The sequence below is a fragment of the Solidesulfovibrio magneticus RS-1 genome (genome assembly GCF_000010665.1).
Lineage (GTDB): Bacteria > Desulfobacterota > Desulfovibrionia > Desulfovibrionales > Desulfovibrionaceae > Solidesulfovibrio > Solidesulfovibrio magneticus.
This window is the reverse complement of the sequence record NC_012796.1, coordinates 1259302-1366695: the sequence shown is the minus strand read 5'-3', so window position 1 is coordinate 1366695 and position 107394 is coordinate 1259302. Positions and strand designations below refer to the sequence as shown.

Annotated in this window: 125 protein-coding genes (2 of these 125 cut by a window edge); 50 read left to right on the top strand and 75 right to left on the bottom strand. The window is 64.3% G+C overall.

Annotated elements, in window-relative coordinates:
• The 3 genes from DMR_RS05770 to DMR_RS05760 form a co-directional block, all read right to left on the bottom strand.
• Positions 1–267 carry the start of a methyl-accepting chemotaxis protein gene (locus DMR_RS05770; RefSeq protein ID WP_015859963.1) on the bottom strand. It extends 1563 nt beyond the left edge of the window, so 267 of the gene's 1830 nt are visible here — the first part of the coding sequence; its start codon is at positions 265–267; the stop codon falls past the left edge of the window.
• A 390-nt stretch (positions 268–657) separates the two neighbouring features.
• A complete protein-coding gene (locus tag DMR_RS05765) occupies positions 658–1206 on the bottom strand; it encodes a GNAT family N-acetyltransferase (protein WP_052278955.1) in 549 nt (182 codons plus the stop codon).
• Positions 1206–2012: a TrmB family transcriptional regulator gene (locus DMR_RS05760; protein ID WP_015859961.1), complete on the bottom strand. Its 807-nt coding sequence runs from the start codon at positions 2010–2012 to the stop codon at positions 1206–1208. Before DMR_RS05760 ends, DMR_RS05765 begins: the two co-directional genes overlap by 1 nt.
• A gap of 308 nt (positions 2013–2320) precedes the next feature.
• On the opposite strand from DMR_RS05760, the gene DMR_RS05755 reads away from it, so the two are divergent.
• Entirely contained in the window at positions 2321–2836 is a 516-nt protein-coding gene (locus DMR_RS05755; protein ID WP_015859960.1) for a YgjV family protein, read from the top strand.
• Between the two features lie 224 nt (positions 2837–3060).
• On the opposite strand, the gene DMR_RS05750 is transcribed toward DMR_RS05755, so the two are convergent.
• The 5 genes from DMR_RS05750 to DMR_RS05730 all read right to left on the bottom strand — a co-directional run bounded on the left by DMR_RS05750 (position 3061) and on the right by DMR_RS05730 (position 7854).
• The gene (locus DMR_RS05750) at positions 3061–4518 is read right to left on the bottom strand and encodes a sensor histidine kinase (RefSeq protein ID WP_015859959.1); all 1458 of its coding nucleotides are present in this window, start codon (positions 4516–4518) and stop codon (positions 3061–3063) included.
• Positions 4519–4765: 247 nt separating this feature from the next.
• Positions 4766–5515 carry a molybdopterin-guanine dinucleotide biosynthesis protein MobB gene (locus DMR_RS05745; RefSeq protein WP_268741121.1) on the bottom strand — a complete coding sequence of 250 codons (750 nt, stop codon included), beginning with the start codon at positions 5513–5515 and terminating at the stop codon, positions 4766–4768.
• A gap of 51 nt (positions 5516–5566) precedes the next feature.
• The gene (locus DMR_RS05740) at positions 5567–6259 is read right to left on the bottom strand and encodes an ATP-binding cassette domain-containing protein (protein ID WP_015859957.1); all 693 of its coding nucleotides are present in this window, start codon (positions 6257–6259) and stop codon (positions 5567–5569) included.
• Entirely contained in the window at positions 6256–6951 is a 696-nt protein-coding gene (locus tag DMR_RS05735; protein ID WP_015859956.1) for an ABC transporter permease, read from the bottom strand. The genes DMR_RS05740 and DMR_RS05735 overlap by 4 nt, the downstream gene beginning before the upstream one ends.
• A gap of 69 nt (positions 6952–7020) precedes the next feature.
• Positions 7021–7854: a substrate-binding domain-containing protein gene (locus DMR_RS05730; protein WP_015859955.1), complete on the bottom strand. Its 834-nt coding sequence runs from the start codon at positions 7852–7854 to the stop codon at positions 7021–7023.
• Positions 7855–8536: 682 nt separating this feature from the next.
• Between DMR_RS05730 and DMR_RS05725 the strand changes: the two genes are divergently transcribed.
• A complete protein-coding gene (locus DMR_RS05725) occupies positions 8537–9436 on the top strand; it encodes a flagellin (RefSeq protein ID WP_015859954.1) in 900 nt (299 codons plus the stop codon).
• 345 nt (positions 9437–9781) lie between these two features.
• Here DMR_RS05725 and DMR_RS05720 read toward each other — a convergent pair whose 3' ends face one another.
• The 36 genes from DMR_RS05720 to DMR_RS05555 all read right to left on the bottom strand — a co-directional run bounded on the left by DMR_RS05720 (position 9782) and on the right by DMR_RS05555 (position 31234).
• Positions 9782–10642, bottom strand: a complete 861-nt coding sequence (locus DMR_RS05720; protein WP_015859953.1) for a sulfotransferase family 2 domain-containing protein — start codon at positions 10640–10642, stop codon at positions 9782–9784.
• Between the two features lie 290 nt (positions 10643–10932).
• Positions 10933–11832, bottom strand: a complete 900-nt coding sequence (locus DMR_RS05715; RefSeq protein WP_015859952.1) for a selenium metabolism-associated LysR family transcriptional regulator — start codon at positions 11830–11832, stop codon at positions 10933–10935.
• Positions 11833–11909: 77 nt separating this feature from the next.
• The gene (rplQ, locus tag DMR_RS05710) at positions 11910–12326 is read right to left on the bottom strand and encodes a 50S ribosomal protein L17 (protein WP_015859951.1); all 417 of its coding nucleotides are present in this window, start codon (positions 12324–12326) and stop codon (positions 11910–11912) included.
• Positions 12316–13359, bottom strand: coding sequence for a DNA-directed RNA polymerase subunit alpha (locus DMR_RS05705; protein WP_015859950.1), 1044 nt, complete (start codon positions 13357–13359; stop codon positions 12316–12318). Before DMR_RS05705 ends, rplQ begins: the two co-directional genes overlap by 11 nt.
• Before the next feature lie 31 nt (positions 13360–13390).
• A complete protein-coding gene (gene rpsD, locus DMR_RS05700; RefSeq protein WP_006920491.1) occupies positions 13391–14017 on the bottom strand; it encodes a 30S ribosomal protein S4 in 627 nt (208 codons plus the stop codon).
• 184 nt (positions 14018–14201) lie between these two features.
• Entirely contained in the window at positions 14202–14588 is a 387-nt protein-coding gene (gene rpsK / locus DMR_RS05695; protein ID WP_006920490.1) for a 30S ribosomal protein S11, read from the bottom strand.
• A gap of 76 nt (positions 14589–14664) precedes the next feature.
• Entirely contained in the window at positions 14665–15036 is a 372-nt protein-coding gene (rpsM, locus tag DMR_RS05690) for a 30S ribosomal protein S13 (RefSeq protein ID WP_015859949.1), read from the bottom strand.
• A 12-nt stretch (positions 15037–15048) separates the two neighbouring features.
• Positions 15049–15162, bottom strand: a complete 114-nt coding sequence (rpmJ, locus tag DMR_RS23185) for a 50S ribosomal protein L36 (protein WP_015859948.1) — start codon at positions 15160–15162, stop codon at positions 15049–15051.
• Positions 15163–15220: 58 nt separating this feature from the next.
• Positions 15221–15988, bottom strand: coding sequence for a type I methionyl aminopeptidase (gene map, locus DMR_RS05685; protein WP_015859947.1), 768 nt, complete (start codon positions 15986–15988; stop codon positions 15221–15223).
• A 2-nt stretch (positions 15989–15990) separates the two neighbouring features.
• Positions 15991–17304, bottom strand: coding sequence for a preprotein translocase subunit SecY (gene secY, locus DMR_RS05680; protein WP_015859946.1), 1314 nt, complete (start codon positions 17302–17304; stop codon positions 15991–15993).
• 12 nt (positions 17305–17316) lie between these two features.
• Entirely contained in the window at positions 17317–17796 is a 480-nt protein-coding gene (gene rplO / locus DMR_RS05675) for a 50S ribosomal protein L15 (RefSeq protein ID WP_015859945.1), read from the bottom strand.
• On the bottom strand, positions 17793–17972 hold the full coding sequence (gene rpmD, locus DMR_RS05670) for a 50S ribosomal protein L30 (protein WP_015859944.1): 180 nt from the start codon (positions 17970–17972) through the stop codon (positions 17793–17795). Before rpmD ends, rplO begins: the two co-directional genes overlap by 4 nt.
• Before the next feature lie 12 nt (positions 17973–17984).
• On the bottom strand, positions 17985–18479 hold the full coding sequence (gene rpsE / locus DMR_RS05665) for a 30S ribosomal protein S5 (RefSeq protein ID WP_043600155.1): 495 nt from the start codon (positions 18477–18479) through the stop codon (positions 17985–17987).
• Between the two features lie 19 nt (positions 18480–18498).
• Positions 18499–18858, bottom strand: a complete 360-nt coding sequence (rplR, locus tag DMR_RS05660) for a 50S ribosomal protein L18 (protein WP_015859942.1) — start codon at positions 18856–18858, stop codon at positions 18499–18501.
• Positions 18859–18869: 11 nt separating this feature from the next.
• Positions 18870–19409, bottom strand: a complete 540-nt coding sequence (rplF, locus tag DMR_RS05655) for a 50S ribosomal protein L6 (RefSeq protein ID WP_015859941.1) — start codon at positions 19407–19409, stop codon at positions 18870–18872.
• A 25-nt stretch (positions 19410–19434) separates the two neighbouring features.
• Positions 19435–19818, bottom strand: a complete 384-nt coding sequence (gene rpsH / locus DMR_RS05650; RefSeq protein ID WP_015859940.1) for a 30S ribosomal protein S8 — start codon at positions 19816–19818, stop codon at positions 19435–19437.
• Positions 19819–19831: 13 nt separating this feature from the next.
• Positions 19832–20017: a type Z 30S ribosomal protein S14 gene (locus DMR_RS23180; RefSeq protein WP_015859939.1), complete on the bottom strand. Its 186-nt coding sequence runs from the start codon at positions 20015–20017 to the stop codon at positions 19832–19834.
• A gap of 11 nt (positions 20018–20028) precedes the next feature.
• Positions 20029–20568: a 50S ribosomal protein L5 gene (gene rplE / locus DMR_RS05645; RefSeq protein ID WP_006920479.1), complete on the bottom strand. Its 540-nt coding sequence runs from the start codon at positions 20566–20568 to the stop codon at positions 20029–20031.
• Between the two features lie 17 nt (positions 20569–20585).
• Positions 20586–20909, bottom strand: a complete 324-nt coding sequence (gene rplX, locus DMR_RS05640; RefSeq protein WP_006920478.1) for a 50S ribosomal protein L24 — start codon at positions 20907–20909, stop codon at positions 20586–20588.
• Between the two features lie 26 nt (positions 20910–20935).
• Positions 20936–21304 (bottom strand): 50S ribosomal protein L14, encoded by a 369-nt coding sequence (rplN, locus tag DMR_RS05635; protein WP_015859938.1) that lies wholly within the window; start codon positions 21302–21304, stop codon positions 20936–20938.
• A 9-nt stretch (positions 21305–21313) separates the two neighbouring features.
• Entirely contained in the window at positions 21314–21574 is a 261-nt protein-coding gene (gene rpsQ / locus DMR_RS05630) for a 30S ribosomal protein S17 (protein ID WP_015859937.1), read from the bottom strand.
• Positions 21575–21586: 12 nt separating this feature from the next.
• The gene (gene rpmC / locus DMR_RS05625; protein WP_015859936.1) at positions 21587–21781 is read right to left on the bottom strand and encodes a 50S ribosomal protein L29; all 195 of its coding nucleotides are present in this window, start codon (positions 21779–21781) and stop codon (positions 21587–21589) included.
• Positions 21782–21783: 2 nt separating this feature from the next.
• Positions 21784–22197 (bottom strand): 50S ribosomal protein L16, encoded by a 414-nt coding sequence (rplP, locus tag DMR_RS05620; RefSeq protein ID WP_015859935.1) that lies wholly within the window; start codon positions 22195–22197, stop codon positions 21784–21786.
• Positions 22197–22838: a 30S ribosomal protein S3 gene (gene rpsC / locus DMR_RS05615; RefSeq protein ID WP_015859934.1), complete on the bottom strand. Its 642-nt coding sequence runs from the start codon at positions 22836–22838 to the stop codon at positions 22197–22199. Before rpsC ends, rplP begins: the two co-directional genes overlap by 1 nt.
• Positions 22839–22847: 9 nt before the next feature.
• Positions 22848–23180 carry a 50S ribosomal protein L22 gene (gene rplV, locus DMR_RS05610; protein WP_006920472.1) on the bottom strand — a complete coding sequence of 111 codons (333 nt, stop codon included), beginning with the start codon at positions 23178–23180 and terminating at the stop codon, positions 22848–22850.
• A 30-nt stretch (positions 23181–23210) separates the two neighbouring features.
• Positions 23211–23492 carry a 30S ribosomal protein S19 gene (gene rpsS, locus DMR_RS05605; protein WP_006920471.1) on the bottom strand — a complete coding sequence of 94 codons (282 nt, stop codon included), beginning with the start codon at positions 23490–23492 and terminating at the stop codon, positions 23211–23213.
• Positions 23493–23504: 12 nt separating this feature from the next.
• Positions 23505–24335 (bottom strand): 50S ribosomal protein L2, encoded by an 831-nt coding sequence (rplB, locus tag DMR_RS05600; RefSeq protein ID WP_015859933.1) that lies wholly within the window; start codon positions 24333–24335, stop codon positions 23505–23507.
• A gap of 2 nt (positions 24336–24337) precedes the next feature.
• Entirely contained in the window at positions 24338–24628 is a 291-nt protein-coding gene (gene rplW, locus DMR_RS05595) for a 50S ribosomal protein L23 (protein WP_006920469.1), read from the bottom strand.
• A complete protein-coding gene (gene rplD, locus DMR_RS05590) occupies positions 24615–25247 on the bottom strand; it encodes a 50S ribosomal protein L4 (RefSeq protein WP_015859932.1) in 633 nt (210 codons plus the stop codon). Before rplD ends, rplW begins: the two co-directional genes overlap by 14 nt.
• Before the next feature lie 12 nt (positions 25248–25259).
• A complete protein-coding gene (gene rplC / locus DMR_RS05585) occupies positions 25260–25892 on the bottom strand; it encodes a 50S ribosomal protein L3 (RefSeq protein ID WP_006920467.1) in 633 nt (210 codons plus the stop codon).
• Between the two features lie 12 nt (positions 25893–25904).
• On the bottom strand, positions 25905–26222 hold the full coding sequence (gene rpsJ, locus DMR_RS05580; protein WP_006920465.1) for a 30S ribosomal protein S10: 318 nt from the start codon (positions 26220–26222) through the stop codon (positions 25905–25907).
• A 4-nt stretch (positions 26223–26226) separates the two neighbouring features.
• Positions 26227–27420 carry an elongation factor Tu gene (gene tuf / locus DMR_RS05575; protein WP_015859931.1) on the bottom strand — a complete coding sequence of 398 codons (1194 nt, stop codon included), beginning with the start codon at positions 27418–27420 and terminating at the stop codon, positions 26227–26229.
• Positions 27421–27491: 71 nt separating this feature from the next.
• Positions 27492–29564, bottom strand: a complete 2073-nt coding sequence (gene fusA / locus DMR_RS05570; protein ID WP_015859930.1) for an elongation factor G — start codon at positions 29562–29564, stop codon at positions 27492–27494.
• Between the two features lie 18 nt (positions 29565–29582).
• Positions 29583–30053: a 30S ribosomal protein S7 gene (gene rpsG / locus DMR_RS05565; protein ID WP_015859929.1), complete on the bottom strand. Its 471-nt coding sequence runs from the start codon at positions 30051–30053 to the stop codon at positions 29583–29585.
• 21 nt (positions 30054–30074) lie between these two features.
• Complete coding sequence (gene rpsL, locus DMR_RS05560; RefSeq protein WP_006918780.1) at positions 30075–30446, bottom strand: 30S ribosomal protein S12; 372 nt, start codon at positions 30444–30446, stop codon at positions 30075–30077.
• A 170-nt stretch (positions 30447–30616) separates the two neighbouring features.
• Positions 30617–31234: a hypothetical protein gene (locus DMR_RS05555; RefSeq protein ID WP_015859928.1), complete on the bottom strand. Its 618-nt coding sequence runs from the start codon at positions 31232–31234 to the stop codon at positions 30617–30619.
• A 306-nt stretch (positions 31235–31540) separates the two neighbouring features.
• On the opposite strand from DMR_RS05555, the gene DMR_RS05550 reads away from it, so the two are divergent.
• Positions 31541–31855 (top strand): hypothetical protein, encoded by a 315-nt coding sequence (locus tag DMR_RS05550; protein ID WP_015859927.1) that lies wholly within the window; start codon positions 31541–31543, stop codon positions 31853–31855.
• 162 nt (positions 31856–32017) lie between these two features.
• Here DMR_RS05550 and DMR_RS05545 read toward each other — a convergent pair whose 3' ends face one another.
• The 7 genes from DMR_RS05545 to DMR_RS05515 form a co-directional block, all read right to left on the bottom strand.
• Positions 32018–32410 carry a diacylglycerol kinase gene (locus DMR_RS05545; RefSeq protein WP_043600154.1) on the bottom strand — a complete coding sequence of 131 codons (393 nt, stop codon included), beginning with the start codon at positions 32408–32410 and terminating at the stop codon, positions 32018–32020.
• Between the two features lie 329 nt (positions 32411–32739).
• Entirely contained in the window at positions 32740–33984 is a 1245-nt protein-coding gene (locus DMR_RS05540; protein WP_043600152.1) for a hypothetical protein, read from the bottom strand.
• Positions 33985–34342: 358 nt separating this feature from the next.
• Positions 34343–35071, bottom strand: a complete 729-nt coding sequence (locus tag DMR_RS05535) for an ABC transporter ATP-binding protein (RefSeq protein WP_015859924.1) — start codon at positions 35069–35071, stop codon at positions 34343–34345.
• Positions 35071–35838 (bottom strand): ABC transporter ATP-binding protein, encoded by a 768-nt coding sequence (locus DMR_RS05530; protein WP_015859923.1) that lies wholly within the window; start codon positions 35836–35838, stop codon positions 35071–35073. The genes DMR_RS05535 and DMR_RS05530 overlap by 1 nt, the downstream gene beginning before the upstream one ends.
• Before the next feature lie 3 nt (positions 35839–35841).
• Positions 35842–36921, bottom strand: coding sequence for a branched-chain amino acid ABC transporter permease (locus DMR_RS05525; protein WP_043600149.1), 1080 nt, complete (start codon positions 36919–36921; stop codon positions 35842–35844).
• A gap of 21 nt (positions 36922–36942) precedes the next feature.
• A complete protein-coding gene (locus DMR_RS05520; protein WP_015859921.1) occupies positions 36943–37866 on the bottom strand; it encodes a branched-chain amino acid ABC transporter permease in 924 nt (307 codons plus the stop codon).
• A gap of 81 nt (positions 37867–37947) precedes the next feature.
• Positions 37948–39114, bottom strand: coding sequence for an ABC transporter substrate-binding protein (locus tag DMR_RS05515; protein ID WP_015859920.1), 1167 nt, complete (start codon positions 39112–39114; stop codon positions 37948–37950).
• A 447-nt stretch (positions 39115–39561) separates the two neighbouring features.
• On the opposite strand from DMR_RS05515, the gene purU reads away from it, so the two are divergent.
• The 6 genes from purU to DMR_RS05485 all read left to right on the top strand — a co-directional run bounded on the left by purU (position 39562) and on the right by DMR_RS05485 (position 45850).
• The gene (purU, locus tag DMR_RS05510) at positions 39562–40419 is read left to right on the top strand and encodes a formyltetrahydrofolate deformylase (protein WP_015859919.1); all 858 of its coding nucleotides are present in this window, start codon (positions 39562–39564) and stop codon (positions 40417–40419) included.
• 280 nt (positions 40420–40699) lie between these two features.
• A complete protein-coding gene (gene nikA / locus DMR_RS05505; RefSeq protein ID WP_015859918.1) occupies positions 40700–42283 on the top strand; it encodes a nickel ABC transporter substrate-binding protein in 1584 nt (527 codons plus the stop codon).
• A 154-nt stretch (positions 42284–42437) separates the two neighbouring features.
• On the top strand, positions 42438–43385 hold the full coding sequence (nikB, locus tag DMR_RS05500; RefSeq protein ID WP_015859917.1) for a nickel ABC transporter permease subunit NikB: 948 nt from the start codon (positions 42438–42440) through the stop codon (positions 43383–43385).
• The gene (gene nikC, locus DMR_RS05495) at positions 43382–44221 is read left to right on the top strand and encodes a nickel ABC transporter permease subunit NikC (RefSeq protein ID WP_015859916.1); all 840 of its coding nucleotides are present in this window, start codon (positions 43382–43384) and stop codon (positions 44219–44221) included. The genes nikB and nikC overlap by 4 nt, the downstream gene beginning before the upstream one ends.
• Positions 44211–45026: an ATP-binding cassette domain-containing protein gene (locus DMR_RS05490; RefSeq protein ID WP_015859915.1), complete on the top strand. Its 816-nt coding sequence runs from the start codon at positions 44211–44213 to the stop codon at positions 45024–45026. The genes nikC and DMR_RS05490 overlap by 11 nt, the downstream gene beginning before the upstream one ends.
• Positions 45023–45850, top strand: a complete 828-nt coding sequence (locus DMR_RS05485; protein ID WP_015859914.1) for an ABC transporter ATP-binding protein — start codon at positions 45023–45025, stop codon at positions 45848–45850. The genes DMR_RS05490 and DMR_RS05485 overlap by 4 nt, the downstream gene beginning before the upstream one ends.
• A 126-nt stretch (positions 45851–45976) precedes the next feature.
• Here the strand turns inward: DMR_RS05485 and feoB are convergent, their stop codons facing one another.
• From feoB to DMR_RS05465, 4 genes are all read right to left on the bottom strand, one after another.
• Complete coding sequence (gene feoB, locus DMR_RS05480) at positions 45977–48163, bottom strand: ferrous iron transport protein B (protein WP_015859913.1); 2187 nt, start codon at positions 48161–48163, stop codon at positions 45977–45979.
• Between the two features lie 3 nt (positions 48164–48166).
• Positions 48167–48397, bottom strand: coding sequence for a FeoA family protein (locus DMR_RS05475; protein WP_015859912.1), 231 nt, complete (start codon positions 48395–48397; stop codon positions 48167–48169).
• 419 nt (positions 48398–48816) lie between these two features.
• On the bottom strand, positions 48817–49086 hold the full coding sequence (locus tag DMR_RS05470) for a hypothetical protein (protein WP_043600146.1): 270 nt from the start codon (positions 49084–49086) through the stop codon (positions 48817–48819).
• Between the two features lie 100 nt (positions 49087–49186).
• On the bottom strand, positions 49187–49630 hold the full coding sequence (locus DMR_RS05465; RefSeq protein ID WP_015859910.1) for a nucleoside 2-deoxyribosyltransferase: 444 nt from the start codon (positions 49628–49630) through the stop codon (positions 49187–49189).
• A 226-nt stretch (positions 49631–49856) separates the two neighbouring features.
• Between DMR_RS05465 and greA the strand changes: the two genes are divergently transcribed.
• The gene (gene greA, locus DMR_RS05460) at positions 49857–50351 is read left to right on the top strand and encodes a transcription elongation factor GreA (protein WP_015859909.1); all 495 of its coding nucleotides are present in this window, start codon (positions 49857–49859) and stop codon (positions 50349–50351) included.
• Between the two features lie 137 nt (positions 50352–50488).
• Here the strand turns inward: greA and DMR_RS05455 are convergent, their stop codons facing one another.
• A complete protein-coding gene (locus DMR_RS05455) occupies positions 50489–51511 on the bottom strand; it encodes an NADH:flavin oxidoreductase (RefSeq protein WP_015859908.1) in 1023 nt (340 codons plus the stop codon).
• A 165-nt stretch (positions 51512–51676) separates the two neighbouring features.
• Positions 51677–52174: a DUF1269 domain-containing protein gene (locus DMR_RS05450; protein WP_015859907.1), complete on the bottom strand. Its 498-nt coding sequence runs from the start codon at positions 52172–52174 to the stop codon at positions 51677–51679.
• A gap of 245 nt (positions 52175–52419) precedes the next feature.
• Between DMR_RS05450 and DMR_RS05445 the strand changes: the two genes are divergently transcribed.
• The 3 genes from DMR_RS05445 to DMR_RS23175 all read left to right on the top strand — a co-directional run bounded on the left by DMR_RS05445 (position 52420) and on the right by DMR_RS23175 (position 55392).
• Positions 52420–52698, top strand: coding sequence for a phasin family protein (locus DMR_RS05445; RefSeq protein ID WP_043600144.1), 279 nt, complete (start codon positions 52420–52422; stop codon positions 52696–52698).
• Positions 52698–54248, top strand: a complete 1551-nt coding sequence (locus tag DMR_RS05440) for an ABC1 kinase family protein (RefSeq protein ID WP_043600141.1) — start codon at positions 52698–52700, stop codon at positions 54246–54248. Before DMR_RS05445 ends, DMR_RS05440 begins: the two co-directional genes overlap by 1 nt.
• Positions 54249–54447: 199 nt before the next feature.
• Positions 54448–55392, top strand: coding sequence for an IS110 family transposase (locus tag DMR_RS23175; RefSeq protein ID WP_148208341.1), 945 nt, complete (start codon positions 54448–54450; stop codon positions 55390–55392).
• Positions 55393–55508: 116 nt separating this feature from the next.
• Here DMR_RS23175 and DMR_RS05430 read toward each other — a convergent pair whose 3' ends face one another.
• Positions 55509–56189, bottom strand: coding sequence for a hypothetical protein (locus DMR_RS05430; protein ID WP_015859904.1), 681 nt, complete (start codon positions 56187–56189; stop codon positions 55509–55511).
• A 101-nt stretch (positions 56190–56290) separates the two neighbouring features.
• Between DMR_RS05430 and DMR_RS05425 the strand changes: the two genes are divergently transcribed.
• The 5 genes from DMR_RS05425 (at position 56291) to DMR_RS05405 (ending at position 61422) form a co-directional block, all read left to right on the top strand.
• Positions 56291–57529: a bifunctional cobalt-precorrin-7 (C(5))-methyltransferase/cobalt-precorrin-6B (C(15))-methyltransferase gene (locus DMR_RS05425; RefSeq protein ID WP_043600138.1), complete on the top strand. Its 1239-nt coding sequence runs from the start codon at positions 56291–56293 to the stop codon at positions 57527–57529.
• A complete protein-coding gene (gene cobM, locus DMR_RS05420; RefSeq protein ID WP_015859902.1) occupies positions 57522–58304 on the top strand; it encodes a precorrin-4 C(11)-methyltransferase in 783 nt (260 codons plus the stop codon). Before DMR_RS05425 ends, cobM begins: the two co-directional genes overlap by 8 nt.
• Before the next feature lie 115 nt (positions 58305–58419).
• Complete coding sequence (locus DMR_RS05415; RefSeq protein ID WP_015859901.1) at positions 58420–58815, top strand: secondary thiamine-phosphate synthase enzyme YjbQ; 396 nt, start codon at positions 58420–58422, stop codon at positions 58813–58815.
• A 58-nt stretch (positions 58816–58873) separates the two neighbouring features.
• Positions 58874–60307 (top strand): cobyrinate a,c-diamide synthase, encoded by a 1434-nt coding sequence (locus tag DMR_RS05410; RefSeq protein WP_043600137.1) that lies wholly within the window; start codon positions 58874–58876, stop codon positions 60305–60307.
• Positions 60304–61422, top strand: coding sequence for a cobalt-precorrin-5B (C(1))-methyltransferase (locus tag DMR_RS05405; RefSeq protein ID WP_015859899.1), 1119 nt, complete (start codon positions 60304–60306; stop codon positions 61420–61422). The genes DMR_RS05410 and DMR_RS05405 overlap by 4 nt, the downstream gene beginning before the upstream one ends.
• Before the next feature lie 56 nt (positions 61423–61478).
• Here DMR_RS05405 and DMR_RS05400 read toward each other — a convergent pair whose 3' ends face one another.
• Entirely contained in the window at positions 61479–62471 is a 993-nt protein-coding gene (locus DMR_RS05400; RefSeq protein ID WP_015859898.1) for an NAD(P)H-dependent glycerol-3-phosphate dehydrogenase, read from the bottom strand.
• A gap of 146 nt (positions 62472–62617) precedes the next feature.
• On the opposite strand from DMR_RS05400, the gene DMR_RS05395 reads away from it, so the two are divergent.
• The 3 genes from DMR_RS05395 (at position 62618) to DMR_RS22325 (ending at position 65533) form a co-directional block, all read left to right on the top strand.
• Positions 62618–63106, top strand: a complete 489-nt coding sequence (locus tag DMR_RS05395) for a siroheme decarboxylase subunit beta (protein WP_015859897.1) — start codon at positions 62618–62620, stop codon at positions 63104–63106.
• Positions 63107–63214: 108 nt separating this feature from the next.
• Positions 63215–64330, top strand: coding sequence for a 7TM diverse intracellular signaling domain-containing protein (locus DMR_RS05390; protein ID WP_148208368.1), 1116 nt, complete (start codon positions 63215–63217; stop codon positions 64328–64330).
• 6 nt (positions 64331–64336) lie between these two features.
• The gene (locus DMR_RS22325) at positions 64337–65533 is read left to right on the top strand and encodes a PAS domain-containing sensor histidine kinase (protein ID WP_052278953.1); all 1197 of its coding nucleotides are present in this window, start codon (positions 64337–64339) and stop codon (positions 65531–65533) included.
• Between the two features lie 318 nt (positions 65534–65851).
• Here DMR_RS22325 and DMR_RS05380 read toward each other — a convergent pair whose 3' ends face one another.
• Positions 65852–66649, bottom strand: a complete 798-nt coding sequence (locus DMR_RS05380; protein ID WP_015859894.1) for an enoyl-CoA hydratase/isomerase family protein — start codon at positions 66647–66649, stop codon at positions 65852–65854.
• Positions 66650–66828: 179 nt separating this feature from the next.
• Here DMR_RS05380 and DMR_RS05375 point away from each other — a divergent pair, with 179 nt between their 5' ends.
• The 7 genes from DMR_RS05375 (at position 66829) to DMR_RS24310 (ending at position 73608) form a co-directional block, all read left to right on the top strand.
• Positions 66829–69528: a bifunctional acetate--CoA ligase family protein/GNAT family N-acetyltransferase gene (locus DMR_RS05375; RefSeq protein ID WP_015859893.1), complete on the top strand. Its 2700-nt coding sequence runs from the start codon at positions 66829–66831 to the stop codon at positions 69526–69528.
• Positions 69525–70610 (top strand): HD-GYP domain-containing protein, encoded by a 1086-nt coding sequence (locus DMR_RS05370; protein WP_015859892.1) that lies wholly within the window; start codon positions 69525–69527, stop codon positions 70608–70610. The genes DMR_RS05375 and DMR_RS05370 overlap by 4 nt, the downstream gene beginning before the upstream one ends.
• Before the next feature lie 382 nt (positions 70611–70992).
• Positions 70993–71649 (top strand): SagB/ThcOx family dehydrogenase, encoded by a 657-nt coding sequence (locus DMR_RS05365; RefSeq protein ID WP_043600131.1) that lies wholly within the window; start codon positions 70993–70995, stop codon positions 71647–71649.
• A gap of 201 nt (positions 71650–71850) precedes the next feature.
• Positions 71851–72096, top strand: coding sequence for an AbrB/MazE/SpoVT family DNA-binding domain-containing protein (locus tag DMR_RS05360; RefSeq protein ID WP_015859890.1), 246 nt, complete (start codon positions 71851–71853; stop codon positions 72094–72096).
• On the top strand, positions 72093–72425 hold the full coding sequence (locus tag DMR_RS05355; RefSeq protein WP_015859889.1) for a type II toxin-antitoxin system PemK/MazF family toxin: 333 nt from the start codon (positions 72093–72095) through the stop codon (positions 72423–72425). Before DMR_RS05360 ends, DMR_RS05355 begins: the two co-directional genes overlap by 4 nt.
• An 88-nt stretch (positions 72426–72513) precedes the next feature.
• Positions 72514–72654, top strand: a complete 141-nt coding sequence (locus DMR_RS24315) for a nitroreductase family protein (protein ID WP_015859888.1) — start codon at positions 72514–72516, stop codon at positions 72652–72654.
• Positions 72655–72834: 180 nt separating this feature from the next.
• Complete coding sequence (locus DMR_RS24310; RefSeq protein WP_148208367.1) at positions 72835–73608, top strand: hypothetical protein; 774 nt, start codon at positions 72835–72837, stop codon at positions 73606–73608.
• 108 nt (positions 73609–73716) lie between these two features.
• Here the strand turns inward: DMR_RS24310 and rnhA are convergent, their stop codons facing one another.
• From rnhA to DMR_RS05340, 3 genes are read right to left on the bottom strand one after another with little or no spacing between them, the layout of a single operon-like run.
• Positions 73717–74205: a ribonuclease HI gene (rnhA, locus tag DMR_RS05350; protein ID WP_015859887.1), complete on the bottom strand. Its 489-nt coding sequence runs from the start codon at positions 74203–74205 to the stop codon at positions 73717–73719.
• The gene (locus DMR_RS05345; RefSeq protein ID WP_015859886.1) at positions 74202–74723 is read right to left on the bottom strand and encodes a hypothetical protein; all 522 of its coding nucleotides are present in this window, start codon (positions 74721–74723) and stop codon (positions 74202–74204) included. Before DMR_RS05345 ends, rnhA begins: the two co-directional genes overlap by 4 nt.
• Positions 74720–75391 carry an ABC transporter ATP-binding protein gene (locus tag DMR_RS05340; protein WP_148208366.1) on the bottom strand — a complete coding sequence of 224 codons (672 nt, stop codon included), beginning with the start codon at positions 75389–75391 and terminating at the stop codon, positions 74720–74722. Before DMR_RS05340 ends, DMR_RS05345 begins: the two co-directional genes overlap by 4 nt.
• On the opposite strand from DMR_RS05340, the gene DMR_RS05335 reads away from it, so the two are divergent.
• The 7 genes from DMR_RS05335 (at position 75390) to DMR_RS05305 (ending at position 83287) form a co-directional block, all read left to right on the top strand.
• Positions 75390–76127 (top strand): arylesterase, encoded by a 738-nt coding sequence (locus DMR_RS05335; RefSeq protein WP_232502882.1) that lies wholly within the window; start codon positions 75390–75392, stop codon positions 76125–76127. The genes DMR_RS05340 and DMR_RS05335 overlap by 2 nt on opposite strands.
• A gap of 5 nt (positions 76128–76132) precedes the next feature.
• Complete coding sequence (locus DMR_RS05330; protein WP_015859883.1) at positions 76133–76924, top strand: type III pantothenate kinase; 792 nt, start codon at positions 76133–76135, stop codon at positions 76922–76924.
• Positions 76921–77652, top strand: coding sequence for a tetratricopeptide repeat protein (locus DMR_RS05325; protein WP_015859882.1), 732 nt, complete (start codon positions 76921–76923; stop codon positions 77650–77652). The genes DMR_RS05330 and DMR_RS05325 overlap by 4 nt, the downstream gene beginning before the upstream one ends.
• Positions 77653–77815: 163 nt before the next feature.
• Entirely contained in the window at positions 77816–79126 is a 1311-nt protein-coding gene (gene eno / locus DMR_RS05320; RefSeq protein WP_015859881.1) for a phosphopyruvate hydratase, read from the top strand.
• 393 nt (positions 79127–79519) lie between these two features.
• The gene (gene folD, locus DMR_RS05315; RefSeq protein WP_015859880.1) at positions 79520–80398 is read left to right on the top strand and encodes a bifunctional methylenetetrahydrofolate dehydrogenase/methenyltetrahydrofolate cyclohydrolase FolD; all 879 of its coding nucleotides are present in this window, start codon (positions 79520–79522) and stop codon (positions 80396–80398) included.
• A 217-nt stretch (positions 80399–80615) separates the two neighbouring features.
• On the top strand, positions 80616–82289 hold the full coding sequence (locus tag DMR_RS05310) for an ABC1 kinase family protein (protein WP_015859879.1): 1674 nt from the start codon (positions 80616–80618) through the stop codon (positions 82287–82289).
• A 26-nt stretch (positions 82290–82315) separates the two neighbouring features.
• Complete coding sequence (locus DMR_RS05305; protein WP_015859878.1) at positions 82316–83287, top strand: lipoate--protein ligase; 972 nt, start codon at positions 82316–82318, stop codon at positions 83285–83287.
• 98 nt (positions 83288–83385) lie between these two features.
• On the opposite strand, the gene DMR_RS05300 is transcribed toward DMR_RS05305, so the two are convergent.
• Positions 83386–84183 (bottom strand): tetratricopeptide repeat protein, encoded by a 798-nt coding sequence (locus DMR_RS05300; protein ID WP_043600128.1) that lies wholly within the window; start codon positions 84181–84183, stop codon positions 83386–83388.
• 493 nt (positions 84184–84676) lie between these two features.
• Here DMR_RS05300 and DMR_RS05295 point away from each other — a divergent pair, with 493 nt between their 5' ends.
• The 5 genes from DMR_RS05295 (at position 84677) to DMR_RS05275 (ending at position 88899) form a co-directional block, all read left to right on the top strand.
• The gene (locus DMR_RS05295; protein WP_006922107.1) at positions 84677–84955 is read left to right on the top strand and encodes an RNA recognition motif domain-containing protein; all 279 of its coding nucleotides are present in this window, start codon (positions 84677–84679) and stop codon (positions 84953–84955) included.
• A 117-nt stretch (positions 84956–85072) separates the two neighbouring features.
• Complete coding sequence (locus tag DMR_RS05290; protein WP_015859876.1) at positions 85073–86452, top strand: protoporphyrinogen/coproporphyrinogen oxidase; 1380 nt, start codon at positions 85073–85075, stop codon at positions 86450–86452.
• 278 nt (positions 86453–86730) lie between these two features.
• Positions 86731–87819, top strand: coding sequence for a M24 family metallopeptidase (locus DMR_RS05285; protein ID WP_015859875.1), 1089 nt, complete (start codon positions 86731–86733; stop codon positions 87817–87819).
• Positions 87820–87857: 38 nt separating this feature from the next.
• A complete protein-coding gene (locus DMR_RS05280; RefSeq protein WP_232502881.1) occupies positions 87858–88085 on the top strand; it encodes a DUF4911 domain-containing protein in 228 nt (75 codons plus the stop codon).
• A gap of 88 nt (positions 88086–88173) precedes the next feature.
• Positions 88174–88899, top strand: a complete 726-nt coding sequence (locus DMR_RS05275) for a response regulator (protein WP_015859873.1) — start codon at positions 88174–88176, stop codon at positions 88897–88899.
• Between the two features lie 188 nt (positions 88900–89087).
• Here DMR_RS05275 and DMR_RS05270 read toward each other — a convergent pair whose 3' ends face one another.
• From DMR_RS05270 to DMR_RS05260, 3 genes are all read right to left on the bottom strand, one after another.
• Positions 89088–89465 (bottom strand): response regulator transcription factor, encoded by a 378-nt coding sequence (locus DMR_RS05270; RefSeq protein ID WP_015859872.1) that lies wholly within the window; start codon positions 89463–89465, stop codon positions 89088–89090.
• Positions 89466–89631: 166 nt separating this feature from the next.
• A complete protein-coding gene (locus DMR_RS05265; protein ID WP_015859871.1) occupies positions 89632–90270 on the bottom strand; it encodes a hypothetical protein in 639 nt (212 codons plus the stop codon).
• A 181-nt stretch (positions 90271–90451) separates the two neighbouring features.
• Positions 90452–91291 (bottom strand): TatD family hydrolase, encoded by an 840-nt coding sequence (locus DMR_RS05260; RefSeq protein WP_015859870.1) that lies wholly within the window; start codon positions 91289–91291, stop codon positions 90452–90454.
• Between the two features lie 103 nt (positions 91292–91394).
• On the opposite strand from DMR_RS05260, the gene DMR_RS05255 reads away from it, so the two are divergent.
• The gene (locus tag DMR_RS05255; protein WP_015859869.1) at positions 91395–92891 is read left to right on the top strand and encodes a cyclic nucleotide-binding domain-containing protein; all 1497 of its coding nucleotides are present in this window, start codon (positions 91395–91397) and stop codon (positions 92889–92891) included.
• Positions 92888–93598, top strand: a complete 711-nt coding sequence (locus tag DMR_RS05250) for a hypothetical protein (protein ID WP_015859868.1) — start codon at positions 92888–92890, stop codon at positions 93596–93598. Before DMR_RS05255 ends, DMR_RS05250 begins: the two co-directional genes overlap by 4 nt.
• Positions 93599–93668: 70 nt before the next feature.
• Here DMR_RS05250 and DMR_RS05245 read toward each other — a convergent pair whose 3' ends face one another.
• Positions 93669–94514, bottom strand: coding sequence for a helix-turn-helix transcriptional regulator (locus DMR_RS05245; protein WP_015859867.1), 846 nt, complete (start codon positions 94512–94514; stop codon positions 93669–93671).
• A 23-nt stretch (positions 94515–94537) separates the two neighbouring features.
• Positions 94538–94930, bottom strand: coding sequence for a cupin domain-containing protein (locus tag DMR_RS05240; protein WP_015859866.1), 393 nt, complete (start codon positions 94928–94930; stop codon positions 94538–94540).
• A gap of 151 nt (positions 94931–95081) precedes the next feature.
• On the opposite strand from DMR_RS05240, the gene DMR_RS05235 reads away from it, so the two are divergent.
• Positions 95082–95543: a CBS domain-containing protein gene (locus DMR_RS05235; protein ID WP_015859865.1), complete on the top strand. Its 462-nt coding sequence runs from the start codon at positions 95082–95084 to the stop codon at positions 95541–95543.
• Positions 95544–95776: 233 nt separating this feature from the next.
• Here DMR_RS05235 and DMR_RS05230 read toward each other — a convergent pair whose 3' ends face one another.
• The 4 genes from DMR_RS05230 to DMR_RS05215 form a co-directional block, all read right to left on the bottom strand.
• Positions 95777–96052 (bottom strand): HU family DNA-binding protein, encoded by a 276-nt coding sequence (locus tag DMR_RS05230; protein ID WP_006920806.1) that lies wholly within the window; start codon positions 96050–96052, stop codon positions 95777–95779.
• A gap of 119 nt (positions 96053–96171) precedes the next feature.
• Complete coding sequence (locus DMR_RS05225) at positions 96172–96570, bottom strand: MucR family transcriptional regulator (protein ID WP_043600124.1); 399 nt, start codon at positions 96568–96570, stop codon at positions 96172–96174.
• A 332-nt stretch (positions 96571–96902) separates the two neighbouring features.
• The gene (locus DMR_RS05220) at positions 96903–97271 is read right to left on the bottom strand and encodes an Hsp20/alpha crystallin family protein (RefSeq protein WP_015859863.1); all 369 of its coding nucleotides are present in this window, start codon (positions 97269–97271) and stop codon (positions 96903–96905) included.
• Positions 97272–97304: 33 nt separating this feature from the next.
• On the bottom strand, positions 97305–97718 hold the full coding sequence (locus DMR_RS05215; protein ID WP_015859862.1) for an Hsp20/alpha crystallin family protein: 414 nt from the start codon (positions 97716–97718) through the stop codon (positions 97305–97307).
• Positions 97719–97944: 226 nt separating this feature from the next.
• Between DMR_RS05215 and htpG the strand changes: the two genes are divergently transcribed.
• Positions 97945–99864, top strand: a complete 1920-nt coding sequence (htpG, locus tag DMR_RS05210) for a molecular chaperone HtpG (RefSeq protein ID WP_015859861.1) — start codon at positions 97945–97947, stop codon at positions 99862–99864.
• A 334-nt stretch (positions 99865–100198) separates the two neighbouring features.
• A complete protein-coding gene (locus tag DMR_RS05205; protein WP_015859860.1) occupies positions 100199–100903 on the top strand; it encodes a DedA family protein in 705 nt (234 codons plus the stop codon).
• A 109-nt stretch (positions 100904–101012) separates the two neighbouring features.
• Here DMR_RS05205 and zupT read toward each other — a convergent pair whose 3' ends face one another.
• A complete protein-coding gene (zupT, locus tag DMR_RS05200) occupies positions 101013–101849 on the bottom strand; it encodes a zinc transporter ZupT (protein ID WP_015859859.1) in 837 nt (278 codons plus the stop codon).
• Positions 101850–101873: 24 nt separating this feature from the next.
• Positions 101874–102410 (bottom strand): hypothetical protein, encoded by a 537-nt coding sequence (locus DMR_RS05195; protein ID WP_015859858.1) that lies wholly within the window; start codon positions 102408–102410, stop codon positions 101874–101876.
• 371 nt (positions 102411–102781) lie between these two features.
• Between DMR_RS05195 and DMR_RS05190 the strand changes: the two genes are divergently transcribed.
• The 5 genes from DMR_RS05190 to DMR_RS05170 all read left to right on the top strand — a co-directional run.
• Positions 102782–103924 carry an ABC transporter substrate-binding protein gene (locus DMR_RS05190; protein ID WP_015859857.1) on the top strand — a complete coding sequence of 381 codons (1143 nt, stop codon included), beginning with the start codon at positions 102782–102784 and terminating at the stop codon, positions 103922–103924.
• 138 nt (positions 103925–104062) lie between these two features.
• Complete coding sequence (locus tag DMR_RS05185; protein ID WP_015859856.1) at positions 104063–105202, top strand: ABC transporter substrate-binding protein; 1140 nt, start codon at positions 104063–104065, stop codon at positions 105200–105202.
• A gap of 2 nt (positions 105203–105204) precedes the next feature.
• Complete coding sequence (locus DMR_RS05180; protein WP_015859855.1) at positions 105205–106080, top strand: branched-chain amino acid ABC transporter permease; 876 nt, start codon at positions 105205–105207, stop codon at positions 106078–106080.
• A complete protein-coding gene (locus tag DMR_RS05175) occupies positions 106077–107042 on the top strand; it encodes a branched-chain amino acid ABC transporter permease (RefSeq protein WP_015859854.1) in 966 nt (321 codons plus the stop codon). Before DMR_RS05180 ends, DMR_RS05175 begins: the two co-directional genes overlap by 4 nt.
• On the top strand, positions 107039–107394 hold the start of the coding sequence (locus DMR_RS05170) for an ABC transporter ATP-binding protein (protein WP_015859853.1). The gene runs 415 nt beyond the window's last position; the window shows 356 of its 771 coding nt (coding positions 1–356); the start codon lies at positions 107039–107041; its stop codon lies beyond the right edge, outside the window. Before DMR_RS05175 ends, DMR_RS05170 begins: the two co-directional genes overlap by 4 nt.

Genomic DNA, 107394 nt, shown 5'->3' with positions numbered 1-107394 from the left:
ATACTTCTGCCGGTCTTCCAACGTCGACGACAGCAGCATATTTTTAGTCGCCCGATCAAGATAGACAAGACTGACATTTGCCTCCTTGATCGCGGAAAGTCCAAGCAGCTCATTTCCATACATGGACTCGGCAAAATCGTTTATTTTGTCCATACTGCGCACACCGAGCAAACCAACGATCGCCGTCAATGCCGCCATGATGAGAAAAGAAACAATCAATTTCTTGCCGACGTTAACGTCCTTAAGCAAATTCATACTCCCCTCCATAAAGGATCGTGCGCATATTCCCTATCATTCTTGAAATGGTGCTCTATTCCGAATCTATCACAGCATGGCACACACGACAAGCCATATAACGTATTTGCTGAAAACACGACGTCACTCGCATAAAATACCGTTGCCATGCCAACAGTCTGCCCTTGTGGCATTTCACATTACAACGATACAACAAGTACGACAATCCCAGTCAAATCGCGCACAAGAAGAGTTTCCATCGGACAAACCAATGTCTAGCAATCGCCCTTTCGGGTGATTCCGCAATACTGCGAGACCGCGTTGTCACAACGCGACCAGCGCCCTTGACGGGAGGACGAGTGAGAGAGGGCTTGCGGCGGAACGGCCCGGGCCTGATGCCCGGAGCCGCCCGCCAAGAAAAGACTAGATGGTCGAAAGATCGAGTTCGAAGCGCAGGTTGTCTCGAAGGACGGTGTAGCGGTCGTCGGGCACCCGGTCCGTGACCCGGAAGCCGGCCTTCTCGTACAGCCGGCGCGAGGCAGGCAGGCCGTCGACGGTCCACAGGAAGACCTTGGAAAAGCCCCGCTCCCGGCACCAGGACAAGGCTTCGGCCAACAGCGCCTTGCCGGCCCCGCAGCCGTGGCAGGCCGGGTCCACGATGAAAAACCGCAGCTGCGCCCCCTCGGGCAGACGCCGGCGGCCGTAAATGGCGATCATGCCGACAACCCGCCCGGCCTTGTGGGCCGAGAGCAACAGATCGTCGCCCGCGTCGTAGCCCTCGACGAACTCCCCGAACTCCCGGGCAATGAGCGACTCAAAGGGCGCGCCCGAACCCCAGGCCTCGGCGTAATAGCGGCCATGCAGTTCGGCCGCCCGGCCGATAAGCCCCGGCTCATAGCCCCGACGGATTTCGATCCCCCCCGCCGGCGGTCTGCTTCCAGGCGTCCCGGCGCTGACGGCTGCGCAAGGCATCACGCTCCCCCCGCGTAAGGTTTGGCCTCGGCCCACAGATGTTCGAAGGCCAGGCGCAGCATGGCGGCCACGCCCTGGTTGTGGATGACCACTGCCGTGAAGCTCGGCTGGCCCCCGGCCGGGTCCTGCATGGATAAAAGCGTGGTCTCGTCGTCGAAACACTGCATCTTCAGCGGCAACGCCGGGACCACCCGCAGCTCCAGCCCCTTGGCGCAGAGCCCGGGCCACAGCCCGGACAACCCCGGCTCGTCGGCCACGCTCGCGTCACACAGCGCCCGGTAGGCCAGCCCGCGCCCCAGCGGCGCTTCCATAAACGCCTGGTTCTGGTCGTTTGAAAGAATCATCGGCCGGGTGATGGAGGACAGCACTTGCTTTTTGGCCGCCCGGGCCAGGGCCAGGGCGCGCTGGGCGATGCGGGTGGGGCCGCTTAAGACCTCGGCATAGGCCAGAGGGTCGCTGCGGCCGCGCCCGCCGGCAAAAAGCGGCGTCAGGGCCTCGGTCAGGCGCGCCGCCGCCGCCTCGGCCTCCTGCTTCTGGCGGGCCAGCGCCGCCGCCCGCTCCCCGGCCAAGAGCTCCATGGCCAGGGCCGGAGCCACGGCGGCATAGGTACGCGGCGAGCCTTCCCGGCTCTGGCACAGCCCCTTGGCCGCCAGCCCGGCCAGCACGTCATAAACCCGCTGGCGCGGTATCGTCCCTCGCGCCGCTACCTCGGCCGGCGTCAACTCGGCCTGGCCGATAAGCGCCAGATAGGCCGCCGCCTCGTAGCTGGTCAGCCCCAGGGCGGCAAGTTCCTGCGCTTCGATCATACGTCACCACCTCCTAGTGGTGACAAAGCAATTAGCACCACCAGGAAGTGGTGTCAACAGCCCGCGACTTGCCAGACCGGCCGGCCGGGCGTAGAGCGGCCAAGGCCCGGTACGCCAAGAGACCTGTCTCGACGTCCGGGCCTATCGTGTCGGCCGCCTCGCCCTGTCCGTCCCTTGCGCTTCCCGCGCCCGGCCGGACCGGACCTCCGGCCCTTGTCCGGGTTTGATGCGCCTTGCGCGCGCCTCCCCGCCGCCCGTGTGTTTCAACGCTGTCGCCTGTCACGTCGCGCCAGCCGCAAGGACGCCTCATGGATTTCACCTCGCCGGCCCAGCTCGTGGGCTACCTCGCCTTCGTGCTTGGCGTCATCGCCTTCATTCAGCGCATCGACTGGAAGCTTAAAACGCTCATCGCCGTGGAATGCCTGGCCTACACCGTGCACTTCGCCTGGCTCGGCAACAACGCCGCCTCGTTTTCCGCCGCCCTGTCCGCCGTGCGCATGTTCGTTTCGCTCAAAACCCGCTCGCCCTGGCTGGCCGGCTTCTTCCTGGCCGCCAACCTCATCGTCGGCGTTTACCTGGCCCACGGCTGGACAGCCGTCTTCGCCATCGCCGCCGGCTGCTCCGGCACCTGGGCCGCGTTTTTCCTCTCTGGCCTGAAACTGCGCGGACTGCTCTTCTTCGCCACCCTGTGCTGGCTGTCCAACAACATTGCCACCGGCTCCATCGGCGGCACGCTGCTCGAAACCATCATCGCCCTGGTCAACGGCAACACCATGTGGCGACTGTGGCGGGCGCAGAAGGTGAAAGTGAGAGAGAAAGAATAAGAGGAGGAAGAGAAAGAGTGCCTCCGGCGGCCGGGGGCCTGAGGCCCCCGGACCCCCCAAATGGGTGAAGGAGGGAGCGGCGGAAACGCGGCAAGGAGCGGGGAGACGGAGAGAAAAAAGAGTGCCTCCGGCGGCCGGGGCCTGAGGCCCCGGACCCCCCAAATGGGTAAAGAGGGGGGCGGCGGAAACGCTGCGAGGGAGGGGGAAGGCGGCCGAAGGGCCGATCAGACCAGCGGGTCCATGGGCAGGACGAAAAAGAAATTATTGCCCAGGGCCGTGGCCTCATAGCCCTCCACGCCGCCATGCAGCCGCACCACCTCGCGGATGAAATACAGGCCATGTCCGGTGCCGTACTCGCCCGAGGCGTTCTCGCCCCGCACGCCCTCCTCGAACAGATGGGCGGCGGTCTCGGGCGGAATGGCCGGACCGGAAGTAAAGACGTTGAGCTTGATGCCGTCCTTGCCCGGACCGAAGAAATTCTCCTTGCGTTCCCAGCCAAAAGAAATGAAACGCCGCCGCTGGCCCGAAGCCGGGTCCGTCACCTCGCGGGTGTACTTGACCGCGTTGGAGAAAAGGTTGGCGTAGACCTGGCTGACCAGTCCGATGTCCACCACCACCTCGACTTCCTGATCCGGCACGCCGCCAAGGGACGTGTCGATCTCGATGCCGCGCTCCTCGAAACGCGGCCGGTAACGCTCCAGCTGCAAGTCGATGACCTGTTTTTTGAAGTTGCAGGCCCGCTTCTCCAGCACGTAGCGGCCTTCCTCGAAGTGCGAACGCCGCAGGAGCGTCTCCAAAAACAGACTCGTCTGCTCGTAATGGGTCAGTATCTGGCGATACTGGTCCATAAGCCCTTCGTGGATATAGCCGAGGTCGCGCAGCAGTTTTTCCCGGGTGGCCGGCAGGTCTTCTTCCAGGGCGGCCGCGGCGGCCGGCTCGGCCTCGCCCTCGAAAAACTGCTTGAGCTTCCATTCGAAGAACTTGAGCAGATCAATCTTGGAGCGCAGCCGCTTGTAATAGAGCTTGAAATAGATGTTGGGGACAATGACGTTGTGGCCGATGTCCTTGACCAGGCTGCGGATGAACTGGAGATGCTCCTTGTTCTTGGTGGCCAGGATGCGGTTGTGCAGCTGGTAGCCGAAGCGGTTGGCGTAGCGCTCGAAAAACAGCCGGTCATGCTCGGAGAGCCGGCTGACCGGGTAGATTTCCAACATGCCGAAGACGTCTTCGCGCGGGGTGAAGGGCAGCTGGGAAATCAGCTCATGGTTGCCCTTGATGGGAATGAAGAGCCGGTCGTCGCGGATGGTGGTCTTGCGGGCAAAGGGCAGATCGGCCAGCTCCCCGGCGTCGGCGTCGGCGCAGCTGTAGGCGCAGCGCCGGATCGCCCCGCTCTTGCTGTCCAGGACATAGAGGTTGCATTCGATGTCGAAAAACATCTTGGGGATGAGCAGACACACGGCATAGAGATGCTCGACGTGGGGAAATTCCTGGGCCAGATCGAAAAAGACGTTGAGCGAGATACTCTGCTTGGTCGAGAAGTTGTAGGCCTCGTAGTCGTCCATCTTCTGATGGATGCGACGGGCCACGGCGTCGATAACCTGGCGGTCCAGAATGGCCGGGTCCCCGGCCGGGCCGGGATCGAACCCCATGCCGGCGACGTCGTCGTCCCAGGCGCTGGTCATCGCGAACCCTCCAGGTAGCGGTTTATTTCACAATACGCCCGAAGCCGGCCAAAGACAATACGATCCCGGCGTGACGGCCATAAAACCGCCACGCGACGATTGCATGGAGCCGGGCCGGACGCGGCCGCCCAGCCCGCTCGCGGCACGTCCCGCAAACAATACGATAGTATTTTTTAAGAAAAAACAAACTATTGCATATAGCCGTCTAAGTCGCGCCATAGGCGCTTTTCATGGACGCGCCATGAAGTCAGTCGATGCGGATCTCAACAGCGCCCGGCCCGAATCCCTTGAGTTCGGAGACAAGCCCCCGGATACCCGAGGCCAGGATGCGCTCCACGAAGGGGTTGAGCGTCAGGCGCCTGCCACCCACGCTGACGGCCATGGCCACCTGGGTGGTGGCGCAGTCGCCCGGCGTGGCCCGGCCGGCCATAATGTCGGCGGCCAGGCTGGCGCAGTCGTCCCGGCCGCAGGCGGCGCAGTCCAGGGCCGGCAGCACGAAGCCGCGCTCAAGGGCCAGATCGGCCAGGGCGGCAACGGATTCGATATGGGGCAGCCCCGGGGCGCGCACCTCGCCGAAAGTCCCCAGCACCATGCCCGGATCGGACAGCTGGGCCGCTTCGGCCGGTTCGCGCAGCACCAGCACGCGCGGGGCCACGGCATGTTCCCGCCCCCCCTCCATGACCAGCACCTCGCCGTCGAGCAGGGCCAGCATGTCCGAGAGCTTGCGCGGGGTATTGAAAAACAGCGCGCTCTCGGAGCCGGCCACGGCCCCCACGGTGCGGCAGTGGGCCATGAACCGGTCGGTGTCGGTGTCCTGCTTGTCGATGCCCGGGTTGTGCGTGCACTTGAGCGCGCACGGGGCCACGCCCCGACCGGCCAATTCGGCCAGCAAAGCCTCGCACAGGGTGGTCTTGCCGGATTTCTTGAAGCCCAGAATCTGAACGCCCTTCATGGCGCTTTTCTCCTTGCAGAGGTTGTCGTCAGGACAAGACGCCACGGCGGCGCTGGCTGTCCAAGGGAAAGCTGCTCCGGCCCAGCCCGGGCGGCGTCAGGCGGCCGGCTGCGGCCATTCGACGTGTCCGACCTCGCGCGCGGGCGCGGCGAGCTGCCCGTCGCGAATCCACAGCATATCGTCGCAGATGGCTTTGAGCCACTCGTGGTCGTGACCGCTGATGACCAGGGTCGTGCCGTGGCGCTCCCGGGCGGTGGTCACGGCCCGGCGCACCAGTTCGGCGCTGTCGCGGTCGAGGTTGGCCGTGGGCTCATCCAGAAGCAGCGCCCGGGGCCGCAAGGCCAGCCGGGCGGCCAGGGCCACGCGCTTGACCTCGCCGCCGGAAAGCTGATGCCACATGCGCCCGGCGAACCGGGCCGGATCGAGGCCCACCAGGGCCAAGGCCGTTTCCACCCGCTCGCCCACGTCCGACGCACCGCGCGCCTCCAGCCCAAAGGCCACGTTGGCCCGCACCGAACGCTTGAGCAGATACGGCTCCTGGGGAAAGCAGGTCACCTCGCCGCGAAGGGCGTACTCCCGGCCCCCGGTCGGCTCGCCCCGGTAGAGGATCGTGCCCTGGGCCGGCGTTTCGAGAAAGGCCAGCAGCCGCAGCAAGGTGGACTTGCCGCCGCCGTTTGGCCCCACAAGCCCGATGATCGCGCCCTCGGGCACGGCCAAGTCGTCCAGGCGCAGCACCTCGCGCCCGCCGTAGCGTTGGACCAGGTTCGAGAGTTCGTAGAGGGCGTTCATGCGGCCGACCGGCGACGGAAGGCCGAGGCGGCCATGTTGACGGCAAAGGCGATGATCATAAGCACGATCCCCAGGGCGATGCCGGTGGCGAATTCCCCCTTGCCGGTCTCCAGGGCGATGGCCGTGGTGATGGTGCGGGTGGACCATTTGATGTTGCCGCCAAGCATCATGGAAATGCCGATCTCGGAGAAGATGCGGCCAAAGGCGGCGGTGGCGGCGAGCAAAAGCCCAAAGCGGGCCTCGCCCAGGGTGGCGAAAAAGACCTGACTGGGGCCGGCCCCGAGCGTCAGCAGGGTGGGCCGCAGCCGGGGGTCGAGGTTCTCCACGGCCTGGGCGGTGAGCGCGATGACGATGGGCAGCCCGAGGATGGTCAGGCCCACGGCCATGCCCGGCACGGTGAATAAAAGGCCCAGTTCGCCAAGCGGACCGCGCCGGGAGATGAAGGCGTAGACCACAAGGCCGATGACCACGGTCGGAAAGGCCAAAAAGGTTTCCACCACCATCCGAATGGTGCGCTTGCCGGGAAAATCGCCGTAGCCCAGCGCAAAGCCGGCCGGCGTTCCCAGGACCAGGGTGGCGGCCACGGCTTCCAGGGAGACCATCACGGTGGTCCAGACGGCGGAAAAGGTGGCGGGATCGCCGCCCAAGAGCAGTTCGAGCGCCTGGCGCAAACCGTCGAGGATGTAGTCCATGGGGTATTTTGGCAGTCGGGCGCGCCGGCGTCAACGGCCGGCGCGCCCGGGTGTCGTTTGGCTGCCGCGCTACTTGGCGGCGTTGGGGGTGAAAAGCTTCTTGCCCTTGACCGTGAAGTCGCCGACGACCTTCTGGCCCTTGGGTGAAGCCAGCCAGTCGGAGAAGATCTGGGCTTCCTTGATCTTCACCTTCTCGCATTTGGCCGGATTGACCGGAATAACGCTGTACTGGTTGAGCAACGGCTTATCTCCCTCCACCAGTACCACCAGGGCCGGCTTGCCCTTGGCCTGATCCTCGTAAGAGATGTAGGTGCCCCGGTCGACCAGGGTGTAGCCCTTGCGTTCGCCGGCCATGTTGAGGGTGGCCATCATGCCCTGGCCGGCCGAGACGTACCAGGTCTCCTTGTCGGGCAGCGCCAGCCCCGCGCCCTTCCACAAGGACTGTTCCATCTTGTGGGTGCCGGAATCGTCGCCACGGCTGATGAACGGGGCCGTGGCCGCGGCGATGGCGGCCAGGGCTTCGCCGGCCGTCTTGCCCTTGATCTTGGCCGGGTCCTCGGCCGGACCGACGACGATGAAGTCGTTGTACATGACTTCGATGCGTTTGGTCCCGTTGCCCTCTTCAACGAATTTCTTCTCGGCCGCCGGGGCGTGGACGAGCAACACATCCACATCGCAGTTCTTGCCGTGTTCCAGGGCCTTGCCGGTGCCCACGGCCACCCACTTGAGCTCGATCCCCGTGTCCTTCTTGAAGGCCTCGCCCAGCACCGGCAACAGCCCGGTGTCGTCGGTACTCGTGGTGGTGGCCATCATGAGCGCCTCGCCGGCGGCCAGGGCAGAACCAGAAAATAACAAGGACAGGGACAAGACCAGAACCAACCGGCCAAACATGGTTGCATACATCGTGTTCTCCTCTGTCAAATTTAACTTAACATAATAACTACAGTGACATAGAATCTTTCACATAGCAAGCCGACACCACCGCCAGTCGGTCAGCAGCTCCCCTCCGCCGACTTGATTCGCCGACAATCCCGTCTTCAGTACACGGCTCCTCGCCAGGGCCGTCGCATCTGCCGGCTCCAGAAGCGGCAAACCTTGAGCGCTTGCGGCAACGGCAACCAAACTGGCGACCAAATTTCTCGAAAAAAAACGCTTTGCCGCCTAATGGGATCATTAAAGCATCCGATAGGAGTCGTGAACAGCCTGTATTTTATACCTTCTCTGCAACATCTCCACATCGCCAAGCTAACCAGCTGAAATTACGTGCACCGTCCCACGGCTCTTCTCCAGAACCGTGAAATATCGCCGTGTTTCAGATCTCTTGTTTACACTATTTTTCCATTCTTCAGAGAAAAAAATGACTAAAGGGTTTTTCAGAGCCGCCGATAGGTGAGTCAAAGCAGCCGCCACTGAAGGCAAAGCCGCTTGAAAGATTTCCTGGTAAAGGAGGCTCACCATACAGGATCAACCTTCGGGAGCAAACCGGCGCAAGCCGTAGTCGTCAAAAACACCCCATGCCGCCGGCGATGCTCTCGCCTTCATGGGAAACAAGCTGGATGCACACACTTTTCAAGGAGGAAAAGCCATGTCGCTCGTTATCAATCACAATATGATGGCCGCCAATGCCGCCCGTAACCTGTCCAACTCGTACGGTGCGCTGGCCACTTCGACCCAGAGGCTGTCTTCGGGCCTTCGCATCAACACCGCCGCCGACGACGCCGCCGGCCTCGCCATCCGCGAGCTTATGCGGGCCGACATTTCAGCCATCAACCAGGGCGTGCGCAACGCCAACGACGCCATCTCCATGATCCAGACGGCGGACGGCGCGCTCCAGGTCATCGATGAAAAGCTCATCCGCATGAAGGAACTGGCGGAACAGGCTTCCACCGGCACCTACACCTCGGACCAGCGTCTCATCATCGACTCGGAATACCAGGCCATGGCCTCGGAAATCACCCGAATCGCCAACGCCACGGACTTCAACGGCATCTACCTGCTCAACGGCAACCTGTCCGGCGCCACGCACGATGGTTCCACCTCGACTTCCACCGGCAAGATGAAGGTGCATTTCGGCTCCGGCAACGAGTCCTCGGAAGACTACTACTACGTCCAGATCGGCACCTCCACCGCTTCGGCCTTCGGCCTGGGCATCGGCGCCGCGTCCTCCACCGACCAGGCCGGACGCAGCATCTCCACCCAGGAACTGGCCCAGCTCGCCCTCGACGCCATCAAGGACGCCATCGTCTCCAAGGACAAGATCCGCGCCAACCTCGGCGCGCTGCAGAACCGGCTGGAGAACACCATCTCCAACCTGCAGATCCAGGCCGAAAACCTCCAGGCCGCCGAGTCGCAGATCTCCGACGTCGATGTGGCCACGGAAATGACCCAGTTCGTGCGCAACCAGATTCTGACCCAGTCGGCAGTGGCCATGCTCTCCCAGGCCAACTCCATGCCGAAGATGGCCATGCAGCTCATCGGCGGTTAGTAGCCAGCCGGCCCGCCAGCAAACACCAAAAGCCCGCCCGGGAAACCAGGCGGGCTTTGTCATTGACGCGGACCGATCAAGACCCGAGGGAACGCCCAGAGGCGGGCTGCAGCAAGTCCAAGAAGAAGCGACCGGATCATCGCTGTTGCGACACGGGCCAGGTTGGAGGCGGCAAGGGGAATCAACATCAAGAGCCAACGACAGGCCCATCCTAGCTCAACAGCCTCGAAAGCTGTGCGCCACTGCAGCCGTGGGCCCAGGCAGGAGGCACTGCCTTGAGGCACAGGCTCCTGTCCGGTCAGGAGGCTTCACCCGGACGGCCCGTGCCCCCGCCGTGATCGGACTTTACTTCGGCAGCATAATTTCGCCTGGCTGGATTCCGCTTTTTTTATTGAGGAGATCACATAATCTTTGATACTTGGCGTTCATAGTCGTAAAGACTTTGATTTCAGCAGGCGTCACGACACGCTTGGAAGCAAGCCTATCTTCAAACAAATCGCAAGCGAACTGATAAAGCTCAATATCAAGTGCATTATAACTCGTGGCGATCTCAACATCATGAGAAGATAACGTTTCCTTGCACTTTTCGGACAAGACATTTCTTCTTTCATACAGGATATTTTTCAGAAGCAATACTTTGCTCAACATCACAAGACTCTCATCAAACCGTTCCTGTATGCCAAAAAAAACAAACTGCTTTTCAAGATGTTTTTTAGCCTGAGACAGCGCCTTCTGACGTGCGCCCGATGAAGCCAGGTCTTCGCCGGAAATTGCACGCGTCATGAAATTTTTACCTTTATACCTTACCTTGCTTAAGTCACTGGTTACATAATCAACAAAAGACATGTTATTATTATGGATAATTTCATACATATGACTAAACTTCCACTGCTTCAAGAAAAAGTACTCAGACTGTATCCGCGCAACTGGTTCACGTAAAAAAGTGAAAACATTGACATCAGATGAATACATCTGGGGTGGGTCATAATTTTGCAGCAAAACATGACCTTGTATGAGCTTTATTCTTTGGAAGTTTTCCAAAGAAATTTCTTTATACCGTTCAAATTCTTCTCTTTTATATAGAGATATAATTGCGTCTTTCTCAAAATTTTGCGACAATACTTTATTTAGCGTTGTCCCGGCTGTTCTTGGCAAATGAAGAAAGCAAAAGGGCTTACACATAAAGCACCACAAACAGCGAAGCATTACTGCCTTGCCTTTGAAGTTTCAACTGCAATGGACAGTATTTCAACATATCAACTCAACAAATGGTTAGGTGAAATACTTATTACTGAGTGCACTTGACATCTAATCCCTTATTTTCGTTGACCGTCAAGGATCAAGGCAAGACGCCAATCGCCACCAACAGGTTGTTAGGTATTTCATGCTCTGAGTAATAGTCCATCCACGGTCTTTCCGATTTATCGTCAATGCAGCCAGGGTATTTACCTGCCGAATTTTTTATAAACAACTTGCCGTCAAAATGGCAAATCGGCCTAAGCGAAACCACATATTTTGAGAAAAGCGCGTAATGCAGGAAAAAGATAGCGTTTTCCATGATGGATAACATAAAAACTACGCCGCATGTCCAAATGCGGCACCTCCAGACCCGCTACGGTTCCACGCTCCAAATACGTCTTTGCGGCCAATGTGGATACGGCGGCCACCCCTAGCCCAGCCTCAACGCATTCCAGGACGGCCAGGGAAGAATGCACAACCAGCACCGGACTGATGTTCCGAATATCCATGCCGCCCTTGGCAAAAGACGCCTCCAACGTCTGGCGCGTGCCTGACCCCTGCTCACGCATGATCCAGGGCAAACCGGCCAAACGGTCCTGCCACCCGCTCTCGGTCATGTCCGGCAAGGACAGGGATGCCGGCGCCACGACAACGAGGGCATCATCAAGATAGGGCAGACTGACCAGTTCGGGATACGGCGCCGGCGCGCCGACAATGCCGACATGGACCGTGCCATCGGCCACTTTCTGCGCGATCTCGCTGGTGTCGCCGCCGGTCATGTCCACCCGGACCTCGGGATACGCGTCCACGTAACGGGCCACCAAGCGGGGGATGATGTAGTGGGCCGGGATGGTGCTGCCGCCAATGACCAGCTCGCCGGCAACACGGGCTGACAGGGCCATGATGTCAGCTTTGGCATGGTCGAGCTGCGTAAAGATGGTGGTGCAGTAGCGGTACAGGACGTCGCCGGCTTGGGTCGGCAGCACGGTCCGGCCAAGACGGTCGAAAAGTTGGGTTTCAAGCTCCTCTTCCAGAGCGGAAATATGGGCGCTGATCGTAGGCTGGGACAGCAACAGTTCTTCGCCGGCACGGGAAAAACTGCGTAGCTCGTAGACTTTAGCAAAGGCCTGGAGCCGGCGGACATCCATCTTGACCATACCCCCTATCGAAAAAACTGATCCATCTGGTCAAAAAAAAGCAGGGCCGCGAGGGCCCTGCTTTGACGATGTCTGCTCTAGGCCTCGGAAGAAGCGTCCTTGGGAGCCTGTTCCTGGCCGGCGGGGGCGGCCCCGGCCAGCTTGGTCAATTCGATGATCGCCATGGCGGCGCAGTCGCCGGCTCGGGGCAGGCTCATCTTGACCACGCGGGTGTAACCGCCGGGCTGACCCGTGAAGCGCGGGCCGATCTCATTGAAGAGCCGGGCCACGAGCTGGTGATTTTCGAGCACCTTGTAGGCCATGCGACGAGCGTGAACGCTGTCGGTCTGGGCCAGGGTGACAAGCTGCTCAACAACGCCGCGAAGTTCCTTGGCCTTGTGTTCGGTGGTGCGGATCCGCTCATGGATCAGCAGCGAACGAGCCATATTGCGCAGCATGGCCTTGCGGTGCGCGGCGGTCCTGCCAAGTTTGCGTCCGGATTTGTTATGCCTCATCGGTCTGCTTCCTCTTGAGCCATTCCTGGTATTTTTGGTCGAAGTTCTCGATGCGCATACCGAATTCGAGACCCATATCCTCGAGAACGCGGCGGATTTCCTCAAAGGATTTCTTGCCGAAGTTCTTGGTCTTGAGCATCTCGTGTTCGGTTTTCTGCATGAGCTCGCCAACGGTCTGGATGTTGGCGGACTTCAGGCAGTTGGTGGCGCGCACGGAGAGCTCAAGTTCGTCGATGCTTTTAAACAGGCTGGGGTTGAGCTCGATGTCGTCACGACGCCGATTCTTCTCCGCCTCGGATTCCTTCTCGTCGAAATTGATGAAAACCGTGAGTTGATCCTTGAGGATCTTGGCGCTGTAGGAAATGGCGTCCTCAGGGGCGATGGAGCCGTCGGTGGTGACTTCCAACACGAGCTTGTCGTAGTTGGTCATCTGGCCGACGCGGGCCTGTTCGATGGTGTAGGCCACCTTCTTCACCGGCGAGAAGCTCGCATCCAGGAGGATCAGGCCGATTTCGGATTCGAGCCCTTCGTGCATGTCGGCCGGGACATAGCCCTTGCCCATGCGCACTTCGAGGTCGATGCGGAAATCGCGGTCTTCGGAAAGGGTGGCGATCAAGACGTCCTCGGACAGCACCGAGACGTTGTGATTGCCCTGAATGGCGCTGGCCCGAACTTCGCCCTTTTCCTTGGCGAGCAGGGTGAGCCGCTGGGGCTCGTCGGTGGCCATGGCCAGCCGCACCTGCTTGAGATTGAGGATGATCTCGGTGACATCCTCAATGACTCCCGGAATCGTGGAGAATTCGTGCTGCACCCCTTCGATGCGGGCGGCGACGATGGCCGCGCCCTGCAGGGACGACAGGAGCACGCGACGCAGGGCATTGCCGAGCGTCGTGCCGAACCCGCGTTCCAGGGGCTCGCACACGAACCGTCCGAAGGTCTCGGTGGAGCTCGGGTCCTTGTCCAGGACTTCGGGCTTGACGAGTTCGGTCCAGTTGCGGGAGTTGATGAGCCTTTGGCCGTTACGAGTCAACATGGCGTCACCTTAGGCAAAGGGTCTTTGCCGATTACTTGGAGTAAAGCTCGACGATGAGCTGCTCGTTGATCGGGAACTGCACGTCCTCGCGGGTGGGCAGCGCGATGACCTTGCCTTTGAGCTTCTCGCCTTCAACCTCGAGCCAGGCCGGGGTGCCGCGACGGGCGATGACCTGCTGGGCTTCCAGGATGATGGGCGACTGCCGGTTGCGTTCACGGACTTCGATGACGTCGCCGACCTTGACCTGCAAGGACGGGATGTTCACGCGACGACCGTTTAAGGTGAACAGGCCGTGACGCACGAGCTGCCGGGCCTGGTTGCGCGAGGTGGCGAAACCCAGACGGTAGATCGTGTTGTCCAGGCGGCGTTCCAGGGCGGAAAGCAGGTTTTCGCCGGTGACGCCCTTTTGCATGTCCGCGCGCTTGAAGTAGTCGCGGAACTGCTCTTCCAGAATGCCGTACATCTTGCGGGTCTTCTGCTTCTCGCGCAGCTGGACGGCGTAATCACTCATTTTTTTGCGAATTCGGCCATGCTGGCCAGGGGCATAGGGGCGGCGCTCATGGGCGCACTTGTCGGTGTAGCACCGGTCGCCCTTCAAAAACAGCTTGGCCCCTTCCCGGCGGCAAATCCGGCATTTCGCTTCAGTATAACGTGCCAAGGTCGTTCCTCCTCGATGTGCCGCGGGGCGGCCTTTATGACCGTTTCCCCGCGTGTGTCGGTCCTCCGAGGCATGTTTGCGCCGGGTGGGACCGAATAATGAGCCAGGCCCCGGTCTGGAGGCCTGGTCGTATAAAATACCGCTGTGCCGCCGAGGGAACCGTGCCCTCGGCCATCCGCTCCAACTAGACGCGACGCCGCTTGGGCGGACGGCAGCCGTTGTGGGGGATGGGCGTAATATCGCGGATGTAGCTGATCTTGAACCCGGCGTTGTGAATGGCGCGCATGGCGGCCTCACGTCCGGACCCCGGCCCTTTCACCAAAACGCCGACGGTGCGCATGCCGTTTTCCTGGGCCTTGCGCGCGGCGTTTTCTGCGGCGACCTGGGCGGCAAACGGGGTGGACTTGCGCGACCCCTTGAAACCAGCCCCACCGGAGGTGGCCCAGCTGACCACGTTGCCCTTCTGATCGGTGAAGGTCACGATGGTATTGTTGAACGTGGCCTGAATGTGGGCCACGCCCACGGGAATGTTCTTGCGTTCCTTTTTGCCGGTGCGGCGCGGTTTCGCCATACGCGTATCTCCAAAAAGCCCGTTTGGGGCGTGTTGCCGTGTTGCAGCGGACGCTTATAAACGCGTCCGCGAAAGGTTACTTCTTCTTCTTGGCCATCACACCACGACGCGGTCCCTTGCGGGTACGCGAATTGGTGTGGGTGCGCTGTCCGCGACAGGGCAGGCCCCGGCGGTGACGCAGGCCCCGATAGCAACCGATGTCCATGAGGCGCTTGATGCCGGCGGTGATTTCACGCCGCAGATCGCCCTCGACCTTGTAGTTGGCTTCGAGTTCCTTGCGGATATTGTTGGTTTCCTCAGAAGTCAGGGCGTCGGAATTTTTCGTCCAATCAACGCCGGTGCTTTCGAGGATGCGCAGGGCCGTGGTACGGCCGATGCCGAAGATATAGGTCAGCGCAATGTCCATCCGCTTGTTCTTGGGAAGGTCGACTCCCGCGATTCTGGCCACGACGTTCCTCCGTTATCCCTGACGTTGCTTGTGCCGGGGGTTATCGCAGATCACCCGCACAACGCCGTGACGCCGGATGATTTTGCACTTGGGACAAAGTTTTTTCACCGAAGGTCTCACTTTCATGCCATCTCTCCGTCTCCTGGCGACGGAAACGACCGAGGCCGCGCGGGCGTCGGTCGCGTCAATCAGCCAGGCTTAAAATCCGAGGACCGTTTTTGGTCACAGCCACCGTATGCTCGAAATGCGCGGACAGGCTGCGATCTTTCGTCACGGCCGTCCAATTGTCGGACAACACTTCGACGTCGGGTCCACCCGCCGTCACCATGGGTTCGATGGCGAGCACCATCCCGGGAAGAAGCGGGACGCGAGGCGCGTCCTTGGGCTCGAAATTGGGAATTTCGGGCTTTTCGTGGAGCTTCCTCCCAATGCCGTGACCAACGAACCGTCTTACAACACTTAGGCCATGGCCTTCAACATGTTTTTGCACGGCCCGCGAAATGTCATACAGGTCATTGCCGGATATGGCCTCGGCGATGCCCTTTGCCAGACTTTCCCGAGTCACCTGCAAAAGCTTGGCTTTCTCGGGACTTATCTCGCCAACCGGAACCGTGGTGGCGGCGTCTCCGTAAAAACCGTCGTAGACCACGCCCATGTCGAAGCTGACCAGGTCCCCTTCTTTGAGCACTCGGTCGGATGGAAAGCCGTGAACGACTTCCTCATTGACCGAGCAGCACAGGGCAAAAGGAAACCCGTACATGCCCAGGAACCCTGGCTTGACCTTGAAATCCGCGCAGCGCTTCAGCGCCAGCTGTTCGAAGGTCATGGTGGTCACGCCAGGCTTCACCGCTTCGGACAGATCCCGCAGGATCACGGCCACGATGCGGCAGGCTTCCCGCATGGAGGCCAGTTCAAGGTCGTTTTTGAGGTAGATCCCCCTGACCTTTTTCAAACCTACTGCCTGCCCTTGATTCTCCCCTTCTGCATGAGGCCTTCATACTGACGGGAGATAAGATACGACTCGATCTGGGACATGAAGTCCATGGCCACGCCGACCACGATCAAAAGCGAAGTGCCGCCGAAATAAAACGGCACGTTGAACTGCTGGATCAGCATCATGGGCAACACGCAGACGGCGGAGATGTACATCGAACCCCACAGGGTGATGCGAACCAGCACCTTGTCGATGTATTCCTTGGTCTTGGCCCCGGGCCGGATACCCGGAATAAAACCACCCTGCTTACGAATGTTCTCGGCAATATCATTGGGATCAAAGATAATGGCCGTATAGAAATAGCAGAAGAAAACAATCAGCGCGATAAAGATCACGTTGTAGGTCATCGTCTGCGGCGAGAACAGGGAGGCCACGGTCTTCAGCCAAGGCACGCTCGAAAACTCGCCCAAGGTCGCCGGGAAAAGCAGAATCGAGGAGGCGAAAATGGGCGGAATGACGCCGGCCGTGTTGACGCGCAGCGGCAGATGGGTGGTCTGGCCGCCGTACATTTTCCGTCCGACCATGCGCTTGGCATATTGTATGGGAATTCGCCGCTGCCCTCGCTCCATGAACACGATGGCGACCAAAACGGCCAACATCAGCGCCACGATGAGGATAAGCATGAGCGGCGAGAGCTCCCCGGCCTTGAGCAGATCAAAGGTGGAGAGCACGGCGCGCGGCAATCCGGCCACGATGCCGGAATAGATGATCAGCGAAATGCCGTTGCCAATGCCCTTTTCCGTCAACTGTTCGCCGAGCCACATGAGAAACACCGTGCCGGCGCACAGCGTGATGATGGTCATGAGGCGAAAGCCCCAGCCAGGCATGAGCACCACCGGCGCGCCCGTAGGGCTGGCCATGCTTTCCAGGCCAACGGCAATGCCGAAGCCCTGGATGCAGGTGATGAGCACCGTTCCGTAGCGGGTGTACTGGGTGATCTTTTTCTTCCCGGCGGCGCCCTCCTCCTTCTGCATCTTGGCCAGCTCAGGGCTGACCACGGTCAGCAGCTGGATGATGATGGAGGCGGAGATGTAGGGCATGATCCCCAGGGCGAAGATGGAGAGGTTGCGCAGCCCTCCGCCGGAGAACATGTCGAACAGGCCAAAAAGGGTGTTCTTGGCGCTTTCGAAGAAATCCGCCAGCGCGGCCGAATCAACGCCCGGCACCGGGACATGCACGCCGATGCGGTAGACGGCCACAAGCAGGAAGGTCCAAAGGAGCTTTTTTTTCAGCTCCGGCAGACGGGCCAGATTTTCGACTCCGGTAAGGGCCACGGCAACTTCCGTTTATTCAGTAGGGGTTTCGGTCAAAGCCTCGGGCGTTCCCAGGGCGATGACCTTGCCGCCGGCGGCGGTGATTTTCTCAGCCGCCTTGGCGCTGAACTTGTGGGCCTCGACGGTGACGGCGGCGGCGACTTCGCCGACGCTTAAGATCTTGACCAAGGCGCCGGCCGGGGCCAGACCGCGATCATAGATGTCGTCGAGGGTGATGGCGTCCTTGCCGTCGAAGGAAGCCAGCAGCCGATCCAGATTGATGGGCTGGAAGACGACCTTGAACGGGTAGTTCTTGAAACCGCGCTTGGGCAAGCGACGGGCGATGGGCATCTGGCCGCCTTCGAACCAGGCGCGGTGCTTGGCGCCGGCCCGGGAATTCTGGCCCTTGTTGCCGCGACCGGAGGTGCAGCCCCAGCCGGTGGCCCGGCCACGGCCGACGCGCTTGCGGCTGGCCCGCTCCTCGGGGAAGGGATAGAGCTCGTGGAGCTTCATGACTCGGTCACCTCAACGAGATGTTGGACCTTCGCGATCATGCCGACCAGAGTGTCGGTTTTCTCGAAGGAGCGTTCCTGGCGGATTTTCTTCAGGCCAAGGGAAGCCAGGGTGGCGCGCTGCTTGGGCGTGTTGCCGTAGCGGCTTCTCACCAGCTTGACGGTAATGTTTGCCATGGCGTTGCGTCCTTACTTGCGGGGCGTGGACAGGGCCTTGCCGCGCATGGCGCTGACCGAGTCGGCGCTGCGCAGCGAAGCCAAGCCTTCCATGGTGGCCCGCAAGACGTTGTGCGGATTGTTGGTGCCGATGGCCTTGGTCAAGATGTCATGGACGCCGCAGGCTTCCATGATGGCGCGCACCGGACCGCCGGCAATGATGCCGGTACCCTTGGAGGCGGGCTTGAGCATGACGCGACCGGCCCCGAACTGGCCGAGGATCTCGTAGGGCAGCGTACCGTCGAGCAGGGGCACCCGGATCATGGCCTTGCGGGCCTGTTCCGTGGCCTTGCGGATGGCTTCAGGCACTTCGTTGGCCTTGCCCAGTCCGTAGCCCACCGAACCCTTGCCGTCGCCGACGACGACCAGGGCGCTGAAGCTGAACCGACGGCCGCCCTTGACGACCTTGGCGACGCGATTGAGGTACACGATCTTTTCGATCTGAGACAGATCGGATTGCTGTTCCATGCCGTCTTCCTTCGCGCGTTTAGAATTTGAGGCCGCCATCCCGCGCTCCGTCGGCCAGGGCTTGCACCCTGCCGTGGTAGATGTAACCGTTGCGGTCAAACACAACGGCCTGGATGTTGCGTTCAAGGGCCTTGGCGGCCAGGTCTTTACCGACCATGGTCGCCGCTTCCTTGTCGGCCTTGACCGCCTCGCCGGCCCTCAAAAGCGTCAGGCTGGAGGAGGACACCAGGGTCTGTCCGGTCAGGTCGTCGATCACCTGGGCGTAGATGTGCCGGTTGGACCGGTACACCACGAGCCTGGGGCGTTCGACGGTGCCAGACAGTTTCTTGCGGATGCGGACTTTCCGGCGCGCTCGCGCCAGGGTCTTGGTCATCTTCATGCTGCTAGCCCCTATTTCTTGCCGCCGGACTTACCGGCCTTGCGGCGAATGACTTCGTTTTCGTACTTGATGCCCTTGCCCTTGAAGGGTTCGGGCGGCCGCACGCGACGGATGCGGGCGGCGGTTTCGCCAAGGAGCACCTTGTCGATGCCCGACAAGGTCAGCTTGTTGCCTTCAACCTTGGCTTCAATGCCCTCGGGCAGCTTGAAATCCACGGGGTGGGAGAACCCCACGGCCAAGGAGACGGTGTTGCCGGCGGTGGCGACCTTGTAGCCGACGCCGATGACTTCCAGCGTCTTGGTGAAGCCCTTGCTCACGCCCTCGACGAGGTTGGCAAGCAGGGTGCGTCGCAGGCCATGCTGGGCACGGGCCACACGGGTGTCGTCGGTGCGGCTGACCTGGACCTTGCCGTCGGCGACGGCGTAGGCGATCTTGGGATGCGTGGGGGTGGACAGCTGGCCCTTGGGGCCCTTGACCACCACCGCATCGGAAGCCAGCTCAACGGACACGCCGGCGGGCAGCTCGATTTCGCGTTTTCCTATCCTGGACATGACATCTTCTCCGCGGTGGATCTTATTACCAGATTTCGCACAGGAGCTCGCCGCCGACATTGAGCTCGCGAGCCTTGGCTCCTTCCAGGATGCCCCGGGAAGTGGACAGGATGCTGATGCCCAGGCCGTTTTGCACCTTGGGGATGGCCTCGGCCGGCACGTACACGCGCCGTCCGGGCTTGCTCACCCTTTTGAGCCCCGAAATGATCGGTTTGCCGCTCTGATATTTGAGGTTGATGGTCAGCGCTTGCCCGTCCACGGCGAAGTCCCCGATGTAGCCTTCCTCCTTGAGGATGGCGGCAATGGCGGCCTTCAGTTTGGACGTGGGAAACGACAGGTCCGCGTGCAAGGCCCGATGGGCATTGCGGATGCGGGTCAGCATATCGGAAATGGGATCGGTCACCGACATGGCGTCCTTCTCCTTACCAGCTCGACTTGCGCACGCCGGGCATTTCGCCGGTCAGCGACATGTTACGGAAACAAATACGGCAAACGCCGAACTTGCGCAGATACGCCCGGGGACGACCACAGATGGGGCAACGATTGTACGCCCTGGTGGAAAACTTCGGTTTGCGGCTGGCTTTCACCATCAAAGATTTACGGGCCACGTCCGTTCTCCTTACTTTTTAAACGGCATGCCGAGCAGGTCCAGCAACATCTTGCCTTCCTTGTCGGCGGTGGCCGTAGTGACGATGGTGACGTTCATGCCCTTGACGTGCTCGACGCGATCCACGTTGATTTCCGGGAAAATGCTGTGCTCCCGGATACCGAGGGTAAAATTGCCGCGTCCGTCGAATCCACGGTCAGGCACGCCGCGAAAGTCGCGAACCCGAGGCAGGGCAAAATTCATGAGTTTGTCGAGATAATCCCACATCCGATCCCGGCGAAGGGTCACACGGCACCCCACCGGCATGCCCTCCCGGAGCTTAAAGGCCGCGATGGACTTCCGGGCTCGCGTGATCACGGCCTTTTGTCCAGCGATGGCGGTCAGCTCGACCACGGCTTCCTCGATGAGCTTATTGTTGTTGCTCGCTTCGCCCAAACCCATGTTGAGCGAGACAAAGGAAAGCCGGGGGATTTGCATGCTGGAAGTGTACCCGAACTCTTTCTTCAGCTCCGGGGCTACCTTCTCGGCATAGATTTGTTCCAGGCGGGTCATACCGTTTCCTTTTGACGCTAGGCGATTTCGTGGTTGCACTTCTTGCAGAAGCGAACCTTCTTGCCATCAGCGGTGTATTTGTAGCCGACCTTGGCCGGCTTGGCGCAACCTTCGCACAAGAGAGCCACGTTGGAGATGTCCAACGGCGCTTCCTTCTCGATGATTCCGCCGGGGGTCTTGGCGTAGGGATTGGCCTTGGTGTGGCGCTTGACCTGGTTCACCTTTTCCACCAGCACGGCGTTGCGCTTGGGCAGGATCTTTAAGATCTTGCCCACTTTGCCCTTGTCCTTGCCGGCGATGACCATCACCTTGTCGTCTTTACGAATCCGATAGGTTTTCATGTCGTCCTCGATGCGCGTGGGAAGCCCTAGAGGACTTCAGGAGCCAGCGACACGATTTTCATGAAGTTTTTCTGCCGCAGCTCACGCGCGACCGGTCCGAAGATACGGGTTCCAACCGGCTCGCCCTGGTTGGACAGCAGCACGGCGGAGTTGGAGTCGAACTTGATGTAGGAACCGTCGGCCCGGCCGACTTCCTTTTTGGTCCGAACCACAACGGCCTTCATCACGGCGCCCTTTTTCACCTTGGAATTGGGCAGGGCGTCCTTGACGGACACGACGATGATGTCACCCACCGTGGCGTAACGGCGACGGGAGCCGCCGAGCACCTTGATGCAGCACACTCGTTTAGCGCCGGAATTGTCCGCCACATCGAGATTGGATTCAACCTGAATCATGTCGAGCTCCTAGACCGCTTTTTCCATGATTTTTTCAAGATGCCACCGCTTACGGGCGGACAGCGGCCGATGCTCGATGATGCTCACGGTATCGCCGATGCCGCAGTCGTTCTGCGGATCATGGGCCATGAACTTGTTGCGGCGACGGATATACTTTTTGTACAGCGGATGCTTCACCAGGGTCTCGACCATGACCACGATGGTCTTGTCGGCCTTGTCGGAGACCACGACGCCGGTCAGCACCCGGCGATTGCTTTTCTGTTCTTCCATGGTGATCCCCGATTAGCCTTGACGCTTCTTTTCAGTTTGCACCGTCATGATGCGGGCGATGTCCTTGCGGACTTCACGCAGACGGTGGGTCTTTTCCAGCTGGGCCGTGGCGTGCTGAAAGCGCAGCTTGAAGAGTTCCTCGCGGGACTCGCCCAGCTTCTTGCCCAGAGCCTCGATGTCGAGATCGCGCAGTTCGGCGGTCTTCATGGCTACAAGCCCTCCTTGACCACAATCTTGGTCTTGATCGGCAGCTTGTGCTGGGCCCGGGTCAGCGCTTCCTTGGCGGTCTCGATGTCCACGCCCTTGATCTCGTAAAGCACGCGACCGGGCTTGACCGGAGCGAACCAGCCCACAGGAGAGCCTTTGCCTTTGCCCTGACGGACTTCAGCCGGCTTTTCCGTGCGCACGCGGTCCGGGAAGACGCGAATCCAGACTTTGCCGCCGCGCTTGATGTGGCGCATGATGGCGATACGGGCGGATTCGATCTGCTGGCTGGTGAGCTTGCCGTGCTCCAGAGCCTTGATGCCGATTTCACCGAAGTCGATGCTGGCGCCGCGCAGGGCGGGACCGCGCAGGCGGCCCTTTTGCATCTTCCGGAATTTGGTTTTTTTGGGAGCCAACATTACGCTTCCACCTCATGATCCAAAATCTCGCCTTTGAAAATCCAGACCTTGACCCCGATGACGCCGTAGGTGGTCTTGGCGATGGCGTAGCCGTAGTCGATGTCGGCGCGCAGGGTCTGCAGGGGCACCCGGCCGTCACGGTACCATTCGGAGCGGGCGATTTCCGCTCCGGCCAGGCGGCCGGCGCAGGAGACCTTGATGCCCTCGGCGCCGAACTTGCGCGACAGGCCGACGGTGCGCTTCATGGCCCGGCGGAAGGCCACGCGGCGCTCGAGCTGCAGCGCGATGTTCTCGGCGACGAGCTGGGCGTCGATTTCGGGACGGCGGATTTCATTGACTTCCACCGTGAATTCCCGACTGAAACGCTGCTTGAGGTCGCCGCGAACCTTTTCGATCTCCGTGCCCTTGCGGCCGATGACGATGCCGGGCCGGGCCGTGTGGATGATCAGGCGAATCTTGCCGCCCGCGCGCTCGATCTCGATCTTCGAGATCCCGGCGTGGTACAGGCTCTTCTTGACGAACTTACGGATCTTGTTGTCCTCGAAAACGAACTCCGGGTAATCCTTCTTGGAAAACCAACGCGAGAGCCAGTTCTTGTTGTATCCGAGGCGAAATCCATAGGGATGAACTTTCTGTCCCATCTGTCGCTCCTAGTTCTCGGCCACAACGACGGTGATATGGCTCGTGCGCTTGACGATCCGGAAGGCGCGTCCCATGGAGCGGGTCATGATCCGCTTGTGGGTCGGCCCGGGATTGATGATCACCTGCTTGACCGTAAGGTTGTCGATATCCACCCCGGAGATCTGCTCGGCGTTGGCCACGGCCGAGTGGAGCACCTTGCCGATGATCTTAGCCGACTTTTTCGGGGTGAATTTCAGTATGTTCATGGCCTCCTCGACCGGTCGGCCGAGGATGTTGGCGGCGACGAGCCGCGCCTTTTGGGGCGACAGGCGAATGTACTTGGCGATGGCTTTGGCTTCCATGGTTTTGTCCCGACGGGGTGGTCGCCCCGACTACTTTTTCACTTTGCTTTTCTTGTCCGCGGCATGGCCGTGGAAGGTCCGCGTAGGGGCAAACTCGCCGAGTTTGTGCCCGACCATGTTCTCGGAGACAAAAACCGGAATGAACTTTTTCCCGTTGTGAACGGCAAAAGTCAGACCAACCATCTCGGGCAGGATCATGGACCGGCGGGACCAGGTCTTGATCACGCGGCGATCCTTGTTCTCCAGGGCGTAGGCGACCTTCTTTTCCAAGTGATCGTCCACGAACGGACCTTTTTTGAGTGAACGAGGCATAGGCGTTTCCTCTTACTTTTGTCCGCGCCGCTTGACGATAAGCTTGGACGAGGGCTTTTTCTTGTTGCGGGTCTTGTAGCCCTTGGTCGGCTTGCCCCACGGGGTGACCGGGTGACGACCGCCGGAGCTCTTGCCCTCGCCGCCGCCGAGGGGATGGTCAACCGGGTTCATGGCCACGCCGCGAACTTCCGGGCGCTTGCCAAGCCAGCGGTTACGCCCGGCCTTGCCGATGGAGATGTTCTCGTGCATCACGTTGCCGACCTGGCCGATGGTGGCCAGACAGGTGGACAGCACGTTGCGCACTTCGCCCGAAGGCAGACGCAGCAGGGCGTACTTGCCTTCCTTTGCCACGAGCTGGGCGTAGGTGCCGGCGGCGCGGCACATCTGGCCGCCGCGGCCCGGGTTCAGCTCGATGTTGTGCAGCAGGGTGCCGACCGGGATCTTTTTGAGCTGCAGCGCGTTGCCCGGCTTGATGTCGGCGGCGTCGCCGGCGGTGATCATATCGCCGACCTTGATGCCAACCGGCGCCAAAATGTAACGTTTCTCGCCGTCAGCGTAATGCAAAAGCGCAATACGGGCGCTACGGTTGGGGTCATACTCGATGGAGAAGACCTTGGCCGGAACCCCGAACTTATCGCGCTTGAAGTCGATGATGCGGTACAGGCGCTTGTTGCCGCCGCCGCGACGACGCGAGGTGATGCGGCCGTAGCAGTTGCGGCCGCAAGAGGAGGTAATGCCCTCGGTAAGGGACTTTTCCGGCTCGCTGCGGGTGATCTCCTCGAAGGTAGACACCGTCTGGAACCGGCGGCCGGCCGAGGTCGGCTTAAGCTTGCGGATGGACATGTCTAAACCCCTTCGAAGAACTCGATTTTATCGCCCTGGGCCAGGGTCACGTAGGCTTTTTTGTAGCCCGGAATCCGGCCGGTCACGCGTCCCATGCGGGAACGGGCGAGGCTTTTGTGCTTGACCACGCGCACGCCCTTGACCGTAACAGAGAAAGCCTTTTCCACAGCCTTGGCGATCTCGATCTTGTTGGCAGCGGGATGGACAAAAAACACCACCTGATTGGCGGCATCCTTCACCATCGTGGCTTTCTCGGAAATAACCGGCTTCAAAAGGATGTTAGCGTATTCCATGACCGAGCCTCTCCTGGACCTTGAGCGCCGCGTCCTTCATCATGACAACATGATCGTGCAGGAGGACGTCATACACATTAAGCATGTCCTGCCGCACGACCTTGATGCCAGGAAGGTTTCTGGCGGAAAGCTCGAGATTGTTATCCGACTCGGGCAGAACAATCAAGGCTTTTTTCCAGCTGAAATCAGAAACGACCTTGGCCATCAGCTTGGTCTTGACTTCCGGGAAAGCAATGGCGTCCAGCAGCACCAGCTGGTCTTCCACGAGCTTGGCCGAAAGAGCCATGCGCAGAGCCAGCTGGCGGACCTTGCGGTTCACCTTGAAGGTGTAGTCCCGGGGCTGGGGCCCGTGGACAACGGCACCGCCGCGCCACAGGGGCGAACGGGTGGAGCCGGCCCGGGCGCGGCCGGTGCCCTTCTGACGCCAGGGCTTCTTGCCGCCGCCGCTGACGAAGGCGCGGGTCTTGACGCTGTGGGTGCCGGCACGTTTGGCGGCCAGCTGGGCGCGGACAACGAGGTGCAAGAGTTCCGGCTGCACTTCGACTTCAAAAACCTCGGGGGCCAGATCGACAGTGCCGATTTCCTGGCAGCCTTGGTTGAACAATTTCACATTTGCCATGGCTTGCCCCCGTTACCCCTGCTTGCGAACCACGACCACGCCGTTGCGCGGGCCGGGAATCTGTCCCTTGACCAGGATCAGGTTCATTTCGGGGCGGACGTCGACCACAGTGATGCTCGGCACGGTCACCGTGCGCGCGCCCATGTGGCCGGCCATCTTCTTGCCCTTCATGACCTTGCCGGGCTCGGTGTTGTTGCCGATGGAACCGCCGGAGCGATGGGCTTTTTCGGTGCCGTGGGTCTTTTTGAGACCGGCAAAGTTCCAGCGCTTCATGACGCCGGCAAAGCCCTTGCCGATGGAGGTGCCCGTAACCTTGACGATCTCGCCCGGGGCGAAGATGTCCACGGTCACGTCCATGCCCTGCTCGAACGGCACGGGGCCGTCCAGGCGGATTTCCTTAAGCACCCGGAAGTACCCGCGGGCGGCCTTGTCCAGATGGCCCTTCTCGGGCTTGTTGACCTTGCGTTCCGGGATCTCGTCGAACCCGATCTGCATGGCGTTGTACCCGTCTTTTTCCAGGTTCTTGACCTGGGTGACGGGGCAGGGTCCGGCCTGAATAACAGTGACCGGAATGATTGAGCCGTCGTCGCCGAAGACCCGGGTCATGCCCAGTTTTCGGCCGAGAATTCCAAGCGTGGCAGCCATGCCAACCCTTCCTTAGAGCTTAATTTCCACGTCAACACCGGCAGGAAGGCTCAGTTTCCCGAGCGCGTCCACGGTCTGTTGCGTGGGCTCCATAATGTCCAGGAGACGTTTGTGAACCCGCATCTCAAACTGTTCACGGGACTTCTTGTCAACGTGAACCGAGCGGTTGACCGTGACCTTGTGGATGTCCGTGGGCAACGGGATGGGCCCGGCAACGCCGGCTCCAGTGTTGCGGGCAGTATCCACGATCTCGGCCACCGCCTTGTCCAGGATGCGGTAGTCGTAGGCCTTCAATTTGATACGGATGCGATCGTTTTGCATGGAAACCATGATATTACTCCACAATCTCCGACACGACGCCAGCGCCGACGGTGCGGCCGCCTTCGCGGATGGCGAAGCGCAGGCCCTTTTCCATGGCGATGGGGGCGATCAGTTCCACGTTGAACGTGGCGTTGTCGCCCGGCATGACCATTTCAACACCTTCGTTGAGGGTCACCACGCCGGTGATGTCCGTGGTACGGAAATAGAATTGGGGACGATAGCCCGTGAAAAACGGGGTGTGGCGGCCGCCCTCTTCCTTGTTGAGGACGTACACTTCGGCCTTGAACTTGCGGTGCGGCGTGATGGAGCCGGGCTTGGCCAGAACCTGGCCGCGCTCGACGTCGTCGCGCTTGATGCCGCGCAGGAGCACGCCGACGTTGTCGCCAGCCTGGCCCTGATCGAGAATCTTGCGGAACATCTCGACGCCGGTGCAGGTCGTCTTGACCGTGTCCTTGATGCCGATGATGGCCACTTCGTCGCCCACGGTGACGATGCCGCGCTCGACACGACCGGTCACGACGGTGCCGCGGCCGGAGATGGAGAACACGTCTTCGATGGGCATGAGGAACGGCTTGTCGATGTCGCGCTTGGGCTCGGGGATAAACGAGTCGCAGGCGTCGAGCAGCTCGAAGATGGGCGCGGCCTCGGGGCTGTTGACGTCGGCGGCTTCCAGGGCCTTAAGCGCCGAGCCCTTGATGACCGGGATGTCGTCGCCGGGGAAGCCGTACTTGGACAGCAGCTCGCGCACTTCCAGTTCGACCAGCTCCAGGAGTTCGGGGTCGTCAACCAGATCGACCTTGTTCATGAACACGACCAGCTGGGGCACGCCAACCTGACGGGCGAGCAGGATGTGCTCACGGGTCTGGGGCATGGGGCCATCGGTGGCGGCCACGACGAGGATGCCGCCGTCCATCTGGGCCGCGCCGGTGATCATATTCTTGATGTAGTCGGCGTGACCGGGGCAGTCGACGTGGGCATAGTGCCGCTTGTCGGTCTGGTATTCGACGTGGGCCGTGGCGATGGTGATGCCGCGTTCCTTTTCTTCCGGCGCCTTGTCGATCTGGTCAAAGGGAATGTACTCGCCATTGCCCTTGAGGCTGGCCAGACGCGTGATGGCGGCGGTCAGCGTGGTCTTGCCGTGGTCGATGTGACCGATGGTGCCGATATTGACGTGCGGCTTGTTGCGTTCAAATTTCGCCTTGCCCATAGGATCCCCCTGGAGCTTCCGCGCTTGCGGGTCTTCGTTGTAGTGCGTCCTCGCCCGAAACGCCGCGGGCGTTATTTCTTCTTCATTATCTCTTCAGCCAGACTGGCCGGAACTCGCTCGTAGTGGTCGAAGATCATGGTGAACGTGGCGCGGCCCTGGGACTTGGAACGCAAGTCCGTGGCGTAGCCGAACATGGAGGACAGGGGGACGTGGGCCGTGATGACCTGGGCGCCCGCCCGAGCTTCCATGCGAGCGATGCGGCCGCGACGGCCATTCAAATCGCCCATGATGTCGCCCATGTATTCGTCCGGAGTGACCACTTCGACGGCCATGATCGGCTCAAGCAGGACGGGCGAGGCCTTCTGGACGGCTTCCTTGAAGCACTGGGAACCGCAGATGAAAAACGCCTGCTCCGAAGAGTCCACTTCGTGGTAGGAACCAAAGACCAGCTTGACGCGGATATCGACCAGCGGGAAGCCGGCCATGACGCCGCCTTTCATGGCATTCTGGATGCCTTTGTCGACAGCCGGAATGTATTCCTTGGGGATGATGCCGCCGGTGATGTCGTTGACGAATTCGTAGCCGCCGTCTTCCTTGGGCTCAATTTCGAGAACGACATGGCCGTACTGGCCGCGGCCGCCGGTCTGCTTGACGTAGCGCAGATCGTTCTTGATCGCCTTGGTGATGGTCTCACGGTAGGCGACCTGGGGCTGACCGACGTTAGCGTTGACGCCGAATTCGCGCATGAGGCGATCGACGATGATCTCCAGGTGCAACTCGCCCATGCCGGCAATCAAGGTCTGGCCGGATTCCTCGTCGGACTTGACGCGGAACGACGGATCTTCCTTGGTCAACTTGCCCAGGGCCTGGGACAGCGCGTCGCGGTCGGCCTTGGTCTTGGGCTCAATGGCCACTTCGATGACCGGCTCGGGGATGTCCAGGGACTCCAGGGCAACCGGGCGGTTTTCCGCGCACAGGGTGTCGCCCGTGGAGGTGATCTTCATGCCGACGGCGGCCACGATGTCGCCGGCTTCGGCTTCTTTGATCTCTTCACGCTTGTTGGCGTGCATCTTGAGCAGACGTCCGACACGTTCCTTTTTGCCGGTGTTGGCGTTCAGGACGGTCATGCCGGATTCGATCTTGCCCGAGTACAGGCGCAGGAAGGTCAGGTGGCCGATGAACGGATCGCTCATGAGCTTGAACGCCAGGGCGGCCAGGGGCAGCTTGGGATCGCACGGACACTCGATGGCCTTCTCGGCGTCGTCGGGGTCGTGACCGACCATGGCCGGGATGTCCACCGGAGACGGCAGGTAATCGACTACGGCGTCGAGCAGGGGCTGCACGCCCTTGTTCTTGAAGGCCGAACCGCACAGTACCGGGCAGATGGCCAGACCGATGGTGGCCTTGCGCACGCCGGCGATAAGTTCCTCGGGGGTCAGTTCTTCACCCGCGAGGTACTTTTCCATGAGGGCTTCGTCCTCTTCGGCGATGGCTTCGAGCATCTGCAGGCGCCATTCGTCGTAGAGGTCCCGCATGTTGTCCGGGATTTCCTGGGTGACGTATTCCTTGCCCATGGTGGCGTCGTCGAAGATCAGGGCCTTGCCCTGGATCATGTCCACCACGCCGGTGAAGTTGTCTTCGGACCCGATGGGCAGCTGGAGCGGCACGGGCTTGGCGCCCAGGCGGTCCCGGATCATGTCCACGCAGCGGAAGAAGTTCGCGCCGGTGCGATCCATCTTGTTGACGAAGCTCATGCGGGGAACGCGATACCGCTCAGCCTGCCGCCAGACCGTCTCGGTCTGGGGCTCGACGCCGGCAACGGCGTCGAACACGGCCACGGCGCCGTCGAGGACGCGCAGGGAACGCTCGACCTCAATGGTGAAGTCCACGTGGCCGGGCGTGTCGATGATGTTGATGCGGTGATCGCGCCAGTAGCAGGTGGTGGCAGCGGAGGTGATGGTGATGCCCCGCTCCTGTTCCTGCACCATCCAGTCCATGGTGGCCTGGCCGTCGTGCACTTCGCCAATCTTATGCGACACACCGGTGTAAAACAAAATACGCTCGGTGGTGGTCGTCTTGCCGGCGTCAATATGGGCCATGATGCCGATATTGCGCTGCCGCTCTATGGGTACGGTCCGAGACACGTCGTTATCCTTTAGCGACTACCACCGGTAATGGGCAAACGCCTTGTTCGCGTCAGCCATACGGTGCGTATCCTCTTTCTTTTTCACGGCGCCGCCGCGATTGTGATAGGCGTCCAGAAGCTCGCCCGACAATTTGTCCGCCATGCCCTTTTCGCCGCGGGCCCGGGCCTGATTGATGAGCCACCGCAGGGCCAGGGTGACCTGGCGTTCGGGGCGCACTTCCATGGGAACCTGGTAGGTGGCGCCGCCGACCCGGCGGGGTTTGACTTCCATGTGGGGCTTGACGTTGCCGATGGCTTTCTCGAAAGCCTTCAACGGGTCTTCGCCGGACTTTTCGGCCAGGACTTCAACGGCCTGATAGAAGAGGTTTTCAGCCACACCCTTCTTGCCGTCGTGCATGAGCCGGTTGATGAACTTCGTCATCAGATGGCTGCCGAACTTCGGATCGGGCAGCACCGAGCGCTTGGAAACTGGACCTTTACGCGGCATACGCGTCTCCTTGAACCGAAATTACTTGGGCCGCTTGGCGCCGTACTTGGAACGGCTCTGGCGGCGGTCAGACACGCCCGACGTATCGAGCGTACCGCGGATGATATGATACCGGACACCGGGAAGGTCTTTGACGCGGCCGCCCCGGATCATCACCACCGAGTGCTCCTGCAGGTTGTGGCCTTCGCCCGGGATGTAAGAGGTCACCTCGATGCCGTTGGTCAGGCGCACGCGGGCGACCTTGCGCAAGGCCGAGTTGGGCTTTTTGGGCGTGGTTGTGTACACGCGGGTGCACACGCCCCGGCGCTGCGGGCAGGCCTGGAGGGCCGGCGTCTTGCGCCGCTTGGACACTTTGGCCCGTTCCTTGCGGATGAGCTGGTTGATCGTGGGCATAGCCGTCTCCGTTCAAAAAAATCGTAGTGTATGGCAAAGACAGAGGCCTATAGACCCACGGGCGCAACATGTCAAGCGCCCCTGGGACCGGCCTCGGAAAAAACTGGCCCTCCCACCCGGTGCGGGCGGGAGGGCCTTACCCTCTACTCTAGATCAAAACGTTTGTCAGCCTAAAAAGTGATCCGGATGCCGCCGTGACCACCCCAGGCATCGATGCCGTGGTTGTCGAAGCCGATGCGCTGGTAACGGCCGGTCAGCTCGAAGGCCACGTTCTGGCTCAGGTTGACGGCAAAGCCGAGGTCCACGGGGAGGGTGGGGTTGGCGTAGTTGCCGCGTCCGCCGTTCTCCCAGTAGGGAATACGGTCGCCGGAGAACAGGCCGCCGATGCCGGTGCCGATGAAGAAGGCGGCCTTGTCGGTGTGCACCGGGTAGTAGCGGATCAGCGCGTTGGCGCCAAACGCCCAGGGGTTATTGGAATAGCCGTCATTGCTGGCCGCCGTGTACAGGAAGTTCGTCACCGGGCCGGTGCGGTCGATCTTGCGCACGTCGAACGAATAGGCCAGAGCTTCCAGGCCGATGGACAGGCCGTCCATGACGAAGTAGCCGCCGCTAAGCCCAAAGGTGATGATGGAATTGACCGACTTCTGGCCGGTGCCGTAAGCGCCGAACTCCGGCGTCACATGGAACGTGCCGGCCTCGCCGATGGCGTGAGACTTCCCCGGCAGGGCGGCGAACCCGATGCACAGGGCCAAAAGCAGGACCCAGATCTTCTTCAGTTGCGCGTTCATGGCCTTCCTCCTTGCAAACACGTCTTGTTGTCCCAAAACAATCCGATGGCGAAAACGACCTGATCCTTATCCGAAGCGCTCCGGCTCCGTGGTTGATGGATACGCCGTTTCTCGAACAACATAAGAACGCCTTCGGGCCTTGACCAGGGGCGGAGCAGCGTTTTCTCCCCCGAACGCCGTCCCCGCCCGGAACGACCTTTATGCCGTTTAGCAAAGGGTTTCGCGAAGAGCAAGACTTCCCAGCACAATCGGCCCGGAATTTCCGACCGCTCCGCTTGCCCTGCCCCCAGCCCTGGGCTAAGGATCATGCACATCGTAACCGTCAAGGAGGCCGCCATGGACGACAAGGACCGTTTCGGCGTCAGCCTGGAGGAACAGCTGGCCGCCTACAAGGCCAAAATCGAGGCCGCCCGGGCCGAAGCCAAAGACAAGGGCCAGGATTTCTTCGACCGTTGGTCCGGCGATCTCGAAGCGCTGCTGGAGAAATACGACAAGGCCCGCTACAAGCTGACCTTGCTGCGCAAGGGCGGGGGAGACGCCATGGTCGAACTGCGCCACGGCATGGAACAGGCCCTGGGAGACCTCAAGGCCGCCTTCGCCAAGGCCAAGGATAAATTCTAGTTCACATCCTTTTAATAACATGGCTGCGTTGTACGGGACGTGACACGAGCCGGCCCGGCTAGTGTCGCGTCTCTTAAAAATACGATGGTATTTTTTAAGAAAAATCCATGGGTTCAGCCTGTTGCCTACAAAACACCATATACCCTTTTCCCGGACGCGACATTAGGGGCCGGGCCAGGCCCCGACCAGCCGGCCGGCTTCCCAGACGAGCACCAAGCCCCAAAATAGGATGGCGATGCCGGCGGCGGCCGCCGCCATGTCCTTGATGGCCTTGATGCGCCGGTCCTCCTGGCTGACCAGGAAATCGCACACCCCTTCCACGGCGGAATTGAGCAACTCGGCCGCCAACATTTGCCCCGTAGCCACAAGCATGAGCAGGAAATCCCGCCAATGGCCGGTTGCGCCGAAAAGGGCCAGCACCACCGTTGAGACCACCACTTTCCAGGCCACGCTGCCGTCGTAGAGCACGGCAAAACGCAGCCCGGAGAGCACCACCCTGACCTTGCGCACCGGATGCCAGCCCGGCTCGCCGGTTCCTAGAAATTTGTTGCGCATCGCCTCTCCTTCATGCCTGCCGGCGCAGGGCGCCGACTCCCCTCCCCTGCTACCCGAGCCACGTCGTCCCGGCAAGTCGCTGCAGTCTCTTCGCGCCCTCCCCGGCTTCCTTTTGACGTGTGCCCTCAATCCCTGCCATGTGGCCCAGTGCACTGGCTAGGCCAGAACCTCGGCTTGCCCGCCACGAGTGAACCCCAGGCGCCATCGTCTAGCCCGCCCTTGACAAGGCAGTCCCCTCGACGGCCTTGCCAACAGCAAGACCCCCCTTCGGCTGTGCCGAAAGGGGGTCTCGACGACTTCCTTGTACGGAGCCGGCGTCTGTCGCCGGCCTAGGCCTGGGCGGAAAAGCCGCTTTGTCCGCCAGACTCCCCGGAAGCGGCCATGGCGGCGTAACGGTCCGCGCCGTAGCGGCCCTTGGCGTACTGGTCGAGCATGGAGGACAGGCCGTCCTTGCTCGCTTCGGTGGCCCCGAAGGACTGTCCTTCGGCATCGGCGGAGAAGGGAAACTCCTTGACCGTCTTGCTGACGATGTTGCCGTCGGCGTCGGTCACTACCGTGGTCTGCTCCATGCCTTCGGTGGTGAAGGCCGTGGTCACCGTGGTGGTGGTCTCTTCGCTGTCGGAACTGCTTGACGAGCTTCCTGAAGAACCGCTTGAGCTGTCTGAAGAAGCGGTCGCGCCGGACCCCGAGGTCGTGGTCGAGGTGCTGGACGAAAGCAGCGTGCCCTCGGCGTCATAGGAGGCGGTTTCGGTCACCGTGTTGCCGTCCGGGCCGGTGCGGGTGACGGTGCTGGTGTACGAGCCGTCGGCAGCGGTCGTCTCCGTGCCGGTCTCCAGGATCGTGCCGTCAGCGGCGGCCAGGCTGCTTATAACGGTGAAGCTGCCGTCGTCGGCGTATTCGCCTGAAGCCGTGCGGGTGGAGGTCCGGCCTTCGGCGTCGGTGACGGTCATGGTCGAGGTGAAGGACCCATCCTGCGCCGTGGTCACCGTGCCGGATTCGAGCACCGTGCCGTCGGCGGCCGTCAGGGTGTTTTTCTCAACGAAGTTGCCGTCGGCGTCATAGGCCCCGGTCATGGTGCGGGTGGTCGTCGTGCCGTCGGCCTGGACCATGGTCATGACCGTGCTGTACGAGCCGTCAGCGTTCTGGGTGGTGGTTTCCGTGCCGACCACATTGCCGTCGGCATCGGTCATGGTGACGGAACGCGACAGGCTGCCGTCCTCGTTTTCGGTTTCCGTGACCTCGCGGCTGATCCCATCCATCCCTTCGCCCGGGGGAGGCGGCCCCATGACCCCGGTCAGGGTCGAACCGCTCAAATCCGTCAGCGTCCCGGTGGTCATGTCGTAACCCACGGACCCGTTGCCGGACAGCAGGGCTTGCAGGATGTCGTTGAAACTGCCGACGCTTGCGGTGGACGAGGAAGCGGAAGAACTTGCCGTGTCGTCGCTGGTCGTGCTGCCCGTGCCGAGCAGGCTTTCCAGGGAAGACGCGGCCGACGAGGTCTGGCCCGTATAGCTGGCCAGCATCTGGGCCAGCCAACTGTTGGCATTGTCCTGGCCTATGGCTTGTATGCTCATGCCCATGCCTCCTGGGGCGGAAAATTTTGCCGATCTGGACGCACCCCAAGTGAAACTTGGCAAGGTCCATGCCGGATTATTCCACCAACAGCTTGTGGAAGCGGGAAATTTCCGCCGACGCAGGCGGCAGTCGGGAGGTTACAAGCAGTTTTCGGGCCAACGGAGAATAAAAAGCCCGGCCGGAATGTATCCGACCGGGCTTTGGGGCGTCGCGGTTTGGACGGCCGAGGCGGAAGCGGCTACGGGAGATGTCCTAGTGTCGCGTCCGCGAAAAGCGCCTATGGTGTTTTGTAGTCAACAAGCCAAAACCATTTATTTTTCTTAAAAAATACTATCGTATTTTTTAAGGGACGCGACACTAGCCGCCGAGGTAGGCCTTTTTCACTTCCGGGTCGTGCTTGAGCTCCTCGGCCGTGCCCGAGGTCTTGATCTCGCCGGTGTCCAGCACGTACCCCCGGTGGGCGAAATTGAGCGCCACCTTGGCGTTTTGCTCGATGAGCAAAATGGTCAGCCCCAGCTCGTTAAGCTTTTTGAGGGTGCGGAACATCTCGTACATGAGCAGCGGGGCCAGCCCCATGCTCGGCTCGTCGAGGAGGATGAAGTCGCAGCCGGTCATGATGGCCCGGCCCACAGCCAGCATCTGCTGCTCGCCGCCGGACAGCGACTCGCTGCGCTGCTTGCGCCGCTCGGACATGCGCGGAAAAAGCGACAGCACCCGGTCGAGGTCGCGGGCGATGGCCTCTTCCCCGTCCTTGCGGGCGTAGGTGGCCAGGATGAGGTTCTCCATGACGGTGAGGTTGCCGAAAATGCGCCGGCCTTCGGGGGAGAGGTCCATGTGGAGCTTGCGCACCACGTCGTGGGTCTCCCAACCGAGGATGGACTGGCCTTCATAGAGGATGTCGCCCTCGATGACCTTGGGGGCCTCGGGGGGCGGCAGGCGCATGATGGACAGGAGCGTGGTGGTCTTGCCGGCCCCGTTGGCGCCGATGAGCGTGACGATCTCGCCCCGGTTGACGTGGAAGGAGATGCCGTGAAGGGCTTCGATATTGCCGTATTTGACCCGAAGGTTTTGGACGGAGAGCAGCATCAGATTGTATCGTCTCCCAGGTAGGCTTTGATGACGTCGGGGTTGTTCTGGATGCCTTCGGGCGTGCCCTCGGCGATGGTGGCCCCGAAATCGATGACCTTGATCCAGGAACACAGGGACATGACCACGTCCATCTGGTGTTCGATCATCCAGATGGCGATGCCGTAGTCCCTATGGATGTCGCCGATGAGCTTTATCAGCCCCTCGACGTCGGCCGAGTTGAGGCCGGCGGCCGGCTCGTCGAGCATGAGGAGCTTGGGCTTGATGGACAGGGCCCGGGCGATCTCCACCAGCCGCTGCACGCCGTAGGGCAGGTTCTTGGGCAGCTCATGCGCCACCTCGGCCAGACCCAGGCGGGAGAGCACCTCCATGGCGTGGTCCTCGATGTCGCGCTCGCGCTGCATGTAGCGCGGGGTGCGCAGGAAGCAGTCGAAAAGCCCGTAGCCCAGGGCGTGGTGCTGGGCGATACGGATGTTGTCGAGCACGGTCATCTCGAACCACAGGCGGATGTTCTGGAAGGTCCGGGCAATGCCGCGCGAGGTCACCTGATGGGGCTTCAAGCCCTTGATGGACTGGCCGTCGAAGATGATCTCGCCACGCGTGGGCTTGTAAAAGCCGCTGACGAGGTTAAAGACCGTGGTCTTGCCCGCGCCGTTGGGGCCGATAAGCGCCGCCATCTGGCCCTGCTCCAGGGCCACCGTGAACTCCGACACGGCGCACAGCCCGCCGAAGTACTGGGTCATTTCCTTTACGTCGAGAAGCGCCACGGCCTACCCCTTGAACTTGTAGAATTTGCGAAGCCCGGGAAACACGTCGGCCAGCTCGCGACGCCCCATGATGCCCTCGGGGCGAAACTGCATGAGAAGGACCAGCAGCAGCGGAATGACCACCCACTTCCAGACCTGGGTCACCTCATAGGAATCCGGGATGACCGAGATGTAGTGCAAAAAGGTGTTGAGGAAGCCGAACGCGTCGCGCAGGTATTCGATCAAAAGCGTCATGAGGATGGCGGCCAGCACAGAGCCGGACAAGGAGCCCATGCCGCCGAGATAGACCATGACCATGATCTCGGTGGATTTGAGGATGGTGAACGTGCCCGGGTTCACGTAGCCCAGGATGTGGGCGAAAAGCCCGCCGGCCAGGCCGGCCAGGCCGCAGGAGACCATGAAGGCCACGAGTTTGACCCGGTCGGTGTTGACGCTCATGATCTCGGCCGCGATCTCGTCCTGGCAGATGGCGTCCACGCCCTTGCCGAAGGTCGAGTAGATAAACCGCCGGATGAGCCACACGGAAAAGACCGTGCCGATAAACACCCAGATCATGATCCAGGGCAGGTTTATGGTCTCGTTCATGGCGCTCATGACCGCGCTCATGCCCATGAAGCCGCGCGCGCCGCCGATGGCCCCGATGTTCTCGATGGTGGACTTGACGATGTAGGCGGCGGCGATGGTGATGATGGCCAAGTAATCGCCCCGGGTTTTAAACGAGGGGATGGCGACCAGAAGCCCCACCAGGGAGGCGGCCAGGGCTCCGGCGATCAGCACCAGCGGGAAAAGCCACACGGCCGCCGACGGGCCGATGAGCGGTTCGCCGAAAACCTGGCTCTTGGTGAAAAGCGCCACGGAGAGAAGCGAGGACACGTAGGCCCCGACAGCCATGAAGCCGGCATGGCCGCAGGAGAACTCGCCCATGTTGCCGTTGATGATGTTGAGGCTCGTGGCCAGGATGATGTTGACGCCCATGAACATGAGCACGGACTGCCAGTAGACGTTGAGGGCTCCGGTGCCGGCGGCCCAGAGCAGAACCCCGAACAGACAGGCCAGCAAGGCGGGCACGGTCAGGCGCTGCATACTCATTCCCCCTTGCGAGCCTTAAATTTTGGTCCGCCGGGCCACGCCGAAGAGGCCGGTGGGCCGGATGGACAGGATGAGGAGCAAAATCGAGAAGGCAATCAGGTCGCGGTAGGTGGAGGGGAAAAACGCCACCACCATGATTTCGACGAACCCCAGCAAAAACCCGCCGGCAAAGGCCCCGGCAATGGAGCCGATGCCGCCGACCACGGCCGCGATGAAGGCCTTCCAGCCAATGAGCGCCCCCATATAGGGGTCGATGACCGGGTAGGTCATGGCGAAAAAGAGCCCGGCCAGACCGGCGAAGCCGGAGCCGAGCACGAAGGTGAAGACGATGACCGTGTCGGCCGGGATGCCCATGAGCGGCACGGCGAACCGGTCATAGGAGATGGCCCGCATGGCCATGCCGATCTTGGTGCGCGTCACGATGAAGTGCAGCAACAAAAAGGACAGGATGGCCACGCCGATGACCATGAGCTTAATGTTGGTGACCGTGACGCCGAAAACCTCGAAGACCTTGACGGGCACCAGTGTGGGAAAGCTTTTGCGGCTGGCTCCGAGCAGGGCGAGGTTGCCGTTTTCCAGGATGAGTCCGCACATCAGCGCCGTGATGACGACGTAGAGGCGGTTGACGCCCTTGCGCCGCAGCGGCCGGTAGGCGATGCGCTCCAGGGTGACGCCGACCACGGCGGTGAGGACCATGGTCAGGGGGACGGCCACGGCCAGCACCATCCAGCCGGGCAGGCCGGCGAAGACGCCGAACTTGCCGAGCAGGAACATGCAGCAGTAAAAGGCGATGTAGGCCCCGACCATGAAAATGTCGCCATGGGCGAAGTTGATCAGCAACAAAACGCCGTAGACCAGGCAGTAGCCCAGGGCAATAAGGGAATAAAAGCTCCCCCACTGCAAGGCGTTTAGAATGTTTTGCAGGAAGCTCTGGAGCAACGGGGACCCCCTTTCGGCGCATCGTTGGGGAAGCGCGGCCCGGAAGCTTCCGGGCCGCGCCAAGGTTCACGGAACTTCCGTCTACGGGCAGACGGACTTGTAGAAGGCGAACTTGCCAGCGTCGTCGATCTTGACCACCACGGCGCACTTGATGGGGTCGTGGTCGCCGGTGGCGGGATAGGACATGTTGCCGGTGATGCCTTCAAACTTCTTGATGCCGGCCATGGCCTTCATGAGGGCCTCGCGGTCCTTGGCCAGATCGCCGGACATGGGGCCGGCGGCCTGCAGGGCGGCGAGCATCAGGTTGGCGCTGTCCCAGGTCAGGGCGGCGACGTCGTCGGGGGTCTTCTTGTAGAGCTTGGTGTACTCGTCGATGAATTCCTTGGTCTTGCCCTGGGCGCCGGCGGCGGCGTAGTGGGTGACGAAGAAAAAGCCCTTGCAGTTGTCGCCGCAAAGGCCCATCAGGTCGCCCGAACCCCAGGAATCGGAGCCGAGCACGGGCTTGTTGAAGCCCAGGGACTTGGCCTGCTGCACGATAAGCGGCACTTCGTTGTAGTACTGGGGCACAAAAAGCACTTCCGCGCCGGACTTGGCGATGTTGGTCAGCTGGGCCGAGAAGTCCACGTCCTTGGTGGTGAAGGTCTCGAAGGCGACAACCGAGCCGGGGCCGTTGATCTTTTCAAAGGCGGCCTTGAAGTCCTCGGCCAGGCCCTTGGGGTAGTCGGAGGCGATGTCGTAGAGCACCGCGGCCTTTTTGGCCTTGAACTCTTCGCTGGCGAACTTGGCGGCGGTGGGGCCCTGGAAGGTGTCCAGGAAGCAGCCGCGGAAAACGAAGGGGCGGTTCTTGGTGGTGTTGGGGTTGGTGGACCAGGGGGCCATCATCGGGGTCTTCAGCTCATTGGCGGCTTCGGCGGCGGGCACGGCCTGCTTGCTGGACTGGGGGCCGACCATGCCGATGACGCCGTCCTGGGTGATGAGCTTGCGCGTGGCGGACAGGGCGGATTCGGCCTTGGACTCGTTGTCTTCGTAGATGAATTCGACTTTGTAGGTTTTGTCGCCCACTTTCAGGCCGCCGGCGTCGTTGATCTTCTTCTTGAGCATCTCGGCCGCGTTCTTGGACGATTCGCCGACGTCAGGGATGTCGCCGGTCAGCGGGATGTTGAAACCCAGTTTGACGGTGTCGGCAGCCCGGACCGGCGAAGCCAGGCCCAGAACGCAAAAAAGGGCAATCAGCCAGGACCTTTTCATGAACGCCTCCTGTTTGCAGTCGATTTCAAGTACTTACACCTTGACTCCAAGACACGGTCTATAGCTCAAGTCCAGATTGAAGGGAATCCCCCGGACCCAGGCGTCCAACATTTTTGTGAAACATCCGATGACGGGACGAATCACCAATTTACTGAAATTATTAAACTTTCCAAGTATCCCGGCAAATCCTGCACACTCGGCTTCGCCCGTCCCCCAGGCCCGACGCCCGTTTTTCCAGAACCAGCTGAAAAACCGCGGGCTTCGGCCAACGGCCTTGCCGGAACCGGCAATGGACCTTGGGACCGGCTGTCAGTAAAACAATTTTCAGATTTTGACAATATTGTCCGAACATTCTTTGCCGACTCCCCGCTGGCGTCGGAAGGCGTTCTGGGCTATGCCCTTTTTCCCGGTTTTTCCGGCCAAGAAACCGCAAAAGGACCACAAATCATGTCCGCCACCGCCCGACTGCGCATCACCTGCCCCGACCGGCCCGGCATCGTCTCCGCCGTGACCACGTTTCTGTACACCCACGGGGCCAACATCATCGACCTCGACCAGCACTCCACCGATCCCGAGGGCGGCACGTTTTTCATGCGCCTGGAATTCTACACGCCCTACATCGACGTGTCCCGGGCCGCCCTGGAGGCCGCCTTTGGCGAAGTGGTGGGCAACCGCTTCGACATGGACTGGCGGTTGTCCTACTCCGACGTGCCCAAACGCGTGGCCGTGCTGGTCTCGCGCCACGACCACTGCCTGATGGAGCTGTTGTGGCGCTATGCCCGCAAGGAGCTGCCCTGCGACATCGCCATGGTCATCGGCAACCACGAGGACCCGCGCGAGGCCGTGGAAGGCTTCGGCGTGCCCTACCACTGCGTGCCGGTGGGCGACGGCGGCATGCCCGAGGCCGAGGCCCGCATGGCCGAACTGCTCGGGACCGGCGTGGACTTGCTGGTCCTGGCCCGCTACATGCGGGTGGTCTCGGGGGATTTCCTGCGGCCCTACGACAACCGGGTCATCAACATCCACCACTCCTTTCTGCCGGCCTTTGTCGGGGCCGACCCCTACCGCCAGGCCCACGAAAAGGGCGTGAAGCTCATCGGGGCCACGGCCCACTACGTCACGGCCGAACTCGACGCCGGCCCCATCATCGAGCAGGACACCGCTCGTGTGACCCATCGCCACAGCGTGGCCGATCTCAAAGCCATGGGCAGCGAGCTGGAACGCACGGTGCTGGCCCGGGCCGTGACCTGGCACCTGGAAGACCGGGTGATCGTTTTCGGCAACAAGACCGTGGTCTTCCGCTAGGCCGCCGGCGCTTCCGCTTTCGCCGCCATACGCCCCGGACCAGCCGTCCGGGGCGCTTTTTTTTGCCTTGGCTTTCTCCCAGCCGGCGCGGAAGAAGCCGCCCCGGCTGGGCCGTTTTCATCCCCTCGCCGCCGCGCCGCCTGCTTACCGACACGGCCTGGGACACGCTTCTCCCTTCGCCGATTCCATTTTTCCGTCAGCTGAAGATTGCTTCATTCAACAGTATTTGCTATTAAGCGCTACTTTTTTAAATTTTCGTATCCACAACGGGAGCACGATCATGGCGATTTTCTTCCGCGTCCTGGCCCTGGCCCTGTTGCTCGCCGTCCCGGCCGCCCCGGCCCTGGCCGGCGGGAACGAGCTGGTCTTTTCCTGGCAGTCCAACTGCGGGCCGCTTAATCCCCACCTCTACTCCCCCAACCAGATGTACGCCCAGAACATGCTCTACGAGCCCCTGGTGCGCTACGCCGAAGGCGGCAAGATCGTGCCCTGGCTGGCCGAGCGCTGGGACATCTCCCCTGACGGGCGCACCTACACCTTCCACCTGCGCCAGGGGGTGACCTTCTCCGACGGCACGCCCTTTGACGCGGCCGCGGTCAAGGCCAATTTCGAGGCCGTGCGTAAAAATCTCGCCCGCCACAAATGGCTGGAACTCGTCAACCAGCTCGACGTCCTGGAAGCTCCGGACCCGGCCACCTTCGTCATGAAACTCAAAAGTCCCTATTATCCGGCCCTCCAGGAACTGTCCCTGATCCGCCCCCTGCGCTTTGCCTCGCCGGCCGTCTTCCCCGAGGACGGCGACACGTCCAAGGGCCTCAAGAAGGCCGTGGGCACCGGGCCGTGGCTCCTGACCGAAACCAAACTCGGCGAGTACGACCTGTTTATACGAAACGACAAGTACTGGGGCAAAAAGCCGGCCCTGGAGCGCGTGCGCGTCAAGGTCATCTCCGATCCCAACGCCCGGCTGACCGCCTACGAGACCGGCGACGTGGATCTCATCTACGGTTCCGGCGGCCATGCCTCGGGCCAGATCGGCATGGACGCCTTCAAGCTGCTGGCCGCCGACAAGGCCAACGTCACCGGGATCTCCGGCCCCCTGGGCACACGCGCCCTGTGCCTCAACTCCGGGCGCGGCCCCACCCGCGACCTGGCCGTGCGCCAGGCCGTGGCCCACGCCGTGGACAAGGCGGCCCTGGTCAAGGGCGTGTTCCTGGACGTGGAAAAGCCGGCCGACACGCTTTTCGCCTCGGACATCCCCTACTGCGACCTCAAGCTGCCGCCTTTCGCCCTTGACCCGGCCAAGGCCGAAAAGCTTCTGGACGACGCCGGCTGGAAGCTCCCCAAGGGCGCGTCCGTGCGCCAGAAGGACGGCCAGGACCTGGAAATCGACTTGTGCTTCATCGGCAACGACGCCCTGCAAAAGTTCATCGCCGAACTCATGCAGGGGGAGCTGGCCAAGGTCGGCATGCGCATCCGTCTGGTCGGCGAGGAAAGCGACGCCTTTGGCAAGCGCCAGCACGACGGCGACTTCGGCATCATCTTCAACGACACCTCAGGCCCCCCCTACGAGCCCCACGCCGTGGTCGGCTCCATGCGTTCCCCCTCCCACGCCGACTACCAGGCCCAGGTCGGGCTGCCCATGAAGGCCAACATCGACGCCAAGATCACCCAGGCACTGACCTCCACCGACGAGGATAAACGCGCCGCCCTGTACAAGGACATTCTGACCACCCTGCATGAGCAGGCCGTCTACCTGCCCCTGACCAACATGACCAACATCGTGGTCCATCGCCAGGACGTCACGGACCCCGGTTTCATGCCGACCAAGTACGAGATTCCCTTCGAGGGCATGACCAAACGCTAATGCGTCACCCGCAAAAACCACTTAAGTTTTTTTGCATGAATGCCAAATGATTCAAGACTATTACCGTACGGACTAGCGTTCAGGGATTGCCCGAACATGACGCTAGCGACGGCCGGGCCGCCAACAGGCGGCCCGGCCGGCCAAGGAGTGCCCCGTGCTGTCCTATATTCTGCGCCGGCTGGCCGTGTTGCCGGTCATTTTGCTGGCCGTGTCCCTGGTCATCTTCGCCATCCTGCGGTTGGCCCCTGGCGACCCGGCCATGGCCTATCTGCGCCTGTCCCAGATTCCCCCCACCACCGAGAACCTGGCCTTGGCCCGGGAAACCCTGGGCCTGGACAAGCCGCTGTCCGCCCAATACGCGACCTGGCTGGCCAAGGCCGCGCGACTGGACTTCGGCCGTTCCTACGTCACCGGACGCCCGGTCATGGATGAAATCCTCTATTATCTGCCGGCCACCTTGGAACTGGCCGGCGCGTCGCTTTTGATCACCCTGGGCCTGTCCGTGCCCATGGGCGTGGCTGCGGCGCTAAGGCGCGACACCGCCCTGGACCACCTGACCCGGGCCGTGGCCTTTGCCGGCGTGTCCATACCCAATTTCTGGTTCGGCTTTTTGCTGGTATGGCTGTTTTCCGTGCAGCTTGGCTGGCTGCCGCCCCTGGGGCGCGGCGGGCTTTCCCATCTCGTCATGCCGGCGGTTTCGCTGGCGCTGATGTCCCTGGCCGTCAACACCCGCCTCATTCGGGCCAGCATGCTCGAAACCATGCACCACCGCTTCATCCTCTACGCCCGGGCGCGCGGGGTCGGCGAGGGCACGGTGGTGTGGCGGCACATGTTCGTCAACGCGCTTATTCCCATCCTCACGGCCACGGGCATGCACGTGGGCGAGCTGCTGGGCGGCGCGGTGGTGGTGGAGAGCGTCTTTTCCTGGCCCGGGGTCGGGCGCTACGCCGTTTCCAGCATCTACAACCGCGATTTCCCGGTGCTGCAGTGCTTCATGCTGGTCATGACCGTCATCTTCGTGGTCTGCAATCTGGCCGTGGACATCGCCTATGCCGTGGCCGACCCGAGGATGCGCCTGGGCGGCCAGGGAGGCCGGGCATGATGCGCGCCCTTTTCGCCAAGAAACTCACGGCCATGGCCCTGATCGTGGCCGCCGTCCTCGTCGCCATGGCCGCCTTTGCCCCGTTTCTGGCCACAGCCAATCCCGACCACACCGACATCGGCCGCAAGCTCGAACCGCCAAGCCTGTCCGAACCCCTGGGCACCGACCACCTGGGCCGCTCCATCTATTCGCGGCTGGTCTACGGCGCCCGGGCCTCCCTGGGCTCGGTGGCGGTCATCATCGCCGCCATCCTGATCCTGTCGTTTGTCGTCGGCGGAGCCTCGGGCTATCTCGGCGGCACGGCCGACGCCGTCATCATGCGCCTGTGCGACGTGATCCTGACCTTCCCCACCTTCATCCTGGCCCTGTTTCTCATCGGCATCCTGGGCACGGGGCTGACCAACGTCATCATCGCCATCGTCATGACCCATTGGGCCTGGTACGCCCGCATGGTGCGCGGCATGGTGCTGCAGTTGCGAAACCGCGAGCATGTCCTGGCCGCCAAGGTGGCCGGCACGCCGGCCCTGCTCCTGGGGGCGCGCCACATCCTGCCGCCGGTGGCGGCCCAGATGGCGGTGCTGGCCAGCCTGGACATCGGCCACATGATGCTCCACGTCTCGGGCCTGTCATTCCTGGGCCTGGGGGTGCAGCCGCCGACCCCGGAATGGGGCGTCATGATCGGCGACGCCCGGCAGTTTCTGCGCACCGCTCCCCAACTCATGCTCTTTCCGGGGCTGATGATCTTCCTGTCGGTCATGGCCGCCAACATCCTGGGCGACGCCCTGCGCGACCGCCTCGACCCCCATCTTGCCTCGGAGCTGGACCATGGCCACTAATCCCGTCCTCGCCGTCGAAAATCTCGACATTGTTGCCGGCCGCCCGCCCCACGAAACGCCCCTGGTGCGCGGACTTGGTCTGTCCGTGGCCCCGGGCGAGGTGCTGGCCCTTATCGGCGAATCCGGCTCGGGCAAATCCATGACCTGCCTGGCGGTCATGGACCTCTTGCCCCCCGGAGTGCGCCAAACCGCCGGGCGCATCCGCGTGGGCGGCCGGGAAACCGTCCGCCGGGGCCGCGACGCGGCCATGGTGCTGCAAAATCCGTCGAGCTGCTTTGATCCGGTCATGACCGTGCGCGGGCATTTCCGCGAGACCGTGCGCGGCCTGGGCCTTGGCGGCGCGCCGGATATCCGGGCCGTGGCCGCCCTGGCCGAGGTCGGTTTCGACGCCCCCGGGACGCTCTTGCCGCTCTATCCGTTCCAGCTCAGCGGCGGCATGCTCCAGCGGGTCATGCTGGCCCTGGCCATGCTCGGCGATCCGGGCCTGCTTTTGGCCGACGAACCCACCACCGACCTCGACATGCCGGCCCAGGCCAAGGCCCTTGACTGCATCGACGCCCTGCGCCGCTCACGCGGCCTGGCCGTGCTGCTGGTCACCCACGATCTGTCCGTGGCCGCCCGGCTGGCCGACCGGGTGGCCGTCATGCGCCACGGCCGGCTCCTGGAAACCGGGTCGGCCGCGGCCTTTTTCGAGGCCCCCCAAAGCGACTACGGCCGCACCTTGCTTACGGCCCATTACGATCTCCACGACGCCCTGGCGGCCCCGTCGCCGCGCGCCGCAAACGACCAAGGAGCCAGGCCATGACCCCGGTATTGGAAGCGGTGGAGGTCGCCAAGGGCTACGCCCAGGGCGGCATGTTCGGCGGAGGCGTGAAAAAGCCGGTGCTTGCCGGCGTGGACCTGTCCCTGGCGGCGGGCCAGCGCCTGGGGTTGGTGGGCCGCAGCGGCTGCGGCAAATCGACCCTGGGCCGGCTGCTGCTTGGGTTGGAGCGCCCCGACGCCGGCCTCGTGCGCTACAAGGGGCGCGACATTCGCCGCCTGTCCGGCCCGGACTGGCGGCTCTACCGGCGAAACGTCCAGGTGGTCTTCCAGAACTTCCACGGCGCGGTCAATCCGCGCCTGACCATCGGCGAGACCATCGGCGAGCCCCTGGCCAACTTCGACCGGGCCAGCCGCGGGCAGCAACTGCGCCGGGCCGGGGAACTCCTGGAACGGGTGGGACTGCCGGGGGCCTTTGTGGCCAAGCGGCCGTCGCAGTTAAGCGGCGGCCAGCTCCAGCGGGCCTGCATCGCCAGGGCCATGGCCTCCTCGCCCGAGGTGCTCGTCCTGGACGAAGCCGTCAGTTCCCTGGACATGCTGGCCCAGGCCCAGGTCATGGACCTGCTGGCCGCCCTTGGCCGCGAGTCCGGCGTGAGCTGTCTTTTCATCTCCCACGACCTGCGGGTGGTGGCGCGGCTTTGCGGCGAGGCGGCGGTCATGCGCGATGGCCGCATCGTGGAGCGGGCTACCTGCCGGGGCGGGCGGTTCGGCCACGACGACCCGGGCTTTGCCGAACTGGCCTGCGCCCTGCTGCCGGCCCGGCCGGGCGGCGGCTGTCCGGACCCGGCCAAGGGCGAGGCGCCGGCCTGACGCGCACCCGGCGCGCCGCCGGGGCACCGTCCGCCCCGAAACCCGGCCCGCCGGCCCTCTCCTCCACAAGAAAGCGCCCGGAGAGACAAACCTCTCCGGGCGCTTTGGCGTCGGTTGGCGACGGCGTCAGACGAGGATCAGCTTGCCGATCTGGTAGATGGCCACCGACACCGCGAAGGCGAAGGCCATGGAGCCGAAGACCGAGAAGGTGGCCCACTTCCAGTTGGTTTCCTTGGCGATGGCCACCACCGTGACCATGCAGGGCGTGTAAAGAAGCATGAAGACGAAGACGCTTAAGATGGCCGGCAGGGTCCAGGCCGGGTCGGCGGCCAGCTTTTCGCTTAAAGACTCCGATTCCTCGGGATCGACCTCGCCCATGGAATAGGCCGTGGCCATGGTGGAGACGAAGACTTCCTTGGCCGCGAACGCGCCGATCAGGGCCACGTTGGCCTGCCAGGGGAAGCCCGCCAGCTCGGTGGCCGGGCTGATGAACTGGCTCACCCGCCCGCCGATGGAGTTTTTGAGGGCCTCTTCGTTTTGCTCATCCTCGATGGCCTTGGTGGCGTCCTCGGTGAGCGCGGCCAGCTCTTCCTCGTTGGCGTCCGGGTTGGCGGCCTTGACCTGCTCCGCGGCGGCGTCGCGCTTGGCGTCGTAGGCGGCCACGGTCTCCTCGGAGAGCTTGGGGAAGGTCATGACGGCCCACATGAGAATCGACACGGCCAGGATCACGGTGCCGGCCTTCTTGACGTACTGCCAGACCCGCTCCAGGGTGTGGTGGATCACGCCGCGCAGGGTGGGCAGGCGGTAGGGCGGAATCTCCATGACAAAAGGCGTGGACTCGCCCTTGACCACGGTGGAGCGCAAAAGCCGCGACACGAGAAGCACGAAGCCCCAGGCGGCCAGCACCACCAGGAACATGGCCCGGGTGGGGTTGTCCGGGAAAAAGGCGGCCACGAGCATGAGGTAGGCCGTGGTCTTGGCTCCGCAGACCATGAAGGGGGCGGTGAGGATGGTGGCCAGGCGCTCGCGGGGGCTGCGCAGGGTGCGCGCGCACATGACGCCCGGCACGGCGCAGCCGCCGGGGATGCCGCCGGACATGATCAGCGGCATGACCGACATGCCGTGCAGGCCGAATATCCGCATGACCTTGTCCATCATGTAGGCCACGCGCGCCATGTAGCCGAGGTCTTCCAGGAAGACGAGCATGGCGAACATGATGCAGATAAGCGGGGTGAAGCCGATGACCGAACCCACGCCGCCGATGATGCCGGACACGACCAGCGACTGGAGATCGCCCTCGGGGATGAACTGCGTGCCAAGGCCGGCCAGCCAGGTGAAGCCGTCCTCGATCCAGCCCTGGGGATAGGCGCCCAGGGTGAAGGTGATCTGAAACATGACCCACAACACGGCCAGCATGAGGATGGGGCCAAGCACCTTGTGGGTGACGACGCGGTCAATGGAGTCCGAGGAGGTGCGGCGCAGCTCGTCGCCGCCGGACACCACGCCCTGCTTGAGCAGGCCGTTGATAAAACCGTAGCGCCAGTCGGCGATGATGGCGTCGGGGGTGGTCCCGACGTGCTGGCGGGTGTGGACCTCGGCTTCCTGGCACAGGGCTTCGAGTTTGGCCGAAAGCGAACCGGCGGCCCGGCCCTCCTCGATGACCTGTTCGTCGTTTTCCAGGTATTTAATCGCCACCCAACGGGGATCGTGGCGGCCGGCCAGAAAGCCGGCCTCGGCGATGAGCGCGGTCATGCGCTCGATGACCGGGTCGAGTTCCGGGCCGTAGGACAGCTGGATGGGCTTCCACTTGCCGTTTGACGCCTTGTAGGCGGCGGCCACGGCCTTCATGAGCGCCTCGCGGCCCTCGCCCACCCGGGCCACGCAGGGCACCACGGGCACGCCAAGCAGCGCGGAAAGCTTTTTGACGTCGATGGTCACGCCGTTGCGCTTGACCTCGTCCATCATGTTGAGGCCAAGGACCATGGGCGCGCCGATCTCCATGAACTGCACGGCCAGATAGAGGCTGCGCTCCAGGGCCGTGGCGTCGATCATGTTGATGACCACGTCGGGGTGCTCGTCCACGATGACGTTGCGGGCGACCAGCTCCTCCATGGAATAGGAGGTCAGGGAATAGGTGCCGGGCAGATCGACCAGATGGATCTTGTCGCCGTTTTGCTGATACACGCCTTCCAGGCGGTCCACGGTGATGCCGGGATAGTTGCCGACCCGGGCCGAACCGCCGGTCAGGGCGTTGAACATGGTGCTTTTGCCGCAGTTGGGCTGGCCCGAGACGGCCACTTTAATGGTCGACATGGTCTAGACCGCCTCCACGGTGATGCAGTCGGCTTCGCTGTTGCGAAGCGACAAGGTGAAGCCGCGCATCCGCAGGGCCACCGGATCGGCCAAGGGCGCGTGACCGACCACCATGATCGGCGTACCGGGGATAAGCCCCATGTCGCGAATGCGTCGGCCCATTTCGCCGCTGGCCGTGACGGCCTTGATGCAGCCCTTCTGATTGACGGCCAATTTTCTCAAAGACATGACCATGCCGTTCCTCCTTTGCAAGCCCCGTCGGTCGATCCAGCTGGTCGGGCAGGCAATACGCTTATAAGGGATTCGTCCCGCTCAAAACGGCCCTCGGCCGGTTTCCGGCGGGCATTGGCGCGGATTGCGTCGGCAGCCCGTCGCACACGACAAAATCTGTAAATGATACTCAATATCAATGTCAATCAATTTTGAGAATCGTTTTCTCCAAACCCGCATTTCCCGACGGGCAGCCGACGCAGCCCCGGACCAGAACGCAAAGCGCCCCCCAGACAATCAGGCTGGCAAGGCGCTCAAGCAAGGGAAAGGCAAGACGAGACGAGGTCGCGCCTCTGAAGAAAAATGCTGATACTTCTTTAAAAAAACAAAGGTTTTAGGCCGTATGACCGAAACACCCTATCCGTTTTTTCGCGGAAGCGGCACTAAATGAGGGGGCAAAAGGGGCCAACGGCCACGTGTTCGGCCAGGGAAGGCCCTTGGGAGGCGGGCGCGTCGGGGCCGCGCCCGAGTTGGCGCAACCGGTCGCGCAGCAGACCGGCGTGGGAACGGACAATGCCCTGGGCGGTCATCATGTCGGCCAGCCCGTGCCGCCGGGAAAAGCCCAGCCGCACATTGCCGCCGCCGTCCAGATAGACGTTGCAACACAAGCTATCCACCAGATACATCAGCGGATCGTGACACGTTTCCGTCATGACTGCCGTCCACCCCGGTTGCGGTTCAAGACAGAGCCAACGCCTGATTGAGAGTCACGGATATATGTCAAATCGAACATCCCCGCAAATGAAACTTTGGTCATGCGCCCGCCCCCCCCGACGCCCGCCGGGCCAGGGCGGCCAGCAGCGCGTCGAGGTCGCGGTGGATGGTCTGGCAGGCGCATTCGATCATGCAGTTGACCAGCGACCTCTCCGTGTCGCCGGCGTTGCGAAAATCCGTGCGCAGCCCCCAGGCCGGCAGCCCCCGGGCGTAGGCGTAGCCCACTTCCCAGGCCGTGCCGTCGTCCACGGCCGGGCCGTCGAGGACGGCCACGACCAGGTCGCAGCCCTCCAGGGCGTCGACGCAGCCTTTAAAGATATGGTGCTTGGCCGCCTCGCCCAGGCCGGCCAGTTCCTCGGCCGGAAACAGGTCGCCCGGCCAGACCGCCTCGACACCGGGGAGTTCCCCGGCCAGATCGCGCAGATGGGCCATGAAACGACGCTCGGCCAAGGTGAAAAGCGGACCGGCGAGATAGACGCGCATGAGGGACTCCTTGGGCGATTTGCCCAGTGGACTTCTCCTATACCCGAGCCACGGCCGGCCGGAAACTCCCGTCTTGACCCCGAGCGCGGTATGGACTAATCAGAAGGCCGTACCTGTCCGCATGACTATTTCCATGATCTTTTGGCGGCCGCGCCCTTTCTCGGGGCGGGGCCGCTCTCGTTAATGCCCAGACACTCCAACATCACCCGATTGCAAGGTATTGCCGATGGAAAGCATCCCTATTTCCGTTGAAGGCTTCAGACGGCTGGAACGCGAGCTGGAACGGCTCAAGAAAGAGCGCCCCGGCGTCATTTTGGCCATCAAGGAAGCGCGCGAGGAAGGCGACCTGCGCGAAAACGCCGGCTATGAAGCCGCGCGTGAACGCCAGGGCATGCTCGAAGCCCGCATCAACTACATCGAATCCCGCATGTCGCGCTTCAACGTCATCGACCTCGCCACCCTGGGCGGCGAGCAGGTCATCTTCGGAGCCACCGTCGAAATCGAGGACGTGGATACCGGCGACGTGAAAAAGTACACCCTGCTTGGCCCGGACGAAGCCGAACCGAGCAAGGGCTCCATTTCGCTGCTTTCCCCGGTGGGACTGGCCCTGCTGGGCAAGTTCGTCGGCGACGAGATCGTCGTCGATGCCCCGCGTGGCAAGATCAACTACGAAATCGTCTCCATCGCCTTTCACGGCCCCATCGCCGCCGCCGACGACTAGCCGCTTCGCCCCCGACACGCTTCAAAGGCCCTGCCGCCATGCGACAGGGCCTTTTTCGCCGTCTCCGCCGTCGCGACGACTGCCCAAGCGACAGGCCGCGACCAACCGGGTTTGGCCATGCCGTCTGGCGGCGGGAATCAGGCCTCGGACCGGCGGCGGGTGAAGAAACAGCCGTTGCCGGCCTCGTCATAACACTTGCCGCAGGACACGCAGGCCGCCGGCCGACGATCCCCGGCCGCCCAGCGGGCCGGCAGATCAGGTTCGCGCAGAAGCGGCCGCGACAAGGCGAAAAGCGTCACGTCCGTTTCCTCCAGAACCTCTTCCATGACCTCGGGCGAATGGTTGGCCCCGACCAGGGCCACCGCCGCGCTAACGGCCCCGGCCACCTCCCCGGCTTCCCGGCGAAAGACCGACTCGGGCTGTTTCTTGCCGCCGCAAAGCCCCTTGTTGCCGCCCAGGCCGCTGACCTCGACCAGGTCGATGCCGGCCTCGTCCAAGGCCTTGGCCGTCTCCAGGCAGATCCGGTCCAGGCCGGGCGTGCCGGCCATGTCCCGGCAATCGAGCTTGACGGCCAGGAGGAAATCCCGGCCGGCCTCGCCGGCCATGGCCGCCCAGATGTCCATGAGCAGCCGCCGGGCGTTTTCCGGCGAACCGCCGTAGGCGTCAGTGCGGGCGTTGGTGGCCGGATTGAGGAACTGGCTCAGGAAATAGCCGTGGGCGCTGTGGATTTGCGCCCCGTCGTAGCCGGCCTGGCGGGCCAGGACCGTGGCCCGGGCGTAGAGGTCCGGCAGGGCGGCCAGGGTCGCCGTGTCGGGGTCGCCCGCCGACCACAGCGCGCCGTCCCGTCCGGCAAAGGCGAACTGGGCCAGGGCCAGACAGCCTTGGGCGTGGAGCGTGTCCACGATGCGCCGGTGCCCGTCCACGTGTTCGGGCCGGGCCAGACCGAGCTGGCCGGGCAGCGAGCCGCCGGCGGGATCGATAAAGGTGGCGCTGACGATGACGGTCCCGACCCCGCCCCGGGCGAGCGCGTTGTAGACGGCGAGCAGTTCGGGCGTGGCCCGGCCCTGGGCGTCGGCCAGGCGTTCCCAGGTGGCCGAACGCACCAGGCGGTTTTTGGCCTGCCGTGCGCCGACGGCGACCGGATCAAACAGGGTTTTCATGGACAAGCCTCCAGAGGGACATCTTGCCCAGCCTATGCGCCCGGAAACCCGGCGACGCAAGAAGGCACACGCAGGTGCGCCGGTACCCGTTTCCATACTACCCCACGCAAAAAGGCCCTGCCGCGCCGCGACAGGGCCGTCAACAAAACGCCGCCAGCCTTCGGGCTAGGCCGAAGCCTTGGCCGCGTCCAGGGCGGTCTGGAGCTTGGTCTCGTCCTCGTGGGACAGGGAGGTCTGGAGCACCTTGCCGCCGGTGCCGGACAGCTCGTCAAGCACCTTGTCGGCGGTCATCTTGCGGATGAGCACGAACAGCACCGAGGTGCCGGGCTGGAGCTGCTCGGCCAGTTTTTTCATGAAGTCGTCGTCGATGCCAACGTCGGACAGCGCCCCGGCCGCCGCGCCGGCCCCGGCCCCGACCACGGCCCCGAGGATGGGATTGAGGAAAATCAGGCCGATGAGCATGCCCCAGAAACCGCCGCCCACCGCGCCCGAAGCGGCCAGGTGGTACATCTGGTTGAGCTTCACCTTGCCGTCGTCTTTTTTCACGGCCACCACGGCGTCTTCCAGGTCGACGAGGTATTCCTTCTGCATCTTAAGCAGTTTGAGCCGCACTTCCTCGGCCTTGAACATGTCGTCATAGCCAACGACGATCAAATCGCTCATGGGGGATGCTCCTTTGGCGTCTTGGGGTTAAACGGCCCGCGCGGGTCGTCTTATCCTCACCTATGGCCCATTGCCCGACGTGTTGCAACCGGGAATGCGGCTCGTCTCGAAAACGCCGCACCAGGTCCGGTAAGCCGAGGCCTAAGGCCTGGCTCCTGGCCGCAAAGCTTCCGCCTGTCGATGCCCCGCCTTGACGCCGGCCCCCCGAATTCCCATAGTAGCCTGACAACCCAAGCGAGGTGCGCATGAAACCCGTCGATCTCCTCTCCATGGGCCTGGGCGCGGCCTTTCTGGCCAAGGACAAGCTGGGCGAAGTGCTCGGCGAACTGGAAAAACGCGGCGAAGTCTCCCGCGACGAGGCCAAGCAGTTCCTGGAAGACGCCAAGGCCCGGGCCAAAAAGGAAGAAGAAGCCCTGGCCGCGCGCGTGCGCGAGGAAGTCAAAAAAGTCCTGGAAGAAATGGGGCTGGCCACCAAGGACGACATCGCCGAACTCAAGGCGCTGCTCAAGAAAAAGTCGTCTTGATGCCCCGCCCGCCCTCCCCGGGCCGCCTCTGGCTGACGTTTCGCTTTCTCCATACCGTCTTCGTGCTGGTGCGGCGCAGGGAGCGCTTCCTGTTTCTGGCTCCCCTGCCGCCGCGCCGGCTGAAAGACGCCGTCCTGACCCTGGGCGTGTGCTTCGTCAAACTGGCCCAGGTGCTGGCCACCCGGGCCGACTTTTTTCCCGAGGACTATCTGGCCGAACTGCGCGGGGTCCACGACGAAGTCGATCCCATGCCCAGGGCCGATTTCCAGGCCGCCTTCCGCCTGGCCTTCGGCGACGCCCCGCCCTTCACCACCTTTGACGACACGCCCCTGGCCAGCGCCTCCATCGGGCAGGTCCACGCCGCCACGCTGCCTGACGGCAGCCTCGTGGCCGTCAAGCTGCGACGCCTGGGCGTCGAAAAGCAGGTGCGCACCGACATCGCCGCCATCCGGGCCATGCTCGGGGCCTTCACCCCGTTTTTCGCCAGCGCCACCAAAAATTCCGTCGAGGCCGTGCTCACGGAATTTTCCGCCATGATCGTGCGCGAAGCCGACCTGTCCGTGGAACTGGCCAACCTGCGCAAATTCACCGACGCCTACGGCCAGGGCCCGGTGCGCCTGCCCAGGCCCTATCCCGAGCTTTCGAGCGTCCACGCCCTGGTCATGAGCTACGAAACCGGCTGGCGCATTGACGACCTGGCCAGCCTGCGCGAGGCCGGCATCCCCTTTTCCACGGTCCTGGATGCGCTCATCGACTTCTATATCGAACAAATGCTCGTGCGCGGCTACTTCCACGCCGACCCGCATCCCGGCAACATCCTCGTGCGGCCCGGCGGCGAACTGACCCTGCTCGACTTCGGCATGGTCAAACGCCTGCCCGCCGACACCCGGGTGGCCATGATCGAAGTCGCCAAATCCGCCCACGACCGCGACTACGAAACCTTCATCGCCGCCTGCAAACGCCTGGGCATCGTCGCCGCCGGAGCCGATCCCTCCGAAATGATGGAATTCGCCGAACGCATGTTCGACATCTTCGGCGACGCCAGCCTGTCCGCCGCCTCCATGCAGGCCCTGGCCTTCTCCGTCCTGGACTCCATGAAGGACCTGCCCTTCAAGGTGCCCCAGGACATCGTCTACGTCATGCGCGCCAGCGCCCTCATCGAGGGCCTGGGCGTCACGGCCATCGACAACTTCAACGGCGTCAAGGACATCCTGCCGCGTCTGCGCCACAACCTCACCCGGGCGCTGGGAGCCGAGGCCGGACTCTTCCCCACCCTTCGCGGCGAACTCCAAAACCTGCCGCTGACCCTGCGCCGGGCCAAGACCGTGCTCACCGACCTCAGCGAATCCAACCTGCGGGTCAAGGTCTCCCCGGAAACCCTCGAATTTGTCACCGACCGCCTGCGCCTGGGCCTGCGCCCCCTGGCCGTAGGCGGAACACTCATGGCCGCCGGCTTCCTGGCCGCCCTGACCCTTGGAGACAACGGCGTCTGGCCGGCCTGGGGACTGTTCGGGCTGGGCGCGCTGCAGGTGTGGACGGGGCTGAAGTAAGTTACTGAGAAGAAAAGGATGCCTTGTATGTTTCCCCATCGAGGTTAGCTTGATGGGGTCAAGGGGACGATAGGTCGAAATTGCCTTGAGTTTTAAGCTCGAGCCGGAGCCATGATCGTCGTCCCCTTCTTCCATGAAGCCCGAACCGTTGCTTGGGCTAAGAGCCCGTATCACAAGGCTGGGTACTGGAGGAATGTACATGGCTGCTGACTGTTTCATCGGAATTGATGTCTCTAAGGAAACTCTTGCTGTCCACACGCTTCCTGACGGAAATGACTTTCAATTTGTTAACGACCCCGATGGTATAAAAGCTATCTGCAGGAAATTTTCAAAATTTCGTCCAAAGCTTATTATCATCGAGGCGACTGGCGGCCTTCAAATTCCTGTTGCCACGGCATTGAGTCTCAAGAAATTCCCCGTTGTAGTCATCAATCCCCGCCAGGCTCGGGATTTTGCGCGAGCTAAAGGACGGCTGGCTAAAACAGACAAGATTGACGCTGAGATTCTTGCTCTTTTTGGCAAGCAGATGGAGCCTGAAGTACGCCCTCTGAAGGACGAGCAAGCGCAAGAAATGAGTTCGCTAATGTCCAGGCGCAACCAACTCATTCGAATGCTTGTCATGGAAAAAAATCGTTTTACTCGTGCTTATGGCTCGGTAAGAGCAGATATAGAGAAGAATATTGACTGGCTTGAGGAACGATTGTCTGAGATCGACACGCATCTTGGCACAGTAGTACGAGCGAGTCCGATTTGGCGTGAGCGAGACAATTTGCTCCGGAGCGTCCCTGGAGTCGGAGATGTCCTATCAAGGTCGCTCCTTTCCAATCTGCCTGAGCTTGGAACGTTGAATCGTCGGGAGATCGCTGCTCTTGTTGGGGTTGCCCCTTTGAATTGTGACAGCGGAAAGCGTCGAGGAAAACGTCGTGTATGGGGAGGTCGAAGTGATGTTCGATCTGTATTATATATGGCTGTCTTGTCAGCTAAAAAATACAATCCCGTCATACGTGATTTTTACAATCGCCTCAAGGAAGCCGGCAAACCACATAAAGTCGCCGCAGTTGCTTCGATGCGAAAGTTGATAACGATTTTGAATGCAATGGTGCGATCCGGGCAACCGTGGGGACAGTACGCACACGCGGCGTAGATCCCTGATTATCGGTTGACTCAGAACACCGTTGCTTCCGGCGGCCAAAGGGGGTGACCCCCTTTGGAAACCCCGCCAGGGGTTGCCCGGTTCGGCAGCGATGCGCGGAAGCGGAATTACCGACGAACGATGATGAGATTGTCGGCCCACCAGCCGAACATGGAGCGCAACACCCAAGGGATGGGGATGATAAAGACCATGCCGATGGTCCAGACAAAACCGCGCCACAACAGGGCCAGCCCTTTGCCGTGAAATTCCACGGAAAAGGCGTCGGCTTCGATGTGGCGGCAAAACCAGCGCATCATGCCGGTCATGGCCCAGGCCCAGCCGATGATGCTCAGCACCGACACGGCAACCAGCGCCGCCCAGCCCAGGTACGGGCCGTAGGTTCCGGTGAAACGGGCCGAACCGCCCGGTTCCAGGCGGATGTTTTCAATAAACCAGCGGTAGACCGGAAGCTTCACGGCCGCGTCCAGAGGGAAAAGCGCCAATCCCATGAGCACCTGGATGAGCTGGGTTTTGCCGCTGTCCTTGGGCAGGCCCAGGGTGGCCAGGCTCGGCAGATAGGTCAAAATCGCCAACACCGCGAACAGCACCCAGACATCCTTGGCCCGACCGGTGAATTCCGCCCGGCCACCGTCCTCGAAAGCCAGATGCGACGTCCACCAGATGGCAAACGGCACGGCCCCCCAGGCCCCGGGAATCACGAGCAGGAACAAGATGAGGAATAAAAAGGCGTAGCCAAAGGCCCACAGCGCCCCGCCGGTAAACCGTACCCCTGTCTGTCTTACGTCCATGGTTCCCTCCCGGATATGGATAAACCAGTCTGTGACCGAGACCGGCCCAAAGGGCAAGCCCCTTTTGACCGCGCCGCGCCGGCCGGGTAGACGTTTTGCCCATGACGCAGGCATCCCTTCCCCCCATCCATGTCCTGGGTTGCGGCATCGGCCGTCCGACCCTGCCCCCCGAAGCCGCCGCCGCCCTGGACGCGGCCGAGGTGCTGGTCGGCGGCCGCCGGCTGTTGGCCGCCTTTCCCGACCATCCCGGCCGCCGCCTTCCCATCGCCGGGCCGCTGACCGCCGTGTGCGACGCCCTGGCCGACGCCCGGCAGGCCGGTGAAAACGTGGCCGTGCTGGCCGACGGCGACGGCCTCTATTTCGGCATCGGCAAGACGCTGCTGGCCCGTTTCGGTCCCCAGGCCTTGCGCTTTTACCCCAACGTCACCACCGTGGCCGTGGCCTGCTCCCGCCTCGGCCGGCCCTGGGACAATCTGCCCGTGGTGTCGCTGCATGGCCGCAGCGACGCCACACCCTTGTTCGCCGCCCTGGCCCGCCACGGCGCGGCCGCCGTCTACACCGACGCGGCCAACAGCCCGGCCGCCATCGCGGCAGCCCTGCTCCATCGCGGCGGCGACGCCTTCACCATGACCATCTGCGAAAACCTCGGCCTGCCCGACGAACGCCTCCGCCGGCTGCCGCTGCCCGAGGCCGCCTCGGCCGAAACCACGTCCCTGTCCCTGGCGCTTATTGAGCGCACGGCCCCGCCTACCGTGCCGCTGCACCTCGGCCTGGGCGACGACGCGCTTTCCCGCGACGACGCCGTGTTCACCAAGGCCCCGGCCCGGGCCGTTTCCCTGGCCGCCCTGGCCGCCCGGCCCGGCCAGATGGTCTGGGACATCGGGGCCGGAACCGGGGCCGTGGCCCTGGAAGCGTCGCTGTTATGCGCCCCCGGACCGGTCTTTGCCGTGGAGCGCGACCCGGCCCGCCACGCCCATCTTGTCGCCAACATCCAGCGCACCGGCGCGCTCACCGTGTGCCCGGTCCTGGCCGCCGCGCCCGAAGGTCTGGAGGCGCTTCCCGACCCGGACCGCGTCTTTGTCGGTGGCGGCCTGTCCGGCAACCCGGGCCTGCTCCCCGAGCTGTGCCGCCGGCTGGCCCCGGGCGGACGGCTGGTCGTCAACGCCGTGCTGCTGGGGTCCCTGACGAGCGCCCTGGACGTCCTGGCTGCCCATGGCCTGGAAACCGCCGTCACCCAGCTCCAGGCCGCCCGGGCCATGCCCATCGCCCAGGATCTGCGGCTGGCCGCCGACAATCCCGTTTTTATCATCGCCGCCGCCAAGGAGGCCGCCCATGGCTGACCCGTCCGATCCCCGCGTCTATTTCATCGGGGCCGGCCCCGGCGACCCGGAGCTGCTCACCGTCAAGGCCAGCCGCGTCATCGCCGCCGCCGACCTCGTGCTCTACGCCGGCTCCCTGGTCTCGCCGGCCATCGTCGCCCTGGCCCGGCCCGGAGCGAAGGTCGTCGATTCCGCCCCCCTGGCCCTGGACGAAACCCATGCGCTCCTGCGCGACTGCGTCGCCGCCGGCGGCTTGGCCGCCCGCGTCCACACCGGCGATCCCGCCCTCTACGGAGCCATCGCCGAACAGATGGCGCTGCTGGCCGCCGAGAACATCCCCTACGCCGTCATCCCGGGCGTCACCTCGGCCTCGGCCGCCGCCGCCGCCTTTGCCGCCTCGTTTACCGCCCCGGAAGTCACCCAGACGCTGATCCTCACCCGGCTGGCCGGCCGCACGCCCATGCCGCCAGGAGAATCCCTGGCCGATCTGGCCCGCCACCAGTCCGCCATGGCCGTCTACCTCTCGGCCGGCGACCCCGAAGGCGTGGCCGAAAATCTCCTCGCCGGCGGCTATCCGCCCGAAACCCCGGTGGCCCTGGCCCATCGTCTGGGCTGGCCCGGCGAAAAACGCCTCTGGACCACCGTCGGCGAACTGGCCGAGACCGTGCGCGCCGCGGGCGTCGACCGCCAGACCGTGTTCCTCGTCCTGCCCGGCCAGGGCAGCACCACGGCCTCGAAACTCTACGATCCCGACTTCAGCCACGGCTGCCGTCCGGCCCGCAGCCGCGACACGTAACGGACCGCCCCTTCAAAAATACGCGGGTATTTTTGAAGAAGAATACTGGTTTCATCTGTTGTCCACGAAACGACATCGGCATTTTTCGTGGACCCGACACGCCAAGGAGCCGCCCATGGAAACCCTGGAACTGCGCACCCCGCGCCGCGAAGCCCTGGTGCGCATCACCCCTGCGCTCACTGACCTCATCGCCGCCAAAGGCTGGCAGGACGGGGCCGTGGTGGTCTTTTGCCCCCACACCACGGCCGGGCTGACCGTCAACGAAGACGCCGACCCCGACGTGGCCACGGACATGGTGATGGCCATGAACCGACTCATCCCCCGAGAGGCCGGCTACCGCCACGCCGAAGGCAACAGCGACGCCCACGTCAAGACCACCCTGGTCGGGCCATCGCTGACGCTGATCGTCTCGAGCGGCCGCCTGCAACTGGGCACCTGGCAAGGCGTCTACCTCTGCGAATGGGACGGCCCCCGAACACGCAAAGTGTGGGTGCAATGGTTAAGAGGGTAAGAGCCTCCGGCGGCTGGGGGCCTGAGGCCCCCAGACCCCCCGCATGGAGAATAGCGGCATGACGCACGACACTGTGCCGGCGCTGGTCGTGGCCGGCGTCAAAAGCGGTTGCGGCAAGACCTCGGTGGCCCTGGGCCTCATGCGCGCCCTTGCCCGGCGAGGGCATATCGTCGCGCCCTTCAAGGCCGGGCCGGACTTCATTGATCCCGGCCACCACGCCCTGGCCGCCGGCCGGACAAGCCACAACCTCGACGCCTGGATGTGCGGCGCTTCCGGCGTTGCCGACATCTACAAACGTCAGACGGCCGGGGTCGACGCCGTGGTGGTCGAGGGCGTCATGGGGCTTTTCGACGGTTTTTCCGCCACCGAGGAAACCGGCAGCACGGCGGAGCTGGCCAAGCTCCTCGATCTGCCGGTGCTGCTGGTCATCGACGCCGCCTCCATGGCTCGGTCGGTGGCCGCCCTGGCCCAGGGCTTTATCCGCTTCGACCCACGGCTGCGGTTTTGCGGTGTGGCGCTGAACAACGCCGGCAGCCCTTCCCACGCCGCGCTTTTAGCCGAAGCCTTCCGGGCCGCCCTGCCGGATATTCCGCTGTGGGGCGTGCTGCCCCGTTGTTCGGCCATTGCCGCCCCGTCGCGCCACCTGGGCTTGGTCACGGCCGAGGACAGTCCCGATCTCCTGCCCCGCCTCGACGCCCTGGCCGACTGGCTCGAAGCTTCCCTCGACCTCTCATTTTTTCACGGTATCGAACCCCACCCCCGCCAGCCCGACCCCACCCCCCATCCAGGGGGTCCGGGGGGGATGATCCCCCCCGGCGGGTCACGGGCAGCGCCCGTGCGGGTCCGGGCAGAGCCCGGCATCGCCGTAGGCGTCGCTTGCGATAAGGCGTTCTCGTTTTATTATGGCGAGAATTTGCGGTTGCTGGAGGCGGCAGGGGCCAGGATCGTGCCGTTTTCGCCCTTGGACGACACCGGGCTACCCGAGGGCGTTGGGGGGCTGTATTTCGGCGGCGGCTATCCCGAGCTTCAGGCCGAAAAATTGGCCGCCAACGTGGCCATGCGTCGGGCGGTGCGGGAATTTTGCGCCGCCGGCCGGCCGGTTTATGCCGAATGCGGCGGGTTTATGTACTTGATGGAGTCCTTGGTGGACTTGGGGGGGAAAAGCCATGCCCTGTGCGGCGTTTTTCCGATGACGGCCGTCATGGGCGGCCGTTTTGCCGCCCTGGGGTATCGGGAGGTGACGACCCGGGCGGCCTCGTGCCTGGGACCGGCCGGAACGGTGCTGCGAGGCCATGAGTTCCACTATTCGCGGCTGGCCGCCGTGCCGGACGGGTTGCCGGCCATCTACGCCATGACCGGGCGGGGGGGCTTTGTCGCGGGGCCGGAGGGGTTTGTCGCCGGGCGCACCCTTGGCAGCTACGTGCATCTCCATTTCGGCAGCAACCCGGCGGCGGCGGCGGCCTTTGTGGCGGCCTGCGCGGAGGGGACATGAAGCGCGAGGGAAAATTGCGCGAGGGCTTCACCACGGGCACGGCGGCGGCCGGCGCGGCCAAGGCGGCCGCCTTGCTGCTGCTTGGCGGCGAGGTTCCGGAGGCCGTCGACGTGCCCCTGCCCGGCGGCGGCCAGCTGGTCGTGCCGGTGGCCGAGGCCCGTCGCGACGGCGAGGGCGCGTACGGCGCGGTCATCAAGGACGGCGGCGACGACCCGGACGCCACCCACGGCGCGGCCATCGGCTGCCATGTGTCGTTTGGCGGCGAAGATGGGGAGATCGTGGTGGACGGCGGGGAGGGCGTGGGGCGCGTCACCCTGCCAGGGCTGCCGGTGGCGGTGGGGCAGGCGGCCATCAATCCGGCCCCGCGCGCCCAAATCGCCGCCGCCGTGGCCGAGGTCGCGCGGGAATATCGCTTTGACGGCGGTCTTCGAGCCATCGTCACCGTGGAATCAGGGGAAAAAATCGCCCAAAAGACCCTCAATCCGCGCCTGGGCATCGTGGGCGGCATCTCGATTCTGGGCGTCAGCGGCATCGTGCGGCCTTTCAGCCACGACGCCTGGCGGGTGTCCATCAGCGAGGCCCTGGGCGTGGCCCGGGCGCTGGGACATCCGGCCGTGGGATTTTCCACGGGCCGGCGCAGCGAGGCCCTACTGGCGGCGGCCGAACCGGAACTGCCGGCCACGGCGCTTGTTCAGGCGGCGGATTTTTTCGCCCACGCCCTGCAGGAAGCGGCCAAACGGCGCTTTGGCCGCATCGTCTGGGCAGCCTTTGGCGGCAAGCTGGTCAAGATGGCCCAGGGAATGGAGAACACCCATGCCTGGCGCGGGGACACGGATTTTTCCGCCCTGGCCGGCTGGTGCGCGCAGGCGGGCTGGCCCGAGGACGCGGCCAGGCAGGCGGGCCGGTCCAACACCGCACGCCAAGCCCTGGAGGAAGCGCCCTCGCCCGGGGCCAAGGCGGCCCTGGTGGCGGTGCTGTCCCGGGAGGCGCTACGCCACATGCGGCGTTTCGCCGGTCCCGAACCGGGGCTGGCGCTAAGGGTCTTTGATTTTGACGGAACAGAGCTGGACTGCCTGGAAGACGCGGGAACCCCGGCGTCCTTAGGGGGCGATTGACGGCCGCACGCCGAGGCGTGCGGCCGGGATACACGGAAGGGTTTCGGGGACCGGGACTATTCGTCCTTGAGGTCGCGGGTCATGAGTTCGTAAACGGCCTTGGACGGGTCCTTGTCCTTGTAGAGGATGGCGTAGACCTGTTCGGTGATGGGCATTTCCACGCCGAGCTTCTGGCCCAGGGCATGGACGGCCTCGGCGGTCTTCACACCCTCGGCCACCATCTTCATGTCGGCCAGGATGTCCAGGAGCTTTTGGCCCTTGGCCAGGCGCAGGCCCACCTGCCGGTTGCGCGACAGGTCGCCGGTGCAGGTCAGCACCAGATCGCCCATGCCGGACAGTCCCATGAAGGTCTGGCGGTCGCCGCCCATGGCCTTGCCCAGCCGGCTCATCTCGTGAAGCCCCCGGGTGATGAGCGCTGCCCGGGCGTCGCCGCCGAATCCCAGGCCGTCGGCCACGCCGGCGGCGATGGCCACGATGTTCTTGATCGCCCCGCCCAGCTCCACCCCGCGCACGTCGGTGGTGGTGTAGATGCGGAAATAGGGCGTGGACAGGGCTTCCTGCACGTCCTTGGCCGCTTTTTTGTCCTTGCAGGCCAGGGTCACGGCCGTGGGCATCTCGCGGATGACCTCATAGGCGAAGGACGGGCCGGAGAGCATGGCGAAACGCGGCTTGATGGACGCCAGGGCGTCCTGGCAGACCTGGGACATGGTCATGAGCGTGTCGAGCTCGATGCCCTTGCTGGCGCAGATGACCACCGCGTTTTTGGGCAGGTATTTGATGAACCGCTGGTAGGCAGCCCGAATGAACTGGCAGGGCACGGCAAAGACGAAGTGGGAGACTCCCTCGGCCACGGCGGCCGGGTCGGTGCTGACCTCAAGCTGGTCCGAAAGTTTGCGGCCGGGCAGGTACCAGGAGTTTTCCCGGCTGGAGCGGATCTCGTTCATGACCGCCTGTTCGCGCACCCACAAACGGGCGTCCAGACCCTTTTTCGCCGCCAGATCGGCCAGGGTCGTGCCCCAGCTGCCGCCGCCTATCACCGCGATCTTCATGTGGTTCCCTCCGGGCGGGCTTGCGCCGCCGCTGCCCCGCCGCTGCCGGCGGTCCGTTTGGCGTATTGTCCGCCACGGTTGCCTCTAGCACACAAAGCCGCTAAGGACAAAGGCTTTCCAGACCCGCCAGTCCCCAAGGAGTCGCCATGGCCCATGCATCGGGCATCACCGAACTGACCGACCTCGATCGTGAAATCTTAAAGCGCGTGCAGGACAACCTGCCCGACACGGCCACGCCCTACGCCGACATCGCCGCCGCCGTGGGAACCACCGAGGAGCATGTCGTGGACCTGCTCTCGCGTATGGTCGACACCGGCGAAATCCGTCGCTTCGGAGCCACCCTCAAGCACCAGAAAGCCGGCTACGGGGCCAACGTCATGGTGGCCTGGTTCGTGCCCGAGGAAGACGTGGACCGGGTGGGGGCCATCATGGCCAAGCGGCAGGAGATCAGCCACTGTTACCACCGCGTGACCTGCCTGGATTGGCCGTACAACCTCTACACCATGATCCACGGCCGTTCCCCCGAAGACTGCCAGGCCGTGGTGGCCGCCGTCTCGGCCGAAACGGGCCTGGACGACTACGCCATGCTTTTCAGCCTCAAGGAACTCAAGAAAGTGAGCATGCGCTACTTTTAGCCGCCGCCCCTGTTCCTTGTCTTGCGCCCGGCCGGGGCTTCGTGGCACACAGACCGCCATGGAGAACCGTTATCCGCCCCACCGGGCCGCCCTGCCGCCAACGTCGCCGTGCCGGACAAGCCCTCCCGCACGGCCATGCCGGCAGCGCTGACCGCCAAGACGCCCCGCCCCGCCCGCCGGGTCCGTGTTCCGACAACAATCTGCGCCCTTGTCGCGGCGTTGTGGCTTTCCTGCCTCGTCGCCCTGGCCGGATCGGCCCAGACGCCCCAGCCGCCGACCATCGCCGCCGTGTCCGTGCTGGACGGCCCCGGGGCCGACGTCGATCTGGCCGCCGCCCTGGCCCTGGAACGGGAAGGCCGATTCCGCCCCCTGCCCGAGGGGCGCTACGCCGCCCCGGGCGACAACGTTTTCTGGCTGCGCCTGGGCCTGGACGCGCCCCAGGGGACGCAGGCCGACGCCTACGCCGTGGACCTCAACTGGCCGTATTTCCGCTTGCAGCAATGGTTCCTGCCCGAGCGTCCCGGGGCGAACCGCCTCCTGCCCGGCGAGTGGAACCTCTATCTGCCAGACACGTATGCCCTGCCGGCCCTGCCGCCCGGTTCCACGACGCTCTACGTCCGGCTGGCCGGCTACGGCGCGGTCAACGTCAACCCGGACGTGCTCACGGCCGCCCAAGCCAAAAAACTTCTCGACGCCCGGCCCTGGACACTGGGCCTTTTCTTCGGGCTCATGGGCGCGATGCTCGTCTACAACCTGTTTCTTTACCTGTCGCTGCGCGACCCGAGCTACGCCCTCTACGTCACCAACACGGCGCTGCTTATCGTGTACTACGCCTGCTCCTCTGGCTTGGCGGCCGAACTTATTCCCACGCCGACAGGCGAGGACCATGCCTTTTTTCTCAACTGCTTCGAAATCTCCAGTTCGCTCCTTTTTGCCAACATGGGGCTTTTCACCCGTTCCTTCCTGCTGACCAGGACCGAAAGCCCACGCCTGGACCGGTTGCTGCGGCTGCAAATCGGCCTGGCCCTGGCGGCCACGGTCGCTTTTGCCGTCACCGGCCCCGAAGCCAGCGAATTCATCGGCCCGCCCATGGGTCTGCTCACCTCCTCCATCCTGTCCATTGCCGCCGTGACGCGCCTTGTCCAAGGCTTCCGGCCGGCCGTTCCATTCACTTTCGGCTGGGGCTTTTTCGTGCTGTGCGGGGCGCTGCATTCCCTGACCTAGCTTGGCGTGGTGACGGCCACCCCGGCCAGCATTCATGCGATACTGGCCGCTACGGCGGCGGAAGCCCTCATCATGTCCCTGGCCCTGGCCTACCGGGTCAAACTCCTGCGGGAACAGGCGGCCAGCGCCGAAACGGAGCGCCGCCGGCTGGCCGAGGAAAACGCCCGTAGCGAAAGCGCCCGGGACGAGCTGGCCCGAAAAAACGCCCTGCTAGCCATGATCCTCGACGACCAGCGCTTCGGCATCGGCATGGTGCGCGGCGAACGATTCAGTTTCGCCAACCGCCGGCTGGCCCAGCAGCTCGACCGGGACGACCTCAACGGCCTGACCCTGGCCGAGGTTCCCCAGGCCCGGCCGCTCTTGGACGGCATTGCCCAGGCCGCCGCCGACCACGAAGCCGAAACCGAGGCCGTCATCGAAGACAGCGGACGCAGCCGCACCCTGCGAACCGTGAGCCGTCGGCTCGACCCTGCCCGCCCGGAACGCGGCACGGTTTTTCTCGTGGAGGACGTCAGCGAGGCCAAACGGCTCGAGCAGCTTAAAAACGACATCAACCAAGTCATGCGCCACGACCTCAAAAGCCCGCTGGCCACGGTGGCCAGCGCCCTGGAAGCCCTGGAGCTGGCCGGCCCGCTGAACGTTCAGCAGCGCGGACTGATCGCCATGCTGGAGCGGGCCGTGGCGGCCATGACCGCGCGCATCAACCTGTCGCTGCACCTCTACCGACTGGAATCCGGCACCCTCGGGTTGACCCCGCAACCGTTGTCCCTGGCCACGCTCCTGGCCGACGCCCGGGAGGAACTGGCCCCGTATCTGACGGCCGGCCGGGAGTGGCGCATCGCCTACGAGGCCCCGGCCGAGACGTTCATCGTCCTGGGCGAACGGGCCATGTTCACGGCCATGCTGGTCAATCTGCTCAAAAACGCCCTGGAAGCGGCCGATGAGGCCGGCTCCGTGGTGGTGACCGTGGCCGATCCGCCCTCGCCGCGCCTGGTCATCGACAATCCCGGGGAAGCGCCGCCGCACATCCGCGCCCGGCTGTTCGAGAAGCACGTGACGGCCGGCAAGGCGCGGGGCACGGGCCTGGGGGCCTACAGCGCCCGGCTCATTGCCCGGGCCTTTGGCGGCGACGTGGTCGCGGACACGACCATCCCCGGCCGCACCGTGGTCACCGTGACGCTGCGCGCGCCGCAAGACGCCTAGTGTCGCGCCCACGAAGCGCACATCGGACATTTCGCAGACAACATCTTAAAATCATATATTTCTTAAAAAAACTCTCGTATTTTTTAAGGGACGTGACGCTAAACGCGGACGGCCCGGCCGACCGTCCATGCGGACTGCCGACCGGGCCGTTTCCTTGCTCCGCGCGAGACGCCCGCGCTCTTTCCAGGGCGTTCCACACTCCCGCCCTCAAAGGCGTCGCCGCCAGCCCCTTTACCCCCTTGCAGGGAGGGTCTGGGAGGGGCTTAGCCCCTCCCGGCCGCCGGAGGCATCCCCCTCTTGCTCTCCCTCACTTACCCCTTATCGCCCGCGCGCAGCGGCGCGGGCTTCCAGGACTTTGCGGAAGGCCGGAGAGTTGACGCGGTTTAAAAGCAGCATGTCTTCTGTCTCCAGGGAGCGGCGCAGTTCGTTGACGTCGCTTTTGAGCAGCCGGCGCACGGCCAGCATGGCTGCCACCTGTTCTTCCTGGTAGTGGTCGGCCATGTCCAGGGCCGTTTGCTCCAGCTTGTCCCGCGGCACGATGCGGTCCACGATGCCCAGCGTCAGGGCCTCTTCGGCCGAGAACCGTGGCCAGGTGAGCACCTCGGCCGCCTTGCCGCCGCCAAGCAAGCGCGACAGGAAATAGCCGCAACCGCCCTTGGGCAGGGTTCCGAGTTCCACGAAGGTGTTTTCGAACACCGTGCCCTCGGCCACGATGCGGTAGTCGCAGGCCAGGGACATACTCAAATGGAAAAGCGAGATGCGGCCGCTGTCGGCGTTTATGGTGAGCTTGTTGAGGCCGGCCATGGTCAGGGCATAGTTGTTGACGAGGTTGAGCAGGCGCTGGAGCAGGTAGTCTTCCCGGCGCGAGCCGATCAGGGTTTCGAAGAATTCCAGGGTGTCGTCGCCGCCGGATTTTTCCGGCGACCCGATAAAGGCCACCACCCCGACCTCGTCGGTGCGGGCGATGATTTCCAGGTGGTCGAAAAAGGCGTCGATCTTTTTGAGATCCCCGGCATGGCGGGTGAAGTGCGGCTTGCCGCGCACGACAAGAACACGGTCGCGGCGCTCGGCGGAAAAAAACTCGTTGTCCGTGACAAGGCTGGTCGTGGCTTCCATGACGTCCTCCCAGACGGCCCTTTGCCGATGCTTTGAACTCTGCCCCCGGCCGTAGTTCCTGTCAATACAAGCCCCTGGAAGGTGGGCGCGGCCCGGCGATTCGGCGAAACCCCTTGCTTTGGCCGCCAGAGGCTTCTATCCTCGCCCAAACCGCAACCGCCAACAGGGAGACCGCCGCATTGAGCGCCCGAAGCCTGGACGCCTTGTTCCGTCCCAACTCCGTGGCCGTGGTCGGCGCATCGGCCGACCCCGCCCATGTGGGCGCGGTGGTGATGCGAAACCTGCTTGGCGGCAAGTTTCTCGGCCCGGTCATGCCCGTAGCCCCGGACCTGGCCGAGATCGACGGCGTGACCTGCTACCGCTCCGTCGAGACCCTGCCGCTGACCCCGGATCTGGCCGTCATCTGCACCGGACCGGAGTCCGTGCCCGAGACCCTGCGCGAACTCGGCCGGCGCGGCGTGGGCGCGGCCGTGGCCTTGCCCCCGGGCTATGCCAAGCTCGAACCGGCCGCCAAGCGCGATTTGCAGCAGCGCATGATCGAAGCGGCCGCGCCGTCGGGCATCCGCATCCTCGGGCCTTCGGGCATGGGCCTGCTCGTTCCCGGCATCGGGCTCAATTGCTCCCTGGCCAACCGCGACGCGCGTCCAGGCCGCATGGCCTTTATTTCCCAGTCCGCCTCGCTTTTTACCGCCGTCCTCGACTGGGCCCACACCAAGGGCGTCGGGTTTTCCCACATCCTGTCCCTGGGCGACCGGGTGGACCTCAAGTACGCCGACATCCTCGACTACATGGCCTCGGACCCCAATACGCGCTCGATTCTGCTCTACGTCGAGTCCGTCACCGACGCCCGGTCGTTTATGAGCGCTTCCCGGGCCGCCGCCCGCAACAAGCCGCTTCTGGTCGTCAAACCCGGGCGCAAGCTGTGGACGCTTTTTCCGCCGGGGCCGGACGAAGGGCGCGATGAGGTCTACGATGAGGCCTTCCGCCGGGCCGGCATGTTGCGGGTGGGGGAGATCGACACGCTTTTCGACGCCGCCGAAACCCTGGCCCGAGCCAGGCCGCTTAGCGGCGACCATCTTTCCATCCTCACCAACGGCGGTTCGGTGGGCGTCATGGCCGCTGACGCGCTCTTGGACGGCGGCGGGCGGCTGGCCCCCTTCGACGCCGAGGCCGACGCCGCGCTCTCGCCGCTTTTAGGCCCCAACTGGTCGCGCAAGGGCGTGGTGGACATGGGCGTGGACGCCGCGCCAAGCCTCTATGCCGATGCCTTACGGGCGCTTTTGCGCATTCCCGGCGGCAGCGCCGTGCTGGTCGTCCATGTGCCCTTTCCCGGGGTGTCGCCCGAGGCAACGGCCAAGGCCGTGGCCGAGGTGGCGGCCAAGACCAGCCGCACGGTGCTGGCCTGCTTCATGGGCTACGATCCGGCCGGCGGCGACGCGCTCAAGATTTTAAACAACGCCGGCGTGCCGGCCTACGCCACGCCGGACCAGGCCGTGTCGGCCTTCGTGCAGCTGGCCCGCTACCGCAAAAATCAGGAACTCCTCATGGAGATGCCGGCCAGCCTCCCGGAAGCCTTCGCCCCGGACCCCGAGGCGGCCCGGGCCGTGGTGGAGCGGGCCTTTGCCGAAGGCCGGCTGACGCTGACCGACCCCGAAGCCAAGGAAGTGCTCGGCTATTACGGCGTGCGGGCCGTGGCCTCCCAGCTTACCGAAGACATCGACGACGCCGTGGCCGCCGCCGACGCCCTGGGCTATCCCGTGGCCGTCAAGATCGTGTCGCCGGACATCCCCAAACCCTTTGACGTCGGCGGCATCGTCCTCGACGTCACCGGCCCCGAGGCCGTGCGCGAGGCGGCCCAGGCCGCCCGCCGCCGCGCCTTGGAGCATGTGCCGCAGGCCCGCATCGAAGGCTACGTCATCCAAGAGATGGGCCGACGCACGGCCGCCCACGAAGTCACCATCCAGGCCCGGGTCGATGCGGTTTTCGGCCCCTACGTCGTCTTCGGCCAGGGCGGGCTGGCCGCCCGGGTCACCCGGGACAAGGCCGTGGCGCTCACGCCGCTGAACATGTCCCTGGCCAAGGACCTCGTCGGCCGCACCCGGGTCTCGGCCGCCCTGGCCGGCGTCGGCGGCCAGCCGCCGGCGGACCTCGGCGCGCTCTACCTGACGCTCAACCAGATTTCCCAGTGCGTGGCCGACCTCGAACGGGTGGCCGCCATCGACCTCAACCCCGTCCTGGCCCACCAGGGCGGCGTCACGGTCATCGGCGCGGCCATCCGGCTCTCGCCCGAGGAAAACCCCAATCCCCACCGCCTGGCCATCCGGCCCTATCCGCGCGAACTGGAAGAGAAGGCGGTCCTGCGAAACGGCCGCGAGGTGCTCCTGCGCCCCATCCGGCCCGAGGACGAACCGGCCCATTTTGAATTTTTCAAGCACCTGTCTCCCGAAGACCTGCGCTACCGGTTCTTCGGCGTGGTGACCACCCTGTCCCACGCCGAAATGGCCAAGCTCACCCAGATCGATTACGAGCGCGAAATGGCCTTCATCGCCACCGCCCCGGGCCAAGGCGGCAAGCCCGAGACCCTGGGCGTGGTGCGCGCCTCCACCCGGCCCGACAACGCCACGGCGGAATTCGCCGTCATCGTGCGCTCGGACCAGAAAGGGGCCGGCCTTGGCCGCACCCTCATGGAAAAGATCATCCGCTACTGCCGGGGCCGGGGCACGAAAGAAATCACCGGCCAGGCGCTCATGGAAAATGGCGGGATGCAAGGGCTGGCCGAAAAGCTCGGTTTTTCCGTGGTCCGCAACTATGACGACGAGGTCGTGGAAATGCGTCTGCCCCTGCAGGAAACCGCCGACGGCGAAGGCGGCCTGCCATGACCGGCAAACCCGCGCCAACCGCGCCGCCGTCCCCGGTCGATGACGCCATCCCGGCCCAGGAACTCAAGTCCTACGCGCCCATCAAGACCGCCTACCTGCGCCCCTGGGGCACGGGGAAATTCTCCCTCTACGTCCGCAAGGGCCAGGGCCTGGTGCTGTTCGCCACCCGGGGCGGAGCCTTCACCCAGGACCAACTGCGCCGGCTGCGGGCCAGCAACATTGAGAACGTCTATATCCACCGGGGCGAACTGCGCCATTACGAAAACTACCTGCGCGACAACCTGGGCGAGCTGCTCCTCGACGAGTCCATTCCCGTGGCCGACCGGGCCGAAGCCTGGCACGCCAGCGCCAGCCAGCAGGTGCGCGGCGTGCTGGAAGAAAAGCTGCCCCACTCCATCAGCCGCGCCCGGTTCGACCAGGTGGGCAAGCTCGTGCGCCAGTCCATCGGCTTCCTGCAAAGCCCCGGGGCCATGCAGAACCTCGCGCCGCTCATCAGCAAGGGCTACCAGGACTACCAGCACGGCCTGGCCTCCATGGTGCTCACCTCCATCATGCTCATGGACCACAAGGGCATGACCGAGGACTTGCTGGTCAAGGTCGGCGTCGGGGCGCTGTTGCACGACATCGGCAAGACCGGCCTGCCCACGGGACTCATGGACCGCCGCCCTGACAGCTGGACGCCCGAGGAAGAAGCGCTGTTCAAATCCCACCCGGCCATGGGCGTGGGGCTGCTGGTGGGCCTGCCCCTGCCCACGGAAACACTGCACTGCATCCTGTTCCACCACGAACAGGAGGACGGCAAGGGCTTCCCGGCCGGCCTGCCGGCGGCCGGCATCCCGTTTTTCGTCAAGGCGCTGGCCGTGTGCAACACCTACGACGCCCTGACCCGGGCCTGCGTCTGGCGGCCGGCCTACCCGCCCTTCGAGGCCCTGCGCAAGATGGAAGCCAAGAAGGAAACCTTCGATCGGGCCATGTTCAAACGGCTCATCATGATCCTGGCCGACGCCGATATGCTCGGCAAAGGCAACGACGCGGCCAAGGACGGCGAACTGCCGCCCGAGGCGGCAGGCAGTCAGGAGTAAAAGAGAAAAAGAGGAAGATGCCTCCGGCGGCTGGGGGCCTGAGGCCCCCAGACCCCCCGAATGGAGAAAAGGGGTAAAAGGGGGAGGGGGTGCTGGTCTTCTGCCCGCGCTCCTTGGGCGGGACCGGCGACGACGCCGGATGCGGCGAGCTGCGCGAATTCTGACGAAAATTTCATACTGCCGCGCGACACATTCTTCGCCGCGCGACCATTGTCATGACAACGACCCGGAACTCCGGCGTTTTCCCCAAGCCCCAGCCAGCGCTCCACGCATTTTCCTGCCCATGACAGACGCCGCCGCGCCCCGCCCACGGCTGGACATCGGCCGCGCCGGCTCCTAGCCTGCTCCCACCGAGGTTCCCATGCCTCGAAAGGAGTGCCCAGTGGACAGAAGAGCGTTCATGAAAACGGCCGGCACGCTGTGCGTCGGCCTGGGGATCGGCGGGGCGCGCGACGCCCTGGCCCAGAATGCCGACATCCTGCCGCCGCCGGCCCTGCCGGGCGGCAAGACCCTGGAAGAGGCCCTGCGCGCCCGGCAGTCCATCCGCAGCTATGCCGACAAGGACATCCCGGCCGAGGTGCTTTCGGGCCTATTGTGGGCGGCCTGCGGCGTCAACCGCAAGGAATCGGGCAAGCGCACCGCGCCCACGGCCGTCAACAAACAGGAAATCGACGTCTGGGTGGTCAAGAAGGACGGCTTTTTTCTCTACGAACCCAAGGACCACATGCTGTCGCGCAAGGGTTCCCAGGACATCCGGGCCCTGACCGGCACCCAGTCCTACGTGGCCGAAGCGCCGCTCGATCTGATCTACGTGGCGGACATGGGCAAGGTGGCGGGCAAGACCGACCAGGAACGCGCCAACCTGGCCTGGGCCGACACCGGCTATGTGAGCCAGAACGTGTATCTCTACTGCGCGGTCATGGGCCTGGGCACAGTGGTGCGGGCCAGCATCGACCTGCCCGCCCTGTCCAAGGCCATGGGCCTTGGCGAGAAGCAGCACATCATCATGGCCCAGTGCGTGGGGTATCCCAAGGCGTAGGCATCTCGTCGCGCCTGTCCGGCCTGCGTGTCGGCAGGCGCGATCAGACTGGACGACACCTCGCGCCCTTGACGCAAGCACGAACCGTGTATACACAAAGTTTATACACAAAACCCTGACAGACAAGGCCGTAGGGCCTTGGGCACAAGCGACGCTGTCGGCAAAGGTCCGACGCCGCTGCGCGTCATTGGGAGGTTCGCCGTGGAAACAGTCTTGGCGAAGTGGGGAAACAGCCTTGGCGTGCGCATTCCCAAGGGCATGGCCGCCGACGCCGGGCTGGACGCCGGCGACGCCGTCAGCATCACCCAGTCCGCGGAAGGGATCGTGATCAAAAAGGCGCAGCCCAAACCGCAATACCGTCTTGCCGATCTGGTCAGCCAAATCACGGACGAGAACAGGCATGAGGCCACGGAGTGGGGCGACCCCATGGGCAGGGAAATCTGGTGAGGGAGTATCCGGAGCGAGGCGATTTCGTCCACCTCGACTTCGATCCCAAGGCCGGGCACGAACAGGGCGGCCCTCGGTTCGGCCTTGTGCTCTCGCCCGGCGTCTACAATAAGGCCTCCGGCCTGGCCATCGTGGCCCCCATCACCAGCCGGCAAACAGGCTATCCTTTTGAAGCGCCCATCCCCGAAGGCGAACGGTGTTACGGCGTGGTGCTGGCCGACCACACGCGCAGCATCGACTGGTGGGCCAGAGGGGTGAAGATCGTGGGGCAGGCGTCCCAGGCCCTCGTCGAGGATGTCCTGGCGCGCTATCGCACGTTGCTGACCTGACCCCCAGCGTTTTCTCCTGTCCCGGATACCCCTCATCCCAGAATCGTTCCAACCTGGCCTGAGCCGACACCGGTACGTCAGCCAGAACGTGTACCTCTACTGCGTGGTCATGGGCCTGGGCACGGTGGTGCGGGCCAGCATCAATGTGCCGGCGCTGTCCAAGGCCATGGGACTGGGCGAGAAACATCGCGTCATCATGGCCCAGTGCGTGGGGTATCCCAAGGCGTAGGGGGGCATCGGAATTGCGCGCGTGACGCCGACATCGTGCACAGGGAGGATAATCCTCTTGTTTGGGTATTGAATTCAAATACGTTCTGCACGGCACCGAGCCAACATTAACCGTGAAAAGAACTTTACTTCGCAAAACAAATTTGACATAGGTCGACCTCTTTCACAATGAGGTTAGCCTATGTCCACTACCCCGCTTGAGCAATATAAATTTATTCGGAGCGAAATAGCCGGAGAATATAATTTAATCGCGAATCGCCTTGGCTGGCTTGCTGCTCTACAAGCATTTCTTTTTTCTGCCCTTGTATCAGGCATGAAAAGCTATTCCTGCGACCCGCCATGGTACAAAATAGACAACTACAGCGCCTTTGAAAAAATTCACTATATCAAAGGATTCAGTTTATTCTACCCACTACTAGCCTGGCTTGGTTTTATAATTTCATTGTCTATAGCATTTGGGATATGGGGCGCGCTCTTACGCCTCGGAATATGGGAAAAACAACAAACTACAGTCGTCTCTCACGACCCTAAAAAGACAATCTGTTTAAGATGTGTAAGAGAAGGTTCATACATAATTCATTTATTTGGAATAACGCCGGCAACATTCATTCCATCCGCCATAATAGTCTACTGGATAGCCTTGCTAGACACGTCATCTGTAATCGATATCTCAAAACTACTTATCACATCAGATTGTTATCGTGCCGACAAGGAATTCATCACAACTCTCACATTTTTGTCAACATATATAGCCACTATAATGTACTCAAGCCATATCTTTCTTGAATTGAAACTCTCAAAACTCCAGCCCTGCAAATTCATATACACCATCTTTTCTTACATCGCTCCACCAACAACAGCATTTCTCACAACACAATGCACGAAAAATAGGTTATATAATATATTTTTTGTGCATATTAATCGGACTCATCATTGGATTCTTCGCTTATTGTAAAACATTCATCACTAAGAAACCGCATACCCTGTGCGCAAAAATGTGCAGCTAGTCTTTTTATCAAGGGCCGCCAACAATCAGCGGCCCTCTCAGTTTTTGACAAGCTTCCTACCCCGGATACCCCGCGTCCGCTTCCAGCCCCCGCGAATTGGCGGCTTGCCTGGCCAGCACGTCGCAGCGCTCGTTTTCGGGGTGGCCGGTGTGGCCGCGCACCCAGCTGAACTTCACCTTGTGGCGGGACAAAAGCGGCAACAGCCGCAGCCACAGGTCTTGATTCTTCACCGGCTTTTTCTCGGAATTGACCCAGCCCTTTTTCTGCCACGAGGCCAGCCAGCGCTTCTCGATGGCGTCGTGGACGTAGCGCGAATCCGTGGTGATGGACACTACGCTGGGCTCGACCAGCTCTTCCAGGGCCACGATGCAGGCCAGCAACTCCATGCGGTTGTTGGTGGTCAGCTTGCGGCCGCCGGAAAATTCCCGGCGTTCGTCGCCGCGAAGCAGCACCGCGCCGTAGCCGCCGGGGCCGGGATTGCCCAGGCAGGCCCCGTCGGTAAAGATGATCACGTTTTGCTGCGGCGCTTTGGTTTCCTCGGTCACGTATCGTCTCCTTTTGCCTTGTCGGCGGCCTCGTCCAGGGCTGAAACGAGAAGCCCCACCGCAGCCAGCAGGCCCTCGCGGGCCTTGCCCGCCCGGCAGGCGGCGTCCAGGTGCTCCCGGGCCAGATCGGCCGGCAGCCCGGCCGGCAGGCCGGCGGCGGCCAGAGGCGGCAGAACCACCCGGCTGCCGGCGCAGTCCGAGGCCGCGTACACGACGATTTTTTTGGGATTATTGGGGGCCGTTGCCGGGAGCGGGTCCGTCCCCAGCCGCACGGCCAGTTCCAGGCCGAAGCGCCCGCGCAGGTGCTCGGCCGCTTCCAGCAGCCACAGCCGGTCCTCGCGGGTAAGCACCCCGGCCGGATCGGCCACCACGCCCCGGGCCTCGGTGCGCGCGATGACCCGCTCGAAATTCTTCTGATAGGCGGCAACGGCCAGGGCGAACACCCCGGCCAGCAACAGTCCGCGCGCCAGCCGCTCCGAGGAGGACCGGCCGCGCGGGACGAAAAACAGCCGCTTCATGACGCGCTCGGGCCGTCCCCGGCCACCCGGCCGTCGCGGATGTGGACCACCCGGCCGCAGCGCTCGGCCAGCCCCGGATCGTGGGTGACGAGAATGAGCGTCATGCCGTCGGACAGGGAAAACAGCAGTTCCATGACCATCTGGCCGGTCTCGCCGTCGAGGTTGCCAGTGGGTTCGTCGGCCAGAAGCAGGCGCGGACGCGGGGCCAGGGCCCGGGCCAGGGCCACCCGCTGCTGCTCGCCGCCGGACAGCTCGGCCGGGAAATGGCCGCGCCGCTGCGACAGCCCCACGGCGTCCAGGGCCTGGGCCGCCCGGTCGAAGGCGTCGGCCCGGCCGGCGAACTCCAGCGGCAGGGCCACGTTTTCCAGCGCCGTCATGGCCGGCACGAGGTGGAAGGCCTGGAACACGATGCCCACGTTGTCGCGGCGAAAGCGGGCCAGCGCGTCCTCGCCCATGGCCGTCAGGTCCTGTCCGGCCACGGTCACCGTGCCGGAGGTGGGAGCGAGCAGTCCGGCCATGAGCATTAAAAGCGTGGTCTTGCCCGCGCCCGAAGGCCCCATCACCGCCGCCACTTCGCCGGCGGCGGCGGCAAAGTCCACCCCGCGCAGGATGTTGACCCCGCCGGCCTGGCTTTGTAACGTCAGCCGCACATCGGACAAGGAAATCATGCACGCCTCCAACATCCCCACAGCGGGCGCGCCGCGCCCCGTGCCGTCCCCGGCAGGATACCAGCTTGCCCGGAAAAGACAAACCGCGCCGGTTTGCCTGGCCCTGGCCCTGGCCCTGGCTCTGGCCGTTCTTGGAGTTTTCATGCCGCAGACCGCCCCGGCCGCAACCCTGGCCGCCCTGGGCGACAGCCTCACCGCCGGCTGGGGACTGCCCGCCGCCGACGCCTACCCGGCCAAGCTCGCCCGCGCCCTGGCCGCGCGCGGCTATGACGTGGACATCCTCAATTTCGGCATCTCCGGCGACACCACCGCCGGCGGTCTGGCCCGCCTCGACGCGGTGCTGGCCGCCAAACCGGCCGGCGTCATCCTGGAACTCGGGGCCAACGACATGCTGCGCGGCCTGCCCACGGCCGTGCCCCGGGACAACCTCGACGCCATCCTGGCCCGGCTCAAGGCGGCCGGCATCCCGGTCCTGCTCTGCGGCATCCAGGCCATGCGCAACTACGGCCTGGGCTACGCCCGCGACCTCGACGCCGTCTACGCCGAGCTGAGCAAGAAATACGACGCCGTGCTCTACCCGTCCTTTCTCGACGGCGTCACCGGCGTTCCCGGCCTGACCATGCCCGACGGCCTGCATCCCACCGCCGCCGGAGTGGACGAAATGGTGCGGCGCAGCCTGCCCGCCGTGGAAACCTTTCTCTCGCGCCTGGGCGTGCGCCCGGCCGGCGCGCCGTAACCGCCATGCCCGCCCTTTTAGTCGACGTCGGCAACACCAACATCAAGTTCGGCCTGGCCGAGGCCGGCGGCCTGCTGTCGTCCTTTGCCCTGCCCACCGACCGCAGCGCCACCCCGGACAGCCTGGGTCTGGCCCTGGCCTCGGCGTTGCCCTTTCACGGCTGCCGGCCGGCCGACATCGAGGCCGCCGTGGCCTCCAGCGTGGTGCCGCCGCTTAATCCCATCATCGAACACGCCATTTCGCGCTATCTCGGCGTGCGGCTGCGCTTCGTGCCCACGGACATCCCCATACCGCTCAAAAACCTCTACGGCCGGCCCCACGAAGTCGGGGCCGACCGGCTGGTCACGGCCTTTGCCGGCCGCCGGGCCGTGGGCGCGGCCTCGGTCATCGTGGTGGATTTCGGCACGGCCACCAATTTCGACTGCGTCCAGGACGACGCGTTCCTGGGCGGGCTCATCTGCCCGGGCCTCATGACGTCGCTGTCCGGACTGGTCAGCAAGACAGCCAAGCTGCCCCACGTGGCCCTGGACCCGGGCGACGGGGCGCTGTCCATCGGCCGCTCCACCACGGACTGCATCAACCAGGGCTTTGTCTTCGGCTTTGCCGACATGGTGACGGGCGTCACCGCCCGCCTCAAGGCCCACCTCGGCGGCGACGTCCACGTGCTGGCCACGGGCGGTTTTGCCGAGAAACTCGCCCCCATCTGTCCGGTCATCCGCGACGTGCGGCCGGAACTGTTGCTCGAAGGGTTGCGGCAATTGTGGCTGGCCTCAAGCCGGCCGGGAGGCCGGAAATGACGATACTGCCGGAGATTCTCGGCTGCTACCAGTCCGAGAAGCGCGAGAAGATGGGCGGCCAGGGCGGTTCCGGACGCGGTTTTGTCCAGCGCATCGACTGGCTGGCCATGAAGCTCGGGCCGGCCCGCATCGTCATCTTTCCCCTGGACGAAAAACATCTGCCCATGCCCCTGCAAAAGATCGTCACGCCGGAAGAATTCCTGCGCCATTTCGTGCCGGCCCCGCTGCTCTACAGCGAGCGCATCGCCCCGGCCGCCTTGGTGCTGGCCAGGCTGCTGCGCGACGTCGGGCCGGGCCTGGACCACAAAACCCTGCCCCCGCCCGAACAGGCCCTTTTCCTGGTCATCCTGGCCGCCCTGGCCGCCGCCGGCCGGCCCGACTCCGGCGAGGACGCCCTGGCTGTGCTCCAAAGCAGCGGCGCGGCCACGGCCGAAGGCCAAAAGCTCGCCATAAACGCCTTTGGCATAAGCCTTCGCAAAAGCGGCGATTTCGACGGCGCGGCCAACTACTACCGCAAGGCCCTGGAGCTTTCCCCCCACGACGAACGCCTGATGTTCAACCTCGCCCGCACCCTCTACGAAAAAGGCGACGCCGCCGGCTGCCGGACGCTCCTGGAAAAGGCCGTGGCCGCCGACCCGGACTTCGCCGAGGCCAAGGCCTTCCTGCGCTACCTGGCCCGCCACGCCAAACCGGCCGGCGTCGAAGACTTCCCGGACATCACGATCTGACGAAGCCTGGGCGACATTCCCGATCCCCCCGCCGCCTCCGGCATTTTGCCCGACCCCGGGGCTTATAAATCGTTTGGAATTGCGCTACAGCCAACAGTGTCGGGCCACGCGGCCCGCCTTCCACGCACACAACGCCAAACCCCATACTTTCAAGGAGACCATCATGAGCACCATAGCGGCCGTTTGGGCCAGGGAAATCCTCGATTCGCGCGGCAATCCCACCGTCGAGGTGGAGGTCACCCTGGAATCCGGCGCGTCCGGCCGGGCCGCCGTCCCCTCGGGCGCGTCCACCGGCTCCCGCGAAGCCCTGGAAATGCGCGACCAGGACGCCTCCCGTTACGCCGGCAAAGGCGTCACCAAGGCCGTGGAGAACGTCCAGGGCGAACTGGCCGACACCGTCATCGGCATGGACGCCCTGCAGCAGGTGGCCATCGACAACCTCATGATCGACACCGACGGCACCGAGAACAAATCGCGCCTGGGCGCCAACGCCATCCTCGGCGTGTCCCTGGCCGTGTGCCGCGCCGCCTCCAACTTCCTGGGGCTGCCGCTGTACCAGTACATCGGCGGCATCAACTCCAAGGTGCTGCCCGTGCCCATGATGAACATCATCAACGGTGGCGCGCACGCTCCCAACAACCTGGACATCCAGGAATTCATGATCATTCCCCTTGGCGCGCGCACCTTTGCCGACGCCCTGCGCATGGGCGCCGAGACCTTCCACACCCTCAAAAAGATCCTGGCCGCCGACGGCCACATGACCGCCGTGGGCGACGAGGGCGGCTTTGCCCCCAACCTCAAGAGCCACGACGAAGCCTTCAAATACATCATCAAGGCCATCGAGGAATCCGGCTACCGCCCGGGTTCGGAAATCTCCCTGGCCATCGACGCCGCCGCCTCGGAATTCTATAAGAACGGCAAATACGTGCTCACCGGCGAGAACCTCTCCCTGTCCTCGACCGAAATGGTCGATTACTTGGGCGGCTTCGTCGAGCGCTATCCGCTGATCTCCATCGAGGACGGCCTGGCCGAGTCCGACTGGCCGGGCTGGAAGACGCTTACGCTGAACCTCGGCGAACGCATCCAGCTCGTTGGCGACGACATCTTCGTCACCAATCCCGACATCCTGGCCGAAGGCATCGACCAGGGCGTGGCCAACTCCATCCTCATCAAGCTCAACCAGATCGGCACCGTCACCGAGACCCTGGACACCATCGAGATGGCCAAACAGGCCGCCTACACCACGGTGGTCTCCCACCGCTCGGGCGAGACCGAGGACAGCTTCATCGCCGACCTGTCCGTGGCCGTCAACGCCGGCCAGATCAAGACCGGCTCGCTGTGCCGCTCCGACCGCCTGGCCAAGTACAACCAGCTGCTGCGCATCGAGGAAGAGCTGGAAGATATGGCCATCTACTACGGCCCGGTCATGGCCGGCCAGTGGTACGAAGAAGAGCCCGAAGGCGACGAAGAGTAGAGAAGAAAAGAAGAGAAAGACGAAGACTGCCTCCGGCGGCCGGGAGGGGCTAAGCCCCTCCCGGACCCTCCCTGAAAGGGGGAAAGGGGCCAGGCGGGGCTTCGTGAGACGCCCTGGGAACCAGTGAGGGTTTCCAGGGCGTTTTTGCTTTTGCTGGCCGCTTCGGCCAGTGGAAACCCTTTCTGCCACGCTGCCGCCCGCCGTCCCAGCCTCGCCCCCCCCTTTACCCCATGTCAGGGGTCCGGGGGGCTGAGCCCCCCGGCCGCCGGAGGCCTCTTCCTCCTCGCCTTTCCACCTCGCATCAGTAGACGACGCCCGCCTGCCCGGTTAAGAGTGTCGCCGTGACGTCGGCGGCTGGGGCCGCTGTTGACCGCTTTCCAAGGAGATTTCGCCATGCTGCTTATTGACGGCAAGAAAGTCGCGGCCGAATTGCGCCAGCGCGTGAAAAACGACGTGGACGCCCTGGTGCGCCAGCACGGGCGCGCCCCGCATCTGGCCGTCATCCTCGTTGGCGAGGACCCGGCTTCCCAGATTTACGTCCGCTACAAGGAAAAGGCCTGCGAGGAAGTGGGCTTCGTTTCCCGCATCTGGCGGCTCGACGGCGGCATCGGCCAGTGCGCCCTGGAGAAGCTCATCACCGAACTGTCCAGCAGCGAGGACATTGACGGCATCCTGCTCCAGCTGCCTCTGCCCAAGGGTTTGGACGCCCAGCGCTGTCTGGCCCTGGTCGATCCCAAAAAGGACGTGGACGGCTTCCATCCCGAAAACGTCGGGCGGCTGTCCATCGGGTTGCCCTGCCTCAAGCCGTGCACGCCGTTTGGAGTCATCAAGCTTCTGGAATATTACGGCCTTTCCCCGGCCGGCAAGCGGGCGGTGGTCATCGGGCGCAGCAACATCGTGGGCAAGCCCATGGCCATGCTGCTCTCTGCCGCCTCGCCTTTCGGCAACGCCACGGTGACGGTGTGCCATTCGCGCACGCCGGACCTGGCCGCCGTGGTGCGCGAGGCCGACTTCATCGTGCCGGCCATCGGCAAGCCCAAGCTCATCACCCGCGACATGGTCAAGCCCGGCGCGGTCATCGTGGACGTGGGCATGAACCGCCTGCCTGACGGCAAGCTGTGCGGCGACGTGGACTACGACAACCTCACCGACGTGGCTTCGGCCATGACGCCGGTGCCCGGCGGCGTCGGCCCCATGACCATCGCCACGCTCATGAGCAACACCGTGGAGGCCTACCGCTGGCGTCGCCAGCCCCCAGATTGCCCGATCTAGGCCCCAAGGGCGCGCGTGATATACCACCGGCCGTCCATCCCCCCTTTCAGGGAGGGTCCGGGAGGGGGTTACCCCCTCCCGGCCGCCGGAGGCATTCTTCTCTTCCTCCTTGGCCTCTCCGCCCCAGACCCTCGCGCCGCGTCCACGAGAAGCAACAGCGAAAAACCAGTAATTTTTCTTAAAAAATACTCTCGTATTTTTTAAGGGACGCGCCGCCATGCTGTCACTCGCCTCGATACCGCATTTCGCCAGAAACGCCCGCAGATTCCGGGAAATCGCCGGGGTGCTGGCGCGTTACGGCCTGGCCGAGTTTCTGGCCGCCACGGACCCGGCGTTTTTAAAAGACCTGCTGGTCAGCCCGTCGGGGGCCAGTCTGGCGACGCTGAAGCGTGAGGAACGGCTGCGGCTGGCCCTGACCGAGCTTGGGGGCACGGCCATCAAGCTTGGCCAGATACTCAGCACCCGGGCCGACCTCGTGGGGCCGGAGGTGGCGGCGGAACTGTCCAGACTGCGGGCCGACACCGAACCCGATGCGCCCGAGGCGGTGGAGCGCACGATCCGCGAGGCGCTTGGCGCGCCGGTGGAAGAACTCTTCGAGGGCTTTGATCCCGTGCCCATGGCCAGCGCCTCCATTGGCCAGGTGCATCGGGCCAGGCTGCCGGACGGCACGGCGGTGGTGGTCAAGGTGCGCCATGCCGGCATCGAGGAGCGGGTGCGGGCCGATCTCGACATCCTCATGGGCCTGGCCGAACTGGCCGAGCGGGGGGTGGTGGAGCTGCGGCTGTATCAACCCCTGGCCGTGGCCGCCGAGATGCGCCGCACCATCCTGCGGGAACTCGATTTCGTGCGCGAGGAGCGCAATCTGCGCCATTTCGCGGCCAATTTCGCTTCCGAGCCGGGCGTGGCCTTTCCGCGCCCCTATCCCGAGCGCTGCGCCCGGGAAGTGCTGACCATGGAAGAGCTGGTCGGGGAGCCGCTGTCGCGTCTGGCCGGGGAGCTTTCGCCCGAGGCCGCGGCCCGGCGCACGGCCATGGCCAAGCTTGCCGCCGACGTGTTCCTGGAGATGATTTTCCGCGACAACTTCTTCCATGCCGACCCGCATCCCGGCAATCTGCTGGTGCTGCCCGGCGACAGGCTGGGCATCCTGGACTGCGGCATGGTCGGGCGCATCGACGAGCGCACCCGGCGGGCCATGGAGGACGCGCTTTTGGCCGTGGCCGAGGGCGACGCCGAGGGGCTGACCGAACAGGTCATGCGCATCGGCCGGCTGCCGCCGGGCCTGGACCGGGCGGCGCTTAGGGCCGACATTGAGGATTTCGTGGCCGATTACGCCAGCCAGGAGCTTGGCGCGTTCGACCTGGGCGGGGCCATGGCCGACGTGGCCGCCATCGTGCGCCGCCACGGCATCCTGCTGCCGCCGGTGGTGGCCCATCTCATCAAAGTCTTTGTGGTGCTGGAAGGCGCGTCGCGAACGCTCTCCCCGGGCTTTTCGCTCATTGACGTCATCGCGCCCTACGCCGGCAAGATCATCGCCCGTCGGCTTTCGCCCGGGGCGCTTTTCACCCGCGCCCGGCGCAGCTGGCGCGACTGGAACGCCCTGGTCGAGAGTTTCCCCCGCGACGCCGCCGAGATCCTGCGCCGCGCCCGCGAGGGCCGGCTCGACGTGCACCTCGTCCACCGGGGCCTGGACGCCACCATAAACCGCCTGGTCTACGGCATCGTCACGGCGGCGCTGTTTCTCGGCTCCTGCCAGGTGCTGGCCAGCCGCGTGCCGCCGCTCGTCTTCGGCATCTCGCTCTTCGGGGCGCTCGGGTGCGCCGCCGCCGTGCTGCTCGGCCTACGGCTCCTTCGCGCCGTCAAACGCTCCGGCGAACTTGGCCCCGATTCCTGACAACCGCCAGCCGCAAAGGATCTGCCGTGCGCGCCATTTTGCTTGAGACCACCGATCCGGCCGTTAATCTCGCCACCGAGGAGTGGCTGCTCAAAAACGCCGCTACCGACGTGTTCATGCTGTGGCGCAACGCCCCGGCCGTCATTGTCGGGCGCAACCAGAACACCCGCGCCCAGATCGACGAAGCCTTCGTGCGGGAGCGGGGCATCCCGGTGGTGCGCCGTTTAAGCGGCGGCGGCGCGGTCTTCCATGATCTGGGCAACGTCAATTTCACGTTCATCAGCCTCGGCGGCGGGGCCATGGACTTTAGGGGCTTCACCGCCCCGATCCTGGCGGCGGTGGCGGCCCTGGGCGTGCAATGCGCCTTCGAGGGACGCAACGACCTGACCATCGAGGGCCAAAAATTTTCCGGCAACGCCCAGCACGTCTGGCGCGACCGGGTGCTGCACCACGGCACCCTGCTCTTTGACGCCGACGTCTCCCATCTGACCGGGGCGCTACGGGTCGATCCCGAAAAATACCGCGACAAGGCCGTCAAAAGCGTGGAAAAGCGCGTCACCAACATCGCCGCCCACCTGCCCGCGCCCATGGCCGTGACCGACTTCATGGGCCACGTCATGGGGCATGTCTGCCCGGGCGCGGCCCCGGGCGACTTGGCGCTGGCCCCGGACGAGGCCGCCGGCGCGGCCGGGCTGGCCGAGAGCCGCTACCGGACCTACGACTGGAATTTCGGGGCCTCGCCGGCCTACGGCTTCACCCGGACGCGCCGCACGCCCGGCGGGCTCATCGAGGCCCATCTGGACGTCAAAGGCGGCGTCATCCTTGCGGCGCGGCTTCTGGGCGACTATTTCGGCCGGCGCGACGTGGCCGAGCTGGAAGCGGCGCTGGCCGGCTGCCGCCACGACCGCGACGCCCTGGCCGAACGCTTGGGCGGGGTGGAGCTGGGCGAGTATCTGCTGGGCGTGGGCGTGGAGGATTTGGTGGAATGTTTGTTTTAGGGGGTGGGGGAAAGAGGAAAGAATGCCTCCGGCGGCTGGGGGCCTGAGGCCCCCAGACCCCCCAAGTGGGAAAATGATAAAGGGGGTTGCGAGGCCGGTCAGACGTCTTGCGCGGGCGGGGACGCAGCCCCAGGCGTAGCGTCGCCAATGGCTGCCGTGGCCGCCTGGCGGCGGGCCGCCTTGGCCAGCTTGGCCGCGATGAGAAAACCGGAGTTGAGCGCCAGACAACGCTCGGCCGCCTCCACCGCGCCGTCGTACTCCTCCAGTTCGTAGAGCACCCGGCCGAGATTAAACAACAGGTTCTCGTCGTTTTCGCTGACGGCCAGGGCTTTCTCGTAATACGACTTGGCCAGGGCCAGCAGCCCGGCCTTGCGCATCCGAATGCCGAATTCGTTGAACAAAAACTTGTTTTCCGGGCCAAAGGCCAGCTCGATGCCCATGATCTTGTCGAAAATGTCGCGGGCGTCGTCGAGCTTGCCGCCGGACAGGTAGGCGTTGCCCAGGCCGAAGATGGCGCGCAGGTTCTCGGCGTCGTAGGCCAGGGCTTTCTGGAAGGATTCCTCGGCCCGCTCCAGCCGGCCGGCCTCCAGATGTTTCTCGCCCCGCTCCAGCTCGGCCTGCATGGCTTCCATGCGCGGCTTGACCAGATTGTAGTACATGAGCGGCTCGGGCTTGAACTTCTGGAGGAATTCCTCCTCAGTGATCGGCGTGACCTCGCCGCTGGGCACGCTGTTGCCGTTTAAGGCCTGCACGCTGATGCCCGCCTCAGGTGTTTTTTCGGCGTAATAATAGATCGCGCGTTCAGCGCTCTGCGTGGTGCCGCCAAACCCTGTCTTGTAGGTTTCCCGCACCGATACGGCCACGGCGAAACGTTTGGCCCCGATTTTTCCCGTCATGGCGTCGTACAGCCCTCCCTGACGTTGGTGCGCTTGGCCTGCGCTCGAGCACACAGGGGCAGGATAGTCCATTTCACCGCTGAAAGCATCCTCTTTGCGTCGGAATAAACGCCCTCAAGACGGGTTTGGAACAACGCAAACCGGAAAAATTTCAGGGCCTAAGGGAGAAAAGGAACAATTTTTCCTTGCCAGCCACTGACCGGTTCGTTATCGTTTTCCATGTTCGCTCAAACCCGTGACGACTTCGCGTGTGGTGCGTGACCGTCCTCCCCGTGTTTGCGCGGCGAGACTCTAACGGAGTCTGGAATACGAGTGCGCAACGCCTGCCATACCTTTCTTCGCCGTCCCGACGGACAGGCGCACTCCAACTGTCAGGCCTTCACGGCCCTTGGGCCGATGGGTTTGTCCTGGGGAGGAGCGTAGCCGGCGGGTAGCCCTCCTCCGTCCACGCTTCGCGTTCGCTGACGTCAACCGTTTTGGGAGTCCGTGTCTCATGTCCAAAAACATCTATGTTGGCAACCTGCCCTTCCGCACCACCGAGGAAAGCGTCCGTGACCTGTTTGGCCGTTACGGCCCCGTCCAGTCCGTCAAACTGATTTCCGACCGCGAGACCGGCAAACCGCGCGGCTTCGGATTCGTGGAGATGGACGACGACGCCGCCGCTGACGAAGCCATCCGGGCCCTGGACGGCGCCGAGTTCGAAGGCCGTAGCCTCAAGGTCAACGAGGCCAAGCCCCGCGCTCCGCGTCCCCCCCGCCGCCCGGCCTGGTAAACGACCGGCGCAACATCTTTCCTCCCGGGACCGGCTCGTCCGGCCCCGGGAGTTTTATTCTCCTTTGCCGGCTGGCCCTTTTCTTGCTCGCCTGCCCCCACCCTCCCGGAGGCAACCATGCGCGTCAAATATCTGATCATCGGAGCCGGCCCAACGGGCCTTGGCGCGGCCAACCGCCTGGCCGAACTCGGCGAAAACGATTTCCTCGTCCTGGAACGCCATCCCTATCCCGGCGGCCTGGCCGCCAGCTTCACCGATGCCGCCGGCTACACCTGGGACGTGGGCGGACACGTCGTTTTCTCCCACTACAAAGCCTTCGACAAGCTCCTCGATGAACTGCTTGGCGACGAGGTCCTGCGCCACCAGCGTGAATCCTGGATTCGCCTGGCCGGAACCTTCGTTCCCTACCCCTTCCAAAACAACATCCGCCGACTGCCCCCGGATCTCGTTTGGGAATGCGTCGAAGGGCTGCTGGCCGCCGGCCGCGACGCCGCAGCCGGAGTCCACCCCGATGCGCCGGCCAACTTCCGGGAATGGATAGACCGGGTGTTCGGCCCGGGCATCGCGCGGCTGTTCATGGTCCCCTACAATTTCAAGGTCTGGGCCCATCCGGCCACGGCCATGTCCCACCGCTGGATCGGCGAGCGCGTCTCGGTGGTGGACGCCGGGCGGGTGGTCAAAAACATCATCTACGGCACGGACGACGTGGCCTGGGGTCCCAACAACACCTTCAGCTTTCCCCTGCGCGGCGGCACGGGCGAGATCTTCCGCCGCCTGGCCCGTCGTTTCGCCGACCGGCTGCGCCTGGGCGAAGCCTGCCGCCGGGTCGATCCGGCCGAAAAGACCGTGCTCACCGCTTCTGGCGACGTCATCGTCTACGACCATCTGCTGACCACCGGCCCCCTGGACCGTTTCGTGGCCGACCAGCTGGAAGGGGCCAGCCCGGCCATGATCGAGGCGGCCGGACGGCTCAAGCACAGCGGCTCGGTCATCCACGGCCTGGGCTTTGCCGGCGCGCCCCCGGACCCGCGCTGCTGGATGTATTTCCCGGAAGCCGACTGCCCCTTCTACCGGGTCACCAATTTCCACAACTATTCGCCCTTAAACACCCCCGATCCCGACGGCATGATCCCGCGCAGCCGGGCGTTCATGACCGAGACGAGCTTTTCCGCCCACAAGCCGGCCGACTTCGCCGGCCTGGAGCGGGCCACCGTGGACGGCCTGGTCGCCACAACGCTTCTGGCTCCGGCCGACGTCGCCGGCCAGAACGCCTCCTGGGAGATGCGGGTGGACTACGCCTACCCCATACCCTGCCTGGAGCGCGACGCCGCCCTGGCCGTGCTCCAGCCGGCCCTGGAGTGCCTGGGCATCCAGTCCCGTGGACGCTTCGGCGGCTGGAAATACGAGGTCGGCAACATGGACCACTCCATCATGCAGGGCATCGAATGGGCCCAGCGGCACGTCCTGGGACAACCGGAAACCGTCTACACGCTTTAACAACCTGCCTCCGACGGCTGGGGGCCTGAGGCCCCCAGCCCCCCCACATGGAGAAATGTTTAGAGGGGGTTCGGCGAGGGTTGGCGCTTTGTCGGCCGGAAAGCCCAAAGACCGTCGATGACGCTTGACGGAAAACACCGTTGCCCCGGCGCGTCGGCCAGCCGAGGACGGCAGGTGTTTCCCCGGGCCATGTCCCGTCGGGCCGCTGGCCGGTTGACGTCGCCGGCCCGATCTGAAACACCTTCGCGGGCGGGCGCGTCCCGCCTGAAGGAGATGCCATGACCGCCACAGCCACAAGCGGCTGCCCCGTTTTCGCTGGCCGCCGCGACCGCTTGCGCGCCGCCCTGGCCGCCATGGGCCACGACGCCCTGCTCGTGTCCCACGCCGCCAACCGCTTCTATTTAAGCGGCTTCGAACTCCACGATCCCCAGTGCAACGAGAGCGCCGGCTATCTCGTGGTCACGGCCGACGGCGACGACTATCTCTTCACCGACGCCCGCTACCGCGACGCTGCCTTGCGCCTGTGGCCGGAACAAAACCTCTGCATCTACGGGGCCGGGCGCTACGCCGCCATCACGGATTTTCTCAAGGCCCGGGGCGTGACTCGCCTGGGATTCGAGCCGGCCAGCCTGTCCTTCGACGTCCACGGCCGACTGTCCGCGCTGATGCCCATGACACCCGTGGCCCTGGCCGTGGAACCGCTGCGACTGCGCAAGGACGCCGCCGAGATCGCCCGGATGCGCCGCTCGGCCGCCATCAACCACGGCGTCATGGCCAGCCTGCCGGACATTCTCCTGCCCGGACGCACCGAGGCCCAGGCCGCCTGGGAGATCGAAAAACGCTTCCGCGACCTCGGAGCCTCCGAGCTGGCCTTTGCCCCCATCGTGGCCGTGGACGCCAACGCCGCCCTGCCCCATGCCATCCCCGGGGAGACCGTCATCGCCGACGGCTGTCTGGTCCTGGTGGACGTGGGCGGCCGGGCCGACGACTACTGCTCGGACCAGACCCGCACCGTCTGGGTCGGGGCCAAGCCCCCGGCGCGCTTCACCGAGATGCTCGCCCGCGTCCAGACCGCCCAGGCCGCCGTGCTGGAGCGCATCGGCCCGGGCATGGCCTGCCGCGAGGCCTATGCCCTGGCCCGGGAGGTCTTTGCCCGGGAAGGCGTGGCCGAACGCTTCACCCATTCCCTGGGCCACGGCATCGGCCTGGAGACCCACGAAGGCCCAAGCCTCAACCCCTCGGCCGAGAGCGTGCTGGAACCGGGCATGGTCGTCACCGTGGAGCCGGGCCTGTACTATCCCGAATGGGGCGGTGCGCGTTGGGAACACATGGCCCTTATCACCGAAACCGGACGCGACATCCTGTGAGCCGGCGCAGAAGGCCGCCCCGGCGGCGTCGCCATCCCGTGCCGACCGGTTCGGCCCGGCTGTATGTGCGCCTGGCCTCGGCCAACGTGTCGCTGTTGACGTTTTTTCTCCAGGCCGAGGACAATCTGGCCCTGCCCACGGTGGTGGACCGGTTCGCCGCCGTGGTGCGCCTGATCTACAGCCCGGACGAGGCCGGCCGGGTGGAAACGTTTTTGCGCGACTTCACCGCCGTCTGCCCCGAAGCCGCCGTGTGCCTGCGGCCCTGACGCGCCCTTCCCCCTTGCGCTTTTCCGCCCAACGGCTATCCTCAATCAGCTAAAAATGAAACCGTCGGCCCCTGTCCCCGGATACGCCATGGAACCAGCCACCGCACCCCCTCGCCTGCTGCTTGTCGACGACAACCGCGACAATCTGGCCCTGATTCGCCTCTACCTGGAAAGCGACCATTACCGCATCGACGAGGCCGAGAACGGCGTCCAGGCCGTGGAGCTGTTCGCCGCCGCGCCCTATGATCTGGTGCTCATGGACTTGGAGATGCCTGTGGTGGACGGCTACGAAGCCACCCGACGCATCCGGGCGCTGGAACGGCAGCGAGGAGCCGTCCCCACGCCCATCCTGGCCCTGACCGCCCATGCCCTGGATGAACACCGGCTGCTTTGCCAGCAAGCCGGATTCACCGATTTTCTGGCCAAGCCCGTGCGCAAGGCGGCCGTGCTGCGCACCCTGCTCCACTATCTCGGGCCGGAAGGCGAGTCCGCCGAACCGACCAAGCCCCGGCCCCCCAACACCGACGCCCCAAACCCTGGCCGATTGGCCGCCCTGCTGCCTCTCTTTTACGACTTGGCCAGCCAGACCTTGGATGCGGCCCGCACCGCCCTGGACCAGGGCGACCTGGACCAAGCCCGCCGCCAGAGCCACAAACTCAAAGGGTCGGCCGGCTCTTACGGCTTCCCCGAACTGGCCAAAGCAGCCGCCGCCCTGGAACGAGCGGCCGACGCCGGCAACGCCAAGGCCGCCGCCGCCGCCCGGGACTGGGCCGCCGCCCTTTTGGCCAAGGCCCGTCTGGACTGGCCGGTGTAAATAAGGGGAGAGAGAAAGAGGCCTCCGGCGGCCGGGGGCCTGAGGCCCCCGGACCCCCCGCATGGAGAAGGGTTTCAAGGGGGTTCGGCGTTAAGCGGCAAGGGGTCGGCCGAGGAAAGGCGCTGACGATGCCCCGGCGAACCGCGACGGGTGACCAGGATCGGGCGGGGCAAGGGAAAGGGAAGCGATCAGTCGGCGGCGGGGCCGATCAGGGCCGTCACTTTATCCAGCAGCGTGACTTCGCCGAAAGGTTTTTCGAGCACCGCATCGGCCCCGAAAATGGTGGCGTGGCCCAGCAAATCCATGCCGATCTTGGCCGAACCGCCGGAAATGGCCATCACCCGGCAGGTCTGGCAGTGGCCGCGCAACACCTGCAACACCTCCAGCCCATCCATCTCCGGCATGAAGATGTCGAGAATCACCAGGTCCACCGGCTGCCCGTCCAGGGCGGCCATGGCCCGTTTGCCGTCGCCGGCCTCGATGACGGCATAGCCGGCGCTCTCCAGGTAGAGCCGGATCAGGGCACGAATGCTGGGATCGTCGTCCACGACCAATACGGATTTCACGTCTGCCTCCGCAGCGTTTGACGCGGCGTTATCGCGGGGAACGTCACAGTGTACGGTTATAGGAGGGTTGGCCCGGGGCGTCAAGAAAAGACGCCCCGGGGCCTGGGGCCAGGCGTCGGACGACAGGCCGCCCCGCCGCTCCGCCAGCCTTGTAACGCAACGCGGATCAGGCGAAGTCGTACATGTCCAGCAGTTTGCCGTCGCGGCCAATGAGCAGCGGATCGACCATGCTCTTGCCCCGGGATTCGCCGGTCTCCATGCTCATGACCCGGCCGTCGTAGCGCATCCCGGTGACCACGGCTTCCTCGCAGTAGAGGTCGGAAAACCGCTCCACTTCGATAACCAGCTTGTCGGCGTCAAAGGTTCCATCGAAATCGGCCAGGGTGAACAACATCTCGCCTTTGTCCACGGCCCCGAGCACGGCCAGCACCTCGTCGTCGCCAAGGCCTTCCAGGAAGCCGTCAAGCCGGGGCCGCTCCTCGGCCACGACCAGCCCCAGGGCCGAGGTTTCGCGCTGGCCGGCGGCGTCGCGCACGGTGAGCGAAAGCCCGTGCAGGCTGGCCCCGGTGCGGTGGTGAAACTTGGGGGCTGACAGCCAGCCGCGCCAGGGGAATCCCACGTCGTCGGCGTACTTGATGGCCAGGCGCTCGTCGAAATAGAGCACGCCCTTGAAGCAGTTGCCGGCGAAATAGGGGGTGTTGTTCTTGCCCCAGCAGTGGCGGTAGATTTTCTGGACAAAGGCGCGGGACAGCGAGGATACGACGATCTGATCGATGTCGCCCTGGGTCGCGATTTCAAGGGTCATGGCGGCAGGTCTCCCGGTTGTGCGTCAGACTTCACGGCCGACCTTACCGCGCCGGCCGGCTTTGGGCAAGACGGCCGGCGCGGCGGCGGGCTCGAAAGGGACGATCTCGGGTCCGACAACAAAACAGGCCGCTGACGTTTCCGGGGCTACAGGCGATAATGCGGTATTTTCGGGGGTGCGGCTAGAGCCGGAAAAACGCCCGGGCGTTGTCGCCGGTCCGCCGCCACAGTTCGGCCGGGTCCAGGCCGAGCAGCCCGGCCACGCGCACGGCCGTGAAGGCGAGCAGGGCCGGTTCGTTGCGCTTGCCGCGCCAGGGCTCGGGAGCGAGATAGGGGGCGTCGGTTTCGAGCAAAAGCCGCGAGGGGTCGCAGCCGGCCACGGCCTCGGCCAGGGCCGTGTTCTTGGCGTAGGTCACCGGCCCGGGCACGGAGAGATGAAAGCCGCGCCGCGCGATCTCGGCGGCCAGGGCGGCGTCGCCGCCGAAGCAGTGCCAGACCAGCGGCCGGCCGGCAAAGCCCAGGTCGTCGAGGATGGCCAGGGTGTCGGCGGCGGCGTCGCGGCTGTGGACGGCCACGGGCAGGTCGAGCTGCCGGGCCAGGGCCAGCTGGTCGCGAAAAAGCGCCTTTTGGACCTCGGCCGTGCCGGCGTCCCAGTAGTAGTCCAGGCCGATCTCGCCCACGGCCCTCAGGCCCGCATCGGCCCCAAAGGCCGCTTCCATGGCGGCCACGTCCCCGGGCGCGGCCTTGGCCGCGTCGCAGGGATGGATGCCGAGCAGGAAAAAGACCTCATCCCTTCCGGCAAAAAGCTCCCGCCCGGCGGCGTGGGCGGCCGGCCCCAGGAACACGTGGCCGACTTGGGCCACACCGGCCGCCGCCGCCCGGTCGAGCACGGCCCCTATGGCCTCGGGCGTGGCCATGGCCCGATCCTCGCCCGCGCCGTCGAGATGGGCGTGGCTGTCCACGCCGACACGCGGCAGCCCCAGGCTCGACGGGTCCGGCCGCTCGGTTTTCCTTTTTGCCATGGCTCTATACTCCTTGAAAAAAGTCGGCGCGTTGACGCCGCCCGGCCGGCCAAGTAGGACGGTACCGCCTTGCCGTAACGAAAACGCCACAGGAGCCCCGCCCTTGATCCAGGGACCCCTTGCCTTCATCAGCAGTGCCACCGGCTTGTCCGCGTCCGCCGTGGACGTGGGGGCGCGGGTCGCCCTTGGGCTGGCGATTTTCGCGGCCGTGTCCCTGGCCCTGTCGCTGCTCGCCCGTCGGGGGGCCATTAGCCGTCCCTTGGGGGGCCTCGTCAAGTGGCTGTGCGGCCTGGGGCTTGTCTGGGGTCTGGCCGCCACCCTGCCGCCGGCCGACGCCGCCGCCGGGGACAAGGCCGTGTCCCTGGCCAGCCTGGTCGCCCTGTGGATGGTGGCCCGCTACGCCGTGGATTTCTTTTTCCAGAAGTTCTCCCCGAGCCGGGGCGACGTGCGGCCCACGCGCCATATCCTCCAGGACCTGAGCAAATTCCTCATCCTGGCCGTGCTGGCCGGCTGGGGGCTGCGCGACATCCTGGACATCCAGCTCGGGCCGCTCTTAACCTCCTCGGCCATCCTCACCGCCGTCATCGGCCTGTCCATGCAGGACACCATCGGCAGCCTGTTTTCGGGCTTGCTGCTGCAGATCGAAAAACCCTTCAGCGAAGGGGACTGGATCAAGGTGGGCGACGTGGAGGGGCAGGTGACGGAAGTCACCTGGCGCTACACCAAAGTGGTGACCATCGAGGCCAACGCCGTGCTTCTCCCCAACAACCTCGTAGCCAAGGAACGGCTGGTCAACTACGACCGGCCGGCCTCCCACCTGCGCCAGATCGTCAACGTGCCGGCGCCGGTCCATGCGCCGCCCGTGGCCGTGCGCTCGGCCATCCTGGCCGCCCTGCGCCGGGCCGAGGGGGTGCTGGCCGATCCGGCCCCGGCGGCGCGCCTCCTGGACATCCAGGGCGACCGCATCGTCTATGCCGCCGTCTATTACATCGCCGCTTTCAACAACCGCATGGCCGTGGCCGACGCCGTGCTGGCGGCCATCTGGTACCAGTTCATGGAGCAGGGCGTGAGCCTGCCTCCGCCCGGCCGGCGCATCGTCATGGCCGAGGAATCGGCCCAGGCCGGGGCCACGCCCGAGCAGCTCGCCTCCCTGGCCGAGGTGGCGCTTCTGGCCGGCCTGGGCGAGGCCGACCTTGATCTGCTGGTGCGGGCTTCGACCCGGCGGACCTTCGCCCCGGGGCAGGTGATCATGGCCAAGGGCGAGACCGGCAGCACCATGAATGTCATCCTGTCAGGCCTTACGGCCGTGACCGTGGGCGACCGGGAGGTGGCCCGACTGGGGGCCGGCCAGATCGTCGGCGAGATGGCCCTTTTGACCGGTGAACCCAGGCAGGCCGACGTGCGCGCCGTGGAACCCACCGAATGCCTGGTAGTTGACCGCGAAGGTTTCCGGCTGGTCCTCTCGCGCCATCCGGCCGTGGTCGAGCGGGTGCGGGCCATTTTCGAAGCCCGAGCCGCCGCCAACCACGCCGCTTCCAAACCCGATGCCCAGGCCGAGGCCCTCAGCCTCTTCGCCCGGTTCAGGAGTCTTTTCACATGACCGAAGTCCGTCCCGTCCACGGCCGCCCCCTGGCTGCCGCCGCCGCCCTGGCCTTTGCCGGCGCGGCCCTTGTCATGCTTGTCGGCCGCGAAGCCCTGGCCGCCGCGCCCCTGGCTGCCGTCGCCGCCGTCGCCGCCGTCGCCGCCGCAACCTTGCTCATCCTGGCGGCCCTTGGCGCGCGCCTTGTCCGGCCGCTCTTTTCCAGCCACCATCCGGCCTCGCTGACGGCTCCGGCCATGGGGGCCATGGCCGTGTGCCTGCCGACGGCGCTTTTGGCCGAACGGCTGACGACATTCCTGGCCGGCGGCCTGGCCGGTCTGGGGCTGGCTGCGGGGCTGACGGGGCTGGTCGTCGGCGCGGGGCTGGCCGTGGCCCAGGCCGCCGGAAGGGAAGCAGGGGTCTCGCCGGGCCGACTCCTGCGGGCTGTGGCCGGCGGAACCGTGGCCGGGGCGCTTTTCGTGCCGCTTATTGCCGTGCCCAAGCTGTCGCCCTTAAACGCCTGCCTCGACGTCGGCATCGGCTGCGCCGCTGTGGGCATCATCTGCGCCTCGGCTGCGCCTCACGGCAAGCGTTCCCTGGAAACCTGGCTGTCGGTGCTGGCGCTGGTCTTCGTGCTGTTGCTGCCGCTGTCGAGCCTCATCGACGCCCGCAGCAGCGCCTGGTGCGACCCGGCCGCCGCTCCCGTGGCCGCCAAGCCGGCCCCGTAAGCACGCCCTACCCTCACCCCGCAACCGCAATCCCCTTAAAACTGTTTTTCATTCGGGGGGTCTGGGGGCCTCAGGCCCCCAGCCGCCGCAAGGCATCTTCCTCTTTCTCTCTCCTTCCCTCATCTCTCCCCTCACCCCCATTCCACTCACGATACGCCCCGGGCGGCACGCCCAGGCGACGTTTGCATTGGCGGGTGAAGTGGCTTTGGTCGCAAAAACCGGCGCTTAGGGCGGCCTGGGCCAGCCCCTCGCCAGCGGCGGCCTGCCCGGCTCCGTGGGCCACCCGTCGGGCGAGCAGATATTGGCCCACGGCCATGCCGGTTTCGCGCACGAAAAGCCGCTGCAGGTAGGTCGGTCCGACTCCGGCCAGGGCGGCCAGGGAGGCCAGATCGTGGGGTGCTGCGGGATCGGCCTCGATGGCCGCCCGGGCCACGGCCACGGCCGGATGGCTGGGCCGGCCCGGACCGGGGCGCAGGCGCAGGCCATGGGCCAGGGCGCAAAGGGCCTCCAAGGCCGCGTCGGCGTCTTCCGCCAGGGCTTCGGCCAATTTCAGAAGCCAGGCCGAAGCTTCGGCGTTGCGCCAGGGCCGCACCCAGTCCTCGGGCGCGTCGTCAGCCCGGCCGACCTCGGCCAGCAGTTGCGGGGCCACGGCCACGGCGACGTAGCTTTGGCCGCGTCGGGCCAGAGGCGCGCAGCTGTGGCGCACGCCGTCGGGCACGATAAAGCCCTCCCCGGCCTCGATGCGCGCGCGCCCGCCGCCGCAAGACAGTTCCCGACCGCCGTCCAGGATCAGCCCGACCACCACCGCGCCGTGGGCATGGGGCGCGATGTCGGCGGCCACGTCCCGGCCCTGAACGACGCTCAGACCCGGCAAGCCAGGATGGCGGAGCACGTCGAGTCGGGACGTTTGGGACATGGCCGGTTCCGTGCAAACTCGCGTTACAGCAAGGCCGGGAAAAACTTGGCAAGCAAGCACAGGCCCTGGTCGCCGGCCGTGACGGCGTGGGGCGTGCCCCGGGGGATGACGGCCGTGACGCCGGGGGCGTAGTCGGTTTGCCGGCCGGCCAATGCGGCCGTGCCCGATCCGCAGACGACCTCGTGGAGCTCCCATTGCCCGTCGTGGACGTGGCCGGCCAGGCTGGCCCCGGGGGCCAGGCGCACGATGTGGCAACTGAGCTGGCCTTCGGTGTCGGCGGCGGTGACCAGATGGCGCAGGCGCACGCCGGCAAAGGCCGGATGGTCCTGCCAGGGCAACGCTTCGGCGTCGCGGACATCAGTCAGGGTGTGGATGGCGCGGCCCTCGGTCAGGACGAAAGCGACAGTGTCTTGCATGGCGGTTCACTCCGTTTTTTCGGGTGATGCCGGAAAACCCCGCAACCATCTTGGACGATCCTGCCCTAAAGGCCAAGCGATCCCTTTACGGGCCGGGTTCGGGCTGGTAAGACTTAAGTACTTTTTTTCACAATCCACGCCCGAGGCTTCCATGCAGATCGCCGACATCATGCGCACCACGGTCATCAAGGTGCGGCCCGAAGCGCCGGTCGGGCACGTGCTCATCTGGTACGGCGGCATGAACAACACCTTTCGCAACACGTATGTGGTGGACCACTGCGACCGGTTGCTTGGGGTGGTGACCATCCACAGGTTTCTCTCCCTTATCGTCTCGCCCGAGGTGGCGTCCCAGGCCAGGGCCGGGCATCTCGACGGTCGGGAGGCGCTCCTGGACGCCCTGCGCCGCAACATGGCCGCCAGTTCGGACACGCCGGTGGGCGAACTCATGGACGCCGACTATCCCTTTGCCCATCCCGAGGATCTCTTCGTCATGGCCGGGGAGCTCATTGTGGAGCGCGGCATTCCGGCCGTGCCGGTCATTGATCCCAACGGGGTGCTGGTGGGGGAGATCAGCCGGCGCATGATTTTGCAATTCCTGGTGAAAAATCTCTAGTGCCGCGTCCCTTCATCAATACGCGCGTAATGTTGAAGACCCCTTCATGCCGTTAGTCCCTGGCCCCAAAAGCGCCCCAGGCGCTTTCGGCGGACACGACACGAGGTCCGGCCAAAAAACAGGCCCCCGCCCGAAAACCGGGCAGGGGCCTAAAGAATTGCCTGTTCCGAATCCGTCGCCTGCATGGCGCGGACGGGTGGCAAGGCCGGCGCTCGTAACGCCGGTTCGCCAAACTACTTCACGGCGTCCTTGAGGGTCTTGCCCGGGGTGAAGCGCACGGCCTTGGAAGCGGGAATATCGATGGGGTTGCCGGTACGGGGGTCACGCCCGGTGCGCGCCGCCCGCTCCGACACCTTGAAGGTGCCAAAACCCGTCAGGGTCAGGGCCTCGCCGCCGACCAGGGACTCTTGGATGGCGCCCAGAACGGCGTCGAGGACCTTGCCGGCCTCGGCCTTGGTGGCAATGCCAGCATTGGCCTGGATCTTGGCGATGATGTCTGTTTTAGCCATGTGCGTGCGATCTCCTTATCGTTGGGAACCGCCCGGTTTTCCCAGGGGCGGCGAGCCGCCCGCGAAAACCCCGCGGCCATTTCCCGAAATGGTACCTTCCTATAGCGAAATCGCCCGCCTTAGGCCACTGTTTTCACCTTCTTCTCCCACAGGCGCATATCCTTCATCTTTTTGCGGCGTTCCCGCTGCAAGCCCTTGCACACCAAGGGCATGGTCTTCTTGTAGCCGTGCTTGGCCTTGTACTCCTCGGGGGTCAGTCCGTGGGTGGCCAGATGCTTGCGGGTGATCACCTTGAAGGATTTGCCGCACTCCAGGCAGGTGATGGATTTCTCCTTGACCGCCTTCTTGGGCTCCATCTCCACGGCGTCCTCGTCGTCCTGGGGACACAGGCCGAGGCTGATTTCGAGGATGCCGGCGGCCAACCGGCGCACCATGGAGGAAATCTCCTCATCGGTCATGCTGCGCACCGACGCCTGGGCTTTGACGATCTCCAGAGCGCTCTTGACATGGTCTTCCATGGTCTCTCCTTGTAGTGAAATCGGCATGACGCCAGACATTGCATAGAGTTACTTCGCCCTGTCAACGGAAATGACGATTATTTCCATTTTGAAGCATTACCAACCCCCCTGAAAACCTTCTTCTAGGCCTTGTTCTACGGTCTATTACATTTTTGAAATACACCTATCTTCTGCCAAATCCCTGTTTTCCATGCAACGAGTCCGCTCCAAGGCGCTTCCGACCCGCCCCTGCGGCTCCTTCTTCTCAAGGCCGCACGAAACGCAAAAAAGCCGGGACGCCTGCGCGCCCCGGCTTGTTCGCCCTGCGTCCGGCCATCCGGCCGGTCTGCCGATCAGCCGGCTTGAATCTCGATCTTGCGGGGCTGGGCCTTTTCCTGGCGGGGCAGGTGCAGTTCCAGCACCCCGTCTCGTAGCGACGCCTTGATGCGTTCCTTGTCCACGATGTGCGATATGGTGAAGCTGCGGAAGTATTCGCCGCCGCCGAACTCCACGTGGCCAAGCTTCTGCCCCTCGGCCAGGGCGTATTCGGCCTTGCCCGAAACCTTGAGCTCATCCTCGTTGAGATCGATGACGAGGTGTTCCTTGGACACGCCGGGCATGTCCAGATAGATGTAGAAGCCGTCTTCCTTTTCGATGATGTCCGTGGCCGGCTTGACCCTGGGCAGCCGGCGTTCTTCGGCCTTGGCAACGGTATCGGCCATGGCTTCGTCCTCCTTTGCCGGGGATTCCCGGGGTTAGACCGTCACGATGCTGATCTTTTTGGGCTTGCTCTCGTCCGACTTGGGCAGCACGACTTCGAGCAGGCCGTCGCGCATGGTGGCCGTGACCTTGTCGCGACTGACCCCGCCCGAAATGTTGACCACTCGCTGGAACACGCCGGTCGGGCGCTCCTGCCGGTAATACTTGCCGCGTTCCGCCTTGCGCTCGCCCTTGATGACCAGACTGGAGTCGGTCAGCGTCAGGTCAAGGTCGGCAATGGCCATGCCCGGAATCTCGCACCGGACGTAGAGGTTCTCGTCGTCCTCGCCGATATTGACGGGCGGATAGGCCGTGCCGCGCTGACTGATGGCCATGGAAGGCCAAAGCGTCTCGAAAAGCCGGTCAAACGGGGTCGTTGCGCCATAAAAAGGGCTTAAATCAATGACCATGGGTGCTCCTCCTGACATTTGGACACTTCTGAGCGAAAAATAAGCCAATGGTCAGCACTGTCAATGGCTGGCGGACAACACTTGCGGCCTTGACAGTCCGGCCGGCCGGCTTATCTGTTTTCCCGACAGATTTCCCGAGGATGCGACAGCGCTCGGCTCCGCTCGAACAGTCGGAGCCGGCCGCTTTTGACGCTTCCCACGACATCACGGAGAAAGGAGACCGCCCATGTCCGCCACGCACGGCGAAACCCATGAATTTCGCGCCGAGATCCGCAAGCTCCTCGATATCATCACCCACTCCATCTACACCAATCGCGAGATCTTTTTGCGCGAACTGGTGTCCAACGCCTCCGACGCCCTGGACAAGCTGCGCTTCGAACAAAGCCGGGGCACGGCTGTCGTCGATCCCGACGAAGCGCTCGAAATCCGCATCACCGCCGACAAGGACGCCGGCCGCCTGACCATCGCCGACACCGGCTGCGGCATGACCCGCGACGAACTCGTGGACCACCTCGGCACCATCGCCAAATCCGGCACCGAGGCTTTCATGAAGTCGGTGTCCGAAAACAAGGACGCCGCCTCCAACCTGATCGGCCGGTTCGGCGTGGGCTTTTATTCCGTGTTCATGGTGGCCGACCAGGTGGAGGTCACCTCCCGCTCGGCCGCTCCGCAGGCCGCCCCGGCCCGCTGGACTTCCGACGGCTCGGGCAGCTTCACCATCGAGGACGTGGACGGCGAGGTTTCGCGCGGCACGGTGATCGAGATCACCCTCAAGGAGGAGGCCAAGGAATACGCCGACCCCGAGCGCATCAAGTCGGTGTTGCGCAAGCACTCCAACTTCATCTCCTTCCCGATCCTCCTTGACGGCGAAAAGACCAACACCATCCCGGCCCTGTGGCGCGAGTCCAAGTTCTCGGTGACCCCGGAACAGTACAAGGAATTCTACCAGTTCCTGACCTACGATTCCGACGAGCCGCTGGCCACCATCCACGTCAGCGTGGACGCGCCGGTGCAGTTCACGGCTTTGCTTTTCATCCCCAAGCACGGCATGGGTCCCATGCCCATGCGTGATCAGCTCCACCACGGGCTGGACCTGTACGTGCGCCGGGTGCTCATCTCCAAGGAAACCAAGGAACTCATCCCGGAATTCCTGGGGTTCGTGCGCGGCGTGGTGGACACCGAGGACCTGCCGCTGAACATCTCCCGCGAGACGCTTCAGGAAAACGTGGTCCTGCGCAAGATCCAGTCCGTGCTGGTCAAGCAGATTCTCGACAAGCTCAAGGCCATGGCCAAGGAAGACCCCGAAAAGTACAACGCCTTTTTCGCCGCCCACGGCCAAGGCTTCAAGCTCGGCTACGGCGACTACGCCCACCGCGAGGCCTTTGCCGAGCTGGTGCGCTTCGACTCCTCGGCGCTGGCGGCCCAGGACGGCGACGACGACGAGGCCGAAAAGGTCCGGCTCACCTCCCTGGCCGATTACGTGACCCGGGCCAGGGACGGCCAGAAAGCCATCTATTATCTGTCCGGCCCGTCCCGGGCGGCGCTCGACCTCAATCCGCACCTGGAAGTCTTCCGGGCCAAGGGCCTGGAAGTGCTCTACCTCTACGAGCCCATCGACGAATTCATCATGGATTCCATCGGCACGTTCAAGGACCTGAAGCTCAAGTCGGCGGAACTGGCCGACGCCGCCGAGCTGGAACCTTTCGAGGGCCAGCCGGTCGAGAACAAGGCCCCGGAACTGACCCCGGAAGAGTCCGGCTCCCTGGACGATTTCCTGAAGGCCATCAAGGATCTGCTCGGCGAGCGCGTCACCGACGTGCGCCTGTCCACGCGCCTGACCCAGAGCCCGTCGTGTCTGGTCTCGCCCGACGAACACATGACCTCGAGCATGCAGAAGATCATCCGGCTCATGAGCAAGGACGCGACTCCCCCGAAAAAGGCCCTGGAACTCAACCGCGACCATGCGCTGATCCGCAACCTGCTTTCCATCTACCGCCGCGACGCCGCCGATCCCTTCATCGGCAAGGCCGTGGAGCAGCTCTACGACTCGGCCCTGCTGCTGGACGGCTACCTGTCCGACCCGCACCAGATGGTGGCCCGCATAAACGACCTCCTGGCCGACGCCAGCGCCCTGCACGCCAAATAGGCGGGCACTCGCCTACGCCACGCAAACGGGCCGGGAATCGATTCCCGGCCCGTTTTGTTTGTGCGGCACAAGGTCCCGCGCGCCGGGGGAGATGGCGGCCAACCTCCCGGGCAGGGGCGTCGCCTCCCCACGGCCCGCCCGCTGCGCCATGCGCCCCAGGATGCCGCCGAACCCCGAACACCTCTTGCGAACGGCGCTCGCCGGCCCAGCGCGCCAAGACGTCGACCGAAGGCCGGGCCGCTGCCGCCGTGTCCCCCGGCTGGACGCACCGTCTCTGCCAAATTCCGGCCGTCCCCGCTGGACGCGCCGTCCCTGAAACCGTACTTCCACGGCCATGGAAACGCTGTCCGCCCTCTTGGCCCTGCTCGCCGGCCTCGACGCCGCCCTGATCCAGGCCGTGGCCGACCACGGCGACCTTGTCTACGCCCTGATCTGCCTGACCATCTACGCCGAGACGGCCTTTGTGGTGACGGTGTTTTTGCCGGGAGGGACGCTGGTTTTCACGGCCGCCGCCCTGGCCGCGCGGGGGACGCTTGACGTCTGGCCGGTGGCCCTGGGCTGCTACGCCGCCGCGACCCTGGGCGACATGACCAACTTCGCCATCGGCCGGGCCTTGCGCCGAGGAGCCGCCCGGGGAGCCGGCGGGGGACTCGCCGGGACGCTTCGCAAACGCCTGTTGCCGCCGCAGCAGCTGGAAGCGGCCCGCAGGGCCTTTGCCCGGCACGGCGCGGCCACGGTGTTGCTGTCGCGGTTCGTGCCCATCCTGCGGGCGGCCTTTCCCATGGCCGTGGCCATGGCCGGGATGGGCTGGGGCCGATTCATCGGGCTCAATGCTTTGGGCAAAGTGATCTGGGCGGCGGTGTTCGTCGGCGGCGGTTACGGCCTTGGCGGCATCCCCTGGTTCGCCCGCCATTTCGGCGCGGTGGTGGTGGCGGCGGCGCTTTTTCCCTTGCTCATCGCCGCAGCACGCCAATTGCTTATGCATCTGCTGGACCGGCGCTGCCGGCCAGAGAACCAATCCAGCCCCAAAACCCCGTAAAACCTTTCTCCATGCAGGGGGTCCGGGGGGCTTAGCCCCCCGGCCGCCGGAGGCCTCTTCTTTTTCCCTCTGTCCCTCTGCCCCTCTGCCCCTCTGCCCTCCCCTCCCCTCACAAAAATAGCAGCAACGACAAGGCCATGACGGCCATGCCGGCGACGAGGCCGAAGATGCTGTGGTGGTGTTCGCCGTATTCCTCGGCCGCCGGCAGCAGCTGGTCCAGGGAGATGAACACCATGATGCCGGCCACGGCGGCCATGAGAATGCCGAAGGTGGCGGGGGTGAAAAAGGGCAGCAGGAGCAGGTAGCCGACCAGCGCCCCCACCGGTTCGGACAGGCCGGACAGGAAGGAATAGGCAAAGGCTTTTTTGCGGTTGCCAGTGGCGTAGTAGAGCGGGATGGAAACGGCGATGCCTTCGGGGATGTTGTGGATGGCGATGGCCACGGCGATGGCCAGTCCGAGCTTGGGATCGGCCAGGGCGGCGGTGAAGGTGGCCAGGCCTTCGGGAAAATTGTGGATGGCGATGGCCAGGGCGGCGAAGATGCCGGTGCGGCGCAGCTTGGCGAAGTCGTGGGCCTCGTTTTTGGGAAGCCTGGCCTCGCCGGCGTCCATCTCCTCGATGAAGTGCATTTCGTGGGGGTTTTCGTAGTCCGGCACGAACTTGTCGATGATGGCGATAAAGGCGATGCCGCCGAAAAAGGCGGCCGCCGCCGCCCAGGAACCGCCGGCCTCGCCCAGGGCCGCGACCAGGGAATGGCGGGCCTCGGCGAAGATCTCCACAAAAGACACGTAGACCATCACCCCGGCGGAAAACCCGAGCACGATGGACAGAAACTTGGTGTTGGTCTGCCGTGCCACGAAGGCCAGGGCCGAACCCAATCCCGTGGCCAGACCGGCGAAAAGGGTCAGGCCGAAGGCGTACCAGACGGCTGAGGCGGTGATGTCCATGGGGTGTCGGTCCTTGGCGTGCCGTTAGAAGAGGTAGCCGTAGGTGGAGGCCAGCTTGTCGGTGCGGCCCAGCAGCGCTTCGGCCGTCTGGTCCACGCCGGAAGCGTCCACGATGCCGGCTTCGGCGGCCAGGAAGTACTTGAGCGCCCCCTCCCGGGAGGAAAAGAGCCACGAGACCGAATAGATGGAGCACAGATTGGGCCGGCCCGGGAACTCCTCCTTGGTTTTCAGCACGATGACCAGCTTTTTTTCGTCCTTGTTGGTGGGCGTCATGAGGGAGGAACGGCCCAGCAGTTCCTTGATGCGGTAGGCCAGGCGCGCCCCCACCGGATCGGCGTCGTCGTGGTCCACGGCCACGGGCGTTTTTTTGACCGCCGCCTCGTCGCCCTTTTTGGCGGCCGGCTCCGGGGCCGGCGCGGCCTGGGCCGGGGCCGGTTTGGGCTTGGCGTCCTGGGCGGAAGATGGGCCGGGCGCGGGGCCGGACGCCTGGGCCAGGGCCAGGGAGGCGGACAGGATCAGCAGGCAAAATGCCGCAACAGCGGCGCGACAAAGGGCGGGCATGGCGCACTCCTTGAGTTCGACATTTCACGTTCTTGCCCATCCCATACAAAGGCGCGACTGCCGAAGCAAGCCGCCCGGTTCCGAAGCGGCCCCACCACCGAACCGGCTTTCCCGACTTATTGCCGCATGATGCTCCGTGTTGAGACCTCAAAACGACGTTTTTGCGGATTTGGCGCACGAAAATCGCCCGAACCACACCGATAAGCGACGCAAACGCCCCCGCAATGATTCGCGACTGCATCTTCTTCGGCCGAACAAAAAGTTAAAAATAAAAATAGTTATTATGACGTAATTGCCAAAAACCCGCCTCGCCGGTATGGAAGTGACCCAATAGCCGAAGATTCGTTGCCCCATAGCAGCCTGGAGGTTCCATGCGCCTTGCATCCTTGACGCTTTTGCTTCTTGCCGTCCTGTCTGTCGCCCTGCCGGCCCAGGCCGCCGACCCCATCCGCATCGGCGCGGTGGTCTCCGCCACCGGCCCGGCCTCGTTTTTGGGCGAACCCGAGAAAAACACCCTGCAGATGCAGGCCGACGCCATTAACGCCGCCGGCGGTCTGCTCGGCCGGCCGGTGGAAGTCATCATCCTCGACGACGAGACCGACGTGAACAAGGGCGTGCTGGCCGTGGACAGGCTGCTCAAAAAGGAAAACGTCGTGGCCGTGGTCGGCCCCACGGTTTCCGGCAACTCCCTGGCCGTGGCCCCCAAGGTCGAGGCCGCCAAGGTGCCCATGGTGTCCATGGCCGCCGCCGAAAAGATCGTCAAGCCGGTCAACCCGTTCGTCTTCAAGACCGCCCAGTCCGACCGGCTGGCCGTGGCCCGCATCCTGGCCCACGCCAAGAAGCAGGGCTACAAGAAGCTCGCCGTCCTCACCGTGTCCGACGGCTACGGCCAGGCCGGGCGCGAGGTGCTCAAGGAACTGCTCCCGGCCGGCGGCTTCGAACTGGTCGGCGACGAGGTCTACGGCCCCAAGGACACGGACATGACCGCCCAGCTGACCAAGCTCAAGGGCACCAGCCCCGACGCCGTCATCTGCTGGGGCACCAACCCCGGCCCGGCCGTGGTGGCCAAAAACCGCGTCCAGCTCGGCATCACCACCCCGCTGTACATGAGCCACGGCGTGGCCTCCAAGAAATTCATCGAACTGGCCGGCGACGCGGCCGAGGGCCTGCTCTTGCCGGCCGGCAAGCTCACCGTGGCCGGCCAGCTGCCCGACGGCGATCCCCAAAAAGCGCCCCTGGCCGCCTACGCCAAGGCCTACGAGGACCGTTTCAAGACTCCGGCTTCGGCCTTTGGCGGCTACGCCTACGACGGCCTCATGCTCGTGGCCGAAGCCATCAAGGCCGGCGGCGACGCCAGCCCGGCCGGCATCCGGGCCGCCCTGGAAAAGATCAACGGCTTCCCCGGCATCACGGGCGTGTTCCGCTTCTCGCCCGAGGACCACAACGGCCTTGACGAAACCGCCTTTGTCATGGTCACCATCGCCGGCGGCGATTTCAAGCTGCTGGCCGACTAGACCGTCATACAGCAGGCTTTCCCGGTTTCCTTCCCGCCCGATTCCGTCTACAAGGACGGAACGCGAATCGACACAGCCGACGCCGCCGCGCCGTAGGGAATTCCCTGCGGCGCGGCAGCGCGCTTGAAGGAGCGAACCATGCGAGTCAAAGCGATCCTCACCGCCCTATGCGCCCTGTGCGCCGCGACCTGCGCCTTTGCCGCCGAACCCGTGCGCCTGGGCGCGGTGCTGTCCGTCACCGGGCCGGCGTCGTTTCTGGGCGAACCCGAGAAGAACACCATCCTCATGGAAGTCGACAAGATCAACGCCGCCGGCGGCGTGCTCGGCCGGCCGGTGGAAGTGGTCATCCTCGACGACGAGACCGACGTCAATAAGGCCGTTTTGGCCGTGGATCGCCTGATCAAGAAGGAAAATGTGGCCGCCATCCTCGGCCCCACGACCTCGGGCAATTCGCTCGCCGTCATGGGCAAGGCCGCCGCCGCCAAAATCCCGCTCATTTCCTGCTCGGCCGCCGAGAAGATCACCAAGCCGGTGAGTCCGTATATTTTCAAGGTCGCCCCGTCCGACCGCCTGGCCGTGGCCCGCATCCTCACCCACGCCAAGGCCAAGGGCTACAAAAAGCTCGCCATCCTCACCGTGTCCGACGGCTTCGGCCAGGCCGGCCGCGAGGTGCTGAAAGAACTCGTCCCGGCCGAGGGCTTCGAACTCGCGGCCGACGAGGTCTTCGGCCCCAAGGACACGGACATGACCGCCCAGCTGACCAAGATCCAGGGCGCGGCCCCGGACGCCGTCATCTGCTGGGGCACCAACCCCGGACCGGCCGTGGTGGCCAAAAACCGCGTCCAGCTCGGCATCAAGACCCCGCTGTACATGAGCCACGGCGTGGCCTCCAAGAAGTTCATCGAGCTGGCCGGTGAGGCCGCCGAGGGCCTGCTGTTGCCGGCCGGCAAGATCACCGCCGCCGACAAGCTGCCCGACACGGACAAGGAAAAGGCCCTGCTCGTGGGCTACGCCAAGGCCTATGACGAGCGCTTCAAGGCCCCGGTCTCCACCTTTGGCGGGCACGGCTACGATTCGCTGCATTTGGCCGTCAAAGCCATCGCCAACGCCGGCTCCGACAAACCCGAGGCCATCCGCGACGCCCTGGAGAAGATCCAAAACTTCCCCGGCATCGGCGGCATCTTCAGCTTCACCCCCGAGGACCATGCCGGTCTTGGCCCCGACGCCTTCATCATGCTCGGCATCGACAAGGGCGACTGGGTTATTGTCGGTCAATAACGATGTTTGCCGGCGCGCCCCAATACCTCGTTTCCGGACTCACCCAGGGGGCCGCCTATGGCCTGATCGGGCTCGGTTTTACGATGATCTTCAACACCACCGGCATCATCAACTTCGCCCAGGGCGAGTTCGTGATGCTCGGCGGGATGCTCTCGGTGTGTCTGCTGGGGGTGGGGCTGCCCCTGCCCCTGGCCATCGTGCTGGCCTGCCTGGCCACGGCCGCCATCGGCGGCCTCATGGAGCGCCTGGCCATCCGGCCCATCGCCGGCGCGCCGGCCATTAACGCCGTCATCATCACCATCGGCGTCTCCATTTTGCTTCGCGGCGGGGCCATGCTGGCCTTTGGCAAGGACACCCACGCCCTGCCGGCCTTCAGCGGCACGGCCCCCATCCTGGCCCTGGGCGCGGCCATCCAGCCCCAGAGCCTGTGGGTGCTGGCCGTCACCCTGGCCCTGCTCGCGGCGCTCAAGCTCTTTTTCACCGCCACCATCCAGGGCAAGGCCATGCTGGCCTGCTCCTGCCAGAAAAAGGCCGCCAGTCTGGTCGGCATTTCCGTGGCCCGCATGGCGCTCCTCTCCTTTGCCATAAGCGGACTCATCGGGGCCACGGCCGGGGCCATCCTGGCCCCCATCACCATGACCGCCTACGACGTGGGCATGATGCTTGGCCTCAAGGGATTTGCCGCCTGCATCCTGGGCGGCCTGGGCAATCCTTTTGGCGCGGCCGCCGGCGGGCTGGTGCTGGGCGTGCTCGAATCCTTTGGCGCGGGCTTTATCGCCTCGGGCTACAAGGACGCGTTCGCCTTCGTGGTGCTGCTGCTGCTCCTTTTCGTCAAGCCTTCGGGACTCTTCGGCAAGGCCGGCGTGGAGCGCGTATGAAGCTGCCCGTCCTTGGCCAAAACGCCGCCCAGGCGGCCCTTTTCCTGTTGCTGCTCCTGGCCGTGCCCTACACGCTGCCCAATGAATACTACCTGAGCATCTGCATCCTGGGAGCACTCAACGCCGTCATCGCCGTGGGCCTCAATCTCCTTATGGGGTATGCCGGCCAGGTGTCCCTGGGCCACGCCGCCTTCTATGGCCTCGGGGCCTACGCCACGGCCATCGCCACCACCCGCTTCGGCCTGCCCATCCCGGCCGGCATGGCCATCGGCGTGTCCCTGGCCACCGTCGTGGCCTGGGTGGTGGCCGCGCCAACCCTCAAGCTCAAGGGCCACTATCTGGCCATGGCCACCCTGGGCTTTGGCATCATCGTCTCCATCGTCTTCAACGAAGCCGTGGACGCCACCGGCGGCCCGTCGGGCTATGTCGGCATCCCGCGTCTGGCGCTTTTCGGCTACGAATTCACCTCCGACCACAGCTACTACAACCTCATGGCCGTGGTGCTGACCTTTGTCGTGCTGCTCTCGCTCAACCTCATGAAGTCCCGCACCGGCCGGGCGCTTCGGGCCTTGCACGTGTCCGAGAAAGCGGCCGCGAGCCTGGGCGTGGACATCGCCGCCCACAAACGCTTCGTCTTTGTCCTGTCCGCCGCCCTGGCCGGACTGGCCGGCGTGCTCTACGCCCACTACTTGAGCTTCATCGCTCCGGCCTCGTTTGGCTTCGGCTTTTCGGTGCAACTCGTGGTCATGGTGGTGCTCGGCGGCATGGCCAGCGTCTGGGGATCGGTTGCCGGCGCGCTCTTCTTGACCGCCCTGCCCGAGGCGCTGCGGGAATTCGAGGACATCGACATCCTCGTCTACGGAGCCATTTTGGTGCTCACCATCATGTTTTTGCCCGACGGCCTGGCCGGGGGCCTGTCGCGCCTGACCAGACGGTTTCGCCGCAAGGCAGGCACGTCATGACCGCCGCACTGCTGGACGTTACGGCCGCCACCGTCCGTTTCGGCGGCATCCATGCCCTGACCGAGGCCGACTTCACCATCGCCCCGGGCACGGTGACCGCGCTTATCGGCCCCAACGGCGCGGGCAAGACCACGCTTTTAAACGCCATCACCGGCATGGTCCCCTTGACCTCCGGCGCGGTGCTCCTGGATGGGACCGACATTTCAGGCCTGCCGCCCCACAAACGGGCCGGGGCCGGCGTGGTGCGCACCTTCCAGAACCTGGAAGTCTTCACCTCCATGTCGGTGCTGGAAAACGTCATGGCCGGCCGGCATGCGCTCACGCGCTACTCCGTGGCCGCGAGCCTTTTGCG

What these genes read in the sequence shown, in the direction of transcription:
- DMR_RS05750 (WP_015859959.1), bottom strand. Translation starts at nt 4,518, where the DNA reads ATGACCAGCGCCTGGGACGACGACGTCGCCGGCATGGGGTTCGATCCC.
- rpsH (WP_015859940.1), bottom strand. Translation starts at nt 19,818, where the DNA reads ATGTCGGTGACCGATCCCATTTCCGATATGCTGACCCGCATCCGCAAT.
- DMR_RS05230 (WP_006920806.1), bottom strand. Translation starts at nt 96,052, where the DNA reads ATGGCTAAAACAGACATCATCGCCAAGATCCAGGCCAATGCTGGCATT.
- DMR_RS05265 (WP_015859871.1), bottom strand. Translation starts at nt 90,270, where the DNA reads ATGACCCTTGAAATCGCGACCCAGGGCGACATCGATCAGATCGTCGTA.
- rplP (WP_015859935.1), bottom strand. Translation starts at nt 22,197, where the DNA reads ATGTTGGCTCCCAAAAAAACCAAATTCCGGAAGATGCAAAAGGGCCGC.
- rpmD (WP_015859944.1), bottom strand. Translation starts at nt 17,972, where the DNA reads ATGGCAAACATTACCGTCAAGCTGGTGAGAAGCCGCTACGGCAACACG.
- DMR_RS05470 (WP_043600146.1), bottom strand. Translation starts at nt 49,086, where the DNA reads ATGACGGAAACGTGTCACGATCCGCTGATGTATCTGGTGGATAGCTTG.
- folD (WP_015859880.1), top strand. Translation starts at nt 79,520, where the DNA reads ATGCTGCTTATTGACGGCAAGAAAGTCGCGGCCGAATTGCGCCAGCGC.
- DMR_RS05400 (WP_015859898.1), bottom strand. Translation starts at nt 62,471, where the DNA reads ATGAAGATCGCGGTGATAGGCGGCGGCAGCTGGGGCACGACCCTGGCC.
- DMR_RS05445 (WP_043600144.1), top strand. Translation starts at nt 52,420, where the DNA reads ATGAAACCCGTCGATCTCCTCTCCATGGGCCTGGGCGCGGCCTTTCTG.
- DMR_RS05380 (WP_015859894.1), bottom strand. Translation starts at nt 66,649, where the DNA reads ATGGAAGCCACGACCAGCCTTGTCACGGACAACGAGTTTTTTTCCGCC.
- DMR_RS05760 (WP_015859961.1), bottom strand. Translation starts at nt 2,012, where the DNA reads ATGATCGAAGCGCAGGAACTTGCCGCCCTGGGGCTGACCAGCTACGAG.
- DMR_RS05340 (WP_148208366.1), bottom strand. Translation starts at nt 75,391, where the DNA reads ATGATTTCCTTGTCCGATGTGCGGCTGACGTTACAAAGCCAGGCCGGC.
- rplN (WP_015859938.1), bottom strand. Translation starts at nt 21,304, where the DNA reads ATGATTCAGGTTGAATCCAATCTCGATGTGGCGGACAATTCCGGCGCT.
- DMR_RS05725 (WP_015859954.1), top strand. Translation starts at nt 8,537, where the DNA reads ATGTCGCTCGTTATCAATCACAATATGATGGCCGCCAATGCCGCCCGT.
- feoB (WP_015859913.1), bottom strand. Translation starts at nt 48,163, where the DNA reads ATGTCGACCATTAAAGTGGCCGTCTCGGGCCAGCCCAACTGCGGCAAA.
- htpG (WP_015859861.1), top strand. Translation starts at nt 97,945, where the DNA reads ATGTCCGCCACGCACGGCGAAACCCATGAATTTCGCGCCGAGATCCGC.
- DMR_RS05180 (WP_015859855.1), top strand. Translation starts at nt 105,205, where the DNA reads ATGTTTGCCGGCGCGCCCCAATACCTCGTTTCCGGACTCACCCAGGGG.
- greA (WP_015859909.1), top strand. Translation starts at nt 49,857, where the DNA reads ATGGAAAGCATCCCTATTTCCGTTGAAGGCTTCAGACGGCTGGAACGC.
- zupT (WP_015859859.1), bottom strand. Translation starts at nt 101,849, where the DNA reads ATGGACATCACCGCCTCAGCCGTCTGGTACGCCTTCGGCCTGACCCTT.
- DMR_RS05735 (WP_015859956.1), bottom strand. Translation starts at nt 6,951, where the DNA reads ATGGACTACATCCTCGACGGTTTGCGCCAGGCGCTCGAACTGCTCTTG.
- DMR_RS05275 (WP_015859873.1), top strand. Translation starts at nt 88,174, where the DNA reads ATGGAACCAGCCACCGCACCCCCTCGCCTGCTGCTTGTCGACGACAAC.
- DMR_RS05465 (WP_015859910.1), bottom strand. Translation starts at nt 49,630, where the DNA reads ATGCGCGTCTATCTCGCCGGTCCGCTTTTCACCTTGGCCGAGCGTCGT.
- nikC (WP_015859916.1), top strand. Translation starts at nt 43,382, where the DNA reads ATGATGCGCGCCCTTTTCGCCAAGAAACTCACGGCCATGGCCCTGATC.
- rpmJ (WP_015859948.1), bottom strand. Translation starts at nt 15,162, where the DNA reads ATGAAAGTGAGACCTTCGGTGAAAAAACTTTGTCCCAAGTGCAAAATC.
- DMR_RS05215 (WP_015859862.1), bottom strand. Translation starts at nt 97,718, where the DNA reads ATGGTCATTGATTTAAGCCCTTTTTATGGCGCAACGACCCCGTTTGAC.
- rpsE (WP_043600155.1), bottom strand. Translation starts at nt 18,479, where the DNA reads ATGGAACAGCAATCCGATCTGTCTCAGATCGAAAAGATCGTGTACCTC.
- DMR_RS05720 (WP_015859953.1), bottom strand. Translation starts at nt 10,642, where the DNA reads ATGCTTCGCTGTTTGTGGTGCTTTATGTGTAAGCCCTTTTGCTTTCTT.
- rplC (WP_006920467.1), bottom strand. Translation starts at nt 25,892, where the DNA reads ATGGCTGCCACGCTTGGAATTCTCGGCCGAAAACTGGGCATGACCCGG.
- DMR_RS05540 (WP_043600152.1), bottom strand. Translation starts at nt 33,984, where the DNA reads ATGAGCATACAAGCCATAGGCCAGGACAATGCCAACAGTTGGCTGGCC.
- DMR_RS05515 (WP_015859920.1), bottom strand. Translation starts at nt 39,114, where the DNA reads ATGAAAAGGTCCTGGCTGATTGCCCTTTTTTGCGTTCTGGGCCTGGCT.
- DMR_RS05715 (WP_015859952.1), bottom strand. Translation starts at nt 11,832, where the DNA reads ATGGTCAAGATGGATGTCCGCCGGCTCCAGGCCTTTGCTAAAGTCTAC.
- DMR_RS05485 (WP_015859914.1), top strand. Translation starts at nt 45,023, where the DNA reads ATGACCCCGGTATTGGAAGCGGTGGAGGTCGCCAAGGGCTACGCCCAG.
- cobM (WP_015859902.1), top strand. Translation starts at nt 57,522, where the DNA reads ATGGCTGACCCGTCCGATCCCCGCGTCTATTTCATCGGGGCCGGCCCC.
- DMR_RS05175 (WP_015859854.1), top strand. Translation starts at nt 106,077, where the DNA reads ATGAAGCTGCCCGTCCTTGGCCAAAACGCCGCCCAGGCGGCCCTTTTC.
- DMR_RS05425 (WP_043600138.1), top strand. Translation starts at nt 56,291, where the DNA reads ATGACGCAGGCATCCCTTCCCCCCATCCATGTCCTGGGTTGCGGCATC.
- DMR_RS05225 (WP_043600124.1), bottom strand. Translation starts at nt 96,570, where the DNA reads ATGGAAGACCATGTCAAGAGCGCTCTGGAGATCGTCAAAGCCCAGGCG.
- DMR_RS05335 (WP_232502882.1), top strand. Translation starts at nt 75,390, where the DNA reads ATGCACGCCTCCAACATCCCCACAGCGGGCGCGCCGCGCCCCGTGCCG.
- DMR_RS05300 (WP_043600128.1), bottom strand. Translation starts at nt 84,183, where the DNA reads ATGACGGGAAAAATCGGGGCCAAACGTTTCGCCGTGGCCGTATCGGTG.
- DMR_RS05205 (WP_015859860.1), top strand. Translation starts at nt 100,199, where the DNA reads ATGGAAACGCTGTCCGCCCTCTTGGCCCTGCTCGCCGGCCTCGACGCC.
- DMR_RS23175 (WP_148208341.1), top strand. Translation starts at nt 54,448, where the DNA reads ATGGCTGCTGACTGTTTCATCGGAATTGATGTCTCTAAGGAAACTCTT.
- DMR_RS05555 (WP_015859928.1), bottom strand. Translation starts at nt 31,234, where the DNA reads ATGAACGCGCAACTGAAGAAGATCTGGGTCCTGCTTTTGGCCCTGTGC.
- rplW (WP_006920469.1), bottom strand. Translation starts at nt 24,628, where the DNA reads ATGGAATACGCTAACATCCTTTTGAAGCCGGTTATTTCCGAGAAAGCC.
- tuf (WP_015859931.1), bottom strand. Translation starts at nt 27,420, where the DNA reads ATGGGCAAGGCGAAATTTGAACGCAACAAGCCGCACGTCAATATCGGC.
- rpsC (WP_015859934.1), bottom strand. Translation starts at nt 22,838, where the DNA reads ATGGGACAGAAAGTTCATCCCTATGGATTTCGCCTCGGATACAACAAG.
- DMR_RS05450 (WP_015859907.1), bottom strand. Translation starts at nt 52,174, where the DNA reads ATGAGCGATTTGATCGTCGTTGGCTATGACGACATGTTCAAGGCCGAG.
- DMR_RS05430 (WP_015859904.1), bottom strand. Translation starts at nt 56,189, where the DNA reads ATGGACGTAAGACAGACAGGGGTACGGTTTACCGGCGGGGCGCTGTGG.
- DMR_RS05395 (WP_015859897.1), top strand. Translation starts at nt 62,618, where the DNA reads ATGGCCCATGCATCGGGCATCACCGAACTGACCGACCTCGATCGTGAA.
- DMR_RS05325 (WP_015859882.1), top strand. Translation starts at nt 76,921, where the DNA reads ATGACGATACTGCCGGAGATTCTCGGCTGCTACCAGTCCGAGAAGCGC.
- rpsK (WP_006920490.1), bottom strand. Translation starts at nt 14,588, where the DNA reads ATGGCGAAACCGCGCCGCACCGGCAAAAAGGAACGCAAGAACATTCCC.
- DMR_RS05250 (WP_015859868.1), top strand. Translation starts at nt 92,888, where the DNA reads ATGACCGAAGTCCGTCCCGTCCACGGCCGCCCCCTGGCTGCCGCCGCC.
- DMR_RS05185 (WP_015859856.1), top strand. Translation starts at nt 104,063, where the DNA reads ATGCGAGTCAAAGCGATCCTCACCGCCCTATGCGCCCTGTGCGCCGCG.
- rpsS (WP_006920471.1), bottom strand. Translation starts at nt 23,492, where the DNA reads ATGCCTCGTTCACTCAAAAAAGGTCCGTTCGTGGACGATCACTTGGAA.
- rplD (WP_015859932.1), bottom strand. Translation starts at nt 25,247, where the DNA reads ATGGCAAATGTGAAATTGTTCAACCAAGGCTGCCAGGAAATCGGCACT.
- DMR_RS05245 (WP_015859867.1), bottom strand. Translation starts at nt 94,514, where the DNA reads ATGTCCCAAACGTCCCGACTCGACGTGCTCCGCCATCCTGGCTTGCCG.
- DMR_RS05310 (WP_015859879.1), top strand. Translation starts at nt 80,616, where the DNA reads ATGCTGTCACTCGCCTCGATACCGCATTTCGCCAGAAACGCCCGCAGA.
- DMR_RS05440 (WP_043600141.1), top strand. Translation starts at nt 52,698, where the DNA reads ATGCCCCGCCCGCCCTCCCCGGGCCGCCTCTGGCTGACGTTTCGCTTT.
- DMR_RS05475 (WP_015859912.1), bottom strand. Translation starts at nt 48,397, where the DNA reads ATGGTCATGTCTTTGAGAAAATTGGCCGTCAATCAGAAGGGCTGCATC.
- DMR_RS05490 (WP_015859915.1), top strand. Translation starts at nt 44,211, where the DNA reads ATGGCCACTAATCCCGTCCTCGCCGTCGAAAATCTCGACATTGTTGCC.
- DMR_RS05345 (WP_015859886.1), bottom strand. Translation starts at nt 74,723, where the DNA reads ATGAAGCGGCTGTTTTTCGTCCCGCGCGGCCGGTCCTCCTCGGAGCGG.
- DMR_RS05290 (WP_015859876.1), top strand. Translation starts at nt 85,073, where the DNA reads ATGCGCGTCAAATATCTGATCATCGGAGCCGGCCCAACGGGCCTTGGC.
- DMR_RS05535 (WP_015859924.1), bottom strand. Translation starts at nt 35,071, where the DNA reads ATGCTGCTCTCCGTCCAAAACCTTCGGGTCAAATACGGCAATATCGAA.
- DMR_RS05235 (WP_015859865.1), top strand. Translation starts at nt 95,082, where the DNA reads ATGCAGATCGCCGACATCATGCGCACCACGGTCATCAAGGTGCGGCCC.
- rpmC (WP_015859936.1), bottom strand. Translation starts at nt 21,781, where the DNA reads ATGAAGACCGCCGAACTGCGCGATCTCGACATCGAGGCTCTGGGCAAG.
- nikA (WP_015859918.1), top strand. Translation starts at nt 40,700, where the DNA reads ATGGCGATTTTCTTCCGCGTCCTGGCCCTGGCCCTGTTGCTCGCCGTC.
- DMR_RS05260 (WP_015859870.1), bottom strand. Translation starts at nt 91,291, where the DNA reads ATGGCAAAAAGGAAAACCGAGCGGCCGGACCCGTCGAGCCTGGGGCTG.
- DMR_RS05730 (WP_015859955.1), bottom strand. Translation starts at nt 7,854, where the DNA reads ATGTATGCAACCATGTTTGGCCGGTTGGTTCTGGTCTTGTCCCTGTCC.
- rpsQ (WP_015859937.1), bottom strand. Translation starts at nt 21,574, where the DNA reads ATGGAAGAACAGAAAAGCAATCGCCGGGTGCTGACCGGCGTCGTGGTC.
- DMR_RS05190 (WP_015859857.1), top strand. Translation starts at nt 102,782, where the DNA reads ATGCGCCTTGCATCCTTGACGCTTTTGCTTCTTGCCGTCCTGTCTGTC.
- rpsL (WP_006918780.1), bottom strand. Translation starts at nt 30,446, where the DNA reads ATGCCCACGATCAACCAGCTCATCCGCAAGGAACGGGCCAAAGTGTCC.
- DMR_RS05550 (WP_015859927.1), top strand. Translation starts at nt 31,541, where the DNA reads ATGCACATCGTAACCGTCAAGGAGGCCGCCATGGACGACAAGGACCGT.
- DMR_RS05705 (WP_015859950.1), bottom strand. Translation starts at nt 13,359, where the DNA reads ATGTTGACTCGTAACGGCCAAAGGCTCATCAACTCCCGCAACTGGACC.
- eno (WP_015859881.1), top strand. Translation starts at nt 77,816, where the DNA reads ATGAGCACCATAGCGGCCGTTTGGGCCAGGGAAATCCTCGATTCGCGC.
- rplF (WP_015859941.1), bottom strand. Translation starts at nt 19,409, where the DNA reads ATGTCCAGGATAGGAAAACGCGAAATCGAGCTGCCCGCCGGCGTGTCC.
- DMR_RS05370 (WP_015859892.1), top strand. Translation starts at nt 69,525, where the DNA reads ATGACCGGCAAACCCGCGCCAACCGCGCCGCCGTCCCCGGTCGATGAC.
- DMR_RS05220 (WP_015859863.1), bottom strand. Translation starts at nt 97,271, where the DNA reads ATGGCCGATACCGTTGCCAAGGCCGAAGAACGCCGGCTGCCCAGGGTC.
- DMR_RS05545 (WP_043600154.1), bottom strand. Translation starts at nt 32,410, where the DNA reads ATGCGCAACAAATTTCTAGGAACCGGCGAGCCGGGCTGGCATCCGGTG.
- rplQ (WP_015859951.1), bottom strand. Translation starts at nt 12,326, where the DNA reads ATGAGGCATAACAAATCCGGACGCAAACTTGGCAGGACCGCCGCGCAC.
- purU (WP_015859919.1), top strand. Translation starts at nt 39,562, where the DNA reads ATGTCCGCCACCGCCCGACTGCGCATCACCTGCCCCGACCGGCCCGGC.
- rplE (WP_006920479.1), bottom strand. Translation starts at nt 20,568, where the DNA reads ATGACCCGCCTGGAACAAATCTATGCCGAGAAGGTAGCCCCGGAGCTG.
- DMR_RS05415 (WP_015859901.1), top strand. Translation starts at nt 58,420, where the DNA reads ATGGAAACCCTGGAACTGCGCACCCCGCGCCGCGAAGCCCTGGTGCGC.
- DMR_RS05240 (WP_015859866.1), bottom strand. Translation starts at nt 94,930, where the DNA reads ATGCAAGACACTGTCGCTTTCGTCCTGACCGAGGGCCGCGCCATCCAC.
- rplR (WP_015859942.1), bottom strand. Translation starts at nt 18,858, where the DNA reads ATGAAGATGACCAAGACCCTGGCGCGAGCGCGCCGGAAAGTCCGCATC.
- DMR_RS05765 (WP_052278955.1), bottom strand. Translation starts at nt 1,206, where the DNA reads ATGCCTTGCGCAGCCGTCAGCGCCGGGACGCCTGGAAGCAGACCGCCG.
- DMR_RS05740 (WP_015859957.1), bottom strand. Translation starts at nt 6,259, where the DNA reads ATGAACGCCCTCTACGAACTCTCGAACCTGGTCCAACGCTACGGCGGG.
- rpsJ (WP_006920465.1), bottom strand. Translation starts at nt 26,222, where the DNA reads ATGGTTTCCATGCAAAACGATCGCATCCGTATCAAATTGAAGGCCTAC.
- DMR_RS05285 (WP_015859875.1), top strand. Translation starts at nt 86,731, where the DNA reads ATGACCGCCACAGCCACAAGCGGCTGCCCCGTTTTCGCTGGCCGCCGC.
- DMR_RS05455 (WP_015859908.1), bottom strand. Translation starts at nt 51,511, where the DNA reads ATGAAAACCCTGTTTGATCCGGTCGCCGTCGGCGCACGGCAGGCCAAA.
- DMR_RS05295 (WP_006922107.1), top strand. Translation starts at nt 84,677, where the DNA reads ATGTCCAAAAACATCTATGTTGGCAACCTGCCCTTCCGCACCACCGAG.
- DMR_RS05405 (WP_015859899.1), top strand. Translation starts at nt 60,304, where the DNA reads ATGAAGCGCGAGGGAAAATTGCGCGAGGGCTTCACCACGGGCACGGCG.
- DMR_RS05410 (WP_043600137.1), top strand. Translation starts at nt 58,874, where the DNA reads ATGACGCACGACACTGTGCCGGCGCTGGTCGTGGCCGGCGTCAAAAGC.
- DMR_RS05525 (WP_043600149.1), bottom strand. Translation starts at nt 36,921, where the DNA reads ATGCAGCGCCTGACCGTGCCCGCCTTGCTGGCCTGTCTGTTCGGGGTT.
- DMR_RS05195 (WP_015859858.1), bottom strand. Translation starts at nt 102,410, where the DNA reads ATGCCCGCCCTTTGTCGCGCCGCTGTTGCGGCATTTTGCCTGCTGATC.
- DMR_RS24310 (WP_148208367.1), top strand. Translation starts at nt 72,835, where the DNA reads ATGTCCACTACCCCGCTTGAGCAATATAAATTTATTCGGAGCGAAATA.
- rplV (WP_006920472.1), bottom strand. Translation starts at nt 23,180, where the DNA reads ATGGAAGCCAAAGCCATCGCCAAGTACATTCGCCTGTCGCCCCAAAAG.
- rplX (WP_006920478.1), bottom strand. Translation starts at nt 20,909, where the DNA reads ATGAAAACCTATCGGATTCGTAAAGACGACAAGGTGATGGTCATCGCC.
- DMR_RS05330 (WP_015859883.1), top strand. Translation starts at nt 76,133, where the DNA reads ATGCCCGCCCTTTTAGTCGACGTCGGCAACACCAACATCAAGTTCGGC.
- rplO (WP_015859945.1), bottom strand. Translation starts at nt 17,796, where the DNA reads ATGAAGCTCCACGAGCTCTATCCCTTCCCCGAGGAGCGGGCCAGCCGC.
- rpsG (WP_015859929.1), bottom strand. Translation starts at nt 30,053, where the DNA reads ATGCCGCGTAAAGGTCCAGTTTCCAAGCGCTCGGTGCTGCCCGATCCG.
- DMR_RS05755 (WP_015859960.1), top strand. Translation starts at nt 2,321, where the DNA reads ATGGATTTCACCTCGCCGGCCCAGCTCGTGGGCTACCTCGCCTTCGTG.
- rplB (WP_015859933.1), bottom strand. Translation starts at nt 24,335, where the DNA reads ATGTCCATCCGCAAGCTTAAGCCGACCTCGGCCGGCCGCCGGTTCCAG.